Source organism: Clostridium sp. TW13, assembly GCF_024345225.1.
Lineage (GTDB): Bacteria > Bacillota > Clostridia > Clostridiales > Clostridiaceae > Inconstantimicrobium > Inconstantimicrobium mannanitabidum.
In genome coordinates this window covers 4,030,001-4,145,343 of the sequence record NZ_BROD01000001.1, presented here as the reverse complement: position 1 = coordinate 4,145,343, position 115,343 = coordinate 4,030,001, and the positions used below count along the sequence as shown (strand labels likewise).

Annotated in this window: 110 protein-coding genes, 11 tRNA genes, 2 rRNA genes and 1 pseudogene (1 of these 124 cut by a window edge); 39 read left to right on the top strand and 85 right to left on the bottom strand. The window is 30.8% G+C overall.

All coding sequences use genetic code 11. The annotated features are described in order from the left end of the window. Positions 1-26: 26 nt before the first annotated feature. Positions 27-713, top strand: coding sequence for a DUF4386 domain-containing protein (locus OCU47_RS19270; protein WP_261830190.1), 687 nt, complete (start codon positions 27-29; stop codon positions 711-713). Between the two features lie 75 nt (positions 714-788). On the opposite strand, the gene OCU47_RS19265 is transcribed toward OCU47_RS19270, so the two are convergent. Beyond that, positions 789-1,211: a hemerythrin domain-containing protein gene (locus OCU47_RS19265; protein WP_261830189.1), complete on the bottom strand. Its 423-nt coding sequence runs from the start codon at positions 1,209-1,211 to the stop codon at positions 789-791. Between the two features lie 391 nt (positions 1,212-1,602). Between OCU47_RS19265 and OCU47_RS19260 the strand changes: the two genes are divergently transcribed. The 4 genes from OCU47_RS19260 (at position 1,603) to OCU47_RS19240 (ending at position 7,278) form a co-directional block, all read left to right on the top strand. Further along, positions 1,603-3,159, top strand: a complete 1,557-nt coding sequence (locus OCU47_RS19260) for a radical SAM protein (RefSeq protein ID WP_261830188.1) — start codon at positions 1,603-1,605, stop codon at positions 3,157-3,159. 71 nt (positions 3,160-3,230) lie between these two features. Continuing rightward, on the top strand, positions 3,231-3,425 hold the full coding sequence (locus OCU47_RS19255; protein WP_261830187.1) for a hypothetical protein: 195 nt from the start codon (positions 3,231-3,233) through the stop codon (positions 3,423-3,425). A gap of 168 nt (positions 3,426-3,593) precedes the next feature. Further along, positions 3,594-5,453, top strand: coding sequence for an ABC transporter ATP-binding protein (locus OCU47_RS19250; RefSeq protein WP_376778048.1), 1,860 nt, complete (start codon positions 3,594-3,596; stop codon positions 5,451-5,453). Positions 5,454-6,105: 652 nt separating this feature from the next. Beyond that, positions 6,106-7,278: a peptidoglycan-binding protein gene (locus OCU47_RS19240; protein ID WP_261830185.1), complete on the top strand. Its 1,173-nt coding sequence runs from the start codon at positions 6,106-6,108 to the stop codon at positions 7,276-7,278. Between the two features lie 134 nt (positions 7,279-7,412). Here OCU47_RS19240 and OCU47_RS19235 read toward each other — a convergent pair whose 3' ends face one another. The 4 genes from OCU47_RS19235 to OCU47_RS19220 form a co-directional block, all read right to left on the bottom strand. Next, on the bottom strand, positions 7,413-8,027 hold the full coding sequence (locus OCU47_RS19235; RefSeq protein WP_261830184.1) for a non-canonical purine NTP pyrophosphatase: 615 nt from the start codon (positions 8,025-8,027) through the stop codon (positions 7,413-7,415). 14 nt (positions 8,028-8,041) lie between these two features. Beyond that, a complete protein-coding gene (locus OCU47_RS19230; protein ID WP_261830183.1) occupies positions 8,042-8,566 on the bottom strand; it encodes a GrpB family protein in 525 nt (174 codons plus the stop codon). 194 nt (positions 8,567-8,760) lie between these two features. Beyond that, entirely contained in the window at positions 8,761-10,065 is a 1,305-nt protein-coding gene (locus tag OCU47_RS19225; RefSeq protein ID WP_261830182.1) for a helix-turn-helix domain-containing protein, read from the bottom strand. Positions 10,066-10,209: 144 nt separating this feature from the next. Beyond that, the gene (locus OCU47_RS19220; protein ID WP_261830181.1) at positions 10,210-10,485 is read right to left on the bottom strand and encodes a CD3324 family protein; all 276 of its coding nucleotides are present in this window, start codon (positions 10,483-10,485) and stop codon (positions 10,210-10,212) included. 321 nt (positions 10,486-10,806) lie between these two features. Here OCU47_RS19220 and OCU47_RS19215 point away from each other — a divergent pair, with 321 nt between their 5' ends. After that, positions 10,807-11,463: a DUF1905 domain-containing protein gene (locus tag OCU47_RS19215; RefSeq protein ID WP_261830180.1), complete on the top strand. Its 657-nt coding sequence runs from the start codon at positions 10,807-10,809 to the stop codon at positions 11,461-11,463. Between the two features lie 79 nt (positions 11,464-11,542). Here the strand turns inward: OCU47_RS19215 and OCU47_RS19210 are convergent, their stop codons facing one another. Continuing rightward, positions 11,543-12,154 carry a DUF1062 domain-containing protein gene (locus OCU47_RS19210; protein ID WP_261830179.1) on the bottom strand — a complete coding sequence of 204 codons (612 nt, stop codon included), beginning with the start codon at positions 12,152-12,154 and terminating at the stop codon, positions 11,543-11,545. Positions 12,155-12,583: 429 nt separating this feature from the next. Here OCU47_RS19210 and OCU47_RS19205 point away from each other — a divergent pair, with 429 nt between their 5' ends. From OCU47_RS19205 to OCU47_RS19180, 6 genes are all read left to right on the top strand, one after another. Further along, on the top strand, positions 12,584-13,345 hold the full coding sequence (locus OCU47_RS19205; protein WP_261830178.1) for an AraC family transcriptional regulator: 762 nt from the start codon (positions 12,584-12,586) through the stop codon (positions 13,343-13,345). Between the two features lie 105 nt (positions 13,346-13,450). Further along, positions 13,451-13,759, top strand: coding sequence for a DUF6506 family protein (locus OCU47_RS19200; RefSeq protein ID WP_261830177.1), 309 nt, complete (start codon positions 13,451-13,453; stop codon positions 13,757-13,759). A gap of 159 nt (positions 13,760-13,918) precedes the next feature. Further along, entirely contained in the window at positions 13,919-15,199 is a 1,281-nt protein-coding gene (locus tag OCU47_RS19195; protein ID WP_261830176.1) for an esterase/lipase family protein, read from the top strand. A gap of 146 nt (positions 15,200-15,345) precedes the next feature. Further along, complete coding sequence (locus OCU47_RS19190; protein WP_261830175.1) at positions 15,346-15,906, top strand: PadR family transcriptional regulator; 561 nt, start codon at positions 15,346-15,348, stop codon at positions 15,904-15,906. Between the two features lie 44 nt (positions 15,907-15,950). Then, entirely contained in the window at positions 15,951-16,658 is a 708-nt protein-coding gene (locus OCU47_RS19185; RefSeq protein ID WP_261830174.1) for a flavodoxin family protein, read from the top strand. Between the two features lie 12 nt (positions 16,659-16,670). Beyond that, a complete protein-coding gene (locus OCU47_RS19180) occupies positions 16,671-17,297 on the top strand; it encodes a VC0807 family protein (protein ID WP_261830173.1) in 627 nt (208 codons plus the stop codon). A gap of 73 nt (positions 17,298-17,370) precedes the next feature. Here the strand turns inward: OCU47_RS19180 and OCU47_RS19175 are convergent, their stop codons facing one another. The 6 genes from OCU47_RS19175 to OCU47_RS19150 form a co-directional block, all read right to left on the bottom strand. Further along, positions 17,371-17,982: a hypothetical protein gene (locus OCU47_RS19175; RefSeq protein ID WP_261830172.1), complete on the bottom strand. Its 612-nt coding sequence runs from the start codon at positions 17,980-17,982 to the stop codon at positions 17,371-17,373. Positions 17,983-18,052: 70 nt separating this feature from the next. Then, positions 18,053-18,916, bottom strand: a complete 864-nt coding sequence (locus OCU47_RS19170) for a pentapeptide repeat-containing protein (protein WP_261830171.1) — start codon at positions 18,914-18,916, stop codon at positions 18,053-18,055. A 273-nt stretch (positions 18,917-19,189) separates the two neighbouring features. Then, positions 19,190-20,305, bottom strand: coding sequence for a DUF4932 domain-containing protein (locus OCU47_RS19165; RefSeq protein WP_261830170.1), 1,116 nt, complete (start codon positions 20,303-20,305; stop codon positions 19,190-19,192). Positions 20,306-20,477: 172 nt separating this feature from the next. Continuing rightward, positions 20,478-21,227: an MBL fold metallo-hydrolase gene (locus OCU47_RS19160; RefSeq protein WP_261830169.1), complete on the bottom strand. Its 750-nt coding sequence runs from the start codon at positions 21,225-21,227 to the stop codon at positions 20,478-20,480. A 260-nt stretch (positions 21,228-21,487) separates the two neighbouring features. Next, positions 21,488-25,831, bottom strand: a complete 4,344-nt coding sequence (gene polC / locus OCU47_RS19155) for a DNA polymerase III subunit alpha (RefSeq protein ID WP_261830168.1) — start codon at positions 25,829-25,831, stop codon at positions 21,488-21,490. A 156-nt stretch (positions 25,832-25,987) separates the two neighbouring features. Beyond that, positions 25,988-26,323: a winged helix-turn-helix transcriptional regulator gene (locus OCU47_RS19150; RefSeq protein ID WP_261830167.1), complete on the bottom strand. Its 336-nt coding sequence runs from the start codon at positions 26,321-26,323 to the stop codon at positions 25,988-25,990. A gap of 130 nt (positions 26,324-26,453) precedes the next feature. Between OCU47_RS19150 and OCU47_RS19145 the strand changes: the two genes are divergently transcribed. After that, a complete protein-coding gene (locus tag OCU47_RS19145) occupies positions 26,454-27,509 on the top strand; it encodes an NADH:flavin oxidoreductase (RefSeq protein WP_261830166.1) in 1,056 nt (351 codons plus the stop codon). Between the two features lie 67 nt (positions 27,510-27,576). Here OCU47_RS19145 and OCU47_RS19140 read toward each other — a convergent pair whose 3' ends face one another. Together OCU47_RS19140 and OCU47_RS19135 are read right to left on the bottom strand one after the other, a co-directional pair. Beyond that, complete coding sequence (locus OCU47_RS19140; protein ID WP_261830165.1) at positions 27,577-28,260, bottom strand: hypothetical protein; 684 nt, start codon at positions 28,258-28,260, stop codon at positions 27,577-27,579. Between the two features lie 217 nt (positions 28,261-28,477). After that, positions 28,478-28,957: a GNAT family N-acetyltransferase gene (locus OCU47_RS19135; protein ID WP_261830164.1), complete on the bottom strand. Its 480-nt coding sequence runs from the start codon at positions 28,955-28,957 to the stop codon at positions 28,478-28,480. Positions 28,958-29,227: 270 nt separating this feature from the next. Between OCU47_RS19135 and OCU47_RS19130 the strand changes: the two genes are divergently transcribed. Then, positions 29,228-30,016, top strand: coding sequence for a transposase (locus OCU47_RS19130; RefSeq protein WP_261830163.1), 789 nt, complete (start codon positions 29,228-29,230; stop codon positions 30,014-30,016). A gap of 31 nt (positions 30,017-30,047) precedes the next feature. On the opposite strand, the gene OCU47_RS19125 is transcribed toward OCU47_RS19130, so the two are convergent. The 3 genes from OCU47_RS19125 to OCU47_RS19115 form a co-directional block, all read right to left on the bottom strand. Further along, positions 30,048-30,875 (bottom strand): alpha/beta fold hydrolase, encoded by an 828-nt coding sequence (locus OCU47_RS19125; protein ID WP_261830162.1) that lies wholly within the window; start codon positions 30,873-30,875, stop codon positions 30,048-30,050. Between the two features lie 174 nt (positions 30,876-31,049). After that, complete coding sequence (locus OCU47_RS19120; RefSeq protein ID WP_261830161.1) at positions 31,050-31,319, bottom strand: CD3324 family protein; 270 nt, start codon at positions 31,317-31,319, stop codon at positions 31,050-31,052. A 295-nt stretch (positions 31,320-31,614) separates the two neighbouring features. After that, the gene (locus OCU47_RS19115) at positions 31,615-32,571 is read right to left on the bottom strand and encodes a helix-turn-helix transcriptional regulator (protein WP_261830160.1); all 957 of its coding nucleotides are present in this window, start codon (positions 32,569-32,571) and stop codon (positions 31,615-31,617) included. A gap of 109 nt (positions 32,572-32,680) precedes the next feature. On the opposite strand from OCU47_RS19115, the gene OCU47_RS19110 reads away from it, so the two are divergent. From OCU47_RS19110 to OCU47_RS19100, 3 genes are all read left to right on the top strand, one after another. After that, positions 32,681-33,616, top strand: coding sequence for a Gfo/Idh/MocA family protein (locus OCU47_RS19110; RefSeq protein ID WP_261830159.1), 936 nt, complete (start codon positions 32,681-32,683; stop codon positions 33,614-33,616). Positions 33,617-33,974: 358 nt separating this feature from the next. Then, complete coding sequence (locus tag OCU47_RS19105) at positions 33,975-34,253, top strand: CD3324 family protein (RefSeq protein WP_261830158.1); 279 nt, start codon at positions 33,975-33,977, stop codon at positions 34,251-34,253. Positions 34,254-34,518: 265 nt separating this feature from the next. After that, positions 34,519-35,178, top strand: coding sequence for a FusB/FusC family EF-G-binding protein (locus tag OCU47_RS19100; RefSeq protein ID WP_261830157.1), 660 nt, complete (start codon positions 34,519-34,521; stop codon positions 35,176-35,178). Positions 35,179-35,266: 88 nt separating this feature from the next. Here the strand turns inward: OCU47_RS19100 and OCU47_RS19095 are convergent, their stop codons facing one another. Together OCU47_RS19095 and OCU47_RS19090 are read right to left on the bottom strand one after the other, a co-directional pair. Next, a complete protein-coding gene (locus tag OCU47_RS19095) occupies positions 35,267-36,268 on the bottom strand; it encodes a methyltransferase domain-containing protein (protein ID WP_261830156.1) in 1,002 nt (333 codons plus the stop codon). Between the two features lie 227 nt (positions 36,269-36,495). Then, a complete protein-coding gene (locus OCU47_RS19090; RefSeq protein WP_261830155.1) occupies positions 36,496-36,918 on the bottom strand; it encodes a cytidine deaminase in 423 nt (140 codons plus the stop codon). A gap of 192 nt (positions 36,919-37,110) precedes the next feature. On the opposite strand from OCU47_RS19090, the gene OCU47_RS19085 reads away from it, so the two are divergent. Next, positions 37,111-37,686, top strand: a complete 576-nt coding sequence (locus OCU47_RS19085) for a hypothetical protein (RefSeq protein WP_261830154.1) — start codon at positions 37,111-37,113, stop codon at positions 37,684-37,686. 137 nt (positions 37,687-37,823) lie between these two features. Here OCU47_RS19085 and OCU47_RS19080 read toward each other — a convergent pair whose 3' ends face one another. The 5 genes from OCU47_RS19080 to OCU47_RS19060 all read right to left on the bottom strand — a co-directional run bounded on the left by OCU47_RS19080 (position 37,824) and on the right by OCU47_RS19060 (position 43,104). Then, positions 37,824-38,903: a hypothetical protein gene (locus tag OCU47_RS19080; RefSeq protein ID WP_261830153.1), complete on the bottom strand. Its 1,080-nt coding sequence runs from the start codon at positions 38,901-38,903 to the stop codon at positions 37,824-37,826. 153 nt (positions 38,904-39,056) lie between these two features. Further along, entirely contained in the window at positions 39,057-39,980 is a 924-nt protein-coding gene (locus tag OCU47_RS19075) for a helix-turn-helix transcriptional regulator (protein ID WP_261830152.1), read from the bottom strand. Positions 39,981-40,308: 328 nt separating this feature from the next. Continuing rightward, positions 40,309-41,496 carry a helix-turn-helix domain-containing protein gene (locus tag OCU47_RS19070; protein ID WP_261830151.1) on the bottom strand — a complete coding sequence of 396 codons (1,188 nt, stop codon included), beginning with the start codon at positions 41,494-41,496 and terminating at the stop codon, positions 40,309-40,311. Between the two features lie 302 nt (positions 41,497-41,798). Next, positions 41,799-42,368, bottom strand: a complete 570-nt coding sequence (locus OCU47_RS19065) for a YbhB/YbcL family Raf kinase inhibitor-like protein (RefSeq protein WP_261830150.1) — start codon at positions 42,366-42,368, stop codon at positions 41,799-41,801. Positions 42,369-42,381: 13 nt separating this feature from the next. After that, positions 42,382-43,104, bottom strand: coding sequence for a flavodoxin family protein (locus tag OCU47_RS19060; RefSeq protein WP_261830149.1), 723 nt, complete (start codon positions 43,102-43,104; stop codon positions 42,382-42,384). 152 nt (positions 43,105-43,256) lie between these two features. Here OCU47_RS19060 and OCU47_RS19055 point away from each other — a divergent pair, with 152 nt between their 5' ends. Next, the gene (locus tag OCU47_RS19055) at positions 43,257-43,895 is read left to right on the top strand and encodes a TetR/AcrR family transcriptional regulator (protein ID WP_261830148.1); all 639 of its coding nucleotides are present in this window, start codon (positions 43,257-43,259) and stop codon (positions 43,893-43,895) included. Between the two features lie 65 nt (positions 43,896-43,960). Here OCU47_RS19055 and OCU47_RS19050 read toward each other — a convergent pair whose 3' ends face one another. From OCU47_RS19050 to OCU47_RS18950, 21 genes and pseudogenes are all read right to left on the bottom strand, one after another. Beyond that, a complete protein-coding gene (locus OCU47_RS19050) occupies positions 43,961-45,001 on the bottom strand; it encodes a galactose ABC transporter substrate-binding protein (protein ID WP_261830147.1) in 1,041 nt (346 codons plus the stop codon). 84 nt (positions 45,002-45,085) lie between these two features. After that, positions 45,086-45,823, bottom strand: coding sequence for a suppressor of fused domain protein (locus OCU47_RS19045; protein ID WP_261830146.1), 738 nt, complete (start codon positions 45,821-45,823; stop codon positions 45,086-45,088). Between the two features lie 346 nt (positions 45,824-46,169). Next, positions 46,170-47,243: a methyltransferase domain-containing protein gene (locus OCU47_RS19040; protein ID WP_261830145.1), complete on the bottom strand. Its 1,074-nt coding sequence runs from the start codon at positions 47,241-47,243 to the stop codon at positions 46,170-46,172. Positions 47,244-47,461: 218 nt separating this feature from the next. Then, entirely contained in the window at positions 47,462-48,253 is a 792-nt protein-coding gene (locus OCU47_RS19035) for a class I SAM-dependent methyltransferase (RefSeq protein ID WP_261830144.1), read from the bottom strand. Between the two features lie 169 nt (positions 48,254-48,422). Continuing rightward, entirely contained in the window at positions 48,423-48,686 is a 264-nt protein-coding gene (locus tag OCU47_RS19030) for a CD3324 family protein (RefSeq protein WP_261830143.1), read from the bottom strand. Positions 48,687-49,160: 474 nt separating this feature from the next. Continuing rightward, a pseudogene (locus OCU47_RS19025) lies at positions 49,161-49,385 on the bottom strand (MGMT family protein); the annotation flags it as partial. Between the two features lie 97 nt (positions 49,386-49,482). Then, a complete protein-coding gene (locus tag OCU47_RS19020; protein ID WP_261830142.1) occupies positions 49,483-50,385 on the bottom strand; it encodes an AraC family transcriptional regulator in 903 nt (300 codons plus the stop codon). Positions 50,386-50,755: 370 nt separating this feature from the next. Beyond that, positions 50,756-51,235 (bottom strand): 23S rRNA (pseudouridine(1915)-N(3))-methyltransferase RlmH, encoded by a 480-nt coding sequence (rlmH, locus tag OCU47_RS19015; RefSeq protein WP_261830141.1) that lies wholly within the window; start codon positions 51,233-51,235, stop codon positions 50,756-50,758. Positions 51,236-51,341: 106 nt separating this feature from the next. After that, a complete protein-coding gene (locus OCU47_RS19010; protein WP_261830140.1) occupies positions 51,342-52,421 on the bottom strand; it encodes an ABC transporter permease in 1,080 nt (359 codons plus the stop codon). Between the two features lies 1 nt (position 52,422). Next, positions 52,423-53,559 (bottom strand): ABC transporter permease, encoded by a 1,137-nt coding sequence (locus tag OCU47_RS19005; RefSeq protein WP_261830139.1) that lies wholly within the window; start codon positions 53,557-53,559, stop codon positions 52,423-52,425. A 2-nt stretch (positions 53,560-53,561) separates the two neighbouring features. Then, entirely contained in the window at positions 53,562-54,506 is a 945-nt protein-coding gene (locus OCU47_RS19000) for an ABC transporter ATP-binding protein (protein WP_261830138.1), read from the bottom strand. Positions 54,507-54,710: 204 nt separating this feature from the next. Then, the gene (locus tag OCU47_RS18995; protein ID WP_261830137.1) at positions 54,711-55,370 is read right to left on the bottom strand and encodes a response regulator transcription factor; all 660 of its coding nucleotides are present in this window, start codon (positions 55,368-55,370) and stop codon (positions 54,711-54,713) included. Between the two features lie 6 nt (positions 55,371-55,376). Further along, on the bottom strand, positions 55,377-56,543 hold the full coding sequence (locus tag OCU47_RS18990; protein ID WP_261830136.1) for a sensor histidine kinase: 1,167 nt from the start codon (positions 56,541-56,543) through the stop codon (positions 55,377-55,379). A gap of 59 nt (positions 56,544-56,602) precedes the next feature. Beyond that, positions 56,603-57,109, bottom strand: coding sequence for a putative ABC transporter permease (locus tag OCU47_RS18985; RefSeq protein WP_261830135.1), 507 nt, complete (start codon positions 57,107-57,109; stop codon positions 56,603-56,605). A gap of 169 nt (positions 57,110-57,278) precedes the next feature. Next, positions 57,279-57,755 (bottom strand): LURP-one-related/scramblase family protein, encoded by a 477-nt coding sequence (locus OCU47_RS18980; protein WP_261830134.1) that lies wholly within the window; start codon positions 57,753-57,755, stop codon positions 57,279-57,281. A 135-nt stretch (positions 57,756-57,890) separates the two neighbouring features. After that, a complete protein-coding gene (locus OCU47_RS18975; RefSeq protein ID WP_261830133.1) occupies positions 57,891-58,928 on the bottom strand; it encodes a M42 family metallopeptidase in 1,038 nt (345 codons plus the stop codon). Next, positions 58,928-60,901: a putative bifunctional diguanylate cyclase/phosphodiesterase gene (locus OCU47_RS18970; RefSeq protein ID WP_261830132.1), complete on the bottom strand. Its 1,974-nt coding sequence runs from the start codon at positions 60,899-60,901 to the stop codon at positions 58,928-58,930. The genes OCU47_RS18975 and OCU47_RS18970 overlap by 1 nt, the downstream gene beginning before the upstream one ends. A 17-nt stretch (positions 60,902-60,918) precedes the next feature. After that, complete coding sequence (locus OCU47_RS18965; RefSeq protein WP_261830131.1) at positions 60,919-61,560, bottom strand: lactate utilization protein; 642 nt, start codon at positions 61,558-61,560, stop codon at positions 60,919-60,921. A 110-nt stretch (positions 61,561-61,670) separates the two neighbouring features. Beyond that, entirely contained in the window at positions 61,671-62,168 is a 498-nt protein-coding gene (locus tag OCU47_RS18960; RefSeq protein ID WP_261830130.1) for an SEC-C metal-binding domain-containing protein, read from the bottom strand. Between the two features lie 93 nt (positions 62,169-62,261). Then, positions 62,262-63,053, bottom strand: coding sequence for an MBL fold metallo-hydrolase (locus OCU47_RS18955; RefSeq protein WP_261830129.1), 792 nt, complete (start codon positions 63,051-63,053; stop codon positions 62,262-62,264). An 18-nt stretch (positions 63,054-63,071) separates the two neighbouring features. Then, positions 63,072-64,331, bottom strand: a complete 1,260-nt coding sequence (locus OCU47_RS18950; RefSeq protein ID WP_261830128.1) for a UDP-N-acetylglucosamine 1-carboxyvinyltransferase — start codon at positions 64,329-64,331, stop codon at positions 63,072-63,074. A gap of 279 nt (positions 64,332-64,610) precedes the next feature. Between OCU47_RS18950 and OCU47_RS18945 the strand changes: the two genes are divergently transcribed. From OCU47_RS18945 to OCU47_RS18925, 5 genes are all read left to right on the top strand, one after another. Continuing rightward, positions 64,611-65,159: a 2'-5' RNA ligase family protein gene (locus OCU47_RS18945; protein WP_261830127.1), complete on the top strand. Its 549-nt coding sequence runs from the start codon at positions 64,611-64,613 to the stop codon at positions 65,157-65,159. A gap of 166 nt (positions 65,160-65,325) precedes the next feature. Next, the gene (locus OCU47_RS18940) at positions 65,326-65,802 is read left to right on the top strand and encodes a dUTP diphosphatase (protein ID WP_261830126.1); all 477 of its coding nucleotides are present in this window, start codon (positions 65,326-65,328) and stop codon (positions 65,800-65,802) included. Between the two features lie 70 nt (positions 65,803-65,872). Beyond that, on the top strand, positions 65,873-66,304 hold the full coding sequence (locus tag OCU47_RS18935) for a DMT family transporter (RefSeq protein WP_261830125.1): 432 nt from the start codon (positions 65,873-65,875) through the stop codon (positions 66,302-66,304). A 26-nt stretch (positions 66,305-66,330) separates the two neighbouring features. After that, positions 66,331-67,149: an MBL fold metallo-hydrolase gene (locus tag OCU47_RS18930; RefSeq protein ID WP_261830124.1), complete on the top strand. Its 819-nt coding sequence runs from the start codon at positions 66,331-66,333 to the stop codon at positions 67,147-67,149. Between the two features lie 84 nt (positions 67,150-67,233). After that, a complete protein-coding gene (locus OCU47_RS18925) occupies positions 67,234-68,430 on the top strand; it encodes a S8 family serine peptidase (RefSeq protein ID WP_261830123.1) in 1,197 nt (398 codons plus the stop codon). Between the two features lie 123 nt (positions 68,431-68,553). Here OCU47_RS18925 and OCU47_RS18920 read toward each other — a convergent pair whose 3' ends face one another. Then, positions 68,554-69,753: a M23 family metallopeptidase gene (locus OCU47_RS18920; protein ID WP_261830122.1), complete on the bottom strand. Its 1,200-nt coding sequence runs from the start codon at positions 69,751-69,753 to the stop codon at positions 68,554-68,556. 210 nt (positions 69,754-69,963) lie between these two features. Between OCU47_RS18920 and OCU47_RS18915 the strand changes: the two genes are divergently transcribed. Both OCU47_RS18915 and OCU47_RS18910 read left to right on the top strand, forming a co-directional pair. Further along, positions 69,964-70,950 carry a DnaD domain protein gene (locus OCU47_RS18915; RefSeq protein WP_261830121.1) on the top strand — a complete coding sequence of 329 codons (987 nt, stop codon included), beginning with the start codon at positions 69,964-69,966 and terminating at the stop codon, positions 70,948-70,950. After that, a complete protein-coding gene (locus tag OCU47_RS18910; protein WP_261830120.1) occupies positions 70,943-71,923 on the top strand; it encodes an ATP-binding protein in 981 nt (326 codons plus the stop codon). Before OCU47_RS18915 ends, OCU47_RS18910 begins: the two co-directional genes overlap by 8 nt. 95 nt (positions 71,924-72,018) lie before the next feature. Here OCU47_RS18910 and OCU47_RS18905 read toward each other — a convergent pair. The 11 genes from OCU47_RS18905 to OCU47_RS18855 form a co-directional block, all read right to left on the bottom strand. Beyond that, a tRNA-Asp gene (locus OCU47_RS18905) sits at positions 72,019-72,095 on the bottom strand. 9 nt (positions 72,096-72,104) lie between these two features. Further along, a tRNA-Val gene (locus OCU47_RS18900) sits at positions 72,105-72,180 on the bottom strand. An 8-nt stretch (positions 72,181-72,188) separates the two neighbouring features. Beyond that, positions 72,189-72,263 (bottom strand) — tRNA-Glu (locus OCU47_RS18895). Positions 72,264-72,285: 22 nt separating this feature from the next. Further along, positions 72,286-72,361, bottom strand: a tRNA-Thr gene (locus OCU47_RS18890). A gap of 5 nt (positions 72,362-72,366) precedes the next feature. Then, positions 72,367-72,443: transfer RNA gene (locus OCU47_RS18885), tRNA-Asp, on the bottom strand. A gap of 9 nt (positions 72,444-72,452) precedes the next feature. Next, positions 72,453-72,528, bottom strand: a tRNA-Val gene (locus OCU47_RS18880). A 10-nt stretch (positions 72,529-72,538) separates the two neighbouring features. Continuing rightward, positions 72,539-72,613, bottom strand: a tRNA-Glu gene (locus OCU47_RS18875). A 22-nt stretch (positions 72,614-72,635) separates the two neighbouring features. Then, positions 72,636-72,711, bottom strand: a tRNA-Thr gene (locus OCU47_RS18870). 5 nt (positions 72,712-72,716) lie between these two features. After that, a tRNA-Asp gene (locus OCU47_RS18865) sits at positions 72,717-72,793 on the bottom strand. A gap of 9 nt (positions 72,794-72,802) precedes the next feature. Then, positions 72,803-72,878 (bottom strand) — tRNA-Val (locus OCU47_RS18860). A 10-nt stretch (positions 72,879-72,888) separates the two neighbouring features. Further along, positions 72,889-72,963: transfer RNA gene (locus OCU47_RS18855), tRNA-Glu, on the bottom strand. A gap of 286 nt (positions 72,964-73,249) precedes the next feature. Here OCU47_RS18855 and OCU47_RS18850 point away from each other — a divergent pair. Further along, on the top strand, positions 73,250-74,500 hold the full coding sequence (locus OCU47_RS18850) for a BaiN/RdsA family NAD(P)/FAD-dependent oxidoreductase (protein WP_261830119.1): 1,251 nt from the start codon (positions 73,250-73,252) through the stop codon (positions 74,498-74,500). Positions 74,501-74,650: 150 nt separating this feature from the next. Here the strand turns inward: OCU47_RS18850 and OCU47_RS18845 are convergent, their stop codons facing one another. The 16 genes from OCU47_RS18845 to OCU47_RS18770 form a co-directional block, all read right to left on the bottom strand. Next, positions 74,651-75,385: an acyl-[acyl-carrier-protein] thioesterase gene (locus tag OCU47_RS18845; RefSeq protein ID WP_261830118.1), complete on the bottom strand. Its 735-nt coding sequence runs from the start codon at positions 75,383-75,385 to the stop codon at positions 74,651-74,653. Positions 75,386-75,455: 70 nt separating this feature from the next. Further along, on the bottom strand, positions 75,456-75,638 hold the full coding sequence (locus OCU47_RS18840; protein WP_261830117.1) for a DUF1858 domain-containing protein: 183 nt from the start codon (positions 75,636-75,638) through the stop codon (positions 75,456-75,458). A gap of 160 nt (positions 75,639-75,798) precedes the next feature. Next, positions 75,799-77,088 carry an adenylosuccinate synthase gene (locus OCU47_RS18835; RefSeq protein ID WP_261830116.1) on the bottom strand — a complete coding sequence of 430 codons (1,290 nt, stop codon included), beginning with the start codon at positions 77,086-77,088 and terminating at the stop codon, positions 75,799-75,801. 339 nt (positions 77,089-77,427) lie between these two features. Then, positions 77,428-78,228 carry a pyrroline-5-carboxylate reductase gene (proC, locus tag OCU47_RS18830; RefSeq protein ID WP_261830115.1) on the bottom strand — a complete coding sequence of 267 codons (801 nt, stop codon included), beginning with the start codon at positions 78,226-78,228 and terminating at the stop codon, positions 77,428-77,430. A gap of 21 nt (positions 78,229-78,249) precedes the next feature. Next, positions 78,250-79,581 (bottom strand): replicative DNA helicase, encoded by a 1,332-nt coding sequence (locus OCU47_RS18825; RefSeq protein WP_261830114.1) that lies wholly within the window; start codon positions 79,579-79,581, stop codon positions 78,250-78,252. A gap of 290 nt (positions 79,582-79,871) precedes the next feature. Further along, positions 79,872-81,731 (bottom strand): Lon family ATP-dependent protease, encoded by a 1,860-nt coding sequence (lonC, locus tag OCU47_RS18820; RefSeq protein WP_261830658.1) that lies wholly within the window; start codon positions 81,729-81,731, stop codon positions 79,872-79,874. A 51-nt stretch (positions 81,732-81,782) separates the two neighbouring features. Next, the gene (gene rplI / locus OCU47_RS18815; protein WP_261830113.1) at positions 81,783-82,229 is read right to left on the bottom strand and encodes a 50S ribosomal protein L9; all 447 of its coding nucleotides are present in this window, start codon (positions 82,227-82,229) and stop codon (positions 81,783-81,785) included. Between the two features lie 3 nt (positions 82,230-82,232). Continuing rightward, a complete protein-coding gene (locus OCU47_RS18810; RefSeq protein ID WP_261830112.1) occupies positions 82,233-84,191 on the bottom strand; it encodes a DHH family phosphoesterase in 1,959 nt (652 codons plus the stop codon). A 31-nt stretch (positions 84,192-84,222) separates the two neighbouring features. Further along, positions 84,223-85,212, bottom strand: a complete 990-nt coding sequence (locus OCU47_RS18805) for a YybS family protein (RefSeq protein WP_261830111.1) — start codon at positions 85,210-85,212, stop codon at positions 84,223-84,225. A gap of 17 nt (positions 85,213-85,229) precedes the next feature. Beyond that, positions 85,230-85,547: a MazG-like family protein gene (locus OCU47_RS18800; protein WP_261830110.1), complete on the bottom strand. Its 318-nt coding sequence runs from the start codon at positions 85,545-85,547 to the stop codon at positions 85,230-85,232. 245 nt (positions 85,548-85,792) lie between these two features. Then, the gene (gene rpsR / locus OCU47_RS18795) at positions 85,793-86,047 is read right to left on the bottom strand and encodes a 30S ribosomal protein S18 (RefSeq protein WP_261830109.1); all 255 of its coding nucleotides are present in this window, start codon (positions 86,045-86,047) and stop codon (positions 85,793-85,795) included. Positions 86,048-86,071: 24 nt separating this feature from the next. Further along, positions 86,072-86,518, bottom strand: a complete 447-nt coding sequence (locus tag OCU47_RS18790; RefSeq protein WP_261830108.1) for a single-stranded DNA-binding protein — start codon at positions 86,516-86,518, stop codon at positions 86,072-86,074. Positions 86,519-86,530: 12 nt separating this feature from the next. After that, positions 86,531-86,818: a 30S ribosomal protein S6 gene (rpsF, locus tag OCU47_RS18785; protein ID WP_261830107.1), complete on the bottom strand. Its 288-nt coding sequence runs from the start codon at positions 86,816-86,818 to the stop codon at positions 86,531-86,533. Between the two features lie 126 nt (positions 86,819-86,944). Further along, positions 86,945-87,142, bottom strand: coding sequence for a DUF951 domain-containing protein (locus OCU47_RS18780; protein ID WP_261830106.1), 198 nt, complete (start codon positions 87,140-87,142; stop codon positions 86,945-86,947). Positions 87,143-87,159: 17 nt separating this feature from the next. Continuing rightward, positions 87,160-88,053, bottom strand: a complete 894-nt coding sequence (locus OCU47_RS18775) for a mechanosensitive ion channel family protein (protein ID WP_261830105.1) — start codon at positions 88,051-88,053, stop codon at positions 87,160-87,162. Further along, positions 88,053-88,313 carry a putative Se/S carrier protein gene (locus OCU47_RS18770; RefSeq protein WP_261830104.1) on the bottom strand — a complete coding sequence of 87 codons (261 nt, stop codon included), beginning with the start codon at positions 88,311-88,313 and terminating at the stop codon, positions 88,053-88,055. The genes OCU47_RS18775 and OCU47_RS18770 overlap by 1 nt, the downstream gene beginning before the upstream one ends. Before the next feature lie 437 nt (positions 88,314-88,750). On the opposite strand from OCU47_RS18770, the gene OCU47_RS18765 reads away from it, so the two are divergent. From OCU47_RS18765 to yyaC, 3 genes are read left to right on the top strand one after another with little or no spacing between them, the layout of a single operon-like run. Continuing rightward, positions 88,751-89,917 (top strand): aminotransferase class V-fold PLP-dependent enzyme, encoded by a 1,167-nt coding sequence (locus OCU47_RS18765; protein ID WP_261830103.1) that lies wholly within the window; start codon positions 88,751-88,753, stop codon positions 89,915-89,917. Beyond that, the gene (gene ytvI / locus OCU47_RS18760; RefSeq protein WP_261830102.1) at positions 89,907-90,977 is read left to right on the top strand and encodes a sporulation integral membrane protein YtvI; all 1,071 of its coding nucleotides are present in this window, start codon (positions 89,907-89,909) and stop codon (positions 90,975-90,977) included. The genes OCU47_RS18765 and ytvI overlap by 11 nt, the downstream gene beginning before the upstream one ends. 58 nt (positions 90,978-91,035) lie before the next feature. Further along, on the top strand, positions 91,036-91,662 hold the full coding sequence (gene yyaC, locus OCU47_RS18755; RefSeq protein WP_261830101.1) for a spore protease YyaC: 627 nt from the start codon (positions 91,036-91,038) through the stop codon (positions 91,660-91,662). A gap of 22 nt (positions 91,663-91,684) precedes the next feature. Here yyaC and OCU47_RS18750 read toward each other — a convergent pair whose 3' ends face one another. The 12 genes from OCU47_RS18750 to rpmH all read right to left on the bottom strand — a co-directional run bounded on the left by OCU47_RS18750 (position 91,685) and on the right by rpmH (position 101,326). Continuing rightward, on the bottom strand, positions 91,685-92,191 hold the full coding sequence (locus OCU47_RS18750; protein ID WP_261830100.1) for a DUF4446 family protein: 507 nt from the start codon (positions 92,189-92,191) through the stop codon (positions 91,685-91,687). Positions 92,192-92,232: 41 nt separating this feature from the next. Then, positions 92,233-93,090 carry a ParB/RepB/Spo0J family partition protein gene (locus OCU47_RS18745; RefSeq protein WP_261830099.1) on the bottom strand — a complete coding sequence of 286 codons (858 nt, stop codon included), beginning with the start codon at positions 93,088-93,090 and terminating at the stop codon, positions 92,233-92,235. Between the two features lies 1 nt (position 93,091). Next, positions 93,092-93,865 (bottom strand): ParA family protein, encoded by a 774-nt coding sequence (locus OCU47_RS18740; RefSeq protein WP_261830098.1) that lies wholly within the window; start codon positions 93,863-93,865, stop codon positions 93,092-93,094. 315 nt (positions 93,866-94,180) lie between these two features. Then, positions 94,181-94,972 carry a nucleoid occlusion protein gene (noc, locus tag OCU47_RS18735; RefSeq protein ID WP_261830097.1) on the bottom strand — a complete coding sequence of 264 codons (792 nt, stop codon included), beginning with the start codon at positions 94,970-94,972 and terminating at the stop codon, positions 94,181-94,183. A gap of 137 nt (positions 94,973-95,109) precedes the next feature. Further along, the gene (gene rsmG, locus OCU47_RS18730) at positions 95,110-95,829 is read right to left on the bottom strand and encodes a 16S rRNA (guanine(527)-N(7))-methyltransferase RsmG (protein ID WP_261830096.1); all 720 of its coding nucleotides are present in this window, start codon (positions 95,827-95,829) and stop codon (positions 95,110-95,112) included. 15 nt (positions 95,830-95,844) lie between these two features. After that, a complete protein-coding gene (mnmG, locus tag OCU47_RS18725) occupies positions 95,845-97,728 on the bottom strand; it encodes a tRNA uridine-5-carboxymethylaminomethyl(34) synthesis enzyme MnmG (protein ID WP_261830095.1) in 1,884 nt (627 codons plus the stop codon). 9 nt (positions 97,729-97,737) lie between these two features. Next, positions 97,738-99,117 (bottom strand): tRNA uridine-5-carboxymethylaminomethyl(34) synthesis GTPase MnmE, encoded by a 1,380-nt coding sequence (mnmE, locus tag OCU47_RS18720; protein WP_261830094.1) that lies wholly within the window; start codon positions 99,115-99,117, stop codon positions 97,738-97,740. A gap of 73 nt (positions 99,118-99,190) precedes the next feature. Beyond that, the gene (jag, locus tag OCU47_RS18715; protein ID WP_261830093.1) at positions 99,191-99,814 is read right to left on the bottom strand and encodes an RNA-binding cell elongation regulator Jag/EloR; all 624 of its coding nucleotides are present in this window, start codon (positions 99,812-99,814) and stop codon (positions 99,191-99,193) included. A 38-nt stretch (positions 99,815-99,852) separates the two neighbouring features. Continuing rightward, positions 99,853-100,545, bottom strand: coding sequence for a membrane protein insertase YidC (gene yidC, locus OCU47_RS18710; protein WP_261830092.1), 693 nt, complete (start codon positions 100,543-100,545; stop codon positions 99,853-99,855). A gap of 23 nt (positions 100,546-100,568) precedes the next feature. Then, positions 100,569-100,778 carry a membrane protein insertion efficiency factor YidD gene (gene yidD / locus OCU47_RS18705; protein WP_261830091.1) on the bottom strand — a complete coding sequence of 70 codons (210 nt, stop codon included), beginning with the start codon at positions 100,776-100,778 and terminating at the stop codon, positions 100,569-100,571. Then, the gene (rnpA, locus tag OCU47_RS18700) at positions 100,759-101,130 is read right to left on the bottom strand and encodes a ribonuclease P protein component (protein ID WP_261830090.1); all 372 of its coding nucleotides are present in this window, start codon (positions 101,128-101,130) and stop codon (positions 100,759-100,761) included. The genes yidD and rnpA overlap by 20 nt, the downstream gene beginning before the upstream one ends. A gap of 61 nt (positions 101,131-101,191) precedes the next feature. Then, entirely contained in the window at positions 101,192-101,326 is a 135-nt protein-coding gene (gene rpmH / locus OCU47_RS18695) for a 50S ribosomal protein L34 (protein ID WP_261830089.1), read from the bottom strand. Between the two features lie 617 nt (positions 101,327-101,943). Here rpmH and dnaA point away from each other — a divergent pair. From dnaA to OCU47_RS18650, 9 genes are all read left to right on the top strand, one after another. Then, complete coding sequence (gene dnaA / locus OCU47_RS18690; RefSeq protein WP_261830088.1) at positions 101,944-103,314, top strand: chromosomal replication initiator protein DnaA; 1,371 nt, start codon at positions 101,944-101,946, stop codon at positions 103,312-103,314. A 259-nt stretch (positions 103,315-103,573) separates the two neighbouring features. Continuing rightward, the gene (gene dnaN, locus OCU47_RS18685; RefSeq protein ID WP_261830087.1) at positions 103,574-104,677 is read left to right on the top strand and encodes a DNA polymerase III subunit beta; all 1,104 of its coding nucleotides are present in this window, start codon (positions 103,574-103,576) and stop codon (positions 104,675-104,677) included. Between the two features lie 71 nt (positions 104,678-104,748). Beyond that, on the top strand, positions 104,749-104,955 hold the full coding sequence (yaaA, locus tag OCU47_RS18680; protein ID WP_261830086.1) for a S4 domain-containing protein YaaA: 207 nt from the start codon (positions 104,749-104,751) through the stop codon (positions 104,953-104,955). Positions 104,956-105,012: 57 nt separating this feature from the next. After that, entirely contained in the window at positions 105,013-106,095 is a 1,083-nt protein-coding gene (recF, locus tag OCU47_RS18675) for a DNA replication/repair protein RecF (RefSeq protein WP_261830085.1), read from the top strand. Between the two features lie 24 nt (positions 106,096-106,119). Then, positions 106,120-106,389 (top strand): extracellular matrix regulator RemB, encoded by a 270-nt coding sequence (remB, locus tag OCU47_RS18670; protein ID WP_261830084.1) that lies wholly within the window; start codon positions 106,120-106,122, stop codon positions 106,387-106,389. Between the two features lie 62 nt (positions 106,390-106,451). After that, entirely contained in the window at positions 106,452-108,365 is a 1,914-nt protein-coding gene (gene gyrB / locus OCU47_RS18665; RefSeq protein WP_261830083.1) for a DNA topoisomerase (ATP-hydrolyzing) subunit B, read from the top strand. Positions 108,366-108,398: 33 nt separating this feature from the next. Then, on the top strand, positions 108,399-110,924 hold the full coding sequence (gene gyrA, locus OCU47_RS18660) for a DNA gyrase subunit A (protein ID WP_261830082.1): 2,526 nt from the start codon (positions 108,399-108,401) through the stop codon (positions 110,922-110,924). Between the two features lie 538 nt (positions 110,925-111,462). Then, a 16S ribosomal RNA gene (locus tag OCU47_RS18655) occupies positions 111,463-112,977 on the top strand. A gap of 346 nt (positions 112,978-113,323) precedes the next feature. After that, positions 113,324-115,343, top strand: a 23S ribosomal RNA gene (locus OCU47_RS18650) (it continues 882 nt past the right edge of the window). The 16S and 23S rRNA genes sit together here, the layout of an rRNA operon.

Below are 115,343 nucleotides of genomic sequence, written 5' to 3'. Positions count from 1 at the left end.
ACTATAAATAATAGGAGGTACTCATCATGAATATGATGATTTTTCACAAAATTTCAGGAATTTTTATTATTCTAGTTGCTTTAGGATTTACTGTTAGCCAAATCGGTATCACCAAAGTATTTAATTACCCTCAAATACTAAGATCTTCTTGTGATTCAATACTAAATAAATATCATGAAGGAGGACATAAATTAAAATTCTTTTGGACTTGCTTTGCATTAAGTTCATTAATGCTAGTTCCATTATCCTCAATATTTTATAAGCTCCTAAATAGAGACAATACACCATACTTAATAATTGGATCTGCCTTTGGCATAGCTTCAGGTATTTTTTATGTTCTAGGGCTTATGAGATGGGTATTCTTAGCTGATACCTTATCAAATAAATATATTAATATAGATGATGATCCTAAGCTAAAGAAAACTATTGAAATAATATTCGAATCATTTCATGTATACTGTGGAAATTCAATAGGAGAATCAATGGGCTTTCTATGCATGGGTATATGGATTAGCATAACTGGGATTGCAATGATAGGCTCTACAATCGTACCATCAATAATTGGTATCGGCTATATTGTGTGTGGTATTGGTATTGCTTCTGGCCCCTTAGAATGGCTAGGTATTAACTATTGCAATAAGATAAATAAGATATCTATGAAACTTTTAATGATATTACTCATCTTTACTGGAATAAAACTCATAATTATTTAATTCAGACTTTATTAATAAAAAGTCTATGCTATACTCATTGCAACACAATAACTATAACATAGACTGCTTATATGTTTATATTCCTTTTTCAACAATTAACTTATATAATTCAGCTTCTTCCTTTGATATTCTCTTCTTTATTTGACTAATTATCTGTCTTGTTTCAGATACAAAAGAATTAAGCTTGCCATTAATCTTGCTCTTGGTATTAAATTCATTTTTATAATTAGTAAAAGTATCCGCAATACTGCCCATTTCATCTATATAGTACTTTGCCATACTTCTTAAACCACTATCTTCTGCATCAACTAGGTTAGGATATAAATATTTATCTTCTGAACTTAAATGAATTTTTAATTTTCCAGCTAGATTGTTTATGTGAAAAACAAATTCATCTAAATTATTTTCATAATCAGATTTATTTACTATTTTATCAATTTGATTTACTTCTTCCATAATATCCTTGTGTTGTCTTAAAAAATTATCAATATTAATCATTTTATACACCCCTATTTTTTATAATAATAGCTTAACATTAAGCAAAAGAATTTCATGTAACTTTAGTTACTAAACTATAACTTTTTTATTAACTGCTATTAATTTCATTTTCCTACTCTCTTTATGAATTAATTATATCCCTATAGAATTTAACTTACTGTGATTTAAATCAAAATCTTATTAAAATTCACCAGATCAAATACAATACAACTTTGTTTCGTAACTTTTCTAAACTTAACCGTTTAATATCGAAATGTAATAAACCAACAAAATATTAACTATTTGTAAACGTTTTATAAAATAGTTTACATATTAAGTCAATAATTTTATAATAAGGTAAAGTTACAAAATATGATTATTAAATAATATTTTTTCAATTGGAGGTAATCTAATGAATTGCACTAAGGTTATATATGATAAATTAAGTGATTATATTGATTATTTTAAAATTATTTGTAATGAATTCAACCCTTTAGGGAAATTATTCAAAACAAGTTCATCTTATTATATTTATGATACTGGTACTAACAAAGTTATGGATTGTAACGAAATAGAGTACTACATACTAGATAGCATTATGAAAAATAATGTTGATACTCTTGTTGAACTCAAAGAAAAATTTAATGAAAACCAATTTTTTCAAGCTCTTGAAAATGTGAAAGCATCAATTGAAAATGAAAATATTTTAAAATCTCAAAAAGAACCTAAATTTTATTCCCCTTCACATTTCGAAAACCTAGATAATATGCTTGATAATAAATTTAGACAAGTTGTTTTAGAACTTACTGAAAAGTGCAATTTAAGATGCAGATATTGCATCTATAATGATGATTACGATGAGAAAAGAAACCACGGTACTAAAAACATGTCAAAAGAAGTTGCTATAGCTGCTATAGATTACGCAAATAGTCATGGGGATTCTGAAAAAGGAATCTCTGTATCATTCTATGGTGGAGAACCTTTAGTAAACTTTGATTTATTAAAATATTGTATTGAATATTCACAAAAAACTATTATAGATAAAAAACTATCATTCTCAATGACAACCAACGGTACATTAATGACCAAAGAAATTGCAGAATTTTTAGCTTCCATAGAGAATTTAAGTGTTGTATGTAGTATAGACGGTCCAAAAGACATCCATGATAGCTACAGGAAATATATCAATGGAAATGGTACTTTCAATGATGCTATTAGGGGGTTGAAATATTTAGTTTTAGCTTTTGGAGAAAAAGCAAAAACCCAATTATCACTTAGTATGGTTTTTACTCCTCCATTTACTTCTGAAAAACTAATTGAAATGCAGGAATTTTTCAACAGCTTAGATTGGTTACCAAAGGAGATTAATAAATTAATAACTTATCCTTCTCCTGGAACCTTACCTAAAGATATAGTGTTGACTGAAGAAGAACAACAAAATAATGCTTTAGGAGATTGGTCAAAAACATTGTACCTAGATACTATTAAAAATAATACAGATATCAACTTTTTCACAAAAAAAATAATTGAAGATTCTTTTGTTATATTGCAAAAAAGACCTATTCTAGATGATCCATCTTTAGGATATCCATTAAATGGATGTTGTATCCCTGGATCACGAAAATTATATATTACTGTAAATGGGGATTTTCTTGTTTGTGAGAGAATCGCTGGTTCTCCAATAATAGGGAATGTATTCACTGGTATTGACAAGGAAAAGATTAAAAATAATCTAGTAGAGGAATATGCTCATAAATCAATAAGCAAATGCGGAAACTGTTGGGCAGCACGTTTGTGTAGTATATGCTATTCTTCTTGTTATACAGATGGTAAATTTGATATAGAAAAGAAATTATCAAATTGTGATGGTGTACGCCAACTTTTATTAGAAAATTTATCTCTTTATCATGAATGTCTAGAAATTAATGAAAAAAAGCTAGAATATTTGAATGATGCAGTAATGATTTAGAGATGTACAAGCTTCACTAACGCTTATGTTAAACATTAACATAAAATTAAATAAAAAGGGAGGAGAAAAATATGAGAGTAATAAAACCAGCTGGAGGAATAACAGTAAATTCTTATGGTGAAAACTGCAGATGTATCTGTTCTTCAGATGCAACTCATAACAGTCCATACATGGGAACTTACTATCATGCAACACCATGTGCATGCCAATGCTCATATGGGACAGCAAATCATGATGCAAATTACGCAATTTCTAGCAACCGTTAATTTGCCAATATACGTATATGGATCTTTGATTTGAAGTATAGGTACAACAAATTTATATCTATATTACTTCAAATAACGCAATCATTTAAAATTTCCTACATTGCTTATTTAGCTTTGTAGGAAATTTGTACATATACTAAATAGACTTCATAAATCAACTTGAAAGGTATGTTGAAAGTGCTAAAAAATAATTATATTTTGATAAAAGTCAACAAAGTAACTGAAATAGCTATAAAGATATGCAGAGCCTTAAAAATTGTATGGAAAAGTTCACCGTTTATATGTATTTTTTCTTTAATTAATACAATATTAAATGGAGTTATGGTCTCAGTGACAACAATAATTTCAAAATACTTTCTTGATAGTATTACAATTGTTTTAACTAATAGTAATACTTATGAAGCAAAAAAGCATGCCTTCTTTTGGTTAATATTAGAGTTCACTGTTGTAATATTTTCATATATTCTAAACAGACTAAATTCATACTTTGCCGATATTCAATCAAAATCATTAAATATATATATATCAGATATTCTTATGAAAAAAACTAATGAACTAGATCTTTCATATTTTGAAAACAGTGAGTTTTACAATAAAATTGAAAAGGCGAGTGCTGAATCCATATCAAGCATACTCTCTGTAACTAATAGTCTTATGCAATTTATTCAAAGCATTGCTACCCTTATAGGTACTGCAGCAATTGTCCTTACATTGAACCCTTTAATATTAATTTTATGCGTACTAACCACAATACCTATGTTTTTTGTAAATATAAAAATTTCTCAAATGAAGTATGATGTATATAATAAAAGAATTGAAGAAGTAAGATTTGCTCATCACTTAAAATTTATTGCTACTAATTGCAACAGTATTAAAGAATTGCGCTTAAATAGATTAGAAGGATATTTTAGAAGTATTATCATATCAATCTTAAGGAAACACTTAAATCAAGATAAGGATGTTGGGAAAAAGCAATTTATACGGTTAGCTATAGTAGATATATTAAGCACAATTATATCGTATTGCTATAAGTTTTATGTTGTTATCCTTACAATAGCAAAGGGCTTAACCATAGGTTCTATGAATATGTACATTCAATCCCTTACCAGCGTTGAAAATTCCATTAGGAGTACCTTAGATAACATGGCATCATTATATTCAAATAACTTATATATGGATAATTTCTTTGATGTAGTTGATTTAAAAGCTCAAATAGCAGATACTGATAATTCAATTGAATTGGATAACAAAGGATTTGCTAGTATTGAATTCAAAAATGTATCTTTTAAGTATCCTAGTTCCAAAACCTACATTCTAAAAAATATAAATCTTACTATAAAGAATAATCAAACTTGTGCTATCGTTGGTCTTAACGGAAGTGGAAAGACTACTTTAACTAAGCTTCTTACAAGGTTATATGACCCTACTGAAGGTGAAATATATATCAACGGAATTGATATAAAAAAGTATACCCTCGATTCATTATATAAAAATATAAGTGTAATTTTTCAAGACTTTATGAAATACCCTTTTTCTATAAAAGATAATATTGGATTTGGAAACCTAGATAAAATCAACGACATTGACCTTATAAAAAAGTGCGCTACGAAGTCAAATTCTTACGAATTTATCGACAAATTAGAGAATAAATTCGATACCCAATTACAAAAAATGTGGTCAAATGGTATTGATTTATCTCTAGGTCAATGGCAAAAATTAGCTATTTCCAGGGCCTTTATGAGTGATTCGTCAATTTTAATTTTGGATGAACCAACTGCCTCCCTAGATGCTGAAGCTGAATATGAAATTTTCAATAACTTTAAAGAATTAATAGGGACTTCAACCAGTGTTCTAATATCTCATAGATTTTCAACTGTAAAAATGGCAGATATAATATATGTCTTAGAAAATGGGCAAATTACTGAGAGTGGTACCCATCCAGATTTAATGCTCAACAACGGGTTATACTCTAGATTATACAAAATGCAAGCTGAAGCATTTACTGACATAGATAAAGCAGTAACTTAACATTAAAATATATTAAAAGGAGAATCTTAATTGCAAGATTCTCCTTTTAATTAACCATTTTTAAACTTTAATAATATGCTTATCCGCCGTGAGACTTTACTTAAAACTTCTATTTTTCCATTATCAAGTTCAACTATTTCCTTACTTATGGCCAAAAGTTGCTTCCATCCGTTATTTAGATTTTCTATTCTTCCCATTACCATAGTTATATAGATTATTAATATAGGAAACTGTAAATATCAATCCACTTACAGTTAATAAAATTGATATTAATATCATCAAAGTTAAATTTATTGGTATTAATCCATCTGATAATGATACAAAAGAATATGGATTATACTGACTTATATAACTAAGCTTCTTCTTAAATCTTCTATAGTTCCTTGATATAATAATTTACCTTTTTTTATTATCCCTACTTCATCTGCTATTAGTTCTATCTCACTTAAGATATGACTCCAAATAATTACTGTTATCCCCTTTCAATTTCATTTACCTTATGCTTTTATTCTAAAGTTACTACCTTAAGTTATTATTCAGAGTACCTTAATTTAACCTTAATCCCAAAAAAATTTTATTTTTGAGTTTACAAATCAATAATCTTTAATCTTTATATTTATGAAAATTAAATTTCAAAGGAGATGTAATAACAATGGAAACTTCAACAATTTTTACTTTAACAAATGAAATTAGTAACTTTATAAATGTTGCTAAACAAGAACTTGCAACAGGCTTTACTGAGCATAACGGAGATAATATGACTAAATATGGTGCATGGTATGGTCTAAATGGGCAACCATGGTGTGCTATGTTTGTGTCATGGTGTGCAAATCAAGCTGGAATATTAGGCACTGTAGTACCTAAATATGCTTATTGCCCTTATGGGGTAAATGCCTATGAAAACTGGGGAAGATACAGAAGAAGAACATCTGGATATGAACCTGAACAAGGAGATGTTATATTTTTTCAACAAGACGGAGTGGCTTGTCACACTGGAATAGTTATTCAATATAATTCTTCTTCAAAAATTGTAACAACCATTGAAGGAAATTCTCGCGATGCAATACGATCTAATACCTATAACTTAACTGATAGTTATATACTTGGATATGGTATCTGGTCAGGTTCTAATACTAATCCTAGTCCTAGTCCAACCCCTGATCCAAATCCAGTCACTTTATTAAGACTTGGAAGCCAAGGAGAAGCTGTACGTAATCTACAAACTATATTAATATCTAAAGGATATAATTGTGGTGCTTCTGGGGCAGATGGAGACTTTGGGCAAGCTACTTACAATGCTGTTATTAGATTTCAAGCTGACCATGGTTTGGAACAAGATGGTATTGTGGGCCCAAAAACTTGGAATGCTTTGAATAACACAACCGCAGGTGGAACCCCTGTATTAAGAAAAGGAAGCACTGGGGCAGATGTTGTGAAATTGCAGAAAGCTCTTATTGCAAGAGGATATAGCTGCGGTGCTTCTGGTGCAGACGGAGACTTTGGGCAAGGTACCTACAACGCTGTTATTAAATTTCAAGCTGACCATGGTTTAGATCAAGATGGTATTGTAGGGCCACAAACTTGGAATGCTTTAAGTAACACATCTGGTGATGGTTCAACCCTATTAAGAAAAGGAGATAGAGGGGATGGTGTAGTTGCTTTGCAAAAAGCCCTTATAGCTAAAGGATATAGTTGTGGTACTTCTGGCGCAGATGGAATCTTTGGTGACGGTACCTACAATGCTGTTATTAGATTTCAAGCAAATAATGGTCTAGATCAAGATGGTATAGTAGGCCCTGCTACATGGAGAGCTTTAAATAACTAAACTTAAGAGAACACTCATCATCGGGTGTTCTCTTTCACTTTAAATTTTATTCTTACATTCAAATTATTCTATAAGTTATTTAACAAATAATCATTTAAATCAGCTTCAAAAAATAATTAATAACATATGAGATTCTATTTACAAGTGTTTAAACTTCTAATAAAAAAATCTCTAAAGCCTTTAATAACCCCTAAATTTTCACTATCATCATCCTCTAAATCATAGTAATATTTCATACTTTTAATCTCTACTGACAATGAATCTAGTGGAAAACCTTCTCTATAAATCTTGTGAGGTTTATCTACAATATAAAACTTTTCAGACCATATATCTTCACCATCATATTTATAAATATTATCTTTATTCATTATTAAGCATATAGAATTCTTATAATAAGCAGTTAGCTTTCCACCATACTTGCCTGCTAAATTACTATAATAGCCAACCATTTCTTTATAGGTCAAATTATTGCCATGAATTCTTTTTATAAGCACTCCAGGTTGATCTTCTTCTTCAACTTCTTCAAAATATAACCCAGAATCACAAGAAAATATAGGTTTCTTTAGCTGCTCATAATACGTCAAAGCTTTTTGAGTTGCATTTGCTAAAGGTTCTTTTCCACTCTCTTCTGCCTCTTGCAATTTTATTTCCAATGATTGAAGACCAGTTAAACAAATATCTAGTCCATCTAACATCTTTATCATGCTCTCTAATTTAGATGGATTATAAGTTCCATATATTAAATTCATAAAATCATATCCTTCTACTTTTCTAATCCAATTTTCTTGTAAATTTCAATTATGCACGGGCTTTTATATTCTAGATAGCTATCAATATCTGTTGGAAACATCTTTGCTGCTTGCAATTTAACTTCACCATACTTATCTACATCCTCTTTGTGAGCTCTCATATAATTACGAAAAGTAAGATGTCTCTTTAACTCCTCAGAATATTTAGGACAAACATACAAATGATGAGTCAGAAACTCAGTCTTTTGCTTTTCATCATATTTAAAAGCTTGTCTGTCTTTTATCCCCAAGTCTCCTTCATAAGAGTATCCTAACCCTTCTAAGCGAGATTTAACATCCTCAAAATTATTATAACTTTCTATAATAACATCTAAATCTATAATAGGTTTAGCAGCTAATCCTTCTATTGAGGTACTTCCTACATGCTCAATACCAAGGATTGTATTCCCAAGTGCTCTTTCTAAATATAATTTTATTTTTTCAAATTCGTTCCTCCAGTTAGAATCATATGGAAGAACAATTACACTTTTTGTTCTCATTTCTACACCTCCAATAAAAATTTAGATTACCTCACAATATCATATATGGTTTTTAATTGCAATAATTATTAAGAACATTAAAATATATGCTCTATTTCAATCTTAGAAATTACAAATTTTTTTACAGCGGTTTGGAGAAGAAAAAAAAGCATGCTAAACTATAGTTAGCATACTTTTCACATCTTGATTTATACTTAAAACTTTAACTTCTTTGAATTCTCCCATAACCATACAAGCATTTTTCTGTTCTCCATTGCCATTTCTTTTGCTTCATCGTGGCCTTCTAAATAGGCAATGAATATCATTTGGATTGAGTATATTATATATGGTATTGCTGCCTTTTCTTCAACACTTAATGGACATATCTTATCATATCCATTAATAATACCTTTAAGAAGCTCTGGCCATTCTTCATACCCATCTACTATCTTGCTGGACTCTGCTAGTATTCCTGTAGCACAATAACATGGATCAAAAATTCGCACATTTCTCTCACTTATATCAAAATCAATAAATCCACTTACCTCCTCTCCATTGAATAAAATATTAGTTGGATTAGGGTCACGATGTATTATCTGCTTAGGAAGTTTATCATATAACTTTGTAAAGTTCGCCTTATATTCTTCAAAAAATTCTTCTGGTAACGGACAATTCCATTGTTCCATTATTCTCTTAGTTGCAGGCATAGCCCAATTGAAAACTGTATCATATAAATTTTCATTCTTCAATATCAAGTCATCATCAACTTCCTTAAGAACACAGTGTAACTTCCCAATTGCTTCTCCATACTTTTGTCCTGTTACCTCTCTATTCTCATATCTTTCTTCTGGAGTTAAATATCTTCCTTTCACACGATGTAACAATGCATAATATCGGTCATCATCTTGTAAAAAGTCTTGTCCATCTTTTGTTTTTATAGGATATGAGACATTAATACCTTTCTTAGATAATAATTCTGCAATTAATATATGAGTACGTAATCCAGCTATATTTACACCTGTAGTAAATACATACTTATCTCCTATATTCCAACCCTTAATATTCCCCATATAAAAATACACCTTATCTACTTTTAACTTTGTATCTACATCCCATTTTGATAAAATTTGTCTTAATTCAGCTTGTGTAAGCATTATTTTTGCCTCCTGTTTTAAATTTATCGGTACTGGCTTTTTAACCTTTGAGGTTCTTACATACTTAGATGGTGAACAACCAAATTCTCTCTTGAAGGCTTTAAAAAAACCTGAATGAGTATCAAATCCATAAGCAAGGGCTGCATCTATCAATTTCTCACCTTTAGAGATATCATAAATAGCATGTTTAACTCTACGCCTTGTTATATATGCAGATAGTGGCATACCTATCACATCCCCAAATATATGCAAGAAGTGATAGGGAGAATACCCTACAAGCCTTGCAAGCTCTTCATAATTTAATTCAGTTTTTAAATTTGCTTCAATATAGTTAACTACTTTTTGGAGAATCTCTATATTATCCATGTAAATCCCTCCTGCACCGTAACTTAATTTTACTGCATTAAGACTATTAGAATATGTCCTGTATTGCGAAATAAGCATCTAACCTTAATTTTTAGCTAAAAATAAATATGTACTACTCAACTCATGTTAAGTAGTACACTCATTTCATCCGATCTTCTTTTTTTCTGAAACAATTCTTTGTATAGTTTTGGGTGATAAATAATACTTTTGTGAAAGACTTTGTATAGATATCCCGATTAAATAATCATCGTATATCTTAGCATTTCTAGCTTGAAGCTCCTGCTTACATTGAGTAAGTTCACCCCATGCCACTCTATTTTCTTCTTTCTTTGGTATATAAATATATTCACCATCAACGTAATTTTGAATTATTTCCAATATATCTTCAGGAAATATCTCCCTTGCATTTGCATAGCTCATTAAATGCTCCTCCTAAATTAAATTTCATTTTAGGATTGAGCAAAGGCTACATTTATCTTAAATTATTATTTAATGCGCAATAGCCTTTGCTATGCACACATAACATATCTTTTCATAAGACTATTATTCCCCCTTCTTAAGACATCTGAAAAATGCCTAAACCACATTATAATCAAATTATATCATAATTAACAATTTATAACTATAGCTTAATTCTTAATTATTGTTAACTAATAAATTTACATTTATTCAATATTCAGCTATTATTAAAATAAGTTTAAGTAGAAATTAAAACAAATTTTTAATTAAAGGGGATTTATTATGGTTTATGAATTCACTGGTTATCTCTTTCAAGAAGGTCAAAGAGCCTTCATTAGTATTCCTTTTAATGTATGGGAAGAGTGTGCACAAAAAGGAAACATCCCTGCCGAAATAACAATAAATGATTTCACTTATGAGTGTAAACTAGTTCCTAAAGGTAATGGAAATTATTTAATTCCCATTTCAAAAGTTAATCTAAAAAGCATTTCTCAAGATGATAATAATGTTAATGTATCTTTAGAAATCATTAATGGGCTAACTAGGATAAATAATAATAGCCCTTATAGTTTAGAAAATCCTATAAGGAAAATAGATACTATAAAATCTATAATCCAACCAAGAAACGGATTATGTGGCCATGCTTGTGTTTCAATGCTCACAGGAATTTCTCTAGACGAAGTGATCTCATTAATGGGTTCTCAATGTTGTTCTATGAGCAAGGTTATAGAGGCTTTAGACTACTATGGAATTAATCACTCAAAGAAAATGTTCTATAATTTAAAGCCTGATAGCATTCTTCCAAAATGCTGTATTATAAATATTAACAATCACTACATACTTTACTTTGATGGAATCTACTATGATCCTGCTGTAGGAACTCTAGAGAAAGTAGATATGAATGAGATAGTTGGTTACTTAGAAATATTAGCACAATAATAACAATAAGTTAGCTTACAAGCGTAGCTAACTTATTGTTAATTTGAAGTTGTTTATGCTCAAACTTTTCATAAAAACTTTATATTGCCTTATCTAACACATTCTTTTCTGATTTTAAAACACGTATCAATAAACCATTTCTTATTTTAGTATTCAAAGAATTTTTATCATCATCAATAATAATTAATCCTTCTTTATGCATACATTTTATTTTACTTCTTGATACTCCAAGCTTATCACCTAAGAGCTTATCCACCCTAATACCTATAGGATATTTACAAATGATTTCTACAACTATTTCATCCTCATTCATGCAGTATGCTTCTATTTGTCTTTCTATCAATTTATAATTAACATTCTCCAAAATAATTTCAGCCTTATTGTTGCTATACATGCTAAGATTAAATGCGTATTGCTTTGCCAATTCCCTATCATTACAAAGAAACCTTTCATACTCATCTTTATTAATCTCATAAGGTTTTATTCTCTCATATATTGTCATGTTGAAAGTTGATTTACACTTTTCACATTGATAAATTAACCAAACATCAATATTATTTTTATTTGCATTAACTCTAAATTTTTCAGAACTGATATATTGTGTTTTCTCATTACACTTGGGACAATTTCTTTTAACTGTCGGTAAACTTTCAGGTATTAACTCCCATTGATATTTCTTCAAATAGCTCATTTTGTGCCTCCTATTAGTCATCTGAAAATAACTAACAAGTCCAAATATACTAACATTAGGACTTATTTATTTTTTAAAAATGCCTTAATTAAACTTTTAGGATTCACACAGGCCATTTCATCATATTCTTATAATAATGCCATAGCCTCTGCTACGCATTCATAAAAGGTCTCATCATAAATAACTCCTCCCATCTTCTCTAATTATAAATTACTTTATAAATGGTGGTCTCATAAATAATTCCTCCAATCTCTTTGATAAATATATTCTATGAAACCTATATGCTATTTAAAACCTCAAACTTGTTTCATAAGTAAAGATGAGATATTTTGATAAACATCTCTCTTTGTTTTATAAATTTGTACTTCATTATTAGCATTTTGTATTGTAAAATAGTATCAATTAACCTTTTATTTTGGAGAAAGTAATATGAAAAATTATATAGAATTTTATGAAAAAGGATCTGTTGAAATTGTATATGGGAAAAGCAGTCATCATTTTCCTCTCCATAGTCATGAAAGCTTTTGCGTAGGTTGCATTCTTAACGGTGAGGCAGAATTCACCATAAACAACTCCAAATGCTTGCTGAAGAAATCCATGGCCTTTATCCTCCCCTCAAATACTGGAATTTCAATAAAAACAGACACTAAATATGATTACGTAACTATATGCTTTAAAAATGAACTAAAAAGACAGGTTGATCATATAAGATTTAATAACTACTTTATCAAAATGGATTCTCAGAATGACATGTTTGCTTTATGCAATATTTTTAAGAAGGATAATGATGAAAGTAAATTTTTAAAATCTATTCTTAAATTAATTAGTAATTCTATTGACCATAATATATCCTCACAAAACAGTGCTTCAAATGACATAATTCCCTTGATTTGTAATTACATCAAAGTAAATGCCTGCGAAAAATTTAATTTGGATTCATTAGCCAAAGAATTTTTTATATCAAAATACCATTTAATTCGCATGTTTAAAAAAGAAATGGGAGTAACTCCATATCAATATTATATTCAAGCAAAAATGAGAATAATAAAGACAGAGATATTCTATGCTCAATCTGAAACTAATCTTGCAATGGATATCAACTTGTCTGATGAAAGTCACTTATGTAAAGTATTCAAAAGACAGATGGGCATATCTATTAAGGATTATAAAAATAACTTAACAAAAAAGTGAGCAATATATTACAATTTCTCTTTTCATCAGTATGCTATTATGTATTCATAATTTAAAACATAGCAAAATGTATTAGTTAGATACATTTTATGAAAGGAGATTTATATGAAAGTTAAAGCAGCATTTATTTTTGTAGCACCAGAGGTTGATTATAAAATTCACAGAACAGTTGTAGATACTCCTGTTGTACAATTAACAGTGGTTGGAGTTAAAAATTATAGTGAAGCGGTAGAGGTTGCAAAAGAGTTAGTTGAGCAAGGCATTAAAGCTTTAGAACTTTGCGCTGGTTTTGGAAATGAGGGTATTGCACTTGTAAGTAAAGCTGTAAAAGGAAAGGCATCAGTTGGTGCTGTGAAATTTGATCATCATCCTGGATTTGATTTTAAGAGCGGTGATGAACTATTTAATAACTAACATTATGAAAAATCAAATCTCATTACTAGTATAAACAAGGACGATTTAGCATCTAAATGCTAAATCGTCCTTATTTATATGATACTGATTAAGTACATTTATGACTTTTTTTCATAATGTATATTAAATATGTTTGAACTGAAAAGGAGTTTGTATTTCATGTCTAAATCAAAAAATACTCGAATAATTGATTTTCCATTAAATTTAGATACTGCTCTTGAAAACCATTCATTAATAAATAAAAAGAATTGCAAGCTTTTAAATACATGCAGTAATAACTATCCAATAGTTATGGTCCATGGACATATGGGTTGGGGAAGTAACGAACTATTCGGTCTTAATTATTGGGGTGGTTTTTTCAGCCTAAAGGACTACTTAAATAGGAACGACTTTACCGTCTTTACTCCAACCATAGGACCAATATCAAGTAACTGGGACAGGGCTTGTGAACTTTTTGCTTACTTAAAAGGTGGAATAGTTGATTATGGAGAAGCACATTCAAAAAAGTATGGCCATGCACGTTATGGAAGAACCTATCCAGGAGTTTATCCTGAGCTAGGAAGTAAATCTGAAAATGGAACAATAAAAAAGATTCATTTAATAGGTCATAGCATGGGTGGACAAACTATTAGAGTTCTGACTCAACTTTTGGAAAAGGGAAATGCTGACGAACTAGAAGTAACCCCTGAAAGTAACATATCTGAACTTTTTAAGGGCAGAAACTCTTGGGTAAGTAGCATAACTACTCTTGCAACACCTCATGATGGAACACCTCTTGCGCGTGAAACTTCTAAATTCATACCATTTATTCAGCAGTTTCTAGCAAGCCTTGGTGCTATAACTGGCGTTACTGATTTAATTTACAATCCTTATTTTGACTACAGCTTGGACCAATGGGGACTTCATAAGGAGCATACAGAATCTTTAAAAGATTATGTTGATAAGGTAATAAGTAGTAACTTATGGAATGAAACAAAAGATTTTAGCCTTTGGGAACTTACTCCTGAAGGAGCAAAAGAATTAAATTCTTGGATCTCTCTCCAAGATAATGTTTACTATTTTTCTTTAGCTTGCCTTAATACACACAAAGATTTATTAACTAAACACCAAATTCATAACATAACCATGCTTCCACAACTTATTCCAACATCTGAATTTATAGGGTCTTTTACTTCCAATAACTCTAATGAAGTTACTATAACTAATGATTGGTGGCCAAATGATGGCTTAGTAAGTGTAATCTCTGCTCAAGGACCTCACCAAGGTTCAAGGGATACAATAATTAACTTTAATAAAATTCCTCAAAAAGGTGCATGGAATTATCTTGGCACAAAGCAACGTACAGATCATTCAGACATAGTTTCGCTATATAAGTTTCATCCAGAACTAAAGCATGAATATCTTAAACTAGCAGAAATGTTAGCCAGTCTGCCAAATTAAAATGTACTAGTTCTCTATTTCATTAAAATCCTTTGAACATCTTTGAAGCAAATATAAAAATTTTCCTAAAAAGTATTGACTATATATATCACTCTGATATAATTAAAACATAGTATATCAGAGTGATATAAATGAGGTGAATATAAATGGCAAAACTAAATAAAACAAAATTTGCTCTTCTCGGAATATTAAACCATATGTCAGGTTCTGGATATGATATTAAAAAATTCTGTGACAATAGCATAGGACATTTCTGGAATGAGAATTACGGACATATATACCCTGTTCTTCAAAGATTGGATGAAGAAGGATTAATAACTAAGCAGGCACAACAAAATGATTCAAAACCAACAAAAAATATATACTCTATCACTGAACAAGGAAAGGAAGAATTAGATAATTGGTTAGTACTTCCGGTAGACAAAGAACCCATTAGATCAGAACTTTTATTGAAAATATTCTTATCAAAAGACATCCCTACCAAAAGTACTATTGAAAAAGTTGAAGAAATCAAAAAAAATTCTGAGGCTACCTTAAACCAATACAAGTCAATACAGGATTTGTTTAATTCAGGCAAGATTAAAGTAGATAAAAAAACTTTAATACTATGGTCAAGCACCATTAATTATGGAAAACAAAGTGAAATAGCAAAAATTAAATGGTGTGAAGATACGTTAAAGCAATTAGAAGAAATTAAAGATTTATAACGGTAATATTTAATATAAAAAATTATTAAGGAGAGAGCAGTATAATGAAAATTTTAGCTATTAATGGCAGTCCAAGAGGAATAAATGGTAACACAGAAGTATTGTTAGAACAATTTCTAATAGGTTGTGAGGAAGCTGGTGCAGAAAAAGAAACAATTTACCTCAATAGAAAACATATAAATCATTGCTCAGGATGTTTTAGTTGTTGGACTAAAACTCCCGGGAAATGCATCCACAAAGATGATATGGAAGATTTACTTCTTAAAGTATCCATGGCAGATATAATTGTCTATGCAACACCACTTTATTATTTCACAGTTACTGGTCTAATGAAAGATTTCATGGATCGTACCCTTCCACTATTCAAAGGAGAAATACTAAAGTGTGATGATAATAAATATGGTCATCCCTCCAGAAATAAAAAGCAATCACCAACAAAAACAGTTTTGATTTCCAATTGCGGTTTCCCAGGAAAATATAATTTTTCAGGTTTATTAGAAACTTTCAACGTAATGACAAATGGTAACTTATCAGGCTCCATACTATTCGGGCAAGGAGGGGCTCTTGGTAATGTAAGACAAGATGCAAATTTAAAAGAACTATTCAAACCATATTTTTCAGCTTTGAGAAGTGCAGGTAAAGAAATAGTTACATCAGGATATATATCAAATGAAACTCAATTAATACTTGATACAAATATTATTGATTCAGAAACTTATATTAAAAATGCAAATAAAAATTGGCATAACTAGGGGGAATTTATTATGGAAAATATATCAAATAAAAAGCAATCATTATTAAAAAGTGTATTCAATAGAGACTTCGTTATCAGTGCAATCATTCCAATTATAATTTTCGCAACCATGGATCATATTGGTATGACTCTTAATGGAATAATATTATCTGGTCTTTGGAGTATAGGTGTTGTTATTATTAATTTTATAAAGAATCATGAATTCAACGCTCTTGCAACAATAAGTGCAGTTTTCTACGGAGTTGGACTAATCGGTACTGTTATTTCAAAAAATCCAAATTTTTATTTAATCTCTCCAATAATAAAAGATATTTTATACGCTTTAATATTCTTTGGTTCTTTATTATTCAAAAGATCATTAATCCAAGTAATAGTTGAACAAAGCTTTTACAAAACCACTTCAAAAGAATTGAAATCTCAAGCAAAGTACATACATATTTGGAGAATGCTTAGCATTGCATGGGGAATTCTAAACTTAAGTCAAGCAGGTTTAAGAATTTTATTATTACACTCTATTTCCATGAGTCAATATTATGCTATAAGCACTATGTATGATAATATTTCAACTCCACTTATGATAGCTTTTTCAATTATGGTTCCTCAATGGTATTTTAAGAAACAAAAGCTTGCTGCATAAAATATAGCCTAAGGTAGAAATTCACTTTTTACCTTAGGCTATATTTTATTATAAATTCATACCTAAATATTAATTACTTAATCATTATTAACTCTTCTGAGTATGGCAATGATTTTAATGCATCAATATAAGTTTCTCTCCACTCTTTAAGCTTATGATTCTTTCTTTGAAAATACATATTTCTAATTTCAGCATAGTTAGTTATAATAGTTCTAGTTTGCTTAAATGCACTTGGCAAATCCTGAATTATCATTCTAAAAATTTCTTCTTTTCTTTTTGCATCGTCTACTCTTTTATATTCGCTTATTAAATCATTAATATAATTTATCAATCTAGTTCTGTATTCACTTTGAAAATCAAATTCAAAATCATCATAAGTTAGTGGTCTAGAAGTAATTTTATGCATGGTACTTGTACTATTTTTCTCACAGAATTTATAAGTATCAAATTCTTTCCACCAATATAAAGGAGCTTCTATATCCATGTATACAGTGATGTACCTCATAAACTTACTATGTTCTGTTCCTGCCAAGACCAATCTTTGCATAAGCGATTTATCGTTGTTTCCTATCTCAATGCAACCATTGCTATACTTACTATCTGATTTTTCCCAACTATTCAACGGATTTCTCATCCCTCTTATAGCTGCTTCCCATCCAAACACTTCTATCTTATCTATCTTCATTATTATCTCCTCCAAATTCATTCCAACTATATAATTACTTAATAAAACACATATCTTATGTCAAAATCAATTATTTTTCCCAATAAGATGGATGTTCTAAAGTCACTGGCAATTTAGTATTAGCATCACCCTTAGCAGCATTAATCTGAGATTGTGTAAGAAATAAACTCTTTTCTAAATTTGCTCCTCTAAGATCAGTATCTCTCAAATCTGCTCCAATAAGATCTGCTCCACTCAAATCATTGCCACTAAGATTAGCTGCTATAAGAAATGCCCCTCTTAAATCTGCTCCTCTAAGATTAGCTTTTCTTAGGTCTGCTCCAAATAAATTTAATCTTCCTGCTATAGTCTTCTGCTTTTTCAAATTACTTTTCTGGCCTCCAAGTGCTCTAGCTCTAACTATTTCACTTGTCTGTCTAAGCAAAGAGTTCACCTTATCTCTATGCGCCTCTATATCAAACTTCATAAGAAAATCTACATTTTCATGCGTAATACTATCAGTTTCGTCTATCAAATCTTTAAGTTTACTCTTAATTACATCATTTGTCTGAGCTCTAAATGCTTCTGCTAAATACCAAAGCATTTCATGAATTTGTTTCATAATTAAGAACACATCAAAAATTTGCTTTGCTAATTCAGGTTTTTCCTGCCAGCTTTGTCCACCATATGTAACTTGAGCAATTTTTTGTCCTGCTCCCAAACAATCATAAGCTGTACATCCTTTAAATCCCTTCTTTCTAAGGTCTTGGTGAATTCCACAGCAAAAATCCGATTGTAAGTTTAAGCATGGTTTCCCAGCTTCCTTATCTGCTGGAAACCCTTCTGAAGCTGAAAAATATAATGCAGCGCAACATAACCCAAAACATTTTGGACAATCAATTTTTAGGCTTTCATATAATTTTTTATCTATTTTTTTTATATCTTGTGATGTCATATCTATTCTCCCGTATTCTTTTAGTTACTTTATCACCTTTAGGCATCTTCAAAAAATAAATAATTCCCTACGCTAGTCTATCGGGACTTGTTACTTATTTTCAGACACCTTAGAACACATAACTCTTAATATTATGTAGATTCAACAATAATTCTATTTTACCATTAAATCTCTTCAGTAGTATACTCTCAACACCACAATAATAAATTTCTAATTTACTATTAATGAATAACAAAAAAATAGCCTCATTAAACTGAAGCTACTAATACAGAATTATTTTGGTACTTGTTTATTTGATAACTCTTTAAACATTTCTACAAGTTTTGGATAAAAATCATTAAATGTAGGATACTTATCCCTATTATCCTCATATTCCTTTAAATTTTCAGTAATTGCTTTTATGAAAATAAACTTTTTTTGAGTATCCATATTGATATATCCTTCACTTACTTCGTATCCAAAGTTCTTAAATAAAGTCCTATAGGCTACTGCTCTTACAATATTCTCATTTACGCAAAATTCCCAACTGCTGTATTGTTGCTTAGTCATAACTTCTTTTATTGAAGTAAATAAATTATCATATTTATTTATTTCGTTTATATTTTGAGCAGTTAAGGGATTCACATATGAATGTCCAAATTCATGTATTATAAGCTGAAAAAACTCTGCATTATTATTTGGCACTACCATAAAATCATATAAATCAAACTTACCATCTTTAGAAGGAATCCTTGCCGCATAACCTCCTATTGATAAAGGTTCTATAATAAAATTATAACTATTTTGTTTATATCCATAGTATTTTTCTAGTGTTTCAATACACTCTGATTGGTCAACTTTCGTTTTTACAGCAGAAACCAAATTTTTATAAAAATCATTATGTTTTATATAAAAATCATCAAATTTAGTTTTTTTTCTAAAATCATCCAATAAGTTATAAAATTTCAATAACTTTTCCTTCCCACCTGCACTATTTACAACATCTTCAGGCAAAGTTAAATTGTTTATTAGTTTTAAGTTATCATCAACATACAACATTGCTTCAGCAGGAGCACTATAATTGAACCCACTTTTCATCATTTCTTTATATAATGTAACTACCCCTTCATTTTTATATGATGAAAAATACTCTGAAATATCCTTACTATATTTTTCATTATCCTTATATAAATCTTTTTTCAAGATAGCAGGATCATCAGCAATATACTGCATTATTGAAAGTAACTCTATCTTAGGTTCAATGCTTACATTACATTTACCACTTTGCTTAATTGCAATCACTATATTTTTATTATCCACTACTTCATTATTTTTTTTACTACTTCCACATCCAAAAAAATTAAATAATAATACGCTTATTAACCCCAAAAGCAATATTCTCTTTTTCATAAAAAACCATCCTTTAAAATTTACTAGCCCCTAATACATCCTATGTATTTTATAGAAATTATACCATATAAATCCTCTGGCTATAAGTCTTTCAGTTAATTCTATGTTATTTTTATAGCTAAAAATAGCTAACACAAAGTATGTAATCTTTGTATTAGCTGTTTATAAATAATTATAGTTTTATGATTCTTTTTTCTTCTAAGCTTACAAGAGCTTCTGGAGTGTGAGTAGAAAGATATACTGTAGGATTATCTTTAACAAATTCTCTTACCTTCTCAAGAGTTACTCTAGCAGCTTCTTTATCTTCAAATACAACAGATAGTTGATTTTGTACAAGTGCATCATCAGTATATGTTACATCTCCATGCATCATATAGAAAAGACCTTCATTCTCTGCTACTACAATGCTATTTCCTAAAGTATGACCTGGAGCTGGAAGTAAATAAACACCTTCTACAATCTTTTCACTTTTATCAAAATTATGATATGCTCCATCTTTAAAATCAACTCTTACTATGTTTTCTCCATTTAAGTTTAATGCATCTGCTTCAATTGAAGAAAGATATATCTTCGCATTTGGGAAACTTCTTAGCTCTCCTGAGTGATCTGGATGTTTATGTGTTAATAATATTTTAGTTACTTGCTCAGGATTATATCCTAAAGACTTCAATGATTCTAAGTAAGTTTCTACTCTAGTACCTTGATAAATCTTCTGTCCTTCCTTTGGAGCTACCTCTGGAGTTTCTGCTGGGACACCTGTATCAACTAAGATTACTTCCTTTCCTGTATCTATAAGGTAATTTTGAAGACTTGATGCATAAGTTTTTGTTAAATCTAATTGACTCTTATCAGCACTTCCTCCAAAGGCTAAGTCCTGTGTCATAAATCCATTCTCATATAATCTTACTGCTTTAATTTTCATAATAAAAATCCTCCTCTAAATTCTCAATTTAATTTATTTTTATTTAATTTCTCTTCGTTATTAATTTTATTGCTTACAATTATATTTTATACAATTTAAATTATTTGTCAATATCCTTTTTATATTTAATTAAAAATATTTTAGAGAAAATTTTAACTAATATTAAACAGTATTAAAACAAATTAAGTTAGCCCTAAGAAATTCCTAGGACTAACTTTAATTATTGCTATATTTTTAATTTATAGCTTCTACTATGAACTTTAAAAAACATCAAAGAAACTCAATTGATCACTTTCTGGAAGACCTTTTAAGCATCCAAATTTTCTAAGTGAGTCTATTGCAGAATTTCCTATCTTAGCACGCTTTCTCAAATCTTCTACAGAGCTTATAAGGGTTCCTTCTTGCACTACGTTGTATATACCTTCTGCTGCCACATTTCCCATACCAGCAATACTGTTTATAGGTGGTCTCAATCCATCCTCTTCTACTAGGAATTTTGTTGCATGAGACTTATATAAATCAATTGGAAGAAACTTAATGCCTCTTTCATACATTTCAAGCACTAACTCCAAACTTTCATACATATCCTTATCTTTTGGAGGTGCTTGCATTCCCATAGCTTGAATTTCCTTCATCTTCTCTTTAACTCTTTCTTTCCCAAAAATCATTACCTCAGCATCAAAAACCTTTGCTCTTATAGTAAAGTATGCTGCATAATAAGCCTTTGGTATATGAACCTTGAACCAAGCTATTCTAAATGCCATCATTACATAAGCTGCTGCATGGGCCTTAGGGAACATGTATTTTATCTTTTTACAAGAATCTATATACCATTCTGGTACATCATGCTCTCTCATCATTGCTTCATATTCTGGAAACTTAGGTTCTTTTAAAGCTTTTCCTTTACGCACTGTCTCCATTATCTTAAAGGCAGTATTAGGCGGAAGCCCTTTTTTAATTAAATAAACCATGATATCATCTCTCGTACATACAGCATCACTTATACTTGTAATTACTCCATTATCAATTAAGTCCTTAGCATTTCCAAGCCATACATCTGTACCATGAGAAAGTCCTGATATACATAATAAATCTGAAAACTCCCTAGGCTTTGTATCTACAAGCATTCCTCTTACGAACTTAGTACCAAACTCAGGAATTCCAAAAGTCCCAACATCCGAATTTATTTGTTCTGGAGTCACTCCAAGAGCTTCTGTTGAGTAAAATAAAGACATTGTTTCTTTATCATCCATTGGTATTCTATGTGGATTTACTCCTGTTATATCCTGCAGCATTCTTATAACTGTTGGATCATCATGCCCTAGTATATCGAGCTTTAATAAATTTTGGTCAATAGAGTGATAATCAAAGTGTGTTGTAATAATATCTGAATTTGGATCATCAGCTGGATGCTGAACAGGACAAAATTCGAAGATTTCTCTTCCCTTAGGTACAACTATGATTCCCCCTGGATGCTGACCTGTGGTTCTTTTTATTCCTGTACATCCTTTTGAGATTCTATTAATCTCAGCACTATTCACTGTAACATTTTTTTCATCATAATATTTTTTAACATATCCAAAAGCTGTTTTTTCAGCTATAGTACCTATAGTTCCAGCCTTAAAAGTTGTGCCCTTTCCAAATATAACTTCCGTATATCTATGAGCTTTTGCTTGATATTCTCCTGAGAAATTTAAATCTATATCTGGTTCTTTATCTCCATTAAAGCCTAAGAAGGTTTCGAACGGAATATCAATACCATCCTTATCAAGTTTTTCTCCACAAACAGGGCAGTTCTTATCCGGTAAGTCAAAACCATTTTTAACTCCGTAATCTTCAAAATCAGAATATTTACATTTTGGACATCTATAATGAGGTGGAAGGGAATTTACTTCCGTTATACCAGTCATATTCGCCACAAAAGAAGATCCAACAGATCCTCTGGAACCAACTAAGTATCCATCCTCATTTGATTTCCATACCAATTTTTGAGCAATAATATACATTACTGAGAATCCATTTTTTATAATAGATTCTAGTTCTTTATCTAATCTCGCCTGAACTATTTCTGGCAATGGATCTCCATATAATTCATGGGCTTTCCCATAAGCTATATCCTTTATTGTCTGCTCACAACCATCTATATATGGTGTGGCTTTTTCAGGTGATATTGGACTTATCTGCTCACACATATCTGCTATCTTATTAGTATTGGTAACTACTACTTCATACGCCTTATCAGGATCTAAATATGAAAACTCATTAAGCATTTCTTCAGTAGTTCTTAAATATAATGGAGCTTGATTATCCGCATCCTTATACCCCTGTCCTGCTTCTAATATACGTCTATATATCTCATCCTCAGGATCCATAAAGTGAACATCCCCAGTAGCCACAACTGGCTTACCTAACTTATCACCAAGTTTTATAATTTTCTTGTTTATTTCTTTTAGATATTCTTTATCTGGTACCTGGCCATTTCTTATTAAATAATCATTATTTCCTAAAGGCTGGATTTCTAGATAATCATATTCTGCTGCAATAGCTTCTATTTCTTCCTCAGGCTTTCCAAGAAGTATAGCTTGATATAACTCTCCTTCACTGCAGGCACTACCAAGAATCAACCCTTCTGAATACTTTTTAAGCACACTCCTTAATATACGAGGTTTTTTATAAAAATAATCTAAGCTAGAATAAGATACAAGCTTATATAAATTTTTTAATCCCACGTAATTCTTTGCAAATATTATTGTATGATAAGTTTTAACTTTTTTATATTCTACCTTTTTAGATTCCTCATCCGCAGCATATAAATCTATATCATCAACAGTTTGAACTCCTCTTTCTTTTAGCTTTTCAAGCATTACATTAAACACTTGAACAGTGGTGTCAACATCATCTAAAGCTCTATGGGCAACTTCTACCTTAATACCAAGATTTTTTGCTATTCTTCCTAGCTTATAACTCTTATACTCTGGGAAAATATCCTGTGCCAAGGTTAAAGTATCAATGTAAGTAAAGTCAAAATCATAACCTAGCACCTTTGCATTATGCTTTAAAAATCCCACATCAAAAGGTGCATTATGAGCAACTAAAACGCTGCCCTCAATAAACTCCAGCATCTTAGGGAAGACTTTTTCTATAGTCTCTGCATCCTTTACCATATCATCAGTTATGTTGGTAACCTCCACAACTCTTGAAGGAATAGGTTTTTCAGGATTTACAAAGCAGCTAAATTTATCTATTACCTTTCCATCCTGACATTTCATTATTCCTATTTCAGTTATCTTTTCAGTCACTGGTGAGAAACCTGTAGTTTCTAAGTCTAACACACAATAAGTGGTATCAATACCCTGACCTTTAGAAGCTGTTACTGACGGGTTTTTATCTGGTGCAAGATAAGCTTCCACTCCATATAAAACCTTCATATCAGGATTATCTCTTCCTAGCAGCTTATGAGCTTCAGGAAAAGCTTGAACTACACCATGGTCTGTCAGTGCAATAGACTTCATTCCCCAGCTCATTGCCCTTTTAATCAAGTCAGTTGCACTGTTCATAGCATCCATCTGGCTCATTTGAGTATGCATGTGTAACTCTACTCTCTTCACCTCTGCATTATCCTGTCTCTTAGTTCTCCTTATACCATCAGTTTCTACTATGATATTAGCAATCATTTCAACTTCTCCAGAGAACTTGCTATAACTAGCAGTTCCAGCAAGCTTAACCCCTTTGGCCTTTTTAAGTCTTGATGATACCTCTTCATATTCATCAGGTTTTAAGAATGACTTGCAAGTCATGGAACTTGAACCATCATACAAATCAAAAGAAACAAGCATCTTCCCACTTCTTAATTCCTTGACTTCCATATTTGATATTTCACCTTGTATGACTACTCTTCCCTCATCAGGAGTGATATCAGTGATTTTTATTACATTTTCTTTAATCTTAGAACTTCTACCTAATATTAAGAATGGATCTCCTTTTTTTCCACCTGTCTCTTCTTTTGCATCTTCTTTTTTAAGTTCAGCTTCCCTAGGTACGTTAGTATTTTCGTTGCTTACATTCACCTTAACTTGCTTTGAAATCGCAAGCATCTCCTGCTTACGTGCCTCCTCTTGAAGAGCTAAATCTTCACTGGTTACCTTATCAACAAAATTAATATTATATGTTGTTCCATAAAAATTTTTTATTACTTTATTAAGTTGTTTATCATAATCCATAGCTTTTAAAAAGCCTGATACTGCCACTCTAAAATTAAAGTTTATAGTTTTGTTATCCACTACATAATCACTATCATTTATAACTGCTTTTAATGCTGGATGTTTATCTGCTACTGAAAGTACAATCTTTTTTAGTTCTTCTTCTATAGGCTTTTTATCCGTTCCATCAGCATACTTTACAGTAATTTCAGAATCATCTAATGCAAATCTTTGTCTTATAAACCTATTAAGAGCTTCAAATTCTTTTATTTCAATATACTTATCTGAACTTATTTTCATCTCTAGGCGTTTACTTTTTTTCTTTAAGACTACCGATTCAACAATAGCAGTATTTATATTACCATCTGCTTCATAATCACTAAAAATTTCATTTATTCTTTTCATGGCTTCACTTGACCTCTCCTTAAAATTTTTAGCACTTTATTATATTATATAGAACTGCATATTTTTTGTCATGTAGAAAAAATACACATAACAAAATGTGCATTAACTATACAATATTATCTTAATTATTCCCATATATGCACTCTGCAATATCCATTATGGAATCTTTTTTCCCCATTCATTTATAATCCTCAATGCGGGTAATAATTCTTCACAAACTTCTGTTAAAGAATACTCTACATGCGGTGGAATTTTATTATATTCTACTCTTTTTACAAGTCCATGCTCTTCTAATGCTTGCAGTGAGCGGGTTAACATTATGTTAGTGATTCCAGGTATACTTCGTTTAAGTTCATTATATCTAATGGTTTTTGCTATAGATATATGCCATATAATCGGTATTCTCCATTTGCCTCCTATTATTTCTAGTGAATGAAGAACAGGACAAATTTCACAATAAGCTGGTTTTATATCATTTACTTGTTGCTCCACTAAAAACCCTCCAAAAGTAAGGCACAAAAATGTGCGTACTTGATATTATGTTTCTTGCTAAAATATAATAATAACATATCAAATAAAGAGCAAATTGTAAACCAATTAATGATATAGGAGCGTGAAACTTTTGAAAAAATTATTTACTGAATTCAATCTTAAGAATGTATCAATAAAGAACCGTATTTGTGTACCTCCAATGGTTATTGGCTTAACAGATGATGGATATGTAACAGCTGAAAACATAGCTCGTTATAAAGAGTTAGCTAAGGGGGGAGCTGGATTAATAATTCAAGAAGCTACTTGTATTAACATGGATGGGAGATTATCTCCTAAACAACTTGGAATCTGGAATGATGAACAAATCAAAGGACTAAAAAGTATAGTTGATGCTGTTCATGCAGAAGATTGCAAGATATTTATACAAATTCACCATGCAGGGGTAGTTGGAATATCTGAAGCTCCATTATGTCCAAGTGCCTATGAATACACTGGTTATGGAAAAACTGTAGTTGGTCGTGAAATGACTGAAGAAGATATAAAATCTGTACAAAATGACTTTATTCAAGCTGCTAGGAGAGCTTATGAAGCTGGATATGATGGTGCTGAATTACACGGCTGCCACGGATACTTAATAAGCCAATTCTTAAATAAAAATATTAATAAGAGAACAGATGAATATGGCAAGAATCCAGAAAAATTTGTGACAGAAATACTAGATGGAATTAGAAAAGTAACTCCAAAGGAATTTGTTGTTGGAATTCGTTTAGGTGGATTTGAACCTACAATAGAAGCAGGCATCCATCATGCTAAAGTCTTAGAGCAAAGCGGAATAGATTTCTTTGATGTTTCTTATGGATTCTCCATAGAGCAAGAAATGCATGTTAGTGAGGAATATAAATTCTCTAATGCAATTTATGCAGCAGAAAAAATTAAAGAAGTAGTTTCAGTTCCCGTATTCGGAGTTAACGGAATTTACTCTGCAGAAACCGCAGAAGCAGTACTAAATGAAACCAATATAGATATCGTTGATATTGGCAAAGGTTCTCTTATAAACCCTAACTGGGCAAATGATGCTAAGAACGGTAAGGACACAGGTAAGTGCTTTAATTGTGCAAAATGTATGTGGTTTGGTCAATCTCAAGTTTGTGCTGGAAAAGTTATGTTTGAAAAAAATAATAAATAGAACAATAGAAACTGCTCAACGTTAAATGTTAAGCAGTTTCTATTTATGTCTATATTATTTAACTTATCTATCCTAACTTTGAATCTAACGCCTTATTAGGTTCATCTGAAACTACTATTGGACGTAAACTGCAAAATTCACATTCCCTTATCGGCATATCTTTAAGGATAGTTATAACTTCATCAAAATTGTTTACCAAATTCAATTTTTTTTCTGTTAAAAATGTTTCAAGTGAAAGGTTCTCCCACTCAATCCATCTGACATAATTATTTCTCTCATTAACGTACTGTTTATACTGAGAATAACTTTCTACTTTTTTTACCACTTCATCACAAATGAAAAAGTTACAAACATAACTTCTGTATCTTTTAGGTAATGTACAACCTACTCCTTGCTCTACAAATGGGCATGCTCTGAAAAAGATAGTTTTATCTTTAACATCAGTATTATATGCTTGTCCACTGTTAATATAATTCTTGTATCCTACTTCATCAAAATATCCTTTTGCATGAATAAAATAGTTATGAACTTCAACTTTAGGAAGATTCATAATCCTGCTTAATGTTTCTAGCCCATTTTTTTCTTTCGCCATTTTATGAATTTCATACAATGTAAACTTAGGAAAGTACCAACAACATCCTCTGTTTTTAATAGAACATAAACTATTTCCAAAAATGCTGTGACAATTACTGCAAGAACTACAACCATATTGAGGAATGCCCTGATCAATTTTCAAATTAATTTCAATCATTATTAGCCTCCTATTCTAGCCATAAAATACTATTTATACTTATTATAGTAAATATATGGTATTATTCAAGCATAAAAAGTACTTATATTTCATAGAATAGTAGATTAGACTTGAAATTTTCCTGGGAAATTGTATTTTATCTTAATTTAACTTTCTATCTTAACACTTATCTTATAATTTAATTCTTACGCCAAGCACAACATAGACTTTTCTTTGACTATACTACTTTTTCATATAAGATAACTGTTTCTTCAGATCTAGTACCAACTTTTTTATAGCCATATTTCTCATACAAATATTGATTCCTAACACTGTAAAAAGGTGTGCTCAATTCCCACTTTTTCTTTTCAGCATACAATTCTTCCATCATACTTAAGGCTTTAAATCCATATCCAAAGCCTTGATACTCTGGCAATATACAAAAATCTTCAAGCTCAATAGTATCTATGTCAATATCAATAACCCAAAACGTTCCTATAATCACATCTTCAACAAGTAATAGATATACATCATATTCATTTATCAATCTAATATTTTCTGGTATATCTATATACCATTCACTATAAAACCACTTAGGTATTTTATCTACTTTAGGTTTAAAACGCTCCTTCTCATCCCTATAAGATCTTGTTTTAATCTCTGAAATCAATTCCCCCTCATTTACAGTTGCTCTTCTAAATTTCAATTCTTTTTCCATCTGTCATTCCCCTTTCATTTAACATAAAAGGATTATAACAATAAAAATCCATTTATTAAAAAGCTTAAATTAATCATATTTTATGAGCTGATACTTTGCTGCTACATACTTAACCCTCTCCATAACGAATCGTACTTTTTATAGAGTTATATTGCTGACTTGGTGTTTTCAGCATATAATAAAATTATTAATCATAAGAAGAATATTTTGACAAGGGACATATCAAATATAAATTTGCAAATATTATTTTAATTGCTACGGGAGTACTATATGCCAAGGAAAATTAGGAAATTAAATGATAGTGGTATATATCATATTGTCATCCAAGGATACAATAGAACCACAATCTTTAAAGATAAATCAGATAAAGAATTTTTTATTAATATACTCTTCCTTAACGTGTTACAGAATAACATGAAAGTTTTTGCTTATTGTATAATGGATAACCATGCTCATTTACTTATTTGGGATTTCAACAACATTCTTTCTATATTAATGAAAGAAATCACAAAAAAATATGCTTATTATCTAAACAAAAAATATGAAAGAACAGGGAAGGTTTTTCACGATAGATTTCGAAGTGAACCAATTGAAGATACAGCGGATTTACTTTCAATACTAGACTTTATACATAATGATCCTATAAGAACCAATTTAGTAAATCAACCAAGCTATTATAAGTGGAGTAGCTATAATTCTTATTTATGCAATGACAATATTGATAATTGTTTTGTTTCTACAAATGAACTAATAAATAGGGTATCTCTAAACAATTATAATTACAAATATACTTTATGTGTTACAGAAGATACTTGTAATTATAAATTTATGGACTGTACTAATATCAGTTCTAATAAGACAATTCTAAGTGAAAATGAAGCTAAAATATTCATTAAAGAGTTCTTAGAAAATAAGAATGAACCCTTAGAATCAATTAAGACAAACTGGCAATTAAGATATGCTTTAGTACATGAATTAAAAGAAAAATCAAACCTATCTATCAGAACCATAGCAGAGTTATTATCATTAACTAGAGGCATAGTACAAAATATAAAATAATCAGTTCCTAAGCTATCTTAAAATTCATTATTTAAGAAAAAGACTCCTCTTCAATCCTTACAAGCCATTCATTAATTAATGAATTAAATAATTCTTCTTGCTCTATTTGAAGATTATGTCCTGCTCCATCTAGTATAGATAATGTTGCCCTCGGAAAGTTGTCCAATATATCCCACGCATCCTTATAACCAACACAATCATCTTGTTTTCCTAACAATATAAGAGTAGGCTTATTAACTTTTTCATCTAACTTATCCACATAAAATGAGAATCCATAACCATTCTTCATAATGGTTTGTAAAAATTCACTATTTGCTACTTCAACCCCCGCCATTATCTCACTTTGGTACCTTTCATATATTCTTTCACTTTGAGCCACCATACAAGCATTAAAATCCTCTGCTACCTCTGGAGTTAGTTTAGATAGCAACATATCATCCTTTACTAAAACAACATGCTCAGGTAGATTACGTTTCTTATAATCTGGTATTAAAAGTGGGCAAATTAATACAATGCCATCAACCCTATCTTGCATCTTGTAGATTACTCCTCTTGAAACATAACCACCATAAGAATTTCCTACAATTAGAAAATTTTCATTAGGAATAATCTTTTCAATAAAGTCAATTACAATGTCCAGCATAATATCTGAATTAGTAATCCATTCTGCACTTTCTGATTTCCCCATACCTGGTAAGTCAATATATATTCGTTTATAGCCATCTTTAATACTAAAGATCGGCTCCATGCATCCAGCCATTACCCTATTGTCTGCATAATAACCATGTATCATAATAATTGGTTTTCCTTCACCAATTATCTCATAATTTATTGATAAATCTTTCACCTTACATTTCATTGTTGTTCACCTTTTAATAGTACATATTTAGCATCCTCATTGATTGTATGTAAATGTCTTTGCTATATCGTAATTTTAATGTTTGTCTATCAAAAACTAAAGATAAAAAACACTTTTATATAATTCTTTACATAAAAAACTACCACCCATATCGTATAAGTGGTAGCCTTAAATCTATTTATTTCTTACATATACAATTTTCTTTATACTCTCTACAGAAAGATAAAATTCTTCAGCCAAGTCTTTAACCTTATATCCATTCTTATACTTAGTACGTATTTTTTCATTTCTAGCTTGTATGTTCGCTCGACTTCCTGAATGTTCTCCCCATTTTTTTCTTTCTTTCAATTGATATGGAACATATATATATTCACCTTGAATATACTTTTGAATTTCTTTAAGTAGATTATCAGGTAAAATTCTTTCAATTTTTGCACACTTCATAACGCTTAGCTCCTTAAATATATATTACAAATTAAAGAGACAAAGTCTGCATATATGATCTTTACTATTAAAGTTTAGTATATTTGTTCCCGCTGTACAAACTGTATATCATACTTACAGACTTTGTACAAATACATTAAGTTCATTACGTTCTAAAAGTTGTGATCTCATTTTGTAATACTCCTTATAAGTTTTCATTTCATAAATTGTACCAAATATTATATTAATTATCAACTACTTTAACAAACTGGTGAATGGCAAATGCAGCAGTTAAACTTTTATACTTAATAGTTTTTCATTTATACCTATCCATTATATTAATTAATTCTTGTTGCACATAACTCCTTAATTCTGGTGGATTAAGAACTTCTATATAACCAATGATTCCAAGAACATCATTCACTGCAAATTCATATTTAAACATATTTACTGTTACGTCCATATGATTTTCAGCTTCTTCTATTTTGTATACCTCAAAATTCTTCAAAATATCTGTCCTGTGTTTATCTATTCTTATAACAACTGGATACTTCTCACTTTTTGAACATTCACTTATGAATGATTGTTTGCTTTTCTTCCAAAACTCTTTAACAGAAAAATTCACTGGTATAATAAATTTTTCATTTAGACACTGACATTCAGTTATTCTCTCACACTTAAATGTTCTTATATCATTGCCTTTTTCACAGTATGCTATCATGTACCAATTCATTTCATTAACAACAATACCATAGGGGCTAATGTCCCTTTGTGTCATTTCACCTCTATGTTTTTCATAAGTAATTCTAAGCTTTTGTGATTGCCAAACTCCTTGAAGAATCATATCAATATTACACAACTTATGTTCCTCTCCCCACCAAGGAATGTCATCAACATAAAATCTTTTTCTTATTGTGTTTAAATCATTATTTAACTCAGATGATAAGTTTTTTTGAAGCTTTAATAATGCAGTATTTACTTTCATAGCCATATCACTTTGTCTATCTGCTTTTATTCCCATACCATTAAGATATAGATTTATTATATCCTCTCCGTGCAAATTCTTTATTCCAACAGTGTAACCTTCTATGAAGTGTATCCCCCCATTAGGTCCAGTATCTGTAGTTAATGGTATGCCTGCTTCACATAGTTCATCAACATCTCTATAAATTGTTCTAACTGAGGTTTCAAGTTCTTCAGCTAGTTCCTTGGCTTTAACTTTTCCTTTAGATTCAATTAATAACAATATCGAAATCATTCTATGAACTCTCATAAAAAATCTCCTTACATTTTATAAAAGAATTATATATTTATGACAATATGTTGTCAACAATTCACCATTATACTTATATTATTCTTACAAATTGAAAGGAGAGATGTTTATGAAGGTAGGTATTTTAGGAACAGGTTTTGGTTCTTATCATGCTAATATTTATAGCAAAATGTCAAATATTGATTCAATTCAAATTTTCGGAAGGAATGAAGACAAACTAAAAAAAATAGAGCAGGATTTACAAATAAATACTACAAGCAATATAAATGACATAATTACAAGTAAAGATATTGATTTAATAGATGTTTGCCTTCCAAGTCCACTGCACAAACAATATGCCATCGAAGCTATGAAAAATGGAAAAGATGTTTTTTGCGAAACTCCTGTAGCCTTAAGCCTTGAAGATGCAATTGCTATTAAACAGGCAGCAAAGCAATATGATAAAAGAGTCTTTGTGGATATGTTTATAAAATTTGAAGAGCCCTATGACTATATTCACAAAGTTATTGAAGAAAATACTCTTGGAAAATTAAAAGCTTTGCATATTAGAAGGAAAACTCCTCATTTATGGGGTGACTTAGGGTTAAGTCAAATTACTACTAATCTTATGATTCATGAATTTGACTTTATCACATGGTTATTAGGCAATCCAAATAAAATTACAGCATCAGGGGTAGAAAGTAAAGAAGGTGAAGCTCATGTTAGCACTCTTTTAAATTACGATGATGTAGTTGTCGAAGTTCAATCATCATCTATGATGCCTAACTACCATCCTTTCTCTGTTGCATATGAAGCTATGTTTGAGAATGGGACTATTGAGTTTATAGAAAATGGATATGCTGATAGAGAAGAAAAGTCGCTAAAATTATTCACTAACAGTGGTGAGGAAACATTAGAATTAGTCAACAGCAATTGCTACGAACAATCTATTAAACATGTAGTGGACTGCTGCGAAAAAAATACTCCTACAAGATTAAGCATTGACGATGCCATTGCATCTTTAAAAATGGCTCTAGAAATTAAAGATCTACTTCTAAAGCAGTAAAATAGATATTATTTTAAAATAAGGAACTTAATTCTGATTATATTAATACTTTAATTTTTAAAACTCCCTATCTATTTCACTCTAATTTATTTTATGATAACAACCTATTGTATTTTATGAGTATTGTATATGATATAATATTAATAAAATACAGGAGGTGTTTTTTTTATGAATAGCAATAGTATATTCAGCTTTACATCAGATTGCTCTTTGCAAAGACTACACAAAGTCAGCTATGCTTTGTTTAGAGCCTAAGATGGTAGATTAGCTGAAACGCGTACATGTTTTAGGTTCTGTAACACATAGCTTTTTTGTATTCTTTGCTTTAATACTATGTTAAGAGTAAAGGAGTAAGGAAATGAAATATGCAAAAGCACAAGATGTGTTGCCAGAAGATATCGTTAAGATAATACAACAATATGTAGATGGAAAATATCTTTATGTCCCTAGGAAGGATGATACTCATGTAGCCTGGGGTGAAAAGAGTGGTATAAGAAATAGTCTTAAGGTAAGAAATAATGAGATTTATCAAAAATACATCAGTGGATCTACTATTGATGAACTTACTCACGAGTATTACCTCTCAGAAAAAAGCATTAGAAGAATCATAACACAAGAAAGACTTCTAGGCTCATAATCATTACAGAACTATTTATTGGATTGAATGCTTATTTTAAACCATGCTATTATTTCATAGTAGTAACCATTTCTAATTTAAAGTAAGATTCAAAATGAAATTATGATAAATATAATATATTTAAATTGAGATGATTATTGTTACATTAAATTAAAGTAATAATGGTCATCTTTTGTATTATTCATATATTTAAAATAGAACTGAGATTAATAAAGTGAATTTATATTAATAGTAAAAATGATATGAGAAAAGGAGTATAACTTTCATGGAAGCTTTTATAAAACAGCATGAATATAATTATATAAAAAAATGCCTAAATGATTTAAACAATACTTTTAAAGGGTGTGTGGATACTGATATTATTGAGGCCAACAAGGCATATATACAAGAAAAAATGTGGGCTACTTTTTCAAACTTATCTGAAGAAGAAAGCACTCTACTTGATATTAATGAAATAGATAACTCGGCTCGCATTGATAAATACTTAGCAGAATTAAAGCAATATGTATACGGAATGCCAAAAATTACGAATGCTCAAATTAGTAGATTATTTAAAAAAGAAAAGAAATTGAAACTACCTGCTGCAGATGCGCAAGAAGCAAACAACGTATATCTAGGATGGGTTGATGAATCTATAAACAAATTATTTGTAGCCTATAGCATGGATGATAAACTTATAGGAATGGCATGTAGAATTCGAAATTATGGTACAAATAACACTCATATTTGTGCTCTTTGCAAGCATATCGGAAAAGAAGATGAGGTTGCCTTTGTGTCCCCTGTCTGTAAGACATCTAATATGGGTGAAGGTGCATACAAATCACTAGGTTTTGATATCTGCTTAGATAGTAAGAAGTGTAATGAAAGAATGGTATCTGTAGAAAAACTCGAGGATATTCTAAAGAATGTTAACAATATAAAATAGTTACTACATTGAATTAAGCTAACTTAATGAAAAAAGTCACCTAGAACTCAGTAAATCTCTAGGTGACTTTTTTCTTACATGTTTCTATTTATTTCTTAGCAACAATTACAGCATATTCAACTTTAGTGTCTTGCACTGGGAATCCATCAATACCAGCCCCTTCTATTATCTCCCCTACAGGAGTTGGCTTTATGTCAGCCATAAAACAATTCTCAACTAAAACTTTAAAACTTGCTCCTTCAAAAACTTCAGTTGCATTTCTCTTTGTTGCATATGCAGTAGAAGCATATTTTTCGAAAAGCTCCATATGTGTCTTATCATTTTCATCTATAAACTGCATGACTGACATAAAGATGCCACCATTTATTCTATACATTTCTTTTATAACTTCTCCTGGATTCTCTATATTTTGAATTCCCATATTGCTTGTCATTACCTCAATAGAATTATCCTTAAACGGTGTCCTTCTTGCATCAAAAGCAATAAGACTTACTCTATCATATACTCCTTTAAACTTAAAGTATTCCTTGTCTCTCTTAAGGATAGTAGTACTAAAATCTGTAGCTATAACATAATTATTTGTAGCTTTTAGTATCTTTTCTACTAGATAACCTTTACCACTTGCTATATCTACTACTGTTTTATCAGTTTCATTAACATTTTTAATTACATATTCTTGTTGGCTTTCCCATCCATTAATATAATCCTGTGTATAAACTTTATTAAAGGCCTTATCAAACATGGTTGTACTTAAATCATAATTACCCTTCATTTCATAATAAGATGCCTTGAACCAATAATCAGCCCCATTAAGTTTGTCCTCTGGCATGTTAAAAAGTTTTTCATAAATATTAGGATTCTCTTTAAAAAGTTTTTCTAGTCCACTTTCTCCTGTTTCCCAAAGATCATTTCTTGATAAATCAGAGGTTAAAAATACTGCTATTTCATCTCTAACTTCATATTTACTTTCACATTCTGTACAAACTATGCTAGCATTAACTATTCTCTCCTCTGTTTCTTCTTGAATCTTCCACTCTAAATTACCATGACATTTAGGACATATAAGCTTGTCAATATAATGTTTATGCATAAATCATTCCCCCTATAATAGCATATTACTTAAATTATACCTCCCAAATAATATTTTTCCAATTAATCCACGATATATATTTTTCAAATCTTTTAATTGACTTATGAAAGGATTCTTAGAAAAATCAAAGGATTGGCTTTAAAACAAGCCAATCCTTTGATTTAAGTTTTACATTTTAGTAATAAGCAAGTTATCTACTAAAATATAAAACCTTATTTAAATTTATGTTATTTTAAGTCCTTCCCAGTAAATGCTAAAGGAAGAAGTTCTCCTAATGTTCGTTCCATATATTCTTCTGTACTTTTTGCAATTATTACATTAAAAGTTTCTAAATCACAAAATTCAGCCATAACCTGTCTGCATACTGCACAAGGTGCACAAAAATCACCTTCACCTGCTTTGACTCCTTCTTTGTTTCCTACTATGGCTATAGCAGTAAATTCTTTCTGACCTTCAGAAATTGCTTTAAAGAAAGCTGTTCTTTCTGCACAATTTGTTGGTGTAAATGCTGCATTTTCTATATTGCAACCTTGATATATTGTACCATCTGCACAAAGTAAAGCTGCACCTACATTGAAATTAGAGTATGGAGTATAACAAAACTTTTGAGCTTCAAATGCCTTTTCTATTAACACTTTTGCATCTATCATAGTTTATCGCCAAACCTTTCTTAAAAATTCCAATACACAACTAATATGTTATGGAAACGTATTATAACATTTTTATATAAGTATGTAAAGTTAAATAAAACCAAGATATATGACAGTAACACTTCTTATAATTTCTTATATACTATAATGGATTAATATTATAAGAATAGCAATTTAAAGGAAGTCTATTATATGAATAATAACCAGTGCTCTTTTTGTCCTTACTATATGAATCACACTTCTTATGCCTCATTAAATACAAATTTAAGAAGTACAACGCAAAAATTTGCTTCTTTTAGTGGTATAGTTGAAAGAATTGAGGACTTTTACCCTGGTCAATATGACAAAAATGCCGGTTGCTATAAATTAATGTCACTGGAAAGCATTGATGGAGGGCCTATAAATTTCGTGATATCTCCAGAAACTTACTTTGTAAATCATGAATTAATTGAAATAGGAGACAGTGTAACTGGCTTTTTCAATTCAAATGCCCCTACCATTCTAATTTATCCACCACAATATAATGCAATTGTTATGGCAAAACAGGTTGAACATGAAAATGTTACTGTGGACTACTTTAACGATGAACTTATAAGTAGTAATGGAAACTTAAAGTTAAATCTCACTAAATCCACTCCTGTATTATTGGCAAACGATCAGCTTTTTAACATGTATCCTAGCAATAGAAATCTAATTGTTGTCTATGGCCCTACAACTAAGAGTATTCCGGCTCAAACTAACCCATACAAAATTATAGTACTTTGCTAAATAAATATATTAATATACCTAATCCCATATAACATACCTCTCATATTAAAAAGGGACTATCTTTAATAAATTTTATAAAGATAGTCCTCACTTTTTTTATTGAATCAATTGTATATTCATAAATAATTGGTCAACTTCTACTTTTCTAAATACTCTTTTTCAAATTTCTCTAAATCCTTATAGTATTTTATCTTACATCCAGCTTTATCATAGTTCTTCTTATACTCTTCCATAGCATTATCAAAGGCTTTGGCTGACAAAATTAAATTATCTGATGTTATATCTTTCATCAGATCTATTATGGATATATTATATTCATCATACTTCTCGTTGTAGAATCCTTGACAACCAGCAGCTGTCATTAATGATAAATAGCTATCATCTCTATCTGCAGCATGATACATTTTATTCTTCCAATTAGAATGGATTTCTTCATATGAGCCCTTAATATTGTCGTCTGAAACTTCCTTTTTTGAAACTACTCTCTCCTTCATTAACTTTGCAAAATCTTTTACTACCCTCATTAATCGTGTTGCTGCTTCCTTGATTTCTTTAACCGTATTTGCTTTTATTAAATTCCAATATAACTCCTCAAATCCTATTGGAAGATATTCCATTACACGAATTTCTTCTGGAATTCTCTTAATTCCTCTTTTCACATATGATTTATTATACATATAAATTGCGAACTCAACGTATTGAATTATTTTTGCTGCTGCATATCTACATTCTCCATAAATATTGCTCAACATAATATTAGCGTATTCTATACTTGCTTCATTTACAAATTTTTCAGCCTTATCATTATCTTCCATTGAATATACTTGGTTTAATTTATTTATAACCTTTGATCTTAATTCCATATATTTTTGCAAGTACTTGTTCTCGCTACAATAAACAATATCTAATTCAAGCAACTTTGTTACAAACGGGTTATTGTATTCTGACATTTCTTCTAACCTACTCCAAGGAGTGCAGTATATATCAAAGCCAACATCCTCTAAAATAAAGCATGATGCTATTTTCCAAGCACTATCATCATTAATAACAATGCATAAATCTAAATCTGATTTTTCATATATATCACCTGAATAAAATGAGCCTGCAACCCCTATTAAAGCAATAGCTCCTGGACAGACACTTTCTGATTTCTTAATTACAGCATTAATTATTCTGCTATTTCTTTCTTCTAACTTCCTTTTTACATCCACTTCCATAGCTTATCCCCCTAATCAATTTACCAATATGTTATAATTTCATTTTAATACTTCCATATTTATTGAAAAAGGTAATAATTACTTCTGTTTTGTTTTTTACACAAAAATTGCTGAAATTATAGAAGAGGATATATGATAACTGTATGACACATATTATTTGTATATATTAATAATTTCTTCTGCCTTCATCCTGACTTCTTCTATTAGTTCTTCTGGCTCTATTATTTTGATGTTATTACCGTATGTAAAAATTAACCCCTTCCAGCCAATTTCATTATTTGGTACATGAAATTCTATCATAAGATCTCCATCTCCCTTTGCTGTTATAGTGGCATTAGGGAAATACTCCTCAATTGAAATTCGTAGCTCTTCCTTACACAGTAACTTTACATCTATATATTTTCTACTATCTTGCTGTTCCTGCTTAGCTAGTAAATCATCAAAGCTTTCATGCTTCATTGAAAAAGGTTTATTTAGTTTTTTCAAATCTCTCATTCGTAAAACTTTGAACAGCCTATAATCCTTCTTATCACAGCAATATCCAAGTAAATACCAAGCATACCACTTATATACTACCCCAATTGGTTCTAGTTCCCGCAATGTTTTGGTACCATAGGAATTTGTATATTCAAATTCTATAACATTCTCCTTATCAATGGCATCCTCAATTACCTTTAAATACTCATCTATGTTATTGCCTTCACGTGAAGCACTAAAATCAAGCCTAACTTTACCTTTAACAGACTGTTCTTCTTTAGAAACATTCAGTAACTTCTCCAAAGTAGCTTCAATTTTTCTATTGTTATACGCAGAATTCATTCCAGTTAGTGCAGTAATAATGAATTGATAATCTTCTACACTAGCTATCTGCTTATCAAGCTTAAAGCTATCTATAATACCATAGCCTCCATTTGTCCCCTGTATAGATATAATGGGTATTCCAGCTAAGTTTAGTGTTTCAATATCTCGCTGTATTGTTCGGGTTGAAACTTCAAACTTTTCTGCTAATGTATTGGTATTTACAAGCTCACGGTTTAGCAGGTATACAACTATTCCAAGTAATCGCTCTATTTTCATTATCTTTATTACCTCAATATTAAAATCTATATTATTAATTATAAATAAATAATAAAAAATAGTAACCTCTACTTTAACGTGAGGTTACTACTTATACAACTTCTTAATACTATTTTAATTCTAGTTAAATCTTAGCAGATACTATTTTAGTAATATATCCACTATAAACTTTAATGCCATCAACAATTTTGTATAATCTCACCTTATAATAATAAGTTTTACCACTAGTAAGTGCTATATTAGCAGAATTATTTTTACTAATACTACTAATATTCATAGGTTAGTTATTAATAAAATATCAAAAAAATAGTATCTCAGATATTAACCACTATAATTTTCTTGCTTTGATTACAAATGTTACAGGAAGCATTTTGGCTTTTTTAGCAAAGTCGCTATCCTTATATAATTGAATAATATCATCATCAGATTCTTCAATCATTTCATCAATGATAAATCCTGCTTTTGTTAATGCATTAATATAAGTTGATAATTTACGATCAGATAAAGATATTGCCCCACCTTCAAGAGGTACAGAATACCAAGATTCATCAAAATAACTTTTTTTAAAAGAAAGCAAATCATTTTCTATGGCAACGCATTTATGTATTGGGTGAGACCAACTGAAAATAAATACACCATGTTTTTTTAGATAAGAAGCAATCCTGCTAAAAGTACCTTCAAGATCAGTAGTCCAACCTACACCATAAACAGAATAAACATAATCAAAATAATCTACAGGTATTCCACAATCCTCTTCCATTGGTGCGCAAATCAATTTTGCAGAAAAACCATGCAATAATAAATACTCCCTAGATTTTTCTATTTGCTTTTCAGAAATATCTATCCCCCATAATTCAGAAGCCTTGCGGTCTGCATGATATTTTAGAGAATGCCCGGTTCCGCAACATATTTCCAACAACTTTTTCCCCGATACATCACCAAAAAGATGACATTTTTCCTCTGAAACAAATGCTCCATAGTTAGGAAGTGCCGTTGTACCTATAACCTCATTTCCTTTAGTGTCCCAAAAAGAACTGTTAGTTTCATGAATTTTGTCCTTGTTCATATCAACTGAAATAGCATAACCAACTTCACCAGCACCTATAATGTTAGTTCTGTGATTAGGATTCTTTTTCATACCGCTTCCCTCCATCAATATAAGTTTAAAGGTCAGGCGTGGAAATGTTTTTACAGCGCTCCCCTTGTCTCGAGCCAAAGATGGCGCTATTCCATGAAATCGACTGAATGCTCTTGAAAAAGCTGCTTGAGATTCATATCCATAGCGTATAGCAACATCAATTATTTTTTCGCCCTTTTTAATATCTATTGCAGCCATAGCTAATCTCCTACAGCGAACATATTCAGATAATGGAATTTGAGCTAAGAAAGAAAAAATTCTGCGAAATTCCCACTCTGAACAGTTCATGATCTTTGCTGCTACATAATAATCAATATCACAAGATAAATTATTTTCAATATAATCAAGTGCTTGATTCATGCTCTTCTGCCAATCCATAACCTCGCCTCCTCTTTACAAATATATCAAGAATTCAGGGAACAATCATTGCATTGGGTGTATTTTGATGCAATGAAAATTAAATAACTAATCTGTAGTATCCATTATATTATTTATTTGAAATTACTATTTATCTAACAATTTAAAGTTATTTTCCTATTTTATTGTATCATGTTTTGTAAATTTATCATTACTTATGGTACAAAAACAGCCTTAGGCATGTTATATGAATGCATAAGGCTATAACCCTAATTTATTTATAGTACAGTTCTGCATAACAATTATAACGTAGACTTTATTACCTAGACTCCAAAATAACCAGTCAATGTTCCATACTGCAAAATATACCCTTCCATTTTCCTCTGTAACACCGCTTTGCCCCAATTTTCATTCAGGTCCAAAGCAATGTCTAAAACATATACTTTAAATATATATTTGTGTGTACCAGATGGAGGTTTGGGGCCTCTATAGTAATGTTTGCTACCATACTCACTCTTACCTTGAACTGCCTCTCCTAAAGATCTTACAACTTTTTCTTTGGATATACCTTCTGGAATATCACTAAAGCTAGCTGGTATATTCCAAATTACCCAATGGTTGTAAGTACCTAATGGATGGTCTAAATCATCCATAATGATAGCAATTGTTTTTGCCTTTTTATCAATTTGTTCAAGTTTAATAGGTGGAGACACGTCATCCCCCATACCAGTATATTTCTTTGGAATCCTACCTCCATCTTCAAAAGCTCTACTAGTTACATTCAGATTTACCTCAGGTTTAACATAATCACAAGTATTCATTCGCTTATAAAAAACAAAAGCAATTATTAGTACTACTAAAGCACAAAACCCTTTAATAAATAATCTCATCATCTCATAACCACCATTAAATTAATCCTCTCTCATGAAGACTACTATAGGATGCACGTTCTTTTCCTTCTTTATTTTCTAAAATAAACTTTTTGAAAATAGGTTTTAAATATATTGCAGTCACCAATCTCATAATTACATTTTGGAAAGGATATCTATTATTATATTTTATATCTTGTGTAACTTTTCTTCCAAGTTTATTGGCTTTATTTAAAGCATCAGTGTTTTCACAAATCTTCTTCTCAACGCCGTTAATCATAGTATGAACACCTAAAGTTCCAGAAATATAACTTCTTTTAAATATCCCAAATTTGAATACGCCAGTAAGTTTCTTTGCTACTTTTCTTGCTCCATTTTTATTGTAAGATGTAGATATTCCAACAACATACTTTCCTCCAAGTAAAGAACTATATAAGGTGTAAGTCCCCAAACGTTCAAAAAAACATTTCATTTGTGCATTATATTCTAAAGCATAAGTTGGAGACCCCAATATAATTCCATCTGCTTCATAAATAAGTTTTCTAATTTCTTCAAAACCATCAGAAATAGGACATTTTCCTTTTGCATTACACATTAAACATCCTTTGCAAAATTCAAGATTGTAATTTGCAAGAAATATTTCTGTTACAGATGCCCCTTCCTTCTTAGCACCATTAAGCGCTTCTCTAACTAGTGAGGCAGTATTGCCATTAAAATTTGGACTACTTATAACTGCAACAATTTTGATATCTTTTTTCATACTTTCCACATCTCCCATTAATATTTCAATTCCTTTACAGATTATAGATAATATAATATACTTTGAATATACAAGCCGTAATTTAAAGTTACATTATGTAACCTTACTATACAGCTTGTATATCTCGTTTGTCAATAGGAGGGAAAAAATTTATGTGTACAATTTCTAGAAAAGAAAAAGAAAAACTTGCAAGAGAAAAAGATATTATAAATGCTGCAGAAAAAGTCTTTACTGTAATGGGCTATAATGAAGCTTCAATGGAAGCAATCGCTAAGGAGGCTCAATTTACTAGAAAGACTATATATCAATATTTTACTGATAAAGAAGATTTATTGTTCACCGTTATAATTAGAGGATTTCAAAGACTTTTATATACCCTTAAGAATGGGGTTTTAAACGGAAATAATGGATACGAAAAGCTTAAACTTTTAACAAATGCTTATTTTCAATTTTATAAAGAATCTCCTAATACATTAAATTTAATGAATTATATTGGATATATTAAGCCTACAACAGAGAATTCAACTAAACGCATTGAATTTAATAAAGTTAGTGGGGAGTTGGCTCAAGAAATTGCAAAAGTAATTGATGAAGGAAAGGCTGACGGAAGTATACGAACAGATTTTGACACAATGAAGTTAACCTTTTCTGCAGAATTTATGATAACAGGATTCTTTCATATGTTTTCTATATCAGGTAAAACATTCACAGATCATTTTTCACTTAAAGAGGATGAGTTTATAAACTTCAGTATGAATTTATTGTGTGAAATACTTCATGAAAAAAAATAGTATTTGTAATTTATAATACCCCCACTATTCACAGTGGGGTGTTACTTGTCTTTACTGTTTTCTATTTAACCTTTAATATATTTCCTTGGATTTGTACCAATAATAATTACACTACCTTCAGGTTTTAAATTTGTGTTTTCTGTAGGATTTACATTATTAATTAAGTTATTTCCGATAGCATATAAATCATGTGCTACTTTTTTTAAATCTACAATAATAGTTCCAGACATAAGTCCTTTATTAATTAAATTTATGGCTTCATAAGTTCCGCTAAGTCCAAAAACAGGTATATATTTTGATTTATCTCCTGTGTTATATCCATATTTCTGAAGCGCTTTGACAGCCCCTGCTGCCAGATCATCATCATTAGCAATTATTGCCTCCATTTTGTCTCCATATGTTAGAAATATGTTTTCAATATAACTTTTAGCTAATTCTTCAGTCCAATCTGTAGTAAATGATTGAAGTAATTCTATTTTTATACCCGAACTATTAAGTGTTGAAGTAACCCCTTGAGTTCTTTTATCTGCTATTACATCCTCCTTAGGTCCTCTCACAAGGATATATTGTAAAATATTATCACCATTTTTGTCTATAATACTTTTATTGTTCCAAAAATCTCTAACAATTTCACCTTGCATCTCACCTGTTTTATCAGAAGCAGGTATTGCAAAAGCAACTCTGTCATAATCTTTTAATACTTTTTTCACCACATCTGGAGGTATGTTAAACATTACCAAAGCAGTATTGTAAGGTTTAACTCTTTCAATAAAACCCCTCACAGCATTTTCTTTTGTGTCTACTGGCATGGCTATAATCAAATCTATCTTATTTTTAAGCATAGAGTCTAACATTGCATCTTGTACACTCACATTATTTTGAGGATTAAAGATAGAAATTTTAACTGAATATTCATTTTGAAGATTCTCAAACTCTTTTTTAAGTTGCGCTGCAATAGAATTATCTAAACTAAATAATATTATTCCAACGTTAATTGGGTTTGTGCTAATGGGACTTGAAAATGTCTGTATTTCGGTAGTAATTATTAATACAAAGGTTATTAACATAACTAAAATTGACTTAATTGTTTGCCTTAATACTTTCATTTTTATTTGCCCCCTCACTTTAAATGATACAAATCAGTATTAGGTTGCGGATAAATGTATAAATTATTCTCTTAGGCCTACACTTTATTTGCATGCATTTTTTCTTGATGGTTGAATAAGATATCCCTGTCCTTCAACCTCTGATAATTTTTCAAACAAAGCATCTATTCCATTTTCTAACTTATAGTCCATCTCTTCTTTATATAGCGGAATTACACAATATATATTTATTGTATTTCCATCCTTTGTCTTAACCTTCCTGATATCCTCTCTTAACACCGATAAAATAGCTCCATTGAGTTCAGTGCTATACGCATAAGAATCATATTCATTAGTATTAGGTATTGTATGTCCATATCCAAGCCAAGTATTATATTGGTGAGGGAATCTAGCCAATTGCTTCAAAAGCTTAATTGGCCAGTAATATTTTTCATCCTTAAATTCTTCACTACTCGTTGGCCAATTTTCTGGAAGAAAAAGCATAAGCTCTGCTCTCCTTAAATGTCCCCACTCCTTTTCAAGTTCCTCTGGCAAAGTCATTTGCAAATCACTCATACCTGTAGTATATACCACCCAGAAAGGCGCTTCCTCAGTCGGTGCCATAAAGTGAACATCAATATGTATAATATCTGAAATCATTTCATGGAATACTGTTGTTTGTCTTCCCGGATAGACTTTGGCAAAATGATCTGAAACTTCCTCTATATATAACATCTCTACAATCCCTTCAAATTTTTGATTTTGAACATTTTCATATGTATATATATTGGTTCCATCCTTGACTTCTTTATTTTTTTTGCCACCAAATATTTTTTTAAACATTTCTATCTCTCCTTTTCATGTTCTTACATCTATCAGTAAAAGTCTTGTCCATCAACTGTTTATATTCTTTCATATCATTATTATATAAATTGCATCTTATTAAACTTCATAATATGCTGATTTTCTGCATCTTCCATCTACTTACAGTCTACTCCATTACTTTTTGCAACTCATGAAATGTTGAATCATATTTTTGATTATCCCTGTTACTGAGACTTTTAGTCTATACTGAGAATAAATATAAGCTTACACCATTAGATGTAAGCTTACTCACGTACTATATTAACTTATAACTGAGAAAAGTTACAACGTCAAATAATAATATTGGGTATTATGTTTATTTTCTTCACTTTAAGATCGCATTAACATAATAAAATTTTTCCCTTCGATGGTTGTCCGGGTTGAAGTCACTGTAGAAATACTCTGTATGTTTTATGAGTTCTATCTTAAAATTTGCTAAAAGTTCTTTGATATCATTTAAGTCGGCGTAGAAATGGGGTATACCTTTTTCAAGTTCATCTCGGCTTATAAGAGTATTTTTATCAAATTTATTAGATCTATTCTCAATAAATTCTGTACTTTCTTTTGAACAGAATGACAAATATACCTCACCATTTGGTTTAAGCACCCTTTCAATTTCTGCAATTGTTTTTTTCATGCCAATTGAATCGGTATGAGAAATAACATGGTAAGCAAAGATACAGTCAAACGATTGATTTGGGTAATGGAGAGATCGCATATCACCAATCTCTGCATTTATAAGCACATTTTCTTTTGCAGCCCATGTTTTTAAGTATTGAACAGCATAATCCGAAATATCCGTTGCGGTTACGTTAAACCCTTGTTTTGAAAAATAAATGGCATGTTGACCAAGCCCTGTTCCTAAATCTAAAAGATCAACATAACCTGATTTCCTCCATTTATTTGCTAAGTAAATGCAATTATCTACAGGTTTAAGATTTGCCGATGGGGCAGTAGCCCAATTAAATCCTTTAAGGTTGATAATTTGTTCACTCTTGTTATCTGTTTTATAATCCATTTCAATATCTCCTTTTACTGTAAGTAGAAAAGTGATACGTGGAAATAGATTAAGTGGAGCACCTTTCTTACGTGCTGCTGATGGTGATATCCCGTGAATCTCTTTGAAAGCGCGCGTAAATGACTCTGGAGATTCATAACCATATTTCAAGGCTACATCAATGACCTTTATAGAATTTGTTTGTAATTCAATAGCAGCCAATGTCATACGTCTTCTACGAATATATTCATATATTGATATATTCATTAATATAGAAAATGTACGCTGAAAACTAACTGTAGATTGACACATTATATTAGCAACTTTATCTAAATCAATGATGCTATCTAAGTGTTCTTCAATATAGTCAAATGCTTCGTTAATTCGTTCATACCAGTTCAAACGTATCCCTCCTCTCTAAAAAGAGTATAGTAGATGTATAAATAAATTACCTTGCACGTTTGGTTTCACTTATGCAAGGTTATTGTATAATATATAAATAATTGACAGTTTCCTTTAGTTTTAAGATATAATACGATATATAATCCTATGACCTGCCTTAAATCTAGTGATACCAACGGTTTAAATAGAAAAGGTCTACTATATGATTATGCTTATTTTCAAACTTTCTGGCTGCATAATCCAAGACACTGAGGTAAAGCAGCCCATGGATTCTTATGCCAATCGAAGTTATCATGATTAATATCTGCTTCTTCAAATAAGTAGCTACAGTCTGGAATATCTTCAATAACACTATGAAATTCTTCCATTCTATCAATAGTAAAGCCTGATTTAATCAAAGAATTCACATAATCTTGTATTCGCCAATCAAAAGTTGGAACTTCTCCGAATGGCCCCAGGTCTTCATAACGTTTAATAACCTCAAAAATTCCCTTATAAACTTTTCTATCAAAAGGTCGAACAAAGGGATGTGTATCAAAAAGTATGTATTTACCTCCCCTTTTTAATATACGATAAATATTGCTATACATTGCATTCAAATCATTAATCCAAACATGAACACCATTAGAAGTATAAACCAAATCATACGTATTATCTGAGAGTTCATTCAGTTTCATACTGTCACAGACATGATACTTTATGTTTAAATTCTTTTGTTCTGCAACTTTTCGTGCATTTTCAATTTGCTTGTATGAAATATCTGTAGCTGTCACGTTTGCTCCCAAGGCACAAAAACCAAACACTGCGGTGTTGTCACCACATGATGGAACGCAAACATTCTTTCCCTTTAAGTCAGGATAATATTCTTTTATCATTTCTGCCATGGCATGGGGAAAACCCTTATAGGGGTCTTTCTCAAGAGCCAAAAAAAGTTCATCAAATTTGGTTTTGCTGAAGTACTCATCAGAACAATTATTCCAATCATCAATTATCTTATCTTGTTTGAACATAACTTTACCTCCGAAAATATAAATAATTTTAAGCTCACATTTTTCAAAAACTGTACATGCTCATATTTTAAATTATATTTTTTTATAGCGAAAGGTAACAAATCTCTATAGTCATTTTATGCACAAAACCTCTGCAAGTTTTAACACACAGAGGTTTCATATTTTAATACTACTTTAAGTACACGATTTTTTTAATTGTATCATAAGATAGATTGTATTTTATCATAAGCTCCTCAATACTTCTACCATTTTCTTTTTCTAATTTAATCTGTTTGTTTCTAGTTATAATTTCTTGTCTTGTACTAGTTCTGCTTCCCCAAGAATTCTTTTTACCCTCTGGTTGCGGGATATATAATATTTCTCCAGCTATATATTTCTGAATTTCACTAAGTAAGTCAAAAGGTAATACCTCTGTGGCATTTATATACTTCATTCTAATTTGCTCCTTTACTTCGTAAATGGTCAAGTAAAAGATGCAAAATCAGCCTTATTAACATTTCAAAATTAGAATGAAAAAGGCGATTAAAAGATTCTCTATGCAGTTATCGCCATTGTCTATAAGACTGATTCTGCATAGAGCTTCTTCCCTGAATCTGCACTACCACAGAAAAAACCTAGATTCAAACGAATCGTCTTCATTTTTTCACCCCCCAATATTAATTACACGATACATATTATTATACGTATATTTTGAAAATCAAGTGTCTAAATTTCATAAAACATTGTGTAATATGTACAATTATAGCATATAAATCCATGAGTACTAATTAAAATTTATTATTTTAAGCCAATTACATACATATAGTAAAAACCATAAAAGAAGGAGACCCACATCATCTTAGGATTATCCTTCTTTTTTAGTTTATCTAATTTAAATAATTCTGTTCATTCATTATTAATCTCCATCCTAAAAGTGCCACCGATTTCCCTTCATATCAACATGATTTGCATCTTTAAAGGATACACCTTCTTCTAATAGCAGAAATCGTTGTTCTTGTCACCACGGTACCAACCTTCCAGCATGATTTACCACACGATGACATGGATATCGCCCATAAAATTCTGCTTGACTAAGAACCTTCCCAACAAGTCGTGCATTTTTGTCTCTGGCAATAAGGCTGGGAATTTCTCCACAATTACACTCAATCTTATCCATATATTCAAGGATAATTGTCACTTGTCATGAGTCTAGCATCATTTTACATTATTATAAATAAACTCACCTACTATTAATTTATAGCCTTTACAGGACGCGCTTCAATATACCCTCTGTATCCCATTGGTGCAAGTTGAAATCTTGGTGCAGCTTCTGGTGCCCATTGATATCCATAAACAGAAGGAGTAAATCTTTCTATGTGATTCCAAACTTCCCCGATTGCATCCATAAAATCTTCATCGTTATAAGGTTCACCTTGAAAAACCATTAATTTACAAGGTGGCAATTGAATAAGTTCATACCCATCAGGTATATTATTGGCGTAGTCTGTTGGAACTTCTACCCCTTGCACATATTGTGATGTTCCTTCTTTTATAAGATGTTTTGGAAGCCACATTCCAATAGGCTCATACATTGCTTCTTTTACACTTACAAGTACTGACCATACATCACCTACCTCCTCACAGTATGCAAAATATTCTGTTGCCTCTTTCCCACGTTTTAACAAAACTTTTCGTGCAGGACGTTCAACTACCTGAACAAATACTGATTTGGTATTATTTTTTTCACTCATCATTTTTTCTCCTTTATGAAATTCTCGGTAGGTATCGAAAACTTTCTCAGGCATAAACAATTTTATTGGCGGTGTATATTTACTATATCTACTTGGTGACAGCCCAAATTGCTTTGAAAAAGCTCTTGTAAATCCTTCATGAGAATCAAACATAAAATCCATTGCTACATCTATTATCTTTTCATTACTATCTCGCAATACTAATGCGGCTTTAGTAAGTCTTAACGTACGAATATACTCAAACGGTGCTTTCCCAGTAACTTCTTTAAATAATCTTGCTGCATGCCATGGAGAATATCCTGCTGCAACAGCTAGTTCTTTTAGTGTAATTTTTCTTAAGATGTTATCATCAATATATTCTTGCATTTGTTGTACCGCCATAATAGCTTCAGCCTCATCCATTTTCTCACCTCCTAATATAAGAATTATATTTCATAAAGATTTTTATTTCTTGACTTGTATTGCTAGAAAATAGAATTAATAGACCATTTTTAGCAATTCTTCACTAAGCGGATCTTAACTTGCTGATGAGCTTAATTGATGCCAACCATTTCGTTCCTATTTGTCCAGACTCTCAATTTATAGCTGAGATTTGTGTTTATTCTACTTTGGCAAGATACCACATCAAATCTATATGTGTATTTTCTTAAAATTTGTTCCTAATTCTATTATACTATATCTTTCAGATATGCCATTACTTATGACACGATATTTTTACTTATTAAAATAGCCTTAGGCAATTTATATCAATGCCTAAGGCTATAAACCTCATTTATTTATGGTAGGGTTCACCTTTCATGATCCTATACCCTCTATATATCTGTTCAAGCAGCATTACCCTAAAAAGTTGATGTGGAAATGTCATGTTTGAAAAGCATAGTTTATAGTCTGCTCTTTTTATAACTGCTTGAGATAAGCCTAAAGAGCCTCCGATTATGAAAGCAATATTGGAATTGCCCATTACACCTTGCTTTTCTATGAAATCTGAAAACTCTTCTGAACTTAACTGCTTTCCTTTTAAGTCCATTGCCACCACAAACATGTTATCTTTAACTTTATTTAAAATTAGCTGTCCTTCTTTTTCTTTTATAGCCAATTCTTCTTTTTCTGATGCATTGTCAGGAGTTTTTTCATCCTGAAGTTCAATTATTTCTAATTTGCAGTATCTGCTTAATCTCTTTGAGTATTCATCTATAGCTTGTTTTAAGTATTTTTCTTTAAGTTTTCCTACTGTAATAACTGTTATGTTCATATAAAATCCTCCTATGTTCATAAAAATATATTACCACATAGGAGGATAAAATTTATTATTTTATTTTGAATTTAGTCATAAGGTTTATTTATTTTTTGAAACTGTCTTATATAAATCTTCTTGTCTTAAATGTTCCTGCTGTGAATAGTACTACTGCAAATAATGCAACTATCAATACTAATGCATAGTTTCCTGTATTTATTGATTGCAATGTCCAATACTGAGGTGTAAACTTTGAAAAATTTTGAATAGTCTTTGGTAGCAAATCTAGAGGAGCAAAGCTGCCTCCAACAAAGCAAGTTATCCATGAAATTATTTGTACAAATATATTTATAGTATTTTCATTCTTACATACTCTTGAAGCAAATATTCCTAGGCTTAATGATACTAGTACCATGAATATCATATTTACTACAACTACTGGCCACTTCTCTAACATAACTGAACCCCTAACTATAGATTCTATTAAGAATACACTTGAATAAACTACAGAGTAGAATATAAATAATGCTCCTAATATTCCTCCAATTACTTTCCAAGGTTTGTTGCCAGTAGCAAAACTTCTTTCTAAAATGTTTTGTTTCTTTAAGGAGAATAACTCTTCAGCTATACCTATAGCACCAAAGATAACAAAACTAATTAAAATATTTAAAATGATTGTGTCGTCCATGCTAGCTTTTTCACTGCTTATTACTTGAATCTTAGCATCTGGTACTTCTTTTGTTAAAACTGATGTGCTTACTCCATTTAATTTCAGGTCATTTTCTAAAACCATGTTGTTTACTGCATTATTTAAATTAAATTCAAAATCACTAGTTTCCATGCTTGACTCAATTTTGTGAGCTGCTACTACTGGCTTCTCTCCTTTTTTCACAAGCTCTGAAAAATTCTCTGGTATCTCATAACATACACTTACTAACTTCTTCTTTACCTTTTCAATACCCTCTTCTTTTGTATAAATCTTTACACCATTTGTTTTTTGTAGTTCACTTATAAGATCAGCCCCTAATGAACCCTTATCACTATTTATTATTGCTGTAGAACCTAAAGCATTATTATTACCTTTATTGAATACAAACCCAAATATAAGTGAAATGCTTAAAGGTATAATAAATGATATTATAATAAATGATTTTTTCTTTAATATTCTCTTTAAATTACTTGTTAATATAACTAAAAAGTTCATCTTAATCCTCCCATTTCACTTTTACTTTTATTGTACTAACTGTTATAAGCACTAACGCAATAACTATCATACAAACTATATAACCCATTGCATTGCTTATACTATTAGTAATTGAAATTGTCTTATATGCATTTAATACTAATGTGTTTGGTGACAATGCATTCAATGTTTTAAAGAAATTTCCCTCTATAATTTCACCATTATAGAATACTCCTCCTATAATAGCTGGCAATACTATAAAAATCCCTAAAACTGAGTTTACAATATTTTTATTCTTTATAAATGCTATTACTGTTGTAGCCATCGCTCCTTGAAGTAAACTTTGAACAAATGCAACTAGGAAGATTCCTAATAGATTTCCCTTAAATGATATCCCTGCAACTCTACAAATAATTACATAAGTTAAATTGATTAGAAATGCTGTAAGTGTTGATGAAATGGCATATCCTAGTAGATATTTGCTTTTACTTATTGGTGTTGCAAAACTCCTCTTAACTATTCCTTGATTCTTATCTGCAAAGAACTTATTAACTAATATTAGTATTAGTATTATTGATGTAAAACTAAAAGTTGCGATACCGTAATACTCATAAGATCCTAAAGTCTTATAACCACTTATTATCTTTTCTTCTACTGCTGGACTTTTTTGAATAGATTGTAACTCTTCAACCATATTCTTAATTAACTTTTCTTTTTCTTGTCCGCTTATTTGAAGTGATGCTATATTACTTATAACCTGATATTGATTTAGATTATGACTGAAGCTTCTTACAAAACTTGTTACTATACTCATTTTTGCATCACTACAATGTATGCTCTTAACCTTTATATCATTAAAATTCTCTGATATAGTCACTTCACAATCTGCATCATTTGAAGTTGTATCTATAAAATTCTTAACTTGTGATTCCTTAAGCACTGAAGTTAAGATCTTACCTTTATCACTTTGTTCATTGTATACAAATTGGGTTTTTATAGCTGTCATGTCATTATTCTTTCCATCGAAGGACTTTGCCTGCATTGTTCCATATATTGCAGCCATCACTAAAGGCAATATTATAAATGAAATAAAGGTAATCTTATCTTCTCTAAATAATGATTTGAATGTCTTTCTAACCTGAGAAATAACTCCATTCATAACTATGCCTCCTTATCTCTTAATCTTTTTCCTGTTAATGTTAAGAAAACTTCTTCTAATGATATTTCCTCTACTGAGATGTTTTTAACTTCTACATTTTGTTTAGAAACTTCAATTAGTAATTGATTTAAGTTCATCTTTTCATTGCATACTATTTTGATGATATTTTCCTCAACATCAATCTTTCTAACACTATTTAATTTCTTTAATTCAAGCATAAGCATATCTAAATTACCTTTTGCTTTTATATTGATGATCTTATCACTTTGTACCATTCGCTTTAATTCTGCCTTAGTTCCATAAGCTATTTCTTTCCCTAAATCCATTATGAATATATTGTTACAAAGTAGTTCTATTTCCTCCATATAATGAGAAGTATAAATTATTGTAGTGTTTCTTTCTTTATTAATCTTTTGGATCATTTCAAAAATATAATTTCTTGATTGTGGATCAATACCTACTGTTGGTTCATCCATTATAATTATTTCAGGATGATGTAACATTGCAGCTGCAATATTTAATCTTCTTTTCATTCCACCTGAGTAAGCTTTAACAAGCTTCTTTCCTTGGTCTGCTAATGCCACCATATCTAAAGCTTCTTCTACTCTTTCTTTTAATAGCTTACCTTTAAGTCCATAAAGACCTCCCCAGTACTCTAGGTTATCTCTAGCATTAAGTCCTTCAAATAAAGCTATTTCTTGAGGTACTAATCCTATCATACTTCTTGCTTTTACTGACTCCTTATTGATATCGTGTCCACCTACTATTATCTCACCCTTATCCATCTTTATAAGACCAACTATTGTATTCATTAATGTAGACTTTCCTGCTCCATTAGGTCCTAATAGCCCAAATATTTCACCTTTTTCTATTTTGAATGAAACGTTGTCCAACACTAACTTATCATTAAATCTCTTTGTAATATTATTAACTTCTATCATGTTCATGTTTCCATCTCCCTTTGCTTTATGTATTAATAATAACTTATATCGAAAGCTTACAACATTAGCCTAAGTCATTAAGTATAATGACTTAAGTCATTTTGATAAATGCTTATATCATTTTTGAACTTTTCAATGCAAACAAAAAGAACATAGAAAGCTTCTATAACTCTCTATGTTCCTAAGTAGCTATCACATTTTTATATTTTTCTACTTCACCAAGTTATTCTTAAATGCAAAAATTGCAATCTGTGTCCTATCTCTTAATGATAATTTTGATAGTATATTAGTTATATTATTTTTAATTGTTCCCTCTGTTAGAAACAACTTTTCTCCTATCTCTTTGTTAGAGAATCCATTGGCTATTTCTTTTATTATCATAAGTTCTCTATCTGTAAGATCAGTATTTTCTTTAATCTCACCTATGTCAACTAACCCTTCCTCTTCAGTCTTATCTTTTATAATAAATTTTGCAGCTATATCTGGATGAACAACTATATTTCCTTCGTAAACAGCCTTTATACCACCATGAATCAAATCATAGGAACTATCCTTAAGAAGATATCCTGAAGCCCCATATTTTAATGCATCCTCAATATACTCACTATCCTTAAAGGTTGTCAATATCAATACCTTTACCTTATCATTGTTTTCTTTTATTAATTTGGTGCCCATTACACCATCATACTCATCCATTCTTATGTCCATTAGTACAACATCAACTTCATTGGCCATGCAATATTCATAGGCTTCTCTTCCATTTTCACAAAGAGCTAAAACTTCCAAGTCTTCGTATGAAGATAAAATTATTTTTAATCCTTCTCTTATTAGCTTCTCATCATCAACTATTATAACTTTTATCTTATTCATAATAAATTAAACCCCATCTATGCTTAACTTTGCTTTATTCATAACTATTGTTAACTCAAAACCTTGTCCCTCTTTTGTGGTGTATTCCATACTTCCCCCATAGAATGCAGATCTTTCTCTCATACTCTTCAAACCAACTCCAGTTTTTATTTCATTGCATCCAACACCATTATCTTTCAAATGTATTCTTAATGAATCCTCTAAAAAGTTCATAAATATATTAACTTTTGTTGCCTTACCATGCTTCAAGGAATTAGATAAAAATTCTTGAATTATTCTATATATGGCCATGCTCTGATCTGAGTTCATCTTCCACATATTTTCTGACACTCTTAATTGTACATCAATATCTGTTAACTTCTTAAAGTTTTTTATCATCTCAGAAATAATTATAATTCCCTCATATTCTTCAAATTCTCTAGGTTTCATAGCTCTAACTGCTGATCTTACATCTTCCATACTTTTCTTTGCAAAGTCTGCTAGATTCCTGCTCATATCCGCTGCTGGTTTGCATTTATCCTTTGAAATACTTTCAATAGCTCCAAGTTGTATTATTATAGTGGATAAAGCATGTCCAACATTATCATGAATTTCCCTGGAAATTCTGTTTCTCTCTCTCAAAACAGCTATCTCTTCTATAGTATTAGCATAGGATTCTAGTTCACAATTTAATCTCTTAAGTTCCTCTTCATTTTCTCTAATCCTATCATACAGTTCTTGAGCTCTTAGCTTCTTATGATTTTGCTCTCTTAGTATCATTCCAAGAAAAATTATTGGTGCAGCCTCTGCAGATAAATAAATTAACTGCTCTACGGTATTGGTATATCCTACTACTACAAAAATTATTATCAAATAGATAATTGCATATATATTTCTAAACTCATAGATTATATCTACAAGAGTAGGTAGAAATAGTATAGTTCCAAAATTACCTATTAACCTATAAAGATTAAAAGCTAAAAGCATATCTATAAAAATAGATACATACCTACCTATTTTTCTATCTTCTAGCTTAAAGTATCTAATCTGATTATTTATAATATAAAGCAATAATAAGGCAAACTTCAATGCAATAATATCTACCTTATATACAATTGTGCAAGCTATAAATAATCCTATGTAACTATATTTTAGAATCAATATATATTTATTATATACAACCTCTTTATTCATTCCTTACTCCATATCAAAAATAATTTTAAGTTTATTCGTTTTTGGTTAATTTTAGTATATCATATATTTGCAAGTCTTTTAACTGTTAAGAATAAATCTACAAAAAAGGCTGAAGTTAGAATAGGAATGCTTACTAACCAGTATCTAAAACTCACAGTAAAAAAATTGTAAACTATAGGTTCCACAAAATATAATCCCACAAAGCTTAGTAACATCCAGTATACTGAAAACTTAAGACTTACTAATCCATAAAAGTTATATTTCAATATGGAATAATCCCAATACTGCTTCCCAAAAAGCATCTTAAGCCCATATCCACTTACTCCTTCTACAATGGAAGGTACTAAAAAACATAGAATAAGCATTACAACTACATTCTTATCAAAGTATCTACTAAATAATATTAAAAGGACACCAGTTATACCATACATAGGTTTAAATGGTCCTATTAAAAATCCATCAGTTTTAAATCCCCCTGTTACCCAAAGACAATACAGCTCCTCAATAATCCAGCCTGCAAAGGAATATACAACAAAATTAAATATTGAATATAAAGCTAAATCCATTAACTACCACCACTTTCTCAAGACTTTCATCTAGTAGTATTAGCTATAATTAATGGATTTATCCCTTGAAATTATTACTTATCTGTTAAACTTTTATTTCAATTTCTTTACCTTGCGACATTATATTCCATTACACATACATTGAAATATTACTTACATACCAATCTTGTTAATTATTGTTTGATGAACACATCTCACAATCAACTGCTAAAGTAACACATAGGCATAATAATTCATCTTCAGGATTTAGTATATCTAATACGTAGCTATCTCCCCAAGTGAACCACTCTTTGCTTATGGTCATTATAGTTTGGTTATTTCTACTTAAGCTATACTCGTGAGCTAAAAACTCCCCCTCTAATTCTAATGATGTTCCATCAACATAATAACTATGTTGAAAAAATCTAAACTTCTTTACAAGCTGCCCTACAAATTCTCCATTCACTATAAGGTCAAATCTAGGCATAAGTGTAAGTAACCTTTGACTTATGTACCCAACCTCTTGATCCATGTTATTATATACATGAAGCTTATGCCCTAAAGACAAAAATTCCCCCTTAACAAAGTATTTATCATTACCTAATTCATCCTTAACTACAAAAGTATCTGACCATGCAAAAACCTTTTGTTTAATATATAACTTCATACCATATCCCCCTTGAAAATAAATATGTAGAAATATTATCACTCATTATATCTATATATACCATATATTGCAATAAAAAAAGATTGAACTAAGCATTTTCTATGCAAAGTTCAACCATCACTTTAAACTGTATTTCTATTTAGTTAGATATAAGTATAATAACTTTATTGTATTCTCAAGAGCATCATAATGAGTTCTTTCCATCCCATGAGATGCATGCACTCCTGGTCCTATTAATGCTCCTCTAATGTTATTTCCACCATGTAAAGCAGCTCCCACATCTGAACCATATCTAGGGTATATGTCCACTGCGTACTTTATATTATTTCCCTTCGCTAGGTTTACTAGCTTTGTAACCATATTATAGTCATATGGTCCACCAGAATCTTTTGCACATATTGATACATCATATTCTGTACAAGTTAAATCTAATCCTATACACCCCATATCTACTGCTAACATTTCAGTTATATCTGCTGGTATATAGGAAGAACCATGTCCAACCTCTTCATATACAGAAATAAATACCTTAGTTGTATATTTAGGTGTTATTTTTTCTCTGCTCATCAATTCTAATAAGCCCATTAAACAAGATACACTACCTTTATCATCTATAAATCTTGATTTGATAAAATCACTTTCTGTTATAGTAGTTTTAGGATCAATAAAAATAAAATCTCCTGCACAAATACCTAATGCTTCTACATCTTCTTTTGATTTTACCACTTCATCAATTCTAATTTCCATGTTATCAGTATCACGCTTTTTACTTGCAGCATCCTCATAAACATGTACTGATGGACTTGTGCTTAAGAATGTACCTGTGTATATCTTTCCTTCTCTAGTTCTTATTTCACAATACTCTGAATCTAAAGTTGGTACAATTGGTCCTCCAAGCAAAGTGAATTTCAATGTTCCACTTGATGTAATTGATCTTACCATTGCTCCTAAAGTATCAACATGTGCTGATAACCCAATTACTTGTTCACTACTTTGTCCTGGTACTGTGATTATTCCACAACCCTTACGAGTTGTTTCAAAATCATAACCAAATGCTTCTGCCTTCTTCCCAATTAAATCAATAATATCAAAACAAAATCCTGTAGGACTGTTAAATGTTAGTATCTCTTTTGCTGTATCTAATACATATTTTTTATTTATTGCTAACTCCATTACTTTACCTCCTGTTTTTTATTATAATCTTTCTCTAATAATGCTAAAAATTCCTCAAAGCATACCGGCTTACTGTAATAATAACCTTGATAGAATGTACATCCTATTGCTCTAACTGTTTCAAGTTGCTCTACACTTTCTATTCCTTCACTTACAACGTCTAACCCTAATTTCTTTGACATCCTAGTTACTTCTTCTAGAATAATTTTATTCTTTGATTCATTCATAATACTGCCTGTAAAATTCTTATCAAACTTAATTTCATCTATATTTAATTTAGATATATAATGAAGAGAAGAATATCCTGTACCAAAATCATCTAAAGAAAACCTAAAACCTAATCTCTTTAAATCCATAATCGTTTCATTTACTCTCTCAATGTTATTCATAAATGCAGTTTCTGTCACTTCAAATGTAACATTTCTAGGGTTTACGTTGTACTTATCTTTAACATCCCTAATAAATTTAGCCAATTTACCCTCCATAAGCTGATATGGAGATAAATTTATAGCTATATTAATGTTGTGAAACCCATAAGTATACAAATTACTTATATGCCTAAATGTAGTTTCAATTACAAACTCACCTATTTCATTAATTAGCCCTAACTTTTCAGCAAGCGGAATAAAAACATCTGGCGTTATAGTACTTTCTTCCGTTTTCCATCTTATAAGAGCCTCAGCTCCTACTATAGTATTTTCCTGTAAAGATAATTTAGGTTGGAAATACATACTCCAATTATTATTTATAGTAGCTGCCTGCAATCGTGTTTGTAATGTTAATTGACTTTGAAAATCATTATACATTTCTATTGTATAAAATTCATAACTACTACTATTTGTTTTTGCTGCTTCCGATGCTAGTTGTAATTGGTTTATTAAAATGTCATAATCTACATTTTCATTAATAGGATACGTAATTCCTATATGAGGATTTAGATTTAGCATAAAAAATTCACTTCTATTAAACTTCTTTAATAGATTATATACCATATTCTGTGTTTCTAGATAACCACATTTAGAAATAACAATAAACTTGCTATTACTAATTTGATATATCTCGTCCTCTTCATTAATTGATACTTTTATTATGTTAATAATGTTTATTAGCTTCTTTATTCCTTGCTCATGCCCAAATAAATTCAGGAATGCATTAAACTCAGCAAAATTTATCATATATGCTATATTTATATTTTTATGTAGTAAATCTTCTTTTAATTTATATTCATTTTTTAATTGAGTTTCTTGGTTTATATATGCTAGATTTTCTATTTTATTTTCAGCTTCGATTAACTGAGTATTCTTAAATCTTATTTTTTTCTTATTAAACTTTAAAGTATAATTTAACATATCATAGTAATATAAAAACATTCCTGTAATCATTAATATAACTAGGCTAAAGTTTAATACCAGAAAAAATCGTTTTTGAATAGAAAAATATCCCGAATTAATTAATAACATAGAAAGAACTGCAAATGTTATGTAATATACTCCAACTCTAGCAATAGCGGTATTCTTTCTGTAGGTCAATATTAAGAAGACTATAAATGTTATTGTATATACAATCAGCTCTACATAAAATACTAAGCTTCCTGGAATATTAAATAAAGTACATATAAATTCAAATATTGTTGTAAAAACAACTATTGGTCCTACAGGAGTAAATCCTATCTGTCTCTTTCTTAAAAAATCTACAATTCCTAAAATAGTGCTAAGAAATAGAATTAAAGTAAAAACTGATACTTTTATTTTAGTTTCATTGGATATATCACCTTTTAGACAAGTATAGTATTCTATTATAAAAATACATTCCATTATCCATATCATAGAAAATCCAATTACATTATCTGTGAATTCAAAAGGTTTTTCATAAGGTTTTCTGAGAGATTCATAGCAAGCAAGTGATACATAAACTATAAGCGCTACCAAAACCAAATTAAAAATTATTTGCTGTAAAAAGTCATAGAGATACATAGCCGCACCTCAATTCCTTAATATCCAAAGTTATCATTGAAAATAAATACGTGCATTCTCTGTTTATCTCTTTGCCTTTTTATTACAGTATATTCACAACAAATTCGTTCTTCATTGTTGCAATTCACACAATACCCCACCTTGGTACAAGGTGTATTTTTGTTTAATCTCTTGGCATTTGCAGGAGCTGAGATACACTTATTCCTTTCAATGGCTTGGTCCAGATTTTTAACTATTTTATTTGAACCTATTATAACGATTACTTTTTTAGGTCCAAATACCATCGCAGAAACTCTATTGCCATTACCATCTACATTATATAATTCTCCTTCTTCAGTTATAGCATTAGTCCCTGTGAAATATGCATCTGCAAAAAATGTCTGTCTGTATATATTGCCTATTTCCTCTGCACTTAATCCCTGTTTACTCCTATCTAAAAAATTATATCTGCCTTCTCTTAAATATTCTATTATCCCTAGTTCTTCTAAGGTCACAGAACCTCCACAACTAACAGTTGCACCATCATTAACAATTTCTTGAATCTTGCTTAGTAATTCTTCTTTAGTTGAAACCATGTACGCATTGATTCCATTTTTATTTAAAGAACTTATTGTTCGGTTTATTTGTTGTTCTTTAACCCATTGTAAATCATTATTCATACGTTTCCCCCTGTTTTCAATTTTATCCATTCAATTACTAACACATCAATATTTATACCTTTATATTTGCAAAAAAGGCCATGTCTTTTACATGACCTCTTATTTTTTAATTATTTTCCACAACACTTTTTATATTTTTTTCCACTGCCACATGGACATGGATCATTTCTTCCTATTTTATCTTCATTTCTTACTATTCTAGATTGTTTAAGTTCTTTTTCTATTTGCTTTCTTTTTTCCACTGAGAATATAGCCTCCCATTGTGGAAGTTCATAAAGATAATCTGCTTTAGCATCTATCATATTTGCATATAATTCTTCATAGTTTATATCAAGAACTAATTCTTCATCAGCAGTAATTTTTTCTAAATCATATTGTTCTTTTAAACTATCATTTATTCCATCTAAAAATCCCATTGCAAATTCTACTGTTGTTTCAAACTTATCTGCTAAGCCTTTAAGTGAAACTTTAGTAACAGTTGAATGGTTTGATAACAAATCAGTATATATTCTCTTTTCTATGCTTCCATACTCTCTCCAAAAAGCTTGTTCTCCATTAGTCTTTACGTATTCAACTACCATATCTGTCCATTGTTTATATAAACTCATTTTCCGCATTCTCCTTTTTATTTACATATTACTTAATAAAATTATACTTAGTATTTACTTTTTTTTCAACTATTTGAAGTAAAGTTATCTATGTTAAAAAACTACACATTCACTATTCTTACTGCGTTCTGCTAAACATAATTCCACATCTTTACCAACATCTATGCCTTCAGCTATTAATGTATTTAATACTGTTTGATATGCTAAATCAGGATGATTATTAGTATTACTTAAATGGCCTAAAAATATCTTCTTCATATTCTTTATTTTAAGTAATTCAATTATAGCTTTTCCGCAATCATCATTTGATAAATGGCCTATTTCACTTAATATTCTTCTTTTTAAAGGATATGGATAGGGGCCATACTTTAGCATCTGAACATCGTGATTGCTCTCCAACAAAATTACTTTTGAATCAGCAATATTATCCTTTATTTCTTGAGTGAATGTCCCTATATCCGTAACTATGCTAGCATAATTTCCGTTACAATGCATTGTATAACCAACTGGTCCTGCTGCATCATGTGGAATGTTGAAGGATTTAATATCTAAGTCACCTATAGTCACAGTACTTCTCTTATCCATAATCTTTATATTATTTTCTTTAATCTTGCCTAAAGATCCCTGCATAGATTCCCAAGTATCATCATTTGCATATATTGGTATGTCATACTTTCTTGATAACACCCCAACGCCCTTAATATGGTCGATATGCTCATGTGTAATAAAAATCCCACTTATATCACTTGGATCTTCTTCTATGGCTTTTAAAGCTTCATCAATTTTTTTACCTGGTAATCCTGCATCTACTAAAATTTTTGTATTACCAGATGAAACAAAAATACTATTTCCACTACTGCCACTGTATAATGAGCAAAATTTCATTATTATCCCCCTAAAATACTAGGCATCTACTCTACTTATATTAGCTCCTAGCTTACTAAACTTCTTTTCAATATGAGGATATCCTCTATCTATATGTTCTATATTATAAACCTGTGTTGTACCTTCTGCTATTAATCCTGCAATAACCATAGCAGCACCAGCTCTCAAATCTGTAGCTTTTACAATTGCACCAGTTAATTTGTCAACTCCATCTATTATGGCAGTTCTTCCTTCAACCTTTATGTTAGCTCCCATTTTCTTAAGTTCATCTACATGCTTATGTCTTGCCTCATATATTGTCTCAGTAATTAGACTTCTTCCTTCTACAACTGAAAGTAATGTACACATAGTTTGCTGTGCATCTGTTGGAAATCCTGGATAAGGTAAAGTTTTTATATTAACGCCTTTTAATGTTCCTTTATATCTAACTCTAACTGAGTCATCTCCTTGGATCACTTCAGCTCCCATTTCTGCAAGCTTTGCACTTATAGGTTCTAAATGCTTTGGTATAACATTAGTAACAGTAATATCTCCCTTAGTTGCTGCTGCTGCTATCATAAATGTAGCTGCTTCAATTTGATCAGGAATAACACTATAATTACAGCCACTTAGTTCTTCCACACCTTTTATTCTTATTACATCTGTTCCAGCTCCCTTAATATCTGCCCCCATTGAATTCAGGAAATTGGCAACATCTACTACATGTGGTTCTTTAGCAACATTCTCTAGTGTTGTTACTCCTTCTGCCAATACTGCAGCTAACATAACATTTATTGTAGCCCCTACACTAACTACATCAAAGAATATACTAGTTCCAACTAACTTTTCAGCAGTTAATATTACAGTTCCATGTTCAATGCTAACATGTGCGCCTAAAGCTTCAAACCCTTTAATATGTTGGTCTATAGGTCTTACACCAATTGGACATCCACCTGGTAAATCAACCTTTGCTTTTTTAAATCTTCCTAATAAGGCTCCATCAAGATAATAAGATGCTCTCATTTTTCTTACATCTTCAGTACAAGCTTCGTAAGTAGTTAAATTGCTTGCATCAATTTCTATAGAATTATCCTCTAAAGTTTGTATCTTCCCGCCCAAATCTGAAATAATTCTTTTTAAACATTGTATATCTTCTATATCAGGTATATTTTCAATGATGCATTTGCCTTTGCTTGCTAAAACAGTTGCCGGCAATATTGCTACAGCAGCATTTTTAGCTCCATTTATATCTACTTCACCTTTTAGAGAGGTTCCACCTTCAATAATTAACTTTTCCATTTTTTCCACCCTTGCCAATATATTTTTTTTACATTATATATATTCAATTCTTACTCGAAATAACTTCTATCCAAATTTCTATAGTAATTTCTACAAATAAATATTTTATTCATAGTTTCCATTATATCATATGAAACATATATTTAAAGAGGTTTTTTCTATGTTTATGTTGTTATTTTTTCTCTTTTATTATAGTAATATAGATTGTTTTACACTTATTGTGTATGATATAATTAAAATTAAAGTTTTTTATGTGTAAATTAATGAGGGGAATTTGTAATGAAATATTATTTAGTAGCCATATGTGATAATGAGTTTTGTAAGGATATACAACCTATTCAAAAGAGTTTATCTAAAAAATATAAAATTTCACCTAGTATATATAAACCATACATTGTTTTAGAAACAATAGATGATCCTGATGTAGAAAAGCTTGATGAGATTATAACTAAGTTAATCTCCCCTTACAAAAAATTTAAAGTTGAATTAAATGAACTAATCTATACTACTACGCCTTCTAGGGCAGTTAATTTTAAAATTGAAAGTAAAGGATACATTCAACGTATAAATAGATCAATTAATGATCTACTGCTTCTCCATGGTTTTAATGTTAAAATTAATCCAACACCTCCAAGTTTATATATGTGTCTATCTAATAATATGATTGCTCAAAAATATGGAGTACTTAAAGACTATATTATTATAGACAAATCTTTAGAATCTAAATCAATGTATACTACAGCTAAAATTGATAGAATAGAGCTGTGGAAATCCACAAATAATAAAAAAGAAGCATTAATTAAAAGCTATATGCTTAGCAATTACTAGGTCCAATTTATAATATAAAACCTATATAAATTGTTCAAAATATACATGTGTTGAAGGACATGTATATTTTTTTTATTTTGTTATCGTTTACTGCACTTTTATTTTTTCAAAAGATTTTGTAAAATAAGATAGTGGCTTCTGCCAAGGAAGATAGGAGGACTTACTTATGAATATTGACAAATTCTATGCACAACAACGAAAATACAATCAAAGTTTAACTGTAGATCCTAATCTAGACAATTATAAACTTATTGCTAGAAAATATTTATCTCTACATGTAAAATTAAGTACTCTAGCAAACGAAACTAAGTGCTTTAAGTATTGGATTGATGCTAATAAGAATATAAAAAAGAACATAGTATTTGATAAATACATCGAATGTTTAAGTCATATTTTAACCATAGGTCTAGATTCAAATTATACAGGCATTTCTGAAATAACTGTAAAACCAAATGATTATTGTTTAAGCGATCAATTCTTAAATCTATATGTAGACATTAATGATTTAATAATGTCCTCTTCTAAAGATCATTATGAAACTCTTCTTGAAGATTTCATAAGTCTTGGTATTAGTTTAAGTCTTTCAGAACAACAAATAGAAGACTTATTCTTTAATGATTTTTACAATAAAATTGCACTTTAATTAACTTACAATTTATTTTATACATGCAGATAACACCTTTGGGAAATAATAATTCCCGGAGGTGATTTTTTTGTTAGGAATTATTTATTCTATCGTAGCAGGCATTGCTATGAGTATTCAAGGAGTTTTTAATAGCAGAGTTAGTGAAAAAATAGGTTTATGGGAAACCAATGCCTTTGTACAAGGATCTGCTTTTATTTTATCTCTGATTATTTCTTTAATATGGGGAAGAGGTAACTTTAAAAAAATACTTGAGGTTAATAAATTATATCTATTAGGTGGACTTTTTGGTATAATAATTACTTACACCGTAATGAAAAGCATGCTTGACTTAGGTCCAACTTATGCTGTTGCTATAATATTAGTAGCACAATTACTTGCAGCTGGAATTATAGATTGGTTTGGATTTTTTGATACAAAAAAAATTGTTTTCTCTATTAATAAAATAATTGGCCTAATTATCATGATAGTTGGTATAATTATATTCAAGTGGAAACATTAAAAGCCTATTTAGGAGGAAAAATTGTAATGGCCTTTTTTAGCAATATAAACTTTTTATATAAGTTAACAAAAAAAAATATATCATATTATAACAAACCCAGAGAAAACTGTTTATATGATACCTTATCAAAGGATTCAATTATATGGCTTGGTCATGCCACAGTCCTTATAAATGTAAACAATAAAATCATATTAACAGATCCTGTTTTTTGCAATTATCTTGGTTACATGAAGCGTCTTGTAAAACTGCCTATTGATGATATAAGAAATCTACATATTGATTATGTTCTATTGTCTCATGGACACACAGACCACATTCATCTGCCCTCATTAAAAAAAATAAATAAGGATGCAGTTGTATTAACTCCAAAGGGTTACAAACATGTTCTATCGTTATTAGGCTTCAAAAACATTCATAGAGTTTTAGCCGGTGACGTCTTTAGTGATGAATATATAAAAATAACAACACTAAAAGCTGAACATGATGGAAGAAGATATTACGTCGGAAATAACTATGCTTCTAATTCATATCTTATAGAAGCAAATAAGAAGAAGATTTTTTATGCAGGAGATACTGCTTATACAGAAGAATTTAATAATCTAGAAAGTGATTTGGCATTAATGCCAGTTGGCTGCTATATACCTGAAAGGTTTTCTGTAATGCATTGTTCACCAGAAGAAAGCTTTAAAATGTTTAAGCAAATGAATAGTAAAATTATGCTTCCTATTCACTATAAAACTTTTATCCTATCCTTGGAGGATTCCAAAGATACTTATAATCGATTAGACAAACTAAATGATGGTTCAATAAAAGTTATAGATATCGGGCAAAGATTTAATTTTTAATTCTTTGCCTTTTATTAATGTTAGATACAACTTATTAAATTTTAATCATATACATATAACGTAACTATTTTTAAGGAGTTAATGATGATTAATAAAAAGATTGATACTAATCTAGCATATTACTTAAAAAATAACATATATAAGAACTATCGTGTACTTATTGAATGCAAACACTTTTCTAAAAACATTTCTTCTAAAATTATAAGTTTAAAAGGTACTGTACTTTACTATATAGAAAGTTTAAATCTAATTGCAGCTGAACTTTCCCCTAAAGGTGTTGAACGAATCTTAGAATTTCCTGAAGTTTCTTATGTATGCTTTGATGAGTACGTACATCTTTGTGCTACACCTACTGGTGTTACTACAGCTAATGGTCTTAGATTTTCAGCTAATTATAAATTTACTGGGAAAGGCATAGGCATTGCTGTTATAGATAGTGGAGTCTACCCTCATAAAGACTTACTTGAACCTTCAAATAAGATTAAGCACTTCAGAGACTTAATTAATAATCTTTCATATCCCTATGATGATAATGGTCATGGAACTTTTATTAGCGGATTACTTTGTGCCAGTGGCCTATATTCAAAATATGTATATAAAGGCATAGCAGCAAATGCTCATATATGCTCTTTTAAAGCTTTTGATGGTAAGGGAAAAGGATTTGTGTCTTCCATATTATATGCACTTAACTGTGTTTTTGATATTTGTACTGACTATAACATAAGGGTTATCTGCCTTCCTGGTGAACTTCTAATGCATAATTATATTATAGAAATTTACTTTGACAAGCTTTTTAAAATCTGCTGCGATAAAAATATAATAGTTGTAGTTCCTGCTGGCAGTAATTCTGGCTCTTTATCTTCTATAACAGGGTTCGCTACATCAAAACACTGCATAACTGCAGGAGGATTATTAAGTAGTTCTAAACAGTATAAACCTTACAAGTACTCTTCCTCTGGTCCTTATGGAAAACTCACTAAACCAGACTTAGCTGCCTGCGCTGATTCTATAACTTCATTAAATTCAGATATAACCTATTTATCTGAACGTAATGGTATAAAACTATATCCTCATAACTTAGAAAACTTATATACAACCTATTCAGGAACCTCTTGCGCAGCTGCTTATATATCTGCCATTATTGCTTTACTACTTGAGGACAATCCTTCCTTAGGTTTTAATGATGTACTCTCAATACTTAAACTTGCCTGCATCCCTATAGAGCTGGATAAAACTATAATTGGAGCAGGTATTGTTGATTTCAATAAGTTAATAACTTGATAAATCTCATCATAGCTATCGAATAAAATGAAAAAGATTATTTTGCAAAAAAAGTATTCAGATATAGATTTAATATCTGAATACTTTTTCTTATCATTGCCTATAAAAACATATTTATATATATTACTTGATATATGAGATTGGATTTATTGCTATACCATTATTTCTAAGCTCAAAGTGTACGTGGGGCCCCGTACTTCGTCCTGTACTTCCTGCTAATGCTATAATCTGCCCTTTTTTGATTTCATCTCCCACTCTAACCAACAGCTTACTGCTATGTCCATATACCGTCTGAATACCATTGCCATGACTTAATATCAATGTGTTTCCATATATATCATTATAACCTGCTTCTACTACTATGCCATCAAGAGCTGCACCTACGGGATCACCGTAATTAGCTGCTATGTCTACTCCATGATGCACTTCTCCCCATCTAGCTCCATAAGGTGATGTAATTATTCCTCTAGATGGTCTTTGTAAAAAGGCTACCCCGTCAGTTATAGGATTTTTGTTTCCTTTATATATAACGTTGTTCACACTATTAACCAATACATCTTCTTTGATTACTTTGGCATCTTTCTTTTTTTGATTAATATATGTAACTTCTTTTTCAAAGGAAGCCTTTCCCATCGAGCCTTTAACAACCTTCATATCACCTAAATATAACTTATCACTTGATAATATTATTGTATCTTGAGGTGTTTCCTCTACCTCTTTTTCCCTTGTCTTTATTACAACCTCTACTACTGGGTTTTTATCATTTATTTGTACTATTTTTTTTACAGCATCTTCTTTTGATAGAACATTAGAAAACTCTGTTGATACCTCTTTATAATCACTTTTAGTATTTATATCCACTGAAATCAAATTTTCAGAAGTAATTTTGTTCTTGTCTACATAATATTTTCCTACATCCATTAAAATGTCTTTTCCAATATCTTTAGACGCTATTATTCCAGCTTCATTATTGTTTAATGTTATTTTATACGCCTTTACCTTTATTTTTAAACTGTTTTTTAAATTACTTCTTATCTCATCTGATGAAGATAAGTTTATATTATTGTCATTAATTTTTTCATATTCTATGTCTGTCTTAGGAAATTCTACATCTTTATATTCTATATTCATCTCTTTTTTTAACTTACCATATGCATCATTAACTACATTTTTATCAGATACGTAGCCAACAATTATACCATCACTTTTCACTTGATAGATAGGCACAGCTGATTCAGTAAATTGCCATACCCATAATGGTATAAAAACAAAACAAAATAGCCTTGAGCTATATTTATTAATGTTCTTAATATTAATTTTCATAATACTCTCCTCTAACTTATGTCTTATTTTTACCAAAGCATTTTTTATTATCCCCTAATTTTATCTTTTTTATTCCCACAAAGTAACTTTTTATAGTGAGTTGTTACTTTGTGTAGCGTTTGCTATAATTGATATACATAATACTTACTGTATATATCAATATTTTTATTACGGTATTATTAAGTTATATAAATGGAGGATAAATTAGCTATGAGTACATTTATGCTAAAAAGTTCATCTATTACCTTTACACCTGTTAGTAATGTCTTTATAGAAAAATATATGCCTAAAGCTCGTGGAGAATTTATTAAGGTTTATTTGTTGATGTTAAAATACAGCACTTCAGGAGAACTTGGAGTAAGTTCATCAATAGTAGCATCTAATTTAAACTTATTAGAATCTGATGTTATGAATGCTTTAAATTATTGGAATGATGAAGGTCTAATAAAACTTAAATCAATTGACCGTATGGGTAATTTTGATATTAGTTTTTGTGACATCTCTGACAGTGATACTGATTCATCTAATGTAAATCTTTTAGATGAACTTAATAATACTAACTCAAAGGATATGTTAAAAGATATAGAAAGCTTAGTTGGTAGACCACTATCCCCTAAGGAGATGACCACTTATTTAAGTTGGCAAAGAGATTTTAACTTTTCCTATGAAATGATCCTATTATTAATTGAATATTGCACTTCTAAAGGAAAGAGTGATATCAGATATATTGAGAAGGTAGCCTTAAATTGGTATGATTCAAAGATAACTTCAATAGAAGAAGCTCAAGCTTATATAGCAAAAAGTGAAGATAAATGGTTAAAAATCAGAAGTATCTTAGACTTTCTAGGAATAAAAAACGGAGAGATTATGAAACCTCAACAAGACCTTCTTGAAAAATGGTTATATAAATATAACTTTACCGTAGATATGATAAAAAAAGCTTCTACTATATGCTTCGAAAGATTAAATAGAGCTGATTTTAAATATATTGATGGTATATTATCTCGATGGTATGCCGATAATCTTAAGACAGTGCAGGATGTAGATAATAAGGATGCACTTAGAAGAAATACTCCATCACAAAAAAAGGTCAATGCTCAAAACAATAACAATCTTAAGTTTAATAACTTTGAGCAAAGAACTTATGATTATGATGACTTGGAGAAAAAATTGTTAGGATGGGATGATAATGATTAAGGGATATAAATCTCAACTTATGGACTATTATGAAAAAATACGTAATGATGAAATTAAAGCTTTAAACAACAGAAAAAAAGAAATTTCTGATAAGTATCCTCAAATAATCGCAATTGATAATGAAATAGGTAAACTCTCTATAAAACTTTCACTAACTATAATTAAAAACTCAGATAATGTACAGGAAACCTTAGAGGAGTTAAAAGATAAGATAACAGATTTAAGAGTAAGAAAAGCAGAACTATTGGTACAGCATAACTATCCTCAAGATTATCTAATGCTCAGATACCAATGTGAAGCATGTAAGGATACAGGATATATAGGAACTAAAAAGTGCTCCTGCTTCTATAAACAGTTGGTTAAGATTTATTATAAGAATTCTCAACTATCTGATGCACTTCAGACAAATAACTTCACCAACTTTAATGTTGAATATTACACTACACATAAACTTGGTGATGAAAAGTTTTCTCCTCGAAAGAATATTGAAACAATATTAAATTATGTTCTTAAGGATTATATACCTAATTTTAATTCTCATAATGATAATTTATTGTTTTATGGCAACTCTGGAACTGGAAAAACATTTATGTCTCATTGTATTGCAAAAGAATTACTAGATAAAGGATTCCTAGTTACCTATAGAACTTCAGATGAACTTATTAAAAATTTAAAGCAAATAACTTTTGAAGGTGATACTGCTCTAGAAGATCTTTTAATTAATTGCGATCTTTTAATTATAGACGATTTAGGTGCTGAACAAATTACTGATTTCTCTGTAACTGAGTTTTTCACATTTTTAAATAAGAAACTACTAGGTAAAAAGAAAATGCTTATTTCCACAAACTTAACTTTACCTCAACTTTCAAAATCATACACAGAAAGAATTACTTCAAGATTGTTTGGGAGCTTTAAGCTTCAAAAATTCTATACAGAAGACATTAGAGTTAAAAAAAATCTATCAAAAAAGTAGCTTATAATTTAAGCTACTTTTTTTCATATATTCAAAATTCAGTGTTTATAATTCTTAAAAACAAAAAATCTTCTTATATCAAATATAAGAAGATTTGGCGACTCAGAAGGGGCTCGAACCCTCGACCTCCGGCGTGACAGGCCGGCACTCTAACCAACTGAGCTACTGAGCCATATTTTATTGGTGGTCACAACAGGGATCGAACCTGTGACCCTCTGCTTGTAAGGCAGATGCTCTCCCAGCTGAGCTATGCGACCAAATTATATGGTGACTCCTAGGGGAATCGAACCCCTGTTACCACCGTGAAAGGGTGGTGTCTTAACCGCTTGACCAAGGAGCCATATTAAGTTATTTTTATCAAATGGAGCTGGCAATAGGACTCGAACCTACAACCTGCTGATTACAAGTCAGCTGCTCTACCAATTGAGCCATGCCAGCAACTTTGGCGACTCAGAAGGGGCTCGAACCCTCGACCTCCGGCGTGACAGGCCGGCACTCTAACCAACTGAGCTACTGAGCCATATTTTATTGGTGGTCACAACAGGGATCGAACCTGTGACCCTCTGCTTGTAAGGCAGATGCTCTCCCAGCTGAGCTATGCGACCAAATTATATATGGTGACTCCTAGGGGAATCGAACCCCTGTTACCACCGTGAAAGGGTGGTGTCTTAACCGCTTGACCAAGGAGCCATATTAAGTTATTTTTATCAAATGGAGCTGGCAATAGGACTCGAACCTACAACCTGCTGATTACAAGTCAGCTGCTCTACCAATTGAGCCATGCCAGCAACTTTGGCGACTCAGAAGGGGCTCGAACCCTCGACCTCCGGCGTGACAGGCCGGCACTCTAACCAACTGAGCTACTGAGCCATATTTTATTGGTGGTCACAACAGGGATCGAACCTGTGACCCTCTGCTTGTAAGGCAGATGCTCTCCCAGCTGAGCTATGCGACCAAATTATATATGGTGACTCCTAGGGGAATCGAACCCCTGTTACCACCGTGAAAGGGTGGTGTCTTAACCGCTTGACCAAGGAGCCATATTAAGTTATTTTTTTGTAGGTCTTCCGACCTGACATAGACTATCTTACAAAAAATAAGCCAAAGTGTCAATATATTTTTTTATTTTTTTTAAAATTTATTTTAATAAGCGCATAAATACTTGAAAAATAAATATAATTTTCTCCTTTACAAACTTATTTTGTGATAAAATTCAATAATATAAACATACTTATTTTTATTTTTTATTATACTACTTTTTAAACAAAAAGTAACTTAAAAATCACAAAAACATATACTCTAAAGTTAAAGGAGTGAATATTTATAATGGTATATCATAAATTGATAGTAATTGGTGGCGGTGCATCTGGTCTTATGGCTGCTATTACAGCTAAGGATTTTGGAACAGATGTAGCCATAGTAGAAGGAACTGATAGAGTTGGTAAAAAAATATTAACTACCGGAAATGGTCGTTGTAATATTTCCAATTCTTCAATTAAAACTCCATATATAAATTATCATAGCATGAATAAAGATTTTTTTGTTCCTACATTATCACAGTTTGGTTTCTCAGAAACAAAAAACTTTTTTTATTCCCTAGGCCTTCCTCTCGTGGAACTTGAAAATAATAAAATTTATCCACAGTCACTTCAAGCTTCTTCTGTTGTGGATATTTTTAGACTCGCACTTATGGATAGAAACATACCTGTGTATAACAATTTTAAAGTGAAAAATATATCCACAAGTAAGGCTGGTTTTAAATTATCCACAGGTGATGACTCCATAGAACCTATATGTTGTGAAAAACTTATTATAGCCTGTGGAGGAAAAAGTGCTGTGAAAACTGGGTCAGACGGTTCTGGTTATACATTATGCAAATCATTAAATCACACTATAACTGAAACTGTACCCGCTATAGTTCAACTAAAATTAGATTCAAAGAATTTAAAATCTCTATCTGGAATTAAATTTAATGGATATGCATCAATCAATGTTGATGGAATTGAAAAAAGAAAAGAATTTGGAGAAATTTTATTTACTGATTACGGGATTTCAGGACCACCTATATTACAATTATCAAGAATAGCTTCAGGAATGAAATCAAAATCTAATAACATAACTATTAATTTAGACTTAATGCCTGATTTAAGTGAAAATGAAGTGAGTGAATTCTTAGAAAATCATTTTGGTGTTTTTTCATACAGAGAAGTTATTGATTCATTAATAGGCATCTTTAATAAAAAATTAATTCCTATTCTACTAAAAGAAGCTGGTATAACTAATCTGCATAAACCATGCTATGAATTGACTTGGAAAGAAAAAAATTCATTATTATCTCTCATTAAAAATTGGAGTTTCAAGTGTATCGATAGTAATGGCTTTAATAACGCTCAGGTTACCGCTGGAGGGATTAATACACGTGAGGTAAGCAATTATACCTTAGAATCAAAACTCGTTAATAATCTGTACTTCTGCGGGGAAATTCTTGATGTGGATGGAGACTGTGGTGGTTTTAATCTTCAATGGGCCTGGAGCTCTGGATATGTAGCTGGAAAATCTGCTGCTACAAAAGCTTAATTTGTTATATATGGTTCATCAATGTATAACATCATAAATTCATTGAATTTAGACTATATTACTCAACTCTCATATAACAAACATAATAATAATTATGGTAATATTCTCAAGAAAATATCTTAGAATATTACCATATCAATTTTAGTCTTTTCATTTTTGCCAAAAAGTCTCACATAAAGCTAATATTGTTCCCTCTTCATCTGTAATTCTATGATGTATTGTATATTTATCATCTTCATGAATAATTCTAGCCTCACTATTTATTTTATGTCCGTATTGTATTTCTTTTAAGAAATTAACTTTAATTCTACTCATATTACATGTATCAAATATATCTCTCGGAACTACTTCTAATGCCCATTCCATGTATCTTGTATTATTAACATGTCCATTTGTATCTATATCGCTGTATCTTACAAAAAATTCTCTAGAAATCTCTTGCTCAAACTTTTTATCAAGGTTATCTATGTCAAAAGATTCTCCATTGCAATCATAAACCTTTCCCATAGCATCTGGAACTCTAATAGCTCTTCTCTTTTCAATATCTATAAGTAAGAATATGCCTCTTCCTGTTATAACTACATTGCCTTCAGCATCCTTTATACTATAATTTCTATAAGCATAGAATTTCTTCATGGCAGCAGCTTCTGTTGATACATATACCTTTTCATTTAAATTTGGATACCTTATAACTTGTATATCATACTTATAAAATACCCACGCTATATTATCATTTGTTAATGCTTCTATACCTACTCCTAACTGCTCTGACTGATGCATACCAACATCACATAAAAAGTCAGCTATAGATGTAATCTTTAAATTCCCTTTAGAATCAACATTATAATAATTGATTTCATATTCCTTTTCATATCTAGCTCCCACTACACTTCCCCCTACTTTATAGATATAGCCCTAGAGAAGTATCTCTAGGACTATATGTAGTAATATTAAATTATTTATTTAATGCTTCAATTAATGAATCTAAATTTAAACCATGTACTATTGCAGCTTCTTCTATTGTTTCTGCTTGAGCTGATGGACATCCAACGCAACCCATTCCAAAACTCATTAAAACTTCTGCTTTAGCTGGATTTTGTCTTACAACTTCACCGATTGTCATATCCTTTGTTATCATGATTATCAACCTCTCTTTTTTTTAATTTTGTATACTATTTATTATACTCAATTAATTATACTAAATTCTATTTTTAAATGCAATCAAAATAGTCGGATATAATTATTGGAAAAACCCCAAGGATAGCCAGAAAAACTAGCTATCCTTGGGGTCAAAAATCTTATAGGTCTTTTGTTACTCTCATAGTCTGATCTCTCTTAGCTCCTACAGAAACTATAGAAATCTTTGTTTGTATAAATTCTTCAATTCTCTTTAAGTATTTCTTTGCATTCTCTGGTAACTCTTCATAGCTTCTAGCATCTGCTACACTTGAATCCCAACCATCAAATTCTTCATATACTGGTTCACACTTAGCTAAATCTTCTAAGCTTGCTGGGAAATAATCAATTATCTTATCTTCAAACTTGTATCCAACACAAACTTTTATCTTATCTAAACCTGCTAATGTATCAATTTTAGTAATAGCTACTGATGTAAGACCACAAACTCTTACTGTAGATTTTAATATTACTAGGTCAAGCCAGCCACATCTTCTAGCTCTTCCTGTTGTAACTCCAAATTCATGTCCTTTTTCTCTTATCCATTCTCCAATTTCATCATTTAATTCTGTTGGAAATGGTCCTTTACCAACTCTTGTAGTATATGCTTTAGCAATTCCTACAGCATTTGTTATCATTGTTGGTCCTATTCCTGTACCATTAGAAACTCCACCTGAGGTAGTGTTTGATGATGTTACATATGGATAACTACCATGATCTATATCTAGAAGCATACCTTGTGCACCTTCAAAAAGTACATTCTTGTTAGCCTTAATTTCATCATATATTTTAACAGAAGTATCTTGAATATAAGGTCTAAGTCTTCTTGCAAACTCTTGATATTCTGAAAAAATAGTTTCAAAATCTAAAGCTTCCCCTTCATAAACCTTCGTTATATATTTATTTTTAGTTTCTATATTTTCTTTTAATTTTTCTTTAAAAACATCTTCATGTAAAAGGTCACAGATTCTTATTCCTGATCTTTCAATTTTATCTGTATAACAAGGACCTATTCCTTTTCCAGTTGTTCCTATATCATTCTTACCTCTAGCTTTTTCCTTAAGTGCATCAAGTACTCTATGATATGGCATTATTAAGTGAGCTCTATCACTTATAATAAGCTTTTCAGGAGTAACTTTTACTCCTAGTCCTTCTAAATAATCTATCTCTGTAAATAGTGCCTTTGGATCTACTACCACACCATTTGCTATAATATTTATTTTATCATCATATAAAATTCCTGATGGTATTAAATGTAGTTTGTAATCTTTGTCACCAACTACAACTGTATGTCCTGCATTGTTACCGCCTTGAAATCTTACAACTACGTCTGCCTCTTCTGCAAGATAGTCTGTCATCTTTCCTTTTCCTTCATCGCCCCATTGAGCTCCTAATACAATAAATGCTGACATTTGATTTCCTCCCAACTTTGCTTTCATGCAAAAATTAATTCAATCTATATTGTAATTAACTTGAAATAGTATTTACTACCCCTATAACATACTATCAAACCCATCAATATTGGTCAATAATATTACGAATATTTTTTTATACTAATACTAAATAGTTCGTAAAGTATATTGGCATAAAATTAAAAAAGTAGCACGAAGCTACTTTTTAAAAATACTAGTTAAAGATGGCCTAAATCGATACTTATAATCGATTTTTTATACCCTTTTTTCTTATTTAAGAAATTATTTTCATATTCAATTTTATTATACAACAAAACATTATTAATTTTAAGACTTATTTTATAATTTTTTTGATTTTTCTTCACAAATTTTCATGGCACTAGCTACAGCTGCTCTAAAGCCCCTATTTTCTAACTCTATGACAGCATCTATAGTAGTTCCTCCTGGAGAACAAACCATATCTTTTAGCTGTCCAGGGTGAATTTCTGTGTCCAGTACCATCTTTGCTGAACCTAAAACTGATTGAGCAGCAAAAGAATAAGCCTTCTTTCTAGGAATGCCCATTTGAACTGCTGCATCTGCCATTGCTTCAATAAACATAAATACATACGCAGGTGAAGAACCTGCCACAGCTATAAACCCATGAAAATACTTTTCTTCTAATTCTTCATATTTTCCGAAAGATCCAAAAATACCAAAAATTATTTGTTTGTCTTCTTCTAACATCTTTTCATTAAAACAAATTGCTGTCATAGCCTCTCCAACTTGTGCTGGAGTATTAGGCATAGTTCTGGTAACTTTAAGCTTTCTTCCAAACCACTCTTCAACATTTTCTATTGTAACACCTGCTGCTATAGTTACAATTATTGCATTATCATCTACAACATCTTTTATTTCAAGTATTACTTTTTCGTACATATTAGGCTTAACTGCTAGAATTAATATATCTGCCTTCTCTGCCACCTTACTATTACTACAATACACATTTACCCCAAAGTTATCCTTAATGGTATTTAAGCTTTTTTCTGTGCTTGCTGATACAAATATATCTTCAGTCTTCGCTACTTTTGAATTTAAAATTCCTCCAAGTATAGCTTTCCCCATATTTCCGCATCCGATAAATCCAATCTTCTTATTCATAGTACAATGCCCCCAAATTAATTATTCTTTATGCATCATATCCAAATTACCAAATCTACTGAATTGTCCAAACCATCCAAGCTTAACTGTTCCAACTGGACCGTTTCTTTGTTTAGCTATAATACATTCTGCCATATTTTTATCTTCTGTTTCTTTGTTATAGTATTCATCTCTATAAAGAAACATAACCACGTCAGCATCCTGCTCTATTGATCCAGACTCTCTTAAGTCTGATAACATAGGTCTATGGTCTGCTCTTTGTTCAGGTGCACGTGAAAGCTGTGATAAAGCTATAACAGGACATTCCATTTCCTTAGCTAATGCTTTTATACCTCTCGATATTTCTGAAACTTCTTGTTGTCTACTTTCACCTTTTCCTGACATAAGTTGAAGGTAGTCAATCATGATTAAATCTATACCATGCTCCATTTTTATCTTTCTACATTTTGATCTCATTTCCATTATTGAAAGACCTGCTGTATCATCAATGAACATCTTCGCACTAGACAAAGGACCTGCTGCTCTAGCAATATTCTGCCAATCCTTATCATTCAAATTACCTGTTCTTATATTTAACATTTCTACATTAGCTTCTGAACATAGCAACTTATTTGCAAGCTGTTCCTTTGACATTTCTAGAGAAAATATTACTACACTTTTTCCTTCCCTTAAGGCAGCATGTTCCGCTATATTTAAGGTGAATGTTGTCTTTCCCATAGAAGGTCTTGCTGCTACTAGTATCATATCACCTTTTTGAAAACCTGAAGTTTTTGCATCTAAATCTAAGAAGCCAGAGGGAACCCCTGTTATTTCTCCTTTATTATTAAACAGTCTTTCTATCTCTGCAAAACTTCTCTCTAGAACTGAACTTAGTACTTCAAAATCACCTGTATTTCTCTTCTCACTTATATCGAAGATTCTTTTTTCAGCATTATCCATTACGTCCATAACGTCATCTTGCTTATTATAACAGTCTTCTATAATCTCTGTAGATGACCTTATAAGTCTTCTTAATGTTGACTTTTCTTCAACTATATTTATATATGCATCTAAATTAGCTGTACTAGGAACTGCACCACTTATTTCTGTTACATATGTTATTCCTCCAGCCTTATCTAGCTTATCTGTAGACTTTAAATGTTCAAGAAGCGTTATTTCATCTACTGGTTGGTCTTTTTGAAGCATATCAACCATACTAGAAAACAAAACCTTATGTGAATCTCTGTAAAAATCTTCTGCATTTAAGCTTTCAGCTGCTCTAACTATAGCATGTTTATCAATTATCATTGACCCCAAAACCATTTGTTCTGCTTCAATGCTCTGTGGTAAACTTCTCATTACTGGAGCCTCCATCAGCCAATCCTCCTTTAATCTTAATTATTACTTATCTTATCAGTAATTCTATTATGCCACATCTTGATTTTTTATCAAGGATTTTAATGTTACTGAAATTACTGAAATTACTAATTATATATAATATAATTTTGAACTTAAGTGTATATATAACTTTATTGAAAAAGAAAGCATACTCTTTTAACCAATCATTTTAATTTCACAAACTACAACAACTTTGCTAATATTATTTAATAATTATAACTAAAAAAAGGAGAAATAAACACTTCTCCTTTTTTATAAATTTATTTTTATTCAAAAACTAATTTCATAGCCTCTTCTATAGTGGATACAGTTTTAACTTCTATATCTGTAAGATTCTTTGGCACTTCATTAGAATTATCTTCAGGTACAACTACAAGTTTTATTCCTTTTCTTCTTGCACCATATACTTTTTCAAATATGCCGCCTACAGGCTTTACTTTTCCTCTTAATGATATCTCACCTGTTATAGCTACATTTTGTTTTATAGGCTTGTCTAGTAACGCTGAGATGATACATATGGTTATTGCAGTACCTGCTGAAGGACCATCTATATTCCCCCCGCCTATAACATTAACATGTACATCATAATCCTTTATATCTAAATCTGTAACCTTTTTAATTACAGATGCAGCATTAGCCACAGAATCCTTTGCCATAGATCCAGCAGTTTGATTAAACTTTATAGATCCCTTGCCATTTTCAGCTGCTTTATAAACTGTTGCTTCTATCTCTATTGTTGATCCTAGAAATCCTGAAACTCCTAATCCATATACCTGTCCAACTTCAGTTTTATCTAAGTTATCTAATCTTTCATATGGAATGAATCTTCCTATAGATATAACTTCTTTTACATCATCTAAAGCTAACTTAAACTTATTCTCAGGCTTTGACTTTTTATTATACAATGCATATCCATATGAATCAGCAAGTATGTTTACAGCCTTTCTTCCTTCAATAGTGTAATTACTAATTAAAGTGTCTATTCCTTCTTCTAAAGTTATTTCTAGCTTTTCTGCAGCATTCTGAATTATTACCTTAATATCTCCTGAAGATAATGGTTCAAAGAATACCTCAGTACATCTTGAACGTATAGCAGGATTTATATCCCTAGGACTTCTTGTAGTGGCGCCTATTAGTACAAAATCTGCCGGTGCTCCGTGTTCAAATAAATATTTTATATACTTTGGAACATTCTCATCATCTGGATCATAATACGAAGATGAAAATTCTACTCTCTTATCTTCTAAAACTTTTAGAAGTTTATTTTGAAGAATCTCATCTAACTCTCCAATTTCATCTATAAATAGAACTCCACCATGAGCCTCTGTTACTAAACCAAGCTTTGGTTCTGGAACCCCTATTTCAGCTAAATCTCTCTTACTACCTTGGTATATAGGATCATGAACTGATCCTAATAGAGGATTTGTAATTTCTCTTGGATCCCATCTTAATGTAGTTCCATCTACTTCTACAAACTTTGATTTTTCATCAAAAGGTGTAAAAGGTAGTCTTTTGGCCTCTTCTAAAGCTAATCTAGCTGCTGAAGTTTTTCCAACTCCAGGAGGACCATAAAGTATAACGTGTTGAGGATATGGGGATGATAACTTTGATAATAAAGATCTCACAGCTCTCTCTTGACCAACTATTTCTTCAAAAGTAGTTGGTCTTAATAAAGTCATCATATTCTTATTTGGAGTCCTTGCATCGAGTGATTCAAGCATATCATATTTACTCAATGTCTTTGCATTCTCTGGCCCCTTTTGCTTTTTTATTATTCCCATCTTTATTTCTTCAACATATTTATCTTGTTTTTCAACTAATATTTGCTCAACTTCACCTTCAATTTTACCTTGAACATACTTCCTTGCAAGTTCATCTGAAAACCACTTATATGTATCATATAAGACTTCACGCTTATTCTCTTCGGAAGGAATGCTCTTTATTCCTTTTCCATCAGATGCAATCATATTTAAAGCATACAATCTTTCATATACATCTGCAGATTTTACAAATCTCTGAAGTTTGTGTCTAACAGTTCTTGCTCTTATAGCACCTTCATCTAAAATATTCTTAAGTATATCAAATAAAACATTAACTTGAGAATTTAAGGACATATCACTGTCCATTATTTTTTCTAATACATTTAGGTCTTTTTCTGACTTCAACCTTAAACCTCCTTATTGTTCTGGAACAATAATTACTTTCATCTTAGTAGATATTTCTGGATACAACTTAATTTCTATATTAAATGTACCAACTAGCTTTATTGTGTCCATTACTATCTTCTTCTTTTCAACTTTAACTTTATATTGTTTTTCAATATATTCTGCTACATCCTTACTAGTTATAGCTCCAAATAGTCTACCGCCTTCACCAGCTTTAGCTTTTACTGTTATTTCTTTATTCATAAGCTCATTAGCAACCTTTTGAGCTGCTTCTGTCTCTTCTAATTTCTTTCTTCTTTCTATTTCTTTCTTTGCATTTAATACATGTAAGTTTGAATCTGTAGCTTCTGAAGCTAATTTCCTAGGAAATAAGAAATTTCTAGCATATCCATCAGATGTATTTACTACCTCTCCCTTTTTACCTAATCCTTTAACATCACTTAATAAAATAACTTTCATTATTTAGTCACCGTCCTTTAAATATTTAGCAATTGATTGCTTTAATTTAGATTTTACTTGCTCTATAGTAGCATCATTAACTTTAGCTCCTGCCATAGTCATATGACCTCCACCACCAAGACTTTCTAAAATTACCTGTACATTCACCTCACCTAAACTTCTTCCACTAATAAATACATCATTGTTTATTCGTAAAAGAACAAAAGATGCCTGAATGTCAGTAATATTTATCAATTCATCTGCAACTTGTGCTGCTATTACACTATCCACTATATTAGGAGGACAAACAGCAATAGCAATATTATTTTCCACCACTGCAGATTTTATAGTATCTACTCTCTTTAAATATGTGTCTAAGTTATCACTGAACATCTTCTTTACATCAATTGTATCTGCACCTAACTTTCTCAAAAAAGATGCTGCTTCAAATGTTCTTACCCCAGTTTTAAAGTAAAAATTCTTTGTATCAATGCAAATACCTGCAAGTAAACCTTCTGCCTCAATCTGGGTTAATTTAGGTTTATCTAACATATACTGCACCATTTCTGTAATTAATTCTGAAGTTGAAGAAGCATATACTTCAATATATGTTAATAATGCACCTTCTATAGAATCTGGGCTTCTTCTATGATGATCAATTATTACTGTCTTTTTTGCCCTATCTACAAGTTCTATATTACTTACATAACCTCTAGCATGAACATCTACAACTATTATTAATGTGTCATCATCAAGTTCATTCATAGCAGTATCATAATCTATAAAAGCTTCATTATTTTTATATTGTTCCTTTATTCTATTTAGAAAAGTATCTATTGCTCTGGTATCATCATTTAAAACTATTTTGCAGGGTTTACCTAATTGCCTTATTACAGATAATATACCAACTGAGGCTCCAAAGCAATCCATATCTGGATTTTTGTGTCCCAAAATATAAACTTTACTGCTTTCATAGACTAAGTTTCTTAGAGAATGTGCAATTACTCTCGCTCTTACTCTAGTACGTCTCTCTAATTCTTTAGTATTTCCTCCAAAGAAAGCTAAATTATCCGCTCTCTTTACTACAGCTTGATCTCCACCTCTTCCTAAAGCAAGTTCTAATGCTACAACTGCATACTTTCTATTTTCAAATGGATTCATTCCACCTCTTCCTACCCCTATACTTAGAGTCACTTCAAGCTTATTTCCTAGTGATATTTCTCTTATTTCATCTAATATATCAAACTTTTTACTCATTTCAGCTTCAATATTAGAATCAAGTATTGATAATATATATTTATTGGTGTCATATTTCTGAATCATCGCATTCATTCTAGTAGCATAAGCATTTATTATTGCTTCAATTTCTGCACTTAGTAATGGAATTTTACTTGCTGATATGCTTTTAGTTACTTCTTCAAAATTATCTACCTCTATAAGCATTATGCTTTCTTTAGTACCATCTCCAATGTAAGAAACATCATTAAAGAATACCATTATTATATCTTCATCGTTGTAAGCATCAACAATTTTCTTAGAATATACTTCATAAATATTTCTATTTACATTAATCTTTTGTGCATATGACTTATTCTGCTTTAAAATTCTTTCTAAAGACAATCCTCTTACAACTGAAGCAATATTATCTCCATTTGATAAAGAAGGTGAGAAAAGATCCTTGAATCTGTTATTATACCATACCATTTCTCCGTCATTTTTGATAAAAACCAAAGGGTATAACTGTTTAAACAAACTATCTTTAACAAAGTAATCTCCAAACCTTGATATACTTTCTTTATCAGTTACATCTCTTCTTTGACTCTGTCTAAGCCTATAGAATAGGACTACTTGTATAAATAATTCTATGATAATCACTGCATAGGAATATATATACAAAGCTGATCTTATTAAAATTATGGCCAAAATAGAACTTATTATTATCAGTACTAATGACTTACTGTAAACATCCTCTTTATTCTCCATATTAATGCCTTCTGCCTCTCTATAATTTATATCAATTATTTATATTAAGTTTTCTTCTCAATACAGATCCAATACTATTTGCATCCTTAGATCTAAAGTCCACTATAAAATCTGTAATACCTAACACCACTATAACTGATTGTAATGAAGATAATGATAGAATTACACAAATTAATATAACAAAACCTTTTTTCATCTTTATTTTATTTAGTAAAAAATACGATATTACAGATAATCCTATAACAAACATAATTAACTGAAATATTATAGATCCACTATAAAAAATATATTCTCCTATTCTTAAACCTGACTGCTTTGTCATTATTCCAATACATATGATTATAATTAGAATTCCTCCAAACATTGTATCAGTATACCACTCTGTAAAATTAGGTAAAGGATTCATTTTAAGTTTCAGTTTCTTAAATATCTCCCTAGTTATATTATAATTCAATAAGGCAAATATAGCACCACCAATAATTAAAATTGCAGGCATAATATTTAGTATTAAATTAGCATCTACTGATAAAAACTGTTTATATTGAAGATTACTTGATGGATCTAAACCCAATTTAGAATAAATCGAAAGTGTTTCTTTAAGTTCTTTAACAATATAATCAATAAGTTTATATACAGTTGTATTCATAGCTAAATAAATATATATCAATGCTGAACTTACATTTCCAACTATATTTCCTATCAGAAGTGCAATAAATGAAACTGTAGAACTTTTCTTATATTTTATGCATTGTCCTAAAGCAATGGCTGGAAATGCATATAACCCTATATTAGCAAGACCAGTTATTACACCATTAAACATACATAGTAGCACTCCACTAACTATAATAGATAAGACACTATATTTTATATTGTATTTTACATTTAAAATAACTATAGGTATAGGAACTATAAACAATGCAGCAACTCCCATAACAGGTACATATATTGCCATCATCATGAAAACTACAACCAATACAGACATTATACCTGATTCCACCATAGCTAAACTTTTCTTCTTCATGTTATTCCTCCAAATTATTATTCTCTGGTCTTTAAATGATTGTATAACTTAGATAGGTTTTTCCCATCTCTTTCTATATTATCCTCTTCTACTATTCCTAATTTTAGCTTTTTCTTAATATCTTCATCTACCTCTATAGAAGAATACCCAAACTTATCCCCTAGCACATATAATATTATTATAGCATTAGATATACAATTTAGAATTGCTTCCCTTGCCACAGTACTTCCCTTTGTAAGTAATTTAAAAAAGTTACCTATTGTGCACAATAATTCTGCTTTCAATTCTTCAATTATTTTAATATCACCCATTATATTAAAATCATCCTTATTCATTGTTATCCTCCCATTTTTCTTCATCAATTACTTCTTTTATATATTATTCTATCATTAAATTTCCCAATATGCATTTATTACTTTCCATATTAATAAAAACTTATATTTTTCTACTACACAATTATACTTATAGTTAACTCATATAATTTAATTATAAATAAATTATTATATTAAATCATACATATAATAAAAAAACCTGAAAAGATATATCTTTTCAGGTATTTATACATTATAATTATTACTTCCTATTCAGTTGTGAATGGTAGTAATGCTATGTTTCTAGATCTCTTTACAGCATCAGTAACTTGTCTTTGATGCTTTGCACATGTACCAGAAATTCTTCTTGGAAGAATCTTACCTCTTTCTGTTACATACTTTCTTAGCTTGTTAACATCTTTATAATCAATGCCTTCAGCTTTTTCTACACAGAAAGCACAAACTTTCTTCTTAGATCTTCTCATTTTTCCGCCTGGTCTTTTGCCTACTTCTTTAGTCATCATTCTTCCCTCCTTACCAATTTATTTTTAGAACGGGATATCTCCATCATCAACTGGAGTCATATCCTCATCGAAGTTACTTCCACCAAATGAATTATTTGATGAAGCACCATATTCAGAACTGCCACCAAAATCAGAGCTTGCTTGATGATTTCCATTGCCTTTGCTTAGGAATTCAACTTCATTAGCTACTACTTCTGTGACATATCTCTTTGAGCCATCCTTGGCTTCATAAGACCTTGTTTGAATTCTGCCTCCAATAGCCATTTGGCTACCTTTACTCATGTAATTAGCGACAGATTCAGCTTGCTTACCCCATACTACTACAGGGATAAAATCAGCTTCACGCTGCTTAGTTGCTGTATTATACTTATCAACTGCAAGTGTTAAAGTTGTTACTGCTGTTCCTGAACCTGGAGTAAACTTCAACTCAGGATCTTTTGTAAGTCGTCCTATTAGAAACACTTTATTCATTTAGAACACCTCTTATTTTTCATCTTTAACTATTATATGTCTTATTACACCATCAGTAATTCTGAATATTCTATCTAATTCTCTTGGTAATTCAGGATTAGCTGAGAAGTTAATTAATGTATAGAAACCTTCTCCAACTTTGTTGATTTCGTAAGCAAGCTTTCTCTTACCCCAAACGTCAACATTGTCAATAGTTCCTCCACCATTTTCAATTACACCTTTGAATTTTTCAGTAGCAGCTTTAACAGCTTCTTCATCCATTGATGGGTGTAATATAAATATAGTTTCATACTTTCTCATTATGTTCCACCTCCTCCCCTCGGACTATGGCTGTACTTTGTACAGCAGGGATTACAATTAATCATTATACTATACTTAAAATAACTTTACAAGTTTTTTATGCATAATTTTTATTTAATTGATTCATTACTCTTTATTTTGTGCTTCTACAACCTTTTTGGCATCTTTTTGAAATTTGCTTCTTGGAAGCATTACTAATCTGCCACAACCAACACATTTAATTTTTATATCAGCTCCAAGTCTAATAACCTCCCATTGGTAACTTCCACAAGGATGCTGCTTTTTCATTTGTACTATATCACCGATATCAAAATTTGTTATCATTTAACATTCCCCACTTTCTATACCTGCTGACTTTTTATAAATGATATTTTACTATGAGCAATTTCTATATCATTTTCTTCTAATCTATCTTTTATTAACTTTCTTAAAATAGCTTCTTGTTTAGCCTGAGTTGATGGCTTTGCTTTTCCAACAACTCTTATTGTCACTCCAAAATCGCTTAACTCTGTTACACCAAAAGCCTTTGGTGCTTCTACTATATCTTCATTACCTATCATAAACTCTTCACAAGCTTCATTTATTACTTTTATTGCATTATCAATATTTGCATTATAATCTATATCTATGTCTACCAAAACTCTCATATTATCCTTAGAATGATTAGTTATAACTCCTATGCTTCCATTAGGTATTATATGTGTACTTCCACTTACATCTTTCAGCTGAGTTGCTCTTAGTCCAATACTTTCAACTGTACCACTATACTTTCCATCTATGGTTACACTATCTCCAACTGAGTATTGCTCTTCAAACACTATGAAGAAACCACTTATTACATCTTTAACTATATTTTGAGAACCAAAACCTACAGCAACACTACCTATTCCTGCAATAGTCAGAGACATTCCCCCAGTTATCTTATTAAAAATTGCAGCTATCCCCAAAAAATAAACTGAATACTTTAAAACACTTTTTAATATAGCTCCAATAGTAGCTGCCCTCTTATTATCCAGAGAAAATCTCATTTGACTTTCAATCTGTCTTTTAACAAATTTGTTTATTAGTTTGTTTCCTAACTTTATAATCAGAAACATAAAAATTAAAATTATTATTATAGCTACTGCAGTCCAAGCTATGTTGTAAATTGCATCAAATCTTATATGGATTATTTTCCCTATATTCACATATTCATTCTTCGTATCTATATCGAATATCCCCCAAAATAGCCCCACTAAGCTTCACTCCCTTCTCTAAATAGTGAAAATCCCTCATTTGATCTCAAGTATATTGCCTTATAACTTATGTAATTATCTTTAATTAATTCATCAACTTTACTAAATTCATTTTCATTTATATAAACACAGATTCCACAACTCTTGGTTATACTGGTAGGTGTGGGCATTACCCTTATGTTTATTTCTTTGCTTTTTAGTTTATTCTCCGTGTCTATTGCATCATGTGTATTCTTAAACACTATTACAAAATTATTCATAACTTTATCCTTTCTTAATTCACTAATTTATAATTATTTATAGTATATATCATACTTTTAATTAAATGAATATATCAATTATTTTCTTCTATAGCTGAAAAAATTTTTTTCTTCCTTTATAATATACATTATACAATTTAAAATTAAACATTTTCAATTAATTGTTAACTTATTATATATTCACATATATAAACATATTCCAATAAAAACATATAAATATTTCGTTTTATATCTAATTAAATATATTTATATATAAACATATTACAATAAAAATATATAACTATATAAATGTATAAATATTTAATTATACAAGATAGAAAAATATTGCTGATCAAAATTCAAGTTATTAATAAGTAAAAGATACCTATTATATTATTTCTTGTCCAGCATGTGTATTAACTTACCAAATAACAAATTTAATTTTTAAGGGTGATACTATGAATATATATTTAGATAATGCTTCAACATCTTTTCCTAAACCACCAGAAGTCATAAAATCTATGACAGACTTTATGTTTAACTTTGGTGGTAATTCTGGAAGAGGTTCTTCTTCTGCTGCTTTGAAAAGTGGCCACATTGTTTATGAATGTAGAGAAAATATTAAAGAATTTTTTAGCTTTAAACGTTCTGAAAATGTTATTTTTACAAATAATATAACATCCTCTATAAACATACTATTAAATTCAATTGTAAAACCAGACTGGCACATTATAACTTCATCAATGGAGCACAATTCTGTACTAAGACCTCTTTTTAAATTACAAAAAGATTTAGGTGTTGAATTGACAATTGTTGATGCTTCAGAGGATGGTTTTATATCTGTTGAATCTATTGAAAAAGCTATCACTAAAAAAACAAAATTAGTAATCTTATCTCATTGTTCTAACGTAGTAGGAAATATGCAACCACTAAAAGAAATTGGATTAGTATGTAAAAAACACAGAATTTATTTTATTATTGATTCTGCTCAAACTGCTGGAGCTATTCCTATGAATTTTGAAGAACTTAATTGTAACGCTCTTGCATTTACTGGCCATAAATCATTATTAGGTCCTCAAGGCATAGGTGGTTTCTTAATTGATGACGAACTTAATAATATTGCTGATTCAGTTTTTGTAGGCGGAACAGGAAGCTCTTCTCATTCTTTAATTCAGCCTGACTTTCTTCCTGATAAATTTGAAAGTGGCACACTTAATACTCCAGGAATAGTTGGACTTAATTCAGCAATTAAATTTATTAACAAAGAATCAATCGATGCTATACATGAAAAAGAAATGTACTTATCTAAAATATTTCTTGATGGGATTAATAACATGAATTTTATAACACTATACGGTTGTAGAACTTTATCTAATAGATTATCAACCTTCTCCATTAATATGAAAAATTTATGTTCAAATGAATTGTCATATTTTTTAGATTCTAAGTATAATATAGTAAATAGAACTGGCTTACACTGCGCTCCTTTAGCACATAAAACCATAGGTACAGATGTGGACGGTACTGTCCGTTTAAGTATTGGATATTTTAACACCGAGGAAGATATATATTTTTTATTAGATGCTTTAAATAAACTATATAAGGAGATATTGTATGAATTCTAGCCTAGAAACCAAATTTTTCAATTTGTCTATTTTCTTTATAATTTATACTATTGTTTTTTATTCATTTACCTCAACATTAAAATATACACTCCCATTTGTTCTTGCTATGATCTTTGCACTAATTTTAAAATATCCTACAAATTTATTGATGAAGCATCTGCATATAAAAAATGCATTAGCTTCATTGATAACCACATTAACTTTTTTTGCTATAATTATTAGTTTGAATGCTTTATTAATAACCTCAATAATCAATGAACTCTTTGAAATCACAAAGTACTTACAAATCTTCTTTACTTCAGATTCAAACTTTATTTATGATGCTATTGCAGACTTGCAACATTATCTTATTGATATTAACATAGATCCTTCTATTTTAGATTCTATAAAGACTAGTTTAACAGGTTCATTAAAAGGTTTTATAAACAGTTTAGTATCATTCGGCAGTTCTATACTTCAATTAACTATTAACATACTTTCTTACATTCCTTATTTGCTAATGGTTATAGTCTTTACTCTTTTATCAACCTACTTTTTCACAAAGGAAATATCAGTATCTTCCTCTAATAAAATAGTTAATCTATTTGTTAAACAACAGAAAAATAATGAAAAAATATCAAATATATTTTCGCAAGCAAAGAAAATGGGGGAAAGCTATTTCTTATCATATTGCTTATTAATTTTTATGTCTTTCTCTTTCACTCTTATTGGTTTTTGCCTATTTAGAATTAAATATGCATTAGTGCTAAGCATACTATGCGCTTTTCTTGACCTATTACCAGTAGTAGGTATGCCATTAGTATATATTCCTCTATCTATAATATATCTAAGCTCTGGAAACTACTTCACAGGAATAGGACTATTAATTTTATATTTATTTGTATTTATAACAAGACAAATAACAGAACCTAAACTTATGTCATCATCTTTAGGAATTCATCCTATTGCAGTACTAGCTTCTATATTTATTGGTCTTCAAGCTGATGGTTTTAGAGGTATGCTCTTTTTAATGTTCTTAGTCGTTTGCTATAATATCTTAAAAAAATGTGATATAGTCTAATATTTATAAGTATAAAAACCTCCCTTTTGGTTAAAACTTGAAAAAGGGAGGTTTTTTTATGAGTAAGTTTATAGTAAATTCTAATGACAAACATTGTTTCTTAGATATCAGAGATTACCTTTGTACAGAATTATCTCCAATAATTTATGCTGAAAGACCTATTGTTTTTTTATGTATTGGCACAGATAGATCTACAGGTGATTCTCTTGGGCCTTTAATTGGAGAGAAAATCAGGCTCTTTTCACAAAATAATATTTATATATACGGAAATTTAGAAAATCCAGTTCACGCTAAAAATTTATCATATACTGTTGAACAAATATCAATTCAACATAAAGATCCATACATCATAGCCATAGATGCTTGTTTAGGGAATATTAATAGCATAGATAATATAATTATTGATAATTCTCCACTACAACCTGGTCTGGCTTTAAACAAAGATTTACCTTCTGTAGGGGATATGCGCATATTAGGTGTAGTTAATGTTGCAGGAGCTCTAGAATTTATGGTTTTACAAAATACTCGACTTTTTTCTGTAATGAAACTAGCAAATTCTATTGCTAAAGGGATAAACCATTTTATTTTGCAAATATATATCAAAAGAAATAACTCACTTAATGGTAACCTACCCGAAAAAACATATTATAATAGTAAAAATAGTGCTACAAATCTATTACTTTAAGATTTGTAGCACTATTTTTAAGTTATTTTACACTACTATTAATGGCTTCATTTAAAACTGTTACTTCTTCTTCTGATAAATCATATCTTGATATTCCTTTATCGATTGGTTTAGCATAAGTTATGCTTTCATTTCTTGCATATATACCAGTCAAAATTAATCCATCATTTTTTTCATCTAATAAAGCAATTGAAAAACTCAAATCACTTCCAACATCCTCAAATGCTTTATATCTTATAACTGATACTTTTTGTATGCAATTTTGTGTTTTGTTTTTTAAATTTGCAATTTCATCTAAAGCAATTTTAGAATTGCTATTTGATTCATCTACCTTATCCAAATAACTATTTACTAAATCTTCTAGGTTTTTGTTTTTAGTTCCTCTCATCATCTTTCTATATCTACTGTCTAACCTATTCAAAGTTGAAAATTGTATTAATACTATTATTAATAACAAAGTAACTATTATTGATAGTCCTATTATAATATATGGGGAGTATGTTGTTATTGTACTTATTATTTGATCCACTTATTTTCTTCCCTTCCTTAAACAATGTTTCACGTGAAACATCATATTTTAATTATTTCTAAAATTCTTTGTAAGTCATCTTCTGAATAATACTCTATTTCTATTTTTCCTTTATTCTTATTAGAATTTATATTTACCTTGGTTCCAAAGTAATTTTGCAATTTATCCTTAATGTCTTTATAATACGGATTTAATTCCTTTTGCTCTTTACTCTTATCCTCACTTATTTCCTTTTTGTTATTGATATTTCTAAGCAAGCTTTCTAACTCTCTAACCGAAAGTTTTTCATCAATAACTTTTTCAGAAACCTTATATTGAATTTCTTTATCTTCTAATGCCAATAATGCTCTTCCATGCCCTTCAGATATAATTCCTTCTATAATATAATTCTGAACTCTTCCATCAAGATTAAGCAATCTCATTGTATTAGTGATCGCAGTTCTAGATTTTCCGATGCGTTCACTTAATTGTTCTTGAGTTAATTTAAATTCAGATATTAATCTTTTATATGCCTTAGCTTCTTCAATTGCATTTAAATCTTGTCTCTGTATGTTCTCAATTAATGATATTTCTAGAACTTCTTTATCATCTAAGTCCATTTCAATAACAGGAACCTCTTTAACTCCAAGTAATTTAGCAGCCCTCCATCTTCTTTCTCCAGCTATAATAGTATAATATTCGCCTTCCTTCTTTACTAGTAATGGTTGAATTATACCATGTTGCTTTATTGATTCTGCCAATTCAGAAATTTTTTCATTATCGAAGTATTTTCTAGGTTGATCACTATTGGTTTTTATATTATTTAGTGGTATGTAAGTGTTAATACTTTTTGTTTCTTCCACTATTTCTTCAGGAATTAAAGCTCCTAAGCCTTTACCTAAGCCAAATTTCTTTGCCACCCTAGTTACCTCCTTGCCTCTTTATAAACTCATTTGCCAAATCTTCATAAGCTTCTGCACCTTTACATTTATCATCATACAAATTAATTGGTAGTCCAAAACTAGGGGCCTCAGCTAATCTTATATTTCTAGGTATTGTTGTTTTAAAAACTTTTTCACCAAAATACTTCGTAACTTCCTTATACACTTCTGTACATAAGTTAGTTCTTGAATCATACATTGTCATTACAACGCCTTCGACTTCCAAATCTTTATTCAATGATTTCTTAACTAAATTAATAGTATTAATCAGCTGTCCTACACCTTCTAATGCATAAAATTCACATTGTATAGGAATAATTACAGAATCACATGCTGATAAAGCATTTATAGTTAATATTCCTAATGATGGTGGACAATCAATAAAAACAAAATCAAAATCACTTTCAATATCTTTTAATTTATTTTTTAAAATTATTTCTCTATTTTCAGCACCAGTCATTTCAACTTCTGCCCCTGCTAAATCCATCTTTGCTGGAGCAATAAAAAGATTATTAACCAATTGACTCTCTATTATTACATCATTCAATTTAACATTTTCATCTGTTAAAACATCATATATTGAATTTTGTAATGTTGACTTATCAAATCCAAGTCCACTAGTAGTATTACCTTGTGGATCAATATCTATAGCTAAAACTTTGTATCCAAGCATAGCTAGGCCACAACTCAAATTTATATTTGTGGTAGTTTTCCCTACTCCACCTTTTTGATTAAAAATACAAATCTTTTTCATATTATCCTCCAGTAAAAAATTAAAGAAGTCTACTCCTCATACTTACATTATAACTTTTTATTAATTATATTTAAAGTTACATTTTAAGTTATTTTAAAAAATGTTTCACGTGAAACATTCTTGAAATTCAAGGATTATGTTTTCTTTCCAAAAAGACATAGTTATTCTATTTCTAACTATCATATATAAACTTAATATCTATAAAAATAGAAAAGGAAATACTTATATTACTATAGGTATTTCCTCTACAAACTTATATACTAAAATAATTCTATTTGTTTGAATAAACAAAATAGAATATATTAATTTCTATCTTTATTTATTAGTTGTACTATTCTTAGGAATGTTTACTGTAATTTGAATATATTCTCCTAAATCCTTAGACTTATATTCTGCTGGAATTTTGAATTTATCAAAAACTTGTTTAATAGTGTTAACATATATTTTTGATGAGAAAACTCCTGTTATTTTTTTCTTTCCATCTTTAGATAATTCATCACCTGCAAGTTTTAAAAGTTCTTTGTTGATTAACTCTTCTGTTTTTTTAACATTTAATCCTTCCTTAATTACGCGATTTATTACCTTAACCTGTAATTTTTCATTAGGTAATGATAAAAGAGCTCTTGCATGTCTTTCTGTAAGTTTATTGTCAACACAAATTTTTCTTACTTCATCAGATAACTTTAATAATCTTAATTTATTAGCTATAGTAGATTGTTTTTTACCCATTCTCTCTGCTATCTGCTCTTGGGTAAAATTATGATCATTAATTAAGTTAAAATATGCTTCAGCTTCTTCTATAAAATTCAAATCTTCTCTTTGCAAGTTCTCTAGTAAAGCTATTTCTGCTGATTCTGTATCTGTAATATCTACTAAAGTACATGGTACTTCTGTAATTTCAGCTAACCTAGCAGCTCTCCATCTTCTTTCACCTGCGACCAATTCATATCTTTCACCAAGTTTTCTAATAGTTAGCGGTTGAATTATTCCAAACTGTTTTATTGATTGAGATAATTCATTTAAAGCATCCTGATCAAAAAATTTTCTTGGCTGATAAGTATTTGGTATTATCTTATTGATATCAATATAAATAATTTCGTTATGCATTCTTCTCATCCTCACTATTTCACTACATAGTTTGTCATTATTTAACATTTCTATATTTATTTATAAATTCCTTCCATCAAACTACATAAATCATACTACAATTTTCACTAAAAAATCTACCTTTTTTTATTATATCTTTATACAATTGGTTTTTTAGATATAATCCCTGCTTTTCTAGGGTAGGTTTTTGAAGTTTCTTTGACTTTTTTGACAACAACTAAATTGTGTTGAAGTTCTGTATCTTCTATATCAATTTTCTTAACTTGAACTAACTTTCCTCCAAGAGTGCCAATAGCATTCTTTGACACAACTAACTCTTCATCCACAGAAGGGCCCTTAAGTGCTATAAAATTACCATCAACTCTTACATATGGTAAACAAAGTTCTGAAAGAACGCTCATATTAGCCACAGCTCTAGATGTGGCTATATCAAATTTTTCTCTAAAATCTGCATTTCGTGCACCATCCTCTGCTCTAGAATGTATAGCACTAACATTTTTTAAATTTAATTGCGTAATAACCAAATTTAAGAAATTTATTCTTTTATTCAATGAATCCAATAATGTAACTTCTAAGTCATCTCTAATTATAGCAAGTGGTATTCCTGGAAATCCTGCACCTGTACCAACATCAATAACGTTTTTAGCACTTTTAAATTCATCTAAACTATAAGCTTTTATACAATCAATAAAATGTTTTTTGATTATCCCCTCATCATCAGTTATGGCTGTTAAATTAACCTTCTCGTTCCATTCCTGCAATAATTCTTTATACTTTATAAACTTATTGTACTTATCCTCATTAAATTCAACGCCTACACTTTCACAAGCTTTACTCATTATATCAAAGTATTTCATCTTACACTTCCTCTATTACTTATTTTTAGATTTATAATAATGTTCTAAATATATTAATAATACAGATATATCTGCTGGAGAAACTCCTGATATCCTTGATGCTTGCCCTATACTTATAGGTCTTATCTTAGATAGTTTTTGAATAGCTTCAATTCTTAGTCCTTTGACATCTTCATACTCAATATCTTCAGGCAAAAGCTTTTTCTCAAACTTTTTAAATTGAGCAACTTGCTCTAATTGCTTTTCAATATATCCATCATATTTTGCTATAATATTTACTTGTTCACCTATATCTTGAGAAAAAATCCCTCTGTCTACATCTAATGGTGCTACTGAAAAATAATCTAATTCTGTTCTTTTAATTAGTTCATATAAACTGATTGGTTTTCTAAGTGGAACTGAATCTAATGATTCTAAAAATTCATTTACTTCTCTCTTATTAGTAATCTGAAGATTTTTAATTCTTGCAACTTCACTTTCAATCTTATTTTTTCTATCACAGAATTTCTCCCATCTTTCTTGAGTAACCAATCCAACATTATATCCAATCTCAGTCAATCTCAAATCTGCATTATCTTGTCTTAAAATTAATCTATATTCAGCTCTTGATGTCATCATTCTATAAGGCTCATTTGTTCCTTTAGTTACTAAATCATCAATTAATACACCTATATATGCATCACTTCTTGTCAAAATCATTGGTTCTTTATCTTTAACCTTTAAAGCTGCATTTATTCCTGCCACTATACCTTGAGCTCCAGCTTCTTCATATCCTGAACTACCATTAAGTTGCCCTGCCCCAAATAATCCTGATATATTCTTAAACTCTAACGATGGGTTAAGTTGGGTTGAATCAATACTATCATATTCTATCGCATATGCAGTTCTTAATAATTCTGCATTTTCAAGTCCTGGTACGGTTCTTAATAATTGTAATTGAACGTCTTCTGGCAATGATGATGACATTCCACCAACATACATTTCATTTGTATCTAATCCCTCAGGCTCAATAAACAATTGGTGCTGAGTCTTGTCTGGGAATTTCATTACTTTATCCTCTATTGATGGACAATATCTTGGACCCACACCTTCAATTAATCCATTGTACATAGGTGATCTATCTATGTTTTGTCTAATTATTTCATGTGTCTTCTCATTTGTATAAGTTAACCAACATGGTACCTGCTCTATATTTAATTCTGGACTTATAAATGAGAATGGAACAATTTTATCATCTCCAGGTTGAATAATCATTTTAGAAGTATCTATACTTCTTCTATTTATTCTTGCTGGAGTTCCTGTCTTAAATCTTCTAAGTTTTATTCCATGTTCAATTAATGAATTTGATAATTCATTTGCTGGAAACAACCCATTGGGGCCACCACTATAAGCAATGTCTCCAATTATAATTCTTCCTTTTAAATAAGTTCCTGTAGTAAGAACTATTGCTTTTGTCTTGAAGTATGCACCTGTTTTTGTTTCAATACCTTTTACAACATTATCCTCTATATCTAGTGCTGTAACTTCAACTTGCTTAATATATAAGTTAGGTTGAGTTTCTAAAACATGTTTCATTCTTCTTTGATATTTAATTTTATCAGCTTGAGCTCTTAAAGAGTGTACTGCTGGTCCTTTAGATGTATTTAACATTCTAGATTGGATAAATGTATTATCTATATTTACCCCCATCTCTCCACCAAGAGCATCAATTTCTCTTACCAAATGTCCTTTAGCAGTTCCCCCTATGTTTGGATTACAAGGCATCATTGCTATACTATCTAAATTCATTGTACAAATTAAAGTTTTACAACCAATTCTTGCAGAAGCTAAAGCTGCCTCACAACCTGCATGACCAGCTCCTACAACAATAACATCAAACTCCCCTGCTAAATATTTCATTATTTACACCTACTTTCCTACACAAAATTCTGAGAATATCTTATTTACTAAATCTTCTTCAAGTTCTTCACCTGTAATTTCACCTAATGCTCTTAATCCTGATGTAACATAAATTGATACTAAATCAAGAAAAGCATTATTTTCTAACTCCCTTACAGCTATTTCACAATTTTCTTTAGCTCTATAAAGTGCTTGTTTATGCCTTGAATTAGTAACTACAATACTCTCTGTATCTAATTTAGAGTTAAAGAATATTTCTTTAATCTTATCCTTTAATGCATCTAATCCAAAGCCAGTTACAGTAGAAACCTCTACTTTATTTTGTAAATTTTCAATATATATATCATCTAATTTCTTATCTAAATCTACCTTATTTAACAGCACAATATATTTTCTATCTTTTATACTTTCAATTATCTCTTTGTCTTCTTCATTAATTTCTCTGCTACTATCCATCATAAATACTACAAGATCCGCCTTATCTAGCTTTTCTTTAGACTTTTCTATTCCTATTTTTTCAACAACATCTTCTGTATCACGAATTCCTGCTGTATCAACTATTTTTACAGGTATTCCATCTAAATTTATATACTCTTCTATTACATCTCTTGTAGTTCCTGCAACATCAGTTACTATAGCTCTTTTTTCATTTAATAAAGCATTTAGAAGTGATGATTTTCCAACATTGGGTTTCCCTACGATAACCATATTCAAACCATCTCTTATAATTTTTCCTTCATCTGCAGTATCTAATAACTCATTTGTATCAACCAAAAACCTTTTTAAATTATTATCTATAGACTTAACTACACTAGGATCAATCTCTTCATCATCCTCAGTAAAATCTACTGAATGTTCAATAGCTGCCAATATATTTAAAAGTCTTTCTCTTAAACTATGTATTTCCCGGGAAAGTCTACCTGAACTTTGCTCTACAGCAGCTTTCATAGATATCTCTGTTTTTGCATTAATAATATCAATAACAGCCTCAGCTTGACTTAAATCTATTCTACCATTTAAAAAAGCTCTCTTTGTGAATTCACCTGGTTCTGCTAGCCTAGCTCCTGCTTTTATTACCTCTCCTAACACCCTGTTAGTAGAAATAACTCCACCATGACAATTTATCTCTATTACATCTTCTGCAGTAAAACTCTTAGGACCTTGCATAAAGCTTACAATTACTTCATCTATAACATCTTTATTTTCTAATTCAACAAGATTTCCATATCTCATAGTGTATGGCTTCATGTTTTTAATACTGCCGCCATTTTTAGCTATAAATATTTTATCTACTATATCAACTGCCCTATCTCCAGAAACCCTTATTATAGAGATACCACCTTCTGCTAATGCAGTTGCTACCGCTGCAATAGTATCAAATTCTTTCATTAATCTTTTCCCTCCCTTAGTATTATAAAGTTAGACTAATTAAAAAGAAAGCCAATAGAGGCTTTCTTTTTAATTAATTATTTATATCAATAACAACTCTTCTATATGGTTCTTCGCCTTCACTAAAAGTTCTTATTTTAGTATTCCCCTGCAATTCTGAATGTATAATTCTTCTCTCATAAGGATTCATAGGCTCTAACTTAAACAACTTATTATTTTTTACAACTCTACTTGCAGTCTTTTGAGCTAATCTTCTTAATGTTTCTTCTCTTTTTTCCCTATAATTCTCTGTATTCAGCACTACACGTTTATATGCATTTTCATGATTTTTGTTAATAACTAAGCTAACTAAATATTGAAGTGAATCTAATGTTTCTCCTCTATACCCAATTATTATTCCCATATTAGGTCCTTCAATATTTATATTTATATTGCCCTTTTCTTCCTTAATTATTACTTTCCCTTCAACCTTCATATTATTCAATATATCAGTTAAAAATTTTCTTGCTTCTTCTATATAATCTCTTTTTAAAGTTACTTTAATTTTTGCTGGTTTAGATCCAATAAAGTTTAAAAAACCTTTATTTCCGTGATCTATAACTTCATATTCTATCTTTTCTTTAGTTGTAGAAAGTTCTTTTAATGCAACACTTAAAGCCTCATCAACTGTCTTGCCCTGAAACTCCATAAATTCCATACCTATTCACCATCCTACAAAATCATATTAAATAAATATTATTTCTTACCATCCACTTGTAACTTTTTCTTTTTAGCTGGTCGTACATTTAAGAAATAAGTTTGCACTACTAAGATCAAACTACCCATTATCCAATATAAAACTATTGATGCACCAAGTTTCATTGCAAATGCACCCATCATTACTGCTGTAACAATGTTCATAGTTCCCATATTCATTCCACCTGCTTGTTGTCCGCTTGGTTGAGTACTTGTCATAAGCCATGATTGCACATATGTTGCAGCTGCAGATAATACCGGCAATATATACCTTGGATCATAACTATTTAAGTTAGGTATCCATAAAAATGAAGCACCTGTTAATTCAGGAATATTCATAAATACACGATACAATGCCCAAATTATCGGTAATTGTATAATCATTGGAAGACAACCACCAAACATAGACACATTATTATCCTTATATAATTGCATTGTTTTTTCTTGTAATTTTTGAGGATCATTTTTATACTTATCTTGTAATTTCTTTAATTCTGGTTGTATTGCCTGCATTCCAGCAGTAGATTTCATTTGTTTTATATATAAAGGTAATATTAACATTCTAACTATTAACGTTAATATAAAAATTGCTAATACATATGATGTACCAACATTAGTTATTCCTATAGATACAATGCCTGAGTGAATTGATTTGAAAATAACTACAAGCACATCTCTTATTCCATCTATCAATGCTTTGGCCTCCTAATTTTCACTTACTTTACTGGATCATATCCTCCCTTATGAAAAGGATGACATCTCAATATACGTTTTATGCTCATAAAGCCACCTTTAATAATTCCATATTTACTAATAGCCTCTATTGCATATTCAGAACAAGTAGGATAATATATGCAACATGGTCTTTTTAAAGGTGAAATAAATTTCCTATAAAATTTAATTATATTAATTAATACTGTTTTCATCTTTCAATAAACCTGCCCTTTTAAACAGATTAATCATAGAATCTTGTACTTCAATAAATGATTTATCCTTTACAGCCACTCTTGCTATAAACACAAAATCATATCCTTCTTTAATCTTATCTGCATTCAATCGAAAATTTTCTAACATCAATCTCTTAACTCTACTTCGTATAACACTTTTTCCGACTTTCTTGCTAACAGAGAAGCCAACCTTATTATATGCATTCCCATTTTGATCTATATTTTTTCTATTCTTCAATACATATAGAACTAGTTTGTCATTAGATAAGGACTTCCCCCTCCTATAAACTAGTCTAAATTGAGCATTTTTTCTTAATTTATCCCATTGCATAATTTAAGTTCATTCTCCTTTTTTTCTGCTAATTGCAGAAAAAGGCCACTAAAGCGGCCTCTTATGCTGTTAATTTTTTTCTTCCTTTTTGTCTTCTTCTCTTAAGAACATTTCTTCCTGTAGCAGAACTCATTCTCTTTCTGAAACCATGTTCCTTTTTTCTTTGTCTCTTTTTAGGTTGGTATGTCATAAACATATGTAAACACCCCCTTTAATTAGATTATGTTTGTATAGTCAACAAAATACTGACTGATTTAACTTAAGGTTTTACTTAATAATTATATATTCACTTATTATTAATGTCAAGGTAATGTGTTTTTATTCAAAACATTATAAAAAAATATTATCCTTTTCTATTGTTTATAATTTTTATATTTAAAATCTCGTTGCTTCTCCCGATGTTGATTATATGTATTATTGAAAGTATTGTTAATAAATTGGTCAACATATATATTTTTTGTGGATAAGTTATTGAATCAATGTATTTCTATATGTTATTATTAATATAAACTGTTGAAAAAAATAAACTTATCCACAACTGTTGATAACTCTGTGCATAACTTGTTTAATTATTCAGTTCTTCTTATATTTTTTTTTTGCTTTTCAGCATATTTACTGGTTTTATCGATGTGAATATTTTTCAGTTATTAAATTGTGGAATATATTTTATCTCAGAAAATATACACAATTTTATTAACCTGTGTATATTTTTATTCACAAAGTCAATTATCATTAATATATTGTGAATTATATTGTTATTAACTCTGTATTAATGAATTTTATTTTATTTAGAACTTGGAGGATAGAAAACAAATGGATGTCCAACTTAATGAAATCTGGGAAAAAACCTTAAACATAATAAAAAGTGAAATGACAGAGGTTAGTTTTAATACATGGATTAAAAGTTGTGAGCCTATATCTATAGGTAATGATATCTTAAAAATAGGTGTTCCTAATGATTTCACCAAAGATATCCTAGAAAAAAGATATAAAGCTCTACTAATTCAAGGAATAAAACTAGTTTCCTCAAAGAAATACAACATAGAATTTCTTATAAAATCTGAAATAGAACAAGATTCTGAAGAAGATAAACTTAATAAATCACAAAGTGGAGACAAATCATTAAAAAAAGCAACAATTACTGTTACTGATGAAATGTCTGCTACACTAAATCCTAAGTATACTTTTGATTCATTTGTTATAGGTAATTCTAATCGATTTGCTCATGCTGCTTCTCTTGCTGTTGCAGAGTCCCCTGCAAAGGCCTATAATCCATTATTTATCTATGGTGGTGTTGGGCTTGGTAAAACGCATTTAATGCATGCGATTGGTCATTATATACTTACAAATAATCCAAACTCAAAAGTTGTTTATGTTTCTTCTGAGAAATTTACAAACGAACTTATTAATGCCATAAAAGATGATAAAAATGAGGAGTTTAGAAATAAATATCGAAATGTTGATGTACTTTTAATTGATGACGTTCAGTTTATTGCTGGCAAAGATAGAACACAAGAAGAGTTCTTCCACACATTTAATACTCTACATGAAGCAAATAAACAGATTATCTTGTCATCAGATAGACCACCAAAAGAAATTCCTACATTAGAAGATAGATTAAGATCTAGATTTGAATGGGGACTTATAGCTGATATTCAAGCTCCAGATTTTGAAACTAGAATGGCTATATTAAAAAAGAAGGCTGATGTTGAGAATCTTAATGTTGCTAATGAAGTTATGGTATATATAGCTACTAAAATTAAGTCAAATATACGAGAGTTAGAGGGTGCACTTATAAGAATTGTTGCTTATTCATCACTAACTAATAGGGAGATAACTGTAGATTTAGCTTCTGAAGCGTTAAAAGATATAATCTCAAGTAAGCAAGGCACAATTGTTACTATAGGTATAATTCAAGATGCAATTGCAAATTACTTCAATTTAAGAATAGAAGAACTAAAATCTCAAAGAAGAACTAGAAATATAGCTTACCCTCGTCAGATAGCTATGTATCTTTGCAGAAAACTTACAGATATGTCCTTGCCTAAGATTGGTGAAGAATTTGGTGGAAGAGATCATACTACAGTAATACATGCCTATGAAAAAATCTCTGAAGCTTTAAAAACTGATGAAATACTCCAGAACACTGTAAATGACTTAACTAAGAAGCTGACACAAAAATAATTCACAGCTGTACATAATTTACAGTATATACTTTGTGGATAACTTAATATAGCACTAAGTGGCGTTAATAATGTGGATAACTATGATTTTGTTGTACTTACTTATCCACAATATTTTTTTGTTGTTTTTTTAGTTGTTTCAACGGCTAAAGGTACTTTTCAACAAATCCACAGCGCCTACTACTATTACTACTATATTTATATATATATTATCTTTATTATAGATTAGATTTATTGTTAATAATAAAAGGAGGATAACTATGATTTTTATATGTGAAAAACAAAAACTTCAAGATAGTATTTTAATAGTTCAAAAAGCGATAACAGGTAAGTCAACCATGCCTATACTTGAAGGTATTTATTTAGAAGCTAGAAATGGTGAATTAAAATTAATTGGTTCAGATAAAGATGTAAGTATAGAAACTAAGATAACTACTGACATTATAGAAGAAGGATCTATTGTAGTTGATTCAAAAATATTTGGTGAAATTATAAGAAAACTACCAAATGAACAAGTAAAAATAGAAACTTGTGAAAATAATTCAATACAAATAACATGTCACAAGTCTGTATTTAACTTAGTTCATATGAATGCAGAAGATTTTCCGATATTACCAAGCATAAATGAAAATAATATATTTAGTGTTCCTCAATCAATATTAAAAAATATGATAAAAGGTACTTCATTTGCAATTAACCAAGATGAGTCTAGACCTATATTACAAGGAATTTTATTTGAAGTTAATGATGGAATTTTAAATCTTGTAGCAATAGATGGATATAGATTAGCTATAAGAACAGAATCTTTAAATACAACTAATTGTATAAATGCTGTTATTCCAGGAAAAACATTAAATGAAGTAGCTAAAATTTTGGATGATAGTGAAGATGTAGTGAATATAACATTTACTACAAATAGCATATTATTTAGTATTCCAGGAACTCGAATAATTTCTAGATTGTTAGAAGGAGAGTATATAAAATATAACTCGATATTACCGCAAGAATATAAACTATTTATTAATGTTAATAGGCAAGAATTACAAAATGGAATAGAAAGAGCTTCTCTTATGGCCAAGGATGGTAACTCTAATTTGATTAAATTAGATATTCAAACTGATACCATGGTTATTACATCTAATTCTCAATTGGGAAAGGTGAGAGAGGAAGTAAACATAAATTTGCAAGGTGAACCACTTCAAATTGCATTTAACTCAAAATACCTTTTAGACATACTTAAGAATATGGAAGAAGATGAAGTTATAATGGAATTTACAAGTAGTATATCTGCCTGCATAATAAAAAATAAGCAAGTTAACAATTGTAAGTACTTAATATTACCTGTAAGAATTGCTAGTATTTAATTTATCTTACAAAGTAAAAAAGAGGTTGGAGGTATAGAGATGCATAATTATGCATCTCTTAGATGGAAATTATGGTTAATGTTGAAATAAGCACTGATTTTATAAAACTAGATGCTTTTTTGAAATGGTGTTCTATAGCTCAAAGTGGCGCTGAAGCTAAAATGTTTATATTGGATGAAATGGTATTAGTAAATGGTGAAATATGCACTCAAAGGGGGCGTAAGCTTTATAAAGGTGATTACGTTGAATTTGAAGGTGAGAAATATACAATAATTTAAAAAAATGTATCTTGATTATATCCGATGATTTTATGGTATAATTAAATAGGTGTTAATATGTTTATTAAGAATTTACAACTATTAAGTTATAGAAATTATGAAAATATATCTATAAACTTCGAAAAAAATGTTAATGTATTCATGGGTGATAATGCTCAAGGAAAAACTAACATACTTGAGTCTATATATTATTGTGCATTTGCAAAATCACATCGAACAAACAAAGATAAGGAACTGATATCTTGGGATAAAGAAAGAGCCTTAATAAGTCTAAATATCGCAAAAGAAAGATTAGATAAAAAAATAGATATAAGTATTTTTAAAGATGGTAAAAAAGGTATCAAGGTTAATTCTATAAAAATAAATAAGATTGGTGAGTTAGTTGGAGTTTTCAATGTAGTTATGTTTTCTCCAGAGGATCTAAAGATTGCAAAGGAATCACCAGGTATTAGAAGAAAATTTCTTGATATGGAAATATCACAATTAAATAAAAAGTATTATTATAGTCTGGTTCAATATAACAAAATATTGTCTGAAAGAAACACTGTTTTAAAGAAGAATAATGCAGAGGAATCTATGTTAGACATATATGATATTCAGCTTTCTAAATATGGTGAATATATAATTAAGCAACGAATTGAGTATTTAAATAATTTGAATTCACATGGAAAGCAAATACATAGAGATATAACTTCTGGTAAAGAGGAAATAGAATTTAAATATATTAATTCATTTAAAATAACTGAGAATATCTCAGAAGATATGCTTAAAGCTTTGAGTAAAGACAGAAAAAAAGACATAGAACGTAGAATAACTAATATTGGACCACATAGGGATGATTTTAGCATCTTTATAAACGACATGGATGCTAAAAATTATGCATCACAAGGTCAACAGAGAACGGCTGTTTTGACAATTAAATTTGCTTCACTGCAAATAATAAAAGATATCATGGGGGAATATCCAGTTTTGCTTTTAGATGATGTATTGTCAGAGCTCGACTTTAATAGAAAAAGATATGTTTTGAGTTCTATAAATAATATTCAAACCATAATAACTTGCACAGGAATAGAAGATTTATATAATTACTTAGATCCAAATGCAAAAGTTTTTAAGGTGAAAAAGGGAGCAATTATATAGGTTACAAGTTAAGGAGGAATTATAGTGTTTTTACATTTAGGAGAAAATGTAGTGGTACCAGTAAAAGATATTATAGGAATTTTTGATATTCAAACCACTATGTTTAGTTCTGATACAAGTCAATTTTTAAGAATGGCTGAAGAAGATGGATTTATTGAAAAAATAACAAATGAAAGTCCAAAGTCATTTGTTATAGCAGAGGTAGATAAGAAATCTAAAGTGTATTTATCACCGATATCATCTGCAACTCTTACAAAGAGAACGGATGTAAATTATAATCTAAGTGAAAAGTAATTTCCAATATATTGATTATTTTAAGTTTAGATTGAAATAAAATAAGTAGGAGGAGTTACGAATTGGAACAAGAAAAGATAAGTAGTAATTATGATGAGAGTCAGATACAGGTTCTAGAAGGTCTTGAAGCGGTTCGAAAAAGACCAGGAATGTATATTGGTAGTACTAGTGCCAGAGGACTTCACCATTTAGTTTATGAAATAGTGGATAATAGTATAGACGAAGCTTTAGCTGGATATTGTAAGAATATAAATGTTTATATTAACGAGGATAATTCTATATTGGTAGAAGATGATGGTAGAGGTATGCCAGTAGGAATGCACCCTAAAATGCATAAGGCCACTGTAGAAGTTATTATGACAATACTACATGCAGGTGGAAAATTTGGTGGTGGAGGCTACAAAGTTTCTGGAGGTCTTCATGGGGTTGGTGCTTCAGTAGTAAATGCTCTTTCAGAGCAATGTGAAGTAACTGTATATAGAGAAGGTCATATTTGGAGACAGAAGTATTCTAGGGGAAAGGTATTAACTGAATTAGAGAATGTTGGTGATTCTGATAGAACAGGTACAACAACTTACTTTAAGCCAGACACAGAAATTTTTGAAGAGTTAGAATTTGACTTTGAAGTATTATCTCAGAGACTTAGAGAATTGGCATTTTTAAATAAAGGGATAAATATAGAGCTATTTGATAAGAGAACAGGTAAAGATGATAAATATCATTATGAAGGTGGTATAAAATCATTTGTTGAATATTTAAATAAAAACAAAGAAGTAATACAAAGTGAACCAATATATGTTGAAGGAATAAAGGATGGCATATCTGTAGAAGTTGGTTTACAATATCATGATGGCTTTAATGAGAACATATTTACTTTTGCAAATAACATAGATACAGCAGAAGGTGGAACACATCTTGTTGGATTTAAGAGTGCTATGACAAGAGTGTTGAATGATTACGCTAAGAAATATGGTTTTGTAAAAGATAACGATAAAAACTTATCAGGTGATGATACCAGAGAAGGTCTTACAGCAGTAATATCTGTAAAAATATCTGAACCTCAATTTGAAGGGCAAACTAAAACTAAGCTAGGAAATAGTGAAGTTAGAGGAATTGTTGATAGCATAGTAGCAGAAGGTGTAGCTGAATTCTTAGAGGAAAATCCAGATGTGGCAAAAACTATTATTGATAAGTCATTATTAGCTCAGAGAGCAAGAGATGCAGCTAGAAAAGCAAGAGAACTTACTAGAAAATCAGTATTAGAAAGAACTGCATTGCCTGGAAAATTAGCAGATTGTTCTTCAAAGAATCCAGATGAATGTGAAATTTATATAGTAGAGGGAGATTCAGCGGGTGGATCTGCAAAGAGTGGTAGAAATAGAAGTTTCCAAGCTATTTTGCCTCTTCGTGGTAAGATAATGAATGTTGAAAAACAAAGACTAGATAAGATGTTAAACTCTGATACTATAAGATCAATGATAACAGCTATAGGTGGAAATGTAGGTAAAGAATTTGATGTAACTAAGATTAGGTATAACAGAATAATAATTATGACTGATGCCGATGTTGATGGTGCTCATATTAGAACTTTACTATTAACCTTCTTCTATAGATACATGAATAAGTTAGTTGAAGATGGCCATGTGTATATTGCACAACCACCACTATATAAAGTATCAAAGGGAAAAAAAGAAGCGTATGCTTATACAGATGCTGAAATGGAACAAGTAATAGCTGAATTTGGTGGAAGAGATAATACATTAGGCATACAAAGATACAAGGGTCTTGGAGAAATGAATGCAAGCCAATTATGGGATACTACTATGGATCCAGAAAAAAGAATATTGCTAAAGGTAGGCATAGAGGATGCAATGTTAGCAGATGAAATGTTTACTATTCTTATGGGGGACAAAGTAGAACCAAGAAGAGATTTCATACAAGAAAATGCAACACAAGTTGTAAATTTAGACATTTAATTTTGATTAATAGTCTAGTACGAGGTGAAGTACATGAATTTGAATGAAGGAAAAGTAAAAGATGTAGATATAAAGAATGAAATGAAAAAGTGCTATATTGACTATGCTATGAGCGTAATAGTAGGTAGAGCATTACCAGATGTTAGAGATGGACTTAAACCTGTTCACAGAAGAATTTTATATTCAATGCAGGAGCTAGGTATAACTCCTGATAAAGGATACAGAAAATGTGCAAGAATAGTTGGAGAAGTTTTAGGTAAATATCACCCACATGGTGATACATCAGTATATGATGCATTAGTTAGAATGGCTCAAGACTTTTCAATGAGATATATGCTTGTAGATGGTCATGGTAACTTTGGTTCTGTAGATGGTGATTCAGCTGCTGCAATGAGATATACAGAATCAAGAATGAGTAAAATAGCTACAGAAATGCTGAGAGATATAAATAAAGAAACTGTAGATTTTATACCAAACTTTGATGGTGAAGAAAAGGAACCAGTTGTTTTACCTTCTAGAATACCAAACTTATTAGTAAATGGTTCTTCAGGTATAGCAGTTGGTATGGCTACTAATATACCTCCACATAATTTGGGTGAGGTAATTGATGGAACAATAAACCTTATTGATAATCCAGAGTTGACTGTTTTAGAACTTATGACTTATATTAAGGGACCTGATTTCCCAACTGCCGCAACTATAATGGGTAAGGCAGGAATAAGGGCAGCTTATGAAACAGGTAAAGGAAAGATAGTAGTAAGAGCTAAAGCAGAAATAGAAGAAGAGAAGAATAGACAGAAAATAATTGTAACAGAATTGCCATACATGGTTAACAAGGCTAAGCTTATAGAAAATATAGCTGATCTAGTTAAAGATAAAAAGATAACTGGTATCTCAGATTTAAGAGATGAGTCTGATAGAGATGGTATGAGAATAGTTATAGAAATAAAGAGAGATGCAAATGCTAATGTTGTTCTTAATTTATTATATAAGCATACAAAAATGCAAGATACATTTGGTGTTATAATGTTGGCTTTAGTTGATAATCAACCAGAAGTATTAAACTTGAAACAAATATTAACTTACTATATTGCACATCAAAAAGAAGTTATAACAAGAAGAACAGTATTTGAATTAAGAAAAGCTGAAGAAAGAGCTCATATACTTGAAGGGTTAAGAATAGCTTTAGATAATATTGATGAAGTTATTAGTATAATCAGAGGTTCTAAAACTAGTGAGATAGCAAAAAATACTCTTATAGAGAAGTTTGCATTATCAGTTATTCAAGCTCAAGCTATACTAGAAATGAGACTTAGAAGATTAACAGGTTTAGAACGAGATAAAATAGAACAAGAATTTAATGAACTTATGGAATTAATGAGATACTTAAATGAAATACTATCAAGTGAAGAAAGATTACTTGGTGTAATAAAAGAAGAATTACTTGCAATAAAAGCCAAGTATAATGATGAAAGACGAACTGTAATAAATAAAGTTGAAAATGAAATAGATATAGAAGATTTAATCCAAGAAGAGGATGTAGTTATAACTCTTACTAATGGTGGGTATATAAAGAGAATATCTGCTGACACTTATTCAGCTCAAAAAAGAGGGGGTAAGGGTATACAGGCAATGACTACAAAGGAAGATGATTTTGTAGAACATGTATTTGTAACTTCTACGCATACCAATCTTTTATTCTTCACTAATAAGGGTAAAGCATATAAGATAAAAGCATATGAAGTGCCTGAAGCTGGAAGAACAGCTAAAGGAACAAATCTAGTAAACTTAATTCCTGTAGAAAAAGAAGAAAAGATACAAGTAGTGTTAGCTATAAAGGATTTAGATCAGGATGGATATTTGTTTATGGCTACTACTCATGGGCTTGTTAAGAAAACATCTTTAAGTGAATTTAAAAATATAAGAAAAAATGGTCTTATAGCTATAAATCTTAGAGATGGGGATGAGTTACTAAAGGTTAAGGTAACTTATGGAGATGCTAATATAATCATAGCTACAAAAGAAGGTTTTGCTATTAAGTTTAGTGAAAAAGATGTAAGACCAATGGGAAGAACAGCTTCTGGAGTTAAATCAATAAATCTTAGAAAAGGAGACTTAGCTGTATGTATGGATATAGCAGTAGATGATGAAGAGCTTCTTGTAATAAGTGAAAATGGTTTTGGAAAGAGAACTCCTCTTAAGGAATATAAACTTCAAAACAGAGGTGGAATGGGTTTAATTACTTATAAGATTTCTGAGAAGACAGGTAAAGTAGTTGGAGCAACCGTATGTAATGAAGACAAAGAATTAATGCTTATCAATAGTAGTGGCGTTGCTATTAGAATTAATATATCAGATATTTCTGTAACAAGCAGATCTGCTATGGGAGTAACATTAATGAGAACATTAGAAGATGAAAAGATAGTTGCTATTGCTAAGATCGATAAGGCAGAAGTTGAAGAAGATGATTTAGATACTGAGGCGGCTGTAGAAAATAGTGTAGAAGAAACGAATAATGGCTTAGAAAAACTTATTGAAAGAGCACAAGAAGAAGAATAATTTTTTAGCACATGCTTACATAGGCATGTGCTTTTTTTATATAAATAGGTTGCATAAAGGTAATTAAATGTGGAAATATTATAGAAATAACATATAAAATTTTTTCGGATTACAATGAAATTGATGTATGTTGGTTATTGTATATGTGCTGCTGAGAGGGAAAAAGGTATAAACATGCCCTAGTGTATCAACATGCGAAAAAGATAAAAATATAGAGTATTTAATAGAAAATAAAGAATTTTATCGAAATAGCCACAGTACATAAAAAAAGGTTATATTATAAAGGTGTTATTATAAGTCATGTCGCTAAGCGATGCATGAGAAATTCAAAACAAATTGAATTTAATCTCACAAAAAACTTTTCGAAAAAAGTGTTGACACAAAACACTTTGGATGATAAGATAAACAAGTCGCCAAACGGTGACAAAATAAAACAAGATGATCTTTGAAAATTAAACAGAGGAAACTAATAGTTCATATGAACTTTTTTTAAGACCAGCAATTCTTTTAAGCGAAAGCTAAGATTAAACTTGAAACTTAAATTGAGAGTTTGATCCTGGCTCAGGACGAACGCTGGCGGCGTGCTTAACACATGCAAGTCGAGCGAGAAAGTCTTCTTCGGAAGACGATCTAGCGGCGGACGGGTGAGTAACACGTGGGTAACCTGCCTTATAGAGGGGGATAGCCTTCCGAAAGGAAGATTAATACCGCATAACATGGTTTTATCGCATGGTAGAATCATCAAAGGAGTAATCCGCTATAAGATGGACCCGCGGCGCATTAGCTAGTTGGTGAGGTAACGGCTCACCAAGGCGACGATGCGTAGCCGACCTGAGAGGGTGATCGGCCACATTGGGACTGAGACACGGCCCAGACTCCTACGGGAGGCAGCAGTGGGGAATATTGCACAATGGGGGAAACCCTGATGCAGCAACGCCGCGTGAGTGATGAAGGCCTTCGGGTTGTAAAGCTCTGTTTACAGGGACGATAATGACGGTACCTGTGGAGGAAGCCACGGCTAACTACGTGCCAGCAGCCGCGGTAATACGTAGGTGGCAAGCGTTGTCCGGATTTACTGGGCGTAAAGGGAGCGTAGGCGGATTTTTAAGTGGGATGTGAAATACCCGGGCTCAACTTGGGTGCTGCATTCCAAACTGGAAGTCTAGAGTGTTGGAGAGGAAAGTGGAATTCCTAGTGTAGCGGTGAAATGCGTAGATATTAGGAAGAACACCAGTGGCGAAGGCGACTTTCTGGACAATAACTGACGCTGAGGCTCGAAAGCGTGGGGAGCAAACAGGATTAGATACCCTGGTAGTCCACGCCGTAAACGATGGATACTAGGTGTAGGAGGGTCCAACCTTCTGTGCCGCCGTTAACACATTAAGTATCCCGCCTGGGGAGTACGGTCGCAAGATTAAAACTCAAAGGAATTGACGGGGGCCCGCACAAGTAGCGGAGCATGTGGTTTAATTCGAAGCAACGCGAAGAACCTTACCTAAACTTGACATCTCCTGCATTACTCTTAATCGAGGAAGTCCCTTCGGGGACAGGAAGACAGGTGGTGCATGGTTGTCGTCAGCTCGTGTCGTGAGATGTTGGGTTAAGTCCCGCAACGAGCGCAACCCTTATTGTTAGTTGCTACCATTTAGTTGAGCACTCTAGCGAGACTGCCTGGGTTAACCAGGAGGAAGGTGGGGATGACGTCAAATCATCATGCCCCTTATGTTTAGGGCTACACACGTGCTACAATGGCAAGTACAAAAAGATGCAATACCGTGAGGTGGAGCAAAACTCAAAAACTTGTCTCAGTTCGGATTGTAGGCTGAAACTCGCCTACATGAAGCTGGAGTTACTAGTAATCGCGAATCAGAATGTCGCGGTGAATACGTTCCCGGGCCTTGTACACACCGCCCGTCACACCATGAGAGTTGGCAATACCCGAAGTCCGTGAGCTAACGCGTAAGCGAGGCAGCGGCCGAAGGTAGGGTCAGCGATTGGGGTGAAGTCGTAACAAGGTAGCCGTAGGAGAACCTGCGGCTGGATCACCTCCTTTCTATGGAGAACATCTAAGTGATGGAAACATGTACTTGGATAAAAACGAAGACTGGTTATCCTCTGTTTAATTTTGAGAGATCTTCTCTCAGAATTTTGTTCTTTGAAAATTGCACATAAGTATATAAAAAATTACATTTTAATGTAATATCTCAAATGTCAAATTCAAATGCGAATTTAGATTTAGTAACTTTGTTAAGATAGGCACGATGTGTTTTGATAACACATCAACAAAAAAGAAACGAGTAGTACGCGGAGCTGACGAGCGAGCAGCAGAGCTTACTTAGGTAAGTGAGCAGCGCAGCGAGGAAAGCGACAAAGTAATACGAAGTTAGTTTTTTGTTAGAGGTCAAGCTACAAAGGGCGCATGGTGAATGCCTTGGCATCAGGAGCCGATGAAGGACGCGATAAGCTGCGATAAGCTTCGGGTAGGCGCACATAGCCTGTGATCCGGAGATTTCCGAATGAGGGAACTCACATGGGAAACCCCATGTACTGTACAATGAATAAATAGTTGTATGGAGGTAAACCTAGGGAACTGAAACATCTAAGTACCTAGAGGAAGAGAAAGAAAACTCGATTCCGTAAGTAGCGGCGAGCGAAAGCGGAAGAGCCCAAACCAGAGATTTATCTCTGGGGTTGCGGACAGAACATAACGTGAAGGTATCGTAATTGAAGATAGCTGGAAAGCTACACCGTAGAAGGTAATAGTCCTGTAAGTAAAACGAGAAGATCATAGTTCTGCTCCAGAGTACCACGAGACACGTGAAACCTTGTGGGAAGCAGGGAGGACCACCTCCCAAGGCTAAATACTACCTGATGACCGATAGTGAAGAAGTACCGTGAGGGAAAGGTGAAAAGAACCCCGGGAGGGGAGTGAAATAGAACCTGAAACCGTGTGCCTACAACCGATCAGAGCACCATATGAGTGTGATGATGTGCTTTTTGTAGAACGAGCCAACGAGTTACGGTATGTAGCGAGGTTAAGTACTTAAGGTACGGAGCCGAAGGGAAACCGAGTCTGAATAGGGCGACTAGTTGCATGCTGTAGACCCGAAACCGGGTGACCTATCCATGGCCAGGTTGAAGCGAGAGTAAAATCTCGTGGAGGACCGAACCACGTTGGTGTTGAAAAACCATGGGATGAGCTGTGGATAGCGGAGAAATTCCAATCGAACTCGGAGATAGCTGGTTCTCCCCGAAATAGCTTTAGGGCTAGCGTCGAATATGAGTAATGGAGGTAGAGCACTGAATGGGCTAGGGGGCATAGCGCTTACTGAACCTTATCAAACTCCGAATGCCATATACTATTAGTTCGGCAGTCAGACTACGAATGATAAGATCCGTGGTCAAAAGGGAAACAGCCCAGATCGTCAGCTAAGGTCCCAAAGTGTAAGTTAAGTGGAAAAGGATGTGGGATTTCCAAGACAACTAGGATGTTGGCTTAGAAGCAGCCACTCATTAAAAGAGTGCGTAATAGCTCACTAGTCGAGAGATCCTGCGCCGAAAATGTTCGGGGCTCAAACTTACCACCGAAGCTACGGCATCAGTTATACTGATGGGTAGGGGAGCGTCGTAATCGGGCTGAAGTCGTACCGTAAGGAGCGGTGGACTGATTACGAGTGAGAATGTTGGCATTAGTAGCGAGATGTGGGTGAGAATCCCACAGGCCGAAAACCTAAGGTTTCCTCAGGAAGGTTCGTCCGCTGAGGGTTAGTCGGGACCTAAGCCGAGGCCGAAAGGCGTAGGTGATGGACAATCGGTTGATATTCCGATACCACTATTAATCGTTATTACCGATGGAGTGACACAGGAGGATAGGATGTGCTAGCTATTGGATGCTAGTCTAAGCACTTAGAGAGTTGTGATAGGCAAATCCGTCGCAACAATCTTGAGGTGTGATGGGGAAGGAACTACGGTTCCGAAGTATCTGATTCCACGCTGTCAAGAAAAGCTTCTAGGGAGAGAAATAGTGCCCGTACCGCAAACCGACACAGGTAGGTGAGGAGAGAATCCTAAGGCCGGCGGAAGAATTACAGTTAAGGAACTAGGCAAATTGACCCCGTAACTTCGGGAGAAGGGGTGCCTACGAGAGTAGGTCGCAGAGAATAGGCTCAAGCAACTGTTTAGCAAAAACACAGGTCTCTGCTAAAGCGAAAGCTGATGTATAGGGGCTGACGCCTGCCCGGTGCTGGAAGGTTAAGGGGAATACTTAGCGCAAGCGAAGGTATGAACTTAAGCCCCAGTAAACGGCGGCCGTAACTATAACGGTCCTAAGGTAGCGAAATTCCTTGTCGGGTAAGTTCCGACCCGCACGAATGGCGTAATGACTTGAGCACTGTCTCAACTGTAAATCCGGCGAAGTTG

Bases quoted from the DNA above. Each gene is read 5' to 3' on its own strand.
- OCU47_RS19270 (WP_261830190.1), top strand. From the start codon at position 27: ATGAATATGATGATTTTTCACAAAATTTCAGGAATTTTTATTATTCTA.
- OCU47_RS19265 (WP_261830189.1), bottom strand. From the start codon at position 1,211: ATGATTAATATTGATAATTTTTTAAGACAACACAAGGATATTATGGAA.
- OCU47_RS19260 (WP_261830188.1), top strand. From the start codon at position 1,603: ATGAATTGCACTAAGGTTATATATGATAAATTAAGTGATTATATTGAT.
- OCU47_RS19255 (WP_261830187.1), top strand. From the start codon at position 3,231: ATGAGAGTAATAAAACCAGCTGGAGGAATAACAGTAAATTCTTATGGT.
- OCU47_RS19250 (WP_376778048.1), top strand. From the start codon at position 3,594: ATGTTGAAAGTGCTAAAAAATAATTATATTTTGATAAAAGTCAACAAA.
- OCU47_RS19240 (WP_261830185.1), top strand. From the start codon at position 6,106: ATGGAAACTTCAACAATTTTTACTTTAACAAATGAAATTAGTAACTTT.
- OCU47_RS19235 (WP_261830184.1), bottom strand. From the start codon at position 8,027: ATGAATTTAATATATGGAACTTATAATCCATCTAAATTAGAGAGCATG.
- OCU47_RS19230 (WP_261830183.1), bottom strand. From the start codon at position 8,566: ATGAGAACAAAAAGTGTAATTGTTCTTCCATATGATTCTAACTGGAGG.
- OCU47_RS19225 (WP_261830182.1), bottom strand. From the start codon at position 10,065: ATGGATAATATAGAGATTCTCCAAAAAGTAGTTAACTATATTGAAGCA.
- OCU47_RS19220 (WP_261830181.1), bottom strand. From the start codon at position 10,485: ATGAGCTATGCAAATGCAAGGGAGATATTTCCTGAAGATATATTGGAA.
- OCU47_RS19215 (WP_261830180.1), top strand. From the start codon at position 10,807: ATGGTTTATGAATTCACTGGTTATCTCTTTCAAGAAGGTCAAAGAGCC.
- OCU47_RS19210 (WP_261830179.1), bottom strand. From the start codon at position 12,154: ATGAGCTATTTGAAGAAATATCAATGGGAGTTAATACCTGAAAGTTTA.
- OCU47_RS19205 (WP_261830178.1), top strand. From the start codon at position 12,584: ATGAAAAATTATATAGAATTTTATGAAAAAGGATCTGTTGAAATTGTA.
- OCU47_RS19200 (WP_261830177.1), top strand. From the start codon at position 13,451: ATGAAAGTTAAAGCAGCATTTATTTTTGTAGCACCAGAGGTTGATTAT.
- OCU47_RS19195 (WP_261830176.1), top strand. From the start codon at position 13,919: ATGTCTAAATCAAAAAATACTCGAATAATTGATTTTCCATTAAATTTA.
- OCU47_RS19190 (WP_261830175.1), top strand. From the start codon at position 15,346: ATGGCAAAACTAAATAAAACAAAATTTGCTCTTCTCGGAATATTAAAC.
- OCU47_RS19185 (WP_261830174.1), top strand. From the start codon at position 15,951: ATGAAAATTTTAGCTATTAATGGCAGTCCAAGAGGAATAAATGGTAAC.
- OCU47_RS19180 (WP_261830173.1), top strand. From the start codon at position 16,671: ATGGAAAATATATCAAATAAAAAGCAATCATTATTAAAAAGTGTATTC.
- OCU47_RS19175 (WP_261830172.1), bottom strand. From the start codon at position 17,982: ATGAAGATAGATAAGATAGAAGTGTTTGGATGGGAAGCAGCTATAAGA.
- OCU47_RS19170 (WP_261830171.1), bottom strand. From the start codon at position 18,916: ATGACATCACAAGATATAAAAAAAATAGATAAAAAATTATATGAAAGC.
- OCU47_RS19165 (WP_261830170.1), bottom strand. From the start codon at position 20,305: ATGAAAAAGAGAATATTGCTTTTGGGGTTAATAAGCGTATTATTATTT.
- OCU47_RS19160 (WP_261830169.1), bottom strand. From the start codon at position 21,227: ATGAAAATTAAAGCAGTAAGATTATATGAGAATGGATTTATGACACAG.
- polC (WP_261830168.1), bottom strand. From the start codon at position 25,831: ATGAAAAGAATAAATGAAATTTTTAGTGATTATGAAGCAGATGGTAAT.
- OCU47_RS19140 (WP_261830165.1), bottom strand. From the start codon at position 28,260: ATGATTGAAATTAATTTGAAAATTGATCAGGGCATTCCTCAATATGGT.
- OCU47_RS19135 (WP_261830164.1), bottom strand. From the start codon at position 28,957: ATGGAAAAAGAATTGAAATTTAGAAGAGCAACTGTAAATGAGGGGGAA.
- OCU47_RS19130 (WP_261830163.1), top strand. From the start codon at position 29,228: ATGCCAAGGAAAATTAGGAAATTAAATGATAGTGGTATATATCATATT.
- OCU47_RS19125 (WP_261830162.1), bottom strand. From the start codon at position 30,875: ATGAAATGTAAGGTGAAAGATTTATCAATAAATTATGAGATAATTGGT.
- OCU47_RS19120 (WP_261830161.1), bottom strand. From the start codon at position 31,319: ATGAAGTGTGCAAAAATTGAAAGAATTTTACCTGATAATCTACTTAAA.
- OCU47_RS19115 (WP_261830160.1), bottom strand. From the start codon at position 32,571: ATGAGAGTTCATAGAATGATTTCGATATTGTTATTAATTGAATCTAAA.
- OCU47_RS19110 (WP_261830159.1), top strand. From the start codon at position 32,681: ATGAAGGTAGGTATTTTAGGAACAGGTTTTGGTTCTTATCATGCTAAT.
- OCU47_RS19105 (WP_261830158.1), top strand. From the start codon at position 33,975: ATGAAATATGCAAAAGCACAAGATGTGTTGCCAGAAGATATCGTTAAG.
- OCU47_RS19100 (WP_261830157.1), top strand. From the start codon at position 34,519: ATGGAAGCTTTTATAAAACAGCATGAATATAATTATATAAAAAAATGC.
- OCU47_RS19095 (WP_261830156.1), bottom strand. From the start codon at position 36,268: ATGCATAAACATTATATTGACAAGCTTATATGTCCTAAATGTCATGGT.
- OCU47_RS19090 (WP_261830155.1), bottom strand. From the start codon at position 36,918: ATGATAGATGCAAAAGTGTTAATAGAAAAGGCATTTGAAGCTCAAAAG.
- OCU47_RS19085 (WP_261830154.1), top strand. From the start codon at position 37,111: ATGAATAATAACCAGTGCTCTTTTTGTCCTTACTATATGAATCACACT.
- OCU47_RS19080 (WP_261830153.1), bottom strand. From the start codon at position 38,903: ATGGAAGTGGATGTAAAAAGGAAGTTAGAAGAAAGAAATAGCAGAATA.
- OCU47_RS19075 (WP_261830152.1), bottom strand. From the start codon at position 39,980: ATGAAAATAGAGCGATTACTTGGAATAGTTGTATACCTGCTAAACCGT.
- OCU47_RS19070 (WP_261830151.1), bottom strand. From the start codon at position 41,496: ATGGATTGGCAGAAGAGCATGAATCAAGCACTTGATTATATTGAAAAT.
- OCU47_RS19065 (WP_261830150.1), bottom strand. From the start codon at position 42,368: ATGATGAGATTATTTATTAAAGGGTTTTGTGCTTTAGTAGTACTAATA.
- OCU47_RS19060 (WP_261830149.1), bottom strand. From the start codon at position 43,104: ATGAAAAAAGATATCAAAATTGTTGCAGTTATAAGTAGTCCAAATTTT.
- OCU47_RS19055 (WP_261830148.1), top strand. From the start codon at position 43,257: ATGTGTACAATTTCTAGAAAAGAAAAAGAAAAACTTGCAAGAGAAAAA.
- OCU47_RS19050 (WP_261830147.1), bottom strand. From the start codon at position 45,001: ATGAAAGTATTAAGGCAAACAATTAAGTCAATTTTAGTTATGTTAATA.
- OCU47_RS19045 (WP_261830146.1), bottom strand. From the start codon at position 45,823: ATGTTTAAAAAAATATTTGGTGGCAAAAAAAATAAAGAAGTCAAGGAT.
- OCU47_RS19035 (WP_261830144.1), bottom strand. From the start codon at position 48,253: ATGTTCAAACAAGATAAGATAATTGATGATTGGAATAATTGTTCTGAT.
- OCU47_RS19030 (WP_261830143.1), bottom strand. From the start codon at position 48,686: ATGAAGTATATAAATGCCACAGAGGTATTACCTTTTGACTTACTTAGT.
- OCU47_RS19020 (WP_261830142.1), bottom strand. From the start codon at position 50,385: ATGGATGAGGCTGAAGCTATTATGGCGGTACAACAAATGCAAGAATAT.
- rlmH (WP_261830141.1), bottom strand. From the start codon at position 51,235: ATGAACATAACAGTTATTACAGTAGGAAAACTTAAAGAAAAATACTTA.
- OCU47_RS19010 (WP_261830140.1), bottom strand. From the start codon at position 52,421: ATGAACTTTTTAGTTATATTAACAAGTAATTTAAAGAGAATATTAAAG.
- OCU47_RS19005 (WP_261830139.1), bottom strand. From the start codon at position 53,559: ATGAATGGAGTTATTTCTCAGGTTAGAAAGACATTCAAATCATTATTT.
- OCU47_RS19000 (WP_261830138.1), bottom strand. From the start codon at position 54,506: ATGAACATGATAGAAGTTAATAATATTACAAAGAGATTTAATGATAAG.
- OCU47_RS18995 (WP_261830137.1), bottom strand. From the start codon at position 55,370: ATGAATAAGATAAAAGTTATAATAGTTGATGATGAGAAGCTAATAAGA.
- OCU47_RS18990 (WP_261830136.1), bottom strand. From the start codon at position 56,543: ATGAATAAAGAGGTTGTATATAATAAATATATATTGATTCTAAAATAT.
- OCU47_RS18985 (WP_261830135.1), bottom strand. From the start codon at position 57,109: ATGGATTTAGCTTTATATTCAATATTTAATTTTGTTGTATATTCCTTT.
- OCU47_RS18980 (WP_261830134.1), bottom strand. From the start codon at position 57,755: ATGAAGTTATATATTAAACAAAAGGTTTTTGCATGGTCAGATACTTTT.
- OCU47_RS18975 (WP_261830133.1), bottom strand. From the start codon at position 58,928: ATGGAGTTAGCAATAAATAAAAAATATGTATTAGATACAGCAAAAGAG.
- OCU47_RS18970 (WP_261830132.1), bottom strand. From the start codon at position 60,901: ATGTATCTCTATGACTTTTTACAGCAAATAATTTTTAATTTGGTTTTG.
- OCU47_RS18965 (WP_261830131.1), bottom strand. From the start codon at position 61,560: ATGAATAATGATTTACAATGGGTTAAAGAACAACAAATAAACCGAACA.
- OCU47_RS18960 (WP_261830130.1), bottom strand. From the start codon at position 62,168: ATGAGTTTATATAAACAATGGACAGATATGGTAGTTGAATACGTAAAG.
- OCU47_RS18955 (WP_261830129.1), bottom strand. From the start codon at position 63,053: ATGAAATTTTGCTCATTATACAGTGGCAGTAGTGGAAATAGTATTTTT.
- OCU47_RS18950 (WP_261830128.1), bottom strand. From the start codon at position 64,331: ATGGAAAAGTTAATTATTGAAGGTGGAACCTCTCTAAAAGGTGAAGTA.
- OCU47_RS18945 (WP_261830127.1), top strand. From the start codon at position 64,611: ATGAAATATTATTTAGTAGCCATATGTGATAATGAGTTTTGTAAGGAT.
- OCU47_RS18940 (WP_261830126.1), top strand. From the start codon at position 65,326: ATGAATATTGACAAATTCTATGCACAACAACGAAAATACAATCAAAGT.
- OCU47_RS18930 (WP_261830124.1), top strand. From the start codon at position 66,331: ATGGCCTTTTTTAGCAATATAAACTTTTTATATAAGTTAACAAAAAAA.
- OCU47_RS18925 (WP_261830123.1), top strand. From the start codon at position 67,234: ATGATTAATAAAAAGATTGATACTAATCTAGCATATTACTTAAAAAAT.
- OCU47_RS18920 (WP_261830122.1), bottom strand. From the start codon at position 69,753: ATGAAAATTAATATTAAGAACATTAATAAATATAGCTCAAGGCTATTT.
- OCU47_RS18915 (WP_261830121.1), top strand. From the start codon at position 69,964: ATGAGTACATTTATGCTAAAAAGTTCATCTATTACCTTTACACCTGTT.
- OCU47_RS18910 (WP_261830120.1), top strand. From the start codon at position 70,943: ATGATTAAGGGATATAAATCTCAACTTATGGACTATTATGAAAAAATA.
- OCU47_RS18850 (WP_261830119.1), top strand. From the start codon at position 73,250: ATGGTATATCATAAATTGATAGTAATTGGTGGCGGTGCATCTGGTCTT.
- OCU47_RS18840 (WP_261830117.1), bottom strand. From the start codon at position 75,638: ATGATAACAAAGGATATGACAATCGGTGAAGTTGTAAGACAAAATCCA.
- OCU47_RS18835 (WP_261830116.1), bottom strand. From the start codon at position 77,088: ATGTCAGCATTTATTGTATTAGGAGCTCAATGGGGCGATGAAGGAAAA.
- proC (WP_261830115.1), bottom strand. From the start codon at position 78,228: ATGAATAAGAAGATTGGATTTATCGGATGCGGAAATATGGGGAAAGCT.
- OCU47_RS18825 (WP_261830114.1), bottom strand. From the start codon at position 79,581: ATGGAGGCTCCAGTAATGAGAAGTTTACCACAGAGCATTGAAGCAGAA.
- lonC (WP_261830658.1), bottom strand. From the start codon at position 81,731: ATGGACAGTGATATGTCCTTAAATTCTCAAGTTAATGTTTTATTTGAT.
- rplI (WP_261830113.1), bottom strand. From the start codon at position 82,229: ATGAAAGTTATTTTATTAAGTGATGTTAAAGGATTAGGTAAAAAGGGA.
- OCU47_RS18810 (WP_261830112.1), bottom strand. From the start codon at position 84,191: ATGGAGAATAAAGAGGATGTTTACAGTAAGTCATTAGTACTGATAATA.
- OCU47_RS18805 (WP_261830111.1), bottom strand. From the start codon at position 85,212: ATGAAGAAGAAAAGTTTAGCTATGGTGGAATCAGGTATAATGTCTGTA.
- OCU47_RS18800 (WP_261830110.1), bottom strand. From the start codon at position 85,547: ATGAATAAGGATGATTTTAATATAATGGGTGATATTAAAATAATTGAA.
- rpsR (WP_261830109.1), bottom strand. From the start codon at position 86,047: ATGATGACTAAAGAAGTAGGCAAAAGACCAGGCGGAAAAATGAGAAGA.
- OCU47_RS18790 (WP_261830108.1), bottom strand. From the start codon at position 86,518: ATGAATAAAGTGTTTCTAATAGGACGACTTACAAAAGATCCTGAGTTG.
- rpsF (WP_261830107.1), bottom strand. From the start codon at position 86,818: ATGAGAAAGTATGAAACTATATTTATATTACACCCATCAATGGATGAA.
- OCU47_RS18780 (WP_261830106.1), bottom strand. From the start codon at position 87,142: ATGATAACAAATTTTGATATCGGTGATATAGTACAAATGAAAAAGCAG.
- OCU47_RS18770 (WP_261830104.1), bottom strand. From the start codon at position 88,313: ATGAATAATTTTGTAATAGTGTTTAAGAATACACATGATGCAATAGAC.
- OCU47_RS18765 (WP_261830103.1), top strand. From the start codon at position 88,751: ATGAATATATATTTAGATAATGCTTCAACATCTTTTCCTAAACCACCA.
- ytvI (WP_261830102.1), top strand. From the start codon at position 89,907: ATGAATTCTAGCCTAGAAACCAAATTTTTCAATTTGTCTATTTTCTTT.
- yyaC (WP_261830101.1), top strand. From the start codon at position 91,036: ATGAGTAAGTTTATAGTAAATTCTAATGACAAACATTGTTTCTTAGAT.
- OCU47_RS18740 (WP_261830098.1), bottom strand. From the start codon at position 93,865: ATGAAAAAGATTTGTATTTTTAATCAAAAAGGTGGAGTAGGGAAAACT.
- noc (WP_261830097.1), bottom strand. From the start codon at position 94,972: ATGCATAACGAAATTATTTATATTGATATCAATAAGATAATACCAAAT.
- rsmG (WP_261830096.1), bottom strand. From the start codon at position 95,829: ATGAAATACTTTGATATAATGAGTAAAGCTTGTGAAAGTGTAGGCGTT.
- mnmG (WP_261830095.1), bottom strand. From the start codon at position 97,728: ATGAAATATTTAGCAGGGGAGTTTGATGTTATTGTTGTAGGAGCTGGT.
- mnmE (WP_261830094.1), bottom strand. From the start codon at position 99,117: ATGAAAGAATTTGATACTATTGCAGCGGTAGCAACTGCATTAGCAGAA.
- jag (WP_261830093.1), bottom strand. From the start codon at position 99,814: ATGGAATTTATGGAGTTTCAGGGCAAGACAGTTGATGAGGCTTTAAGT.
- yidD (WP_261830091.1), bottom strand. From the start codon at position 100,778: ATGAAAACAGTATTAATTAATATAATTAAATTTTATAGGAAATTTATT.
- rnpA (WP_261830090.1), bottom strand. From the start codon at position 101,130: ATGCAATGGGATAAATTAAGAAAAAATGCTCAATTTAGACTAGTTTAT.
- rpmH (WP_261830089.1), bottom strand. From the start codon at position 101,326: ATGTTTATGACATACCAACCTAAAAAGAGACAAAGAAAAAAGGAACAT.
- dnaA (WP_261830088.1), top strand. From the start codon at position 101,944: ATGGATGTCCAACTTAATGAAATCTGGGAAAAAACCTTAAACATAATA.
- dnaN (WP_261830087.1), top strand. From the start codon at position 103,574: ATGATTTTTATATGTGAAAAACAAAAACTTCAAGATAGTATTTTAATA.
- yaaA (WP_261830086.1), top strand. From the start codon at position 104,749: ATGGTTAATGTTGAAATAAGCACTGATTTTATAAAACTAGATGCTTTT.
- recF (WP_261830085.1), top strand. From the start codon at position 105,013: ATGTTTATTAAGAATTTACAACTATTAAGTTATAGAAATTATGAAAAT.
- gyrA (WP_261830082.1), top strand. From the start codon at position 108,399: ATGAATTTGAATGAAGGAAAAGTAAAAGATGTAGATATAAAGAATGAA.